The following is a 114,329-nucleotide window of genomic DNA, read 5'->3' as shown; positions in this document are numbered from 1 at the left end:
TCACCTGGACCTTGCCAGGCTGGGCGAACGCCATCTTCACCAGGAACGCAGCCTCGGGGATGTTGCGCGGTAGCGCCGCAGACACCAGGCCGGGCAATACACCGAGCACCAGGAACAGCAGGGCAGGAAGAGATAACGGGCGCAAGGACAGACCGGAACGAGCCGGAACCGAAAAGGACAGGCGTCGAATGATCCCCGATCCCCCCTGCCCTGTCAATGCAAAAGCCTTATAAATCAAGACTTCGATGAGACCCTGACGCCACCGCCCCGACAACACCCCCGGACACGCCAAGCCATCAAACCTGTTGACGCCTACTCACCTGAACCGCTATATTCGCGAGCTCGGTTGGTGATGTAGCTCAGACGGTTAGAGCGACGGATTCATAACCCGTAGGTCGGCGGTTCGATTCCGCCCATCACCACCAAAAAATTCAGGGGCTTGCAGCGATGCAAGCCCCTTTGCTTTTCTGCCGGGTCTTGTCGAAACCGGCTGGTGCGAGTGTGGTCTGTGCGCCGTTCGGCCCGAACCCACCAGCCCAGCCGCCGCGGCTCAAACCTTGAAGCGCTCGACCTGACGCCGCATCTGCGCCGCAACGCCTTCCATTTCCTGTGCGGCCACCACGATGCTGCTTGTGGCGCTGCTGCTCTGCTCTGCCCGCAGCGCGATGTCCTCGACCCGCCGCGCCACCTCGGACGAGGCCGTTGCCTGCTCACGCAAAGCCAGGTCGAGCTCGGAGACGATGCCCGCCACCTCGCCCGAGAGTTCATGCAGGCGGCCGATCGTGCCGCCGGTCTCGACTGCCTCCGCGCTGCTGCGCCTGACGACCTGGACTCCGCGCTCGATCCCGGCAACGGCCTCCTTCGTCCCTGCCTGGACGGATGCCACCATGCCGGTGATCTCCTCGGTGGACGTGGCGGTACGTTCGGCGAGCTTGCGCACCTCATCGGCCACCACCGCAAAGCCCCGCCCCTGCTCGCCGGCCCGCGCCGCCTCGATCGCAGCATTGAGCGCCAGCAGGTTGGTCTGCTCGGCGATCTCGCGGATCACGGCGACGATATGGGAAATCTTCGCGGATTGCGCCTCCAGACCGGTGATGCGAGTCGCCGCATCACCCACCACCTGCTCGACTTCGCGCATGCCCGCAACCAACCGCTCCATCGACTGCTTGCCGGCCGTCGCGCCTGCGCCTGACTCCGCGGCTACGCGGCTCGCATCGCTGGTGCGATCGGACACATGCGAGATCGAAACAGTCAGCTCCTCGACATTGGCTGCGATGCTGCTGGCCGCCTGGCTCTGCGCCGAGGCGCCTTCGCTGACCTGACGTGAAGCCTCGAGCAGGCTCGTTGCCGAGTCACCCACCTGCCCCGCACCGTCACGGCTGAGCGCGATGGTCTCGCGTAGCGAGGACTGCATGTCGCGCATCGCGCGTACCAGGTCGCCGATCTCGTCGGCGCTCGGCTCGGGCAGGGCTGCGCGCAGGTCGCCCGCAGCGATCTGCTGAGTGCCGCTGACCGCCGCGCGCAAGCGACCACTCATACGCCCGGCAAACACCAGGGTGAGGGTGATGGCGACCGCCAGACCAATCGCGGCGGCGGAAAGCCCGCCAATGAATACCGCCCGCACCTCGGTCGCCACCTCGCCCACATTGCCTTCGGCCGCAGCGCGGTTGTAAGCGACCAGTTCGGCGACGGCATCGCGCGCCGCATCCGCACGCTGCACCCACACCGTTCGGCGCAGCGTGTCAGCCCCATTGCGATCACCGCGCGCGAGCAGGTCCCGGGCCTGCTGCACCACCTCGTGGTAGCCCAGCACACTGCGCTCAACCGCATCGAGCAGCGCACGCTCACGCTCTGAAATCTGGCGCGTCCGATAGCCGGCAATCTCCTTCATGAAACCCTGGTGCAGTTGGTCGAGCGAGGCCGTCATGCGCTCCGTCTCCGCTGCACCGGTCGCCATCATGAACTCGAGGCTGCGCACGCGGTAGCGCAGACGCCACTCGCCCATTGCCCCCGCAGCCTGCAAGCCCGGCAGGTCGTGCTGCCCGATGGTATCCACCTCGCGCTCGATCAGACGTACTTCGTAGAGCGCGAAGGCGATTGCAAACAACAGGACACCACAGGAAAGACCGGAAAGCAGGAACAGCTTGCCACGCAGGCTGAGGTTGTCGAGGGCATTCATCATGTATGTCTCCGGGGATGCGACCTCACATTATTAACCCGGCCCTTAAATAAGCTGCCCGCAATATAATGCGTGCATGGAAAAGATCGATGCACGCAAACTGGGTCCTGAAGGGCGCGAGACGCTGCGCAAGATGGTGCTGCGCCTGAAAAAGCAGTCGGATATGAGCAGCGTGGAATTGGCGAAGATCGCCGGCGTCCATGTACGCACGGTGCAGGCGTGGTTGAGGAAAGCGCGCACGGACGGTGCCGGGGCGTTGATCGAGAAGACGCGAGGTCGTCCCTACGGGGCCTGCCGGAAGCTGACGATGGCGCAGGAGGTCTGGGTGCGCCAGCGCATCGTGGGTGCGGTGCCCGAGCAGTTGAGCCTGCCTTTCGCGCTGTGGACCCGGCGGGCGATCCAGGCCTTGGTGGAGAAACAATTCGGACTGCAGTTGTCCGATCGCCTCGTGGGCAAGTATCTGAAGCGCTGGGGCTATACCGCTCAGCGCCCGGTCAAGCAAGCGATGGAGCAGCGCACCGATCTAGTCCAGGCTTGGTTGCGCGAGCGCTACCCGGCCATTGCCGCGCGTGCCAAGGCCGAAGGTGCGCTCATCTACTGGGCTGATGAAACGGCCGTCAAGGAAGACACGAACTGGATTCGAGGCTTTGCGCCGGCCGGCCGCACGCCGGTGCTCGAGGCGTCCGCCCGGTGGGGCAAACTGTCGATGATCTCGGCCATCACCAACCGGGGCGAAATCGCCTTCCAGATCGTCGAGGGCACGATCAACGCAGAACGCTTTATCGAGTTCCTTGAGCGACTGATCGCCGGTGCAACGAGCAAGGTGTTCCTGATCGTCGACAACCTGCGAGTGCATCACGCCAAGCTCGTTCAGGCCTGGCTCGAGCCGCGTGTCGAGCAGATCGAACTCTTCTACTTGCCGCCCTATGCGCCCGAGTCCAATCCGGACGAATACCTGAATCACGATTTCAAGACCGCGCTGCGCTTGGAGCCGCCCAGCCGCGATGATTCGCAGCTCTTGAAGAAGGCACACGCCATCATGCAGCGCATCGCCTCGCTCCCCGAGCGTATCCGGTCCTACTTCAAGCACCCGGCCGCTGCGTATGCTGCTCAGTAAACATATTTAAGGGCCGGGTTAATAGCAAGGCCTTGTTCATGTATTCATCGGTCCCGGCAAGCATAACTTTAGTCGTATCCAAACGCTGACTGCACAGCCATCGGAACGCAGCGGGTCAGCATGAACCCTCAGGACGTCACCAGGCCCTGCGCTGGCCCCGCACATGCGAGAATTCGGCCCCGCCCTACAGCGAGCCCCACCCGCATGCGCCCCCTCGAGCACACCGTCACCCACCTGATCATCCACACTCTGGAAAAGGCCCCCGGCTCGCCGGCTCGCCTGATCCTGCGCGAAGGACCATGCACGCTCGACGCTGCCGCGCTGCGGCTTGCCGAACGCCTGTGCAGCCAGTACGACAGCCGCTCGGCCAAGGGCTTCGGCCGCTTCGAGGAGGATGAGGAAAGCTACCCGCTGGCACGCTGGCTGCGCGAACACCTCGTCGATGAGACGCTCGACTTCGCAGGCCTGTCTCGCGCCTTCGCCGAGCGCGTGCAGGCGCTCACCGACGCGGAGGAGCTTGAAGAAGGCGGCCAGCTGGTCATGGCACGCATCCGCGAAGGGGGCGCCAACGGAGGCGGCACGGACTGCCTGTGGCTGGCGCTGATTGGTGAGGCCGAAGGCGTACGCATCGGCGGTGCGCTCGAAGCGCTCGACTGCTGCCACCTCGACTTCACCGCCCTGCATGCGGCCGGGCGCATCGACCTGTCGGGCTGGCGACGCGGTGACGAGCGCTATATCGGCTTCCTGCGCGGGCGCGGCAAAGGCGGCATGTGGTTCAAGAACGCACTCGGATGCAGCGACGTCATGGTGGCACTGCAGGAGACCAAGAAGCTGGTCGCCACGCTCGACCGCTTCGTCGACACCGAGGGCCTTGCCCCCGCCACCCGCGATGCCGTGCTCGAGCGCGCCCACGACTACCTCGACACCCTGGGCGAGGCAGGCGCCCCGGTGGTGTTCGAAGAGCTCGCGCGCGAGGTCTTTCCCGAACAGCCCGCTCGGCTCGACGCCCTGCTGCGTGCCGAGGAGACCAGGATCGCCCCCGGCTTCGTTCCCAACCGCCGCGCCATCCGCCCGCTGGTGCGCTTCAGCGCCAGCGGCGACAACTGGAAGCTCGAGTTCGAGCGCAGCGGCCTGCACTCGGGCGCAGTACATTACGACCGCGCCACCGACACCCTGGTCCTGTCGGGCCTGCCCGACTACCTCAAGCGCATGCTCGACGAGGCGCCCGAGGACTGACGCGCCCGGACTGCCCCGCGATCAACGCATGCGTTCGTATGCGTGCTCACCCGGCTGCACCTTGAACCAGCCTACGGTCTCGCGCAACTTGCCGGCGAGCGCGTCGAGATGTCGCGCAGTCTCGGCCGCATTGCTCGCGGCAGCCGTGTTCTCCTCGGTCATCTGCGCGATGTGCTCGATGCGCCGGGCGATCTCCTGAACTGCGGCATCCTGTTCGCGCACCGCGTCGGCGATGTTGCGCACCGACGTCGTGACCCGCCCGGTATCGGCGCTGGCGGCATCGAGCGCACCGGTGGAAGCCACCACGCGGGTGCGCGTCGACCCGGCTTTGTCGTTTGCCTTCTGCATGTGCGTCACTGCGGCATCGACCTGGCCCTGGATGCCACCGATGAGGCCGGATATGACGTTGGTTGCCGCGGAGGTGTTCTCCGCCAGCTTGCGCACCTCGTCGGCGACAACGGCGAAACCGCGCCCCTGCTCGCCCGCTCGCGCCGCCTCGATCGCGGCATTGAGCGCCAGCAGGTTGGTCTGGTCGGCAATATCCTTGATGGTGCGCACGATGCCGTCGATCTGGCGCGAACTCTCGGCCAGTCGCACGATGTCGCCGCTGGCGGCGTCGATCATGCCGGCCAGGCTATCGACGTTGTCCGCAGTCTCGCGCACCGCAGCCAGCGTGGCTTCGATGTCGGCACGCGCCTGCACTGCAGTCGCGTCCGCCACGCGGGCATTGCTGGCCGTCTCGGAAATGCTCACCGCAGTCTGCTGCACGCTGGCGACGACAGCTGACGCCGCCTCCGACTGCGCATCCGAGCCCTTCTCCACCTGAGCCCCTGCGGCCGACATGGACTGTGCGGCCGCAGCAATGGCATCGGCCGACTGCCGGGTCTCGCCGATCAGGGCGGCAATACGCGCCATCATGCGGTCGAACGCGGCCGCGGTACGCCCCACTTCATCCCGCCCGGAGAGGCCCGCGCGCAGGCTGCAGTCGCCGCTCGTCTCGACCCGCACGAGAACATCCTGCAAGGTGGCGAGCGGGCGGGTGATGGAGCGGATGATCACCATGCCGAACACCAGCGTCAGTGCGATCGCGAGCGTACCGAGCAGCGCCGCCACGAACATGGCCCTTTGCGCCTCTTCCGCCTGCTCACCGGCCCAGGCCAGCAGATCGCCGCTGACCCGCTGCTCGACGGTGAGCATGGCGTCGATCCGGGCGGTGGTGGTCGAGAACCATGTCTCCGGCGTCACGCCGAAACCCTCCGCAGAATCATGCAATCTGGCACGCAAGGCCTCCACCGCGGTCTCGGGCTGGCCGCTGACCGCCTGGAGGTAGGCCTGCCAGTGAATGGGCTCCGCCAGCGATGACAGGGCCGAAACGAACGCAAGCTGCTTGCCGATGCGCTCGTTCAAGCCGCGGTACTGTGCGCGTTCGATTCGGTCGGCGGTAAACACCGGCACCATCGTCGCGCGCTCCTGGCCCGCATACTCCTTGGCGTGCAACAGCATCTCCAGGGCAGCCAGGCGCTTTGCCGCGCCGCCATCGGCAACCGCTGAGCTGGCCACATTCACCGTCTTGAGCAGGGTCGCGATGGTGCTGGTATAGAACGCGCTCGACTCCGCCGCCGCGATCCCGAGACGATCGGCGCCGGCGCGCGTATCGCGCAACTGCGCCAGGCTCTGCCGGGCCGCCTGCGCCGCCGCGCTCAGCGCCTGGGCGGCACCCGCTTCGGCCGCGAGTTCGGCAAAGGCCTGCTCCACCCCCTGGACGGCCTGGTCCGTGTTGGCGCGATAGCCTGGCAGCACATCTGCAAAGCGCTTGCCGCCGCTTTGCAGATAGCCTGCCGTCGCGCCGCGCTCGATCTGCAGGTAATGCGCAGCAGCCCCCGCCTTCACCGCAAGCGCCACGGTGCGCTCGGTATCGAGCGCCGTACGCCACAGCGCATGGTTCGCCAGCATGCTGGAGACGACAAAGCCAGCCACGATGAGCAAAGGCAGAATCAGTACCGCCAAAAGCCGTTCACGAATGCCGATGTTCATGGCCCCTCCCGGGCATGCGTCACGCGAAAGAAAAAAGCTCGCGATTGTCGCCACCGGCAGTACGGGCAATCTATACGGAATGTCAAATCCAGACGCTGCAGCGCAAAAATCACACACCGCATGCGGCGCTACAGACTCACCGGCTTCAGGCATGTCGCCGCCTTCAACCCCTCGCGGCTGGCGCCGCTCCTACGACGACCCCACGCGCCGCTGTTCGCTGTAGGAGCGGCGCGAGCCGCGAGCCTTTTCGGGCGCTTCCGATCCGCCACGTCGCCTTCAACCCCTCGCGGCTGGCGCCGCTCCTACGACGACCCCACGCGCAGCTGTTCGCTGTAGGAGCGGCGCGAGCCGCGAGCTTTTCGTCGGAGGCCCCTTTACTGCAGCAGGTTGCGCGGCGAGCCGGCGACGAAGTGCTCGATGTTGTCGATGAGCTGGTCAGCCAAGGCCTGCTGGGCCTCGTCCGAGGCCCAGGCCACATGCGGCGTCAGGATGACGTTGGGGCGCGCGGCGATGCGCATCATCGGGCTGTCGGCCGCCGGCGGCTCGCCGTCAGCGACGTCGAAGCCCGCGCCGGCGATCAGGCCTTCGTCGAGCGCCTGTACCAGCGCGGCCTCGTCCACCAGGCCGCCGCGCCCGGTGTTGATGATGAGCGGACGCCGCACCATGGCGCGGAACTCGGGCATCGCGATCATGCCGCGCGTCTGCGGCGTGAGCGGGCAATGCAGGGTAATGATGTCGCTGGTCGACAGCATTTCATCCCAGGGCGTGTACAGGCTGCCGGCACCGCTCCTGCCCTTGCGTGCTGCGAACAGCGGCACCATGCCGAAGGCGCGCGCGATGTCGGCCACGCGCTGGCCCAGCACGCCTTCGCCGATGATGCCCAGGCGGGCGCCGCGCAGGTCGTGGATGGCATGGTTGAAGAAGCAGAACTGGCCCGAGCGCTGCCACTCGCCCGCGAGCACGTCGTCGCGGTAGGCGACCAGGTTGCGGCGCAGCGCCAGCATCAGCGCGAAGGTGTGCTCGGGGACGGTATTGACCGCATAGCCGCGGATGTTCGCCACCGCAATGCCACGCTGCTGGCAGTAGGCCTTGTCGACACAGTCGGTGCCGGTGGCCGCGACCGCAATCAGTCGCAGCGCAGGCAGTTGCGCCAGCACTGCGGCGGACAGCGGCACCTTGTTGGTAATGGCGATGCTGGCGCCGGCCAGGCGCTCGACGATCTGATCGGGCGCGGTCCTGTCGTAGACGACCAGCTCGTGCGCGAACGCGGGGCTGCGCAGGCGGATCTGCGGCGCGATGGTCTCGCGGTCGAGGAAGACGATCTTGTGCATGTGGCCTCTTGTCTCCAGGGGGTCAGAGGTAGCGCTTTGCTTCGGCAACGATGTTAGCCGGGGTGATGCCGAAGTGTGCGTAGAGCTGCTCGTAAGGGCCGGACGCACCGAAGCCAGCCATGCCGACAAAGCCGCCGCGCGGCCCCAGCCAGGCGTCCCAGCCGAAGCGCATCGCCGCCTCGACGCCGACGCGTACGCAGCCCTCGCCCAGCACGGCACTGCGGTAGCCTGCATCCTGGGCCTCGAAGAGCTCCCAGCACGGCATCGACACCACCGCGGTAGGGATACCCTCGGCCTGCAGCAGCCGGCGCGCCTCGACCGCCAACTGCACCTCGGATCCGGTTGCGAGCAGGGTCACGGCACGCGCGCCGCCTTCGGCTTCGGCCAGCACATAGGCGCCGCGGCGCGACCGGTTGTCCGCGCTGTGCGTGGTGCGCAGCGTGGGCAACGCCTGGCGGGCGAAGATCAGGCTGGCCGGCGTGCGCCGGAGTTCCAGCGCGACCTCCCAGCATTCGGCCGCCTCCACGGCGTCGGCCGGGCGCATCACCAGCATGTTGGGCATGGCACGCAGCGAGGCGAGGATTTCCACTGGCTGGTGGGTGGGGCCGTTCTTGCCGACACCGATCGAGTCGTGGCTGAACACGAACTTGACCGGCAGGCCCATCAGCGCCGCCATGCGCATGGCCGGGCGTTCGTAGTCGGAGAAGGCAAGATAGGTGACTGCAAGCGGGATGGCGCCGCCATGCGCGGCGATACCGTTGGCCATCGCACCCATCAGGTGCTCGCGCACGCCGCAGTGCACGTACGCGCCGCCGCGGTCCTCGGCGGTGAAGGCGGCAAGGCCGCGCTTGTGGGAGGTGGGGGCCTCCAGGTCGGCGCAGCCGACGATGCGCTCGGGCAGCACGCCCACCAGCAGGTCGTTGATCTCGGCCGAGGCGAAGATGCCGGGCTTGGGCTCGGTATCGGCAGCGGCCTTGCGACGGTAGTCGGTCAGTACCTCGCGCCAGCCGGTGGGCAGTTCGCCGGCCTGCACGCGCTCGAACTCGGCGCGCTCGGCAGCCGGCAGTGCGGCCAGGCGCGCCTGCCAGGCACTGTAGTCGGCAGCGCTGCGGCGGCCTGCGGCACGCCAGGCACCAAGGATGTCGGCCGGGATCTCGAACGGCGCGTGCGGCCAGCCCAGCAGCTCACGCGTGGCCTGTGCGTCCTCGGGGTACAGGCGCGCGCTGTGGCCGGCACGCTGGCCCTGCACGCGCGGGATGCCGCGGCCGATCACGGTGCGGCAGGCGATCAGCGAGGGGCGCGGATCCTGCTTGGCCAGCGTGATCGCGGCCGACACGGCATCGATGTCGTGGCCATCGACTTCGACCACGTGCCAGTCGGCGACGCGGAAGCGCGCCGCCACATCCTCGCTGATCGACAAGTCAGTGCTGCCATCGTCGGTAATCTTGTTGTCGTCCCAGAACAGGATCAGCTTGCCGAGCTTCAGATGGCCGGCGAGCGAGATCATCTCCTGACCGAGGCCTTCCTGAAGGCAACCGTCGCCAACGAAGGCCCAGGTGCAGTGGTCGACCAGGCCGGCGCCGAAGCGCGCATTCAGATAGGCCTCGGCTACCGCCATGCCGAAGGCGTTGGCGATGCCCTGGCCGAGCGGACCCGTGGTGACCTCGATGCCGCAGGCGGGCTCGAACTCAGGGTGACCGGCACAATGCGAGCCCAGCTCGCGGAAGGACTTGACCTGTTCGAGGCTGATCTTGTCGTAGCCGGTGAGGTGCAGCAGCGAGTACAACAGCATCGAGCCATGGCCGTTCGACAGCACGAAGCGGTCACGGTCGGGCCAGGTGGGGTCGGCCGGGTTGAACTTGAGGTGACGGGTGAACAGCGCGGTGGCGATCTCCGCCATGCCCAGCGGCACGCCCTGGTGGCCCTCGGCGGCGTGGACGATGGTATCGAGCGACAGAAAGCGGATGGCGTGGGCGAGTTGGCGAGGTTCTACGGCATGCATGGCAAGGGTTCTCCCTTGCCTCCCCCTGTGAGGGGGAGGCAATAGCGGGGTGGTTACGGGGGCGGGGTGGGCTGGCGGGGCGCGACGCCACGCGCGGGATCAGTACAGCGTGAAGGCGGGCACGAAGGAGATCAGTAACAACACCGTGATCGCGACCAGGTAGAAGGGCCACAGTTCGCGCACCACGGCCCCCACCTTCTGACGCGAGATGGCGGCAGAGATGAACAGCGTGGTCCCGACCGGCGGGGTGAACAGGCCGATGCTCAGGTTCACCGCCATCATGATGCCGAGCTGCACGAGGTCGAGACCGATCGCATTGCCGATGGCGACGAAGGTCGGCCCCAGAAGCAGGATCGCAGCCGGCAGATCGAGGAACATGCCTACCGTGACCATGATGAGGTTGAGCATCAGGATCACCATCCACGGCGACTTCAGCGTCTCGACGGTCCATTCGGCCACGGCGGTCGGCACCGCCTCGACGGTCAGCACGAACCCCACCAGGTTGGACGCCGCGATCACCAGCATCACCACGCCGGTCGTGACGGCGGTGTGCACCAGCGCGTCGTAGAGCCGCTTGAAGCTCAGGTCGCGATACACCAGGGCGCTCACCATCAGGCCGTAGAACACCGCCAGCACGCTCACCTCGGTGGGTGTGGCGATCCCGGCCCGCAGCAGGATGACGATGAAAGCCGGCATCGCCAGCGCCGGTGCGGCAGACACCGTGGCACGCAGCACGCCCTTCCAGGTCACCCCCTCGGCCAGGCGCTTGAAGCCGCGCAGGCGTCCCGAGAAGTAGCACACCAGCATGAAACCGCCGCACAGCATCAGCCCGGGAAGAATGCCGGCAAGAAAGAGCGCGGCGATCGACTGGTTGGACACGGCTGCATACAGGATGAGCGGAATCGAAGGCGGGATGAGGCCGGCGATGACCGACGACGCCGCCGTGGCCGCCGCCGCGAAGGCGGGGGGATAGCCCTCGCGCTTCTGCCACGGGATGAGCATCGAACCGAGTGCCGAGGCCTCGGCCACGGCCGAGCCCGACACCCCGCCGAACACCGTCGAACCCACCACCGTCACCTGCCCCAGCCCGCCATGGAAGCGGCCGACCAGCTTGGTGGCGAAGTCGATCAGGCGCTTGCCCAGCGTGCCGCCCATCATCAGGTTGCCCGACAGCATGAAGAAGGGAATGGCCAGCAGCGGGAAGCTCTGCGTGGGCTGGAAGATCTTCACCACCGCGGCCACGCTCGGCATGCCGCCGGCAGTCACCGCAGCCAGGCCGGAGCTGATCACCAGCGCGTAACCGACCGGCAGGGCCAGCACCAGCAGCGCGCTGAATACAAGAAGCATCACGACAGTCATACGTCCTCCTCGATGTGGTGGGCGCGGACGGAGAACGGGTCGTTCGCGATCAGCAGCCGGACCAAGGTGCTCAGCGCCGTGATGCCGAGGCCGACGAAGCCGACGATCATCGCCAGGTAGGCCCAGCGGGCCGAGATACCGGTCACCGGGTACACCTCGCTGCCGGTGATCTCGATGACATCGAGGCCGACCCAGGCAAGATAGAAGAAGGCCGCGGCGACAAGCACCTGATGGCCGACCATCAGCATGCGGTTGGCACCGCGCCCGAGCCAGCCGTGGATGGCGGTGACGGCAATGTGCTGGCCACGCTGGGCGGCGAGCACGATGCCGCCCATGACCAGCCAGGGGAACAGGATGTTGGGCATCTCGGTCGGCCAGCCCATGCCCTGGTTGGTGAAGTAGCGGACGATCACTTCGGCCATCAGGGATACGAACATGACGACCAGAGCACTGATCGCGACCGCCACACCGGCGGCCACGATCGCAGCGTCCACCCACTTCACCACCCGGGCCGGGACACTGCTCGAGGTCGCGGCGGGGGAAGTGGCGTGGGTCGACATCTTTACTTACCCGCTTCCGAGACGATCAGCTTGACCAGGTCGGGGAACTGCGCCGCCCACTTGTCGTAGACCGGCTGGGTCTTGGCGACGAAGGGTGCCTGGTCGATCTCGTTGATCTGGACGCCGGCGGCGGCCAGCTTCCCGCGCAGCTCGGTATCGGCCGCCAGCGACAGCTCGCGGTTCAGCTTGCCGGCCTCGACGGCAGCCTCCTTGATCGCCTGCTGGTCGGCCTTGGACAGGCCCGCCCAGATCATCTTGCTGGCGAGCACCGGCGTGGTCTCGTACTTATGGCCGGTGAGCGAGATGTATTTCTGCACCTCGTGCAGCTTGGACGCGTAGACGTTCATCAACGGGTTCTCCTGGCCGTCGAATACGCCCTGCTGCAGCGCGATGTACAGCTCGGAGAAGGCCAGCGGGCCGGGGTTGGCGCCGAGCGCCCTGAAGATGTCCAGGGTCATCGTGTCGGGCGGCGTACGCAGCTTGATGCCCTGCAGGTCGTCCGGCGTGGTGATCGGGCGCTTGTTGTTGCTGGTGTGGCGGATACCGTTATCCCACAACGCGAGCAGCACCAGGCCCTTGCCGTTGGCAGCCTCGTCGAGCTTGGCGCCGACCGGGCCATCGACCACGCGGTAGGCGTGGTTGAGGTCGCGGAACAGGAAGGGCAGTCCGATCAGGTTGAATTCCGGCACCACGCCCGCAGTGGCCCCCTGCGAATTGGCGCTGAAAGCCAGTGTGCCCAGACGCATGTTGGTGATCGACTCGACGTCGTCGCCGAACTGCGCGCTGCCGCCCACCTCGACCTTCACCCGGCCGGCGGTCTTGGTCTCGACCAGCTCGGCGAACTTGAGCGCTGCTTCGGAGCGCGGGTTGCCCGGCGCCGCGCCATGCGCCATACGCAGCACCTGTTGCGCCCAGCTGGTGGAAGCGCCCATGGCCAGGGTGGCGACGAGTGCGATCAGGGTCTTCTTCATCATGGTGGTCTCCTTCTCTTGCCTTGTGTGGACCGGGCTGCCGCGGCGGCGCCCGGCTACTGCAGCGATGCGAAAGCGGGCCCGGCCGGCGCCGGGCCGGGGGGTCAGCCGTGGATCAGCATGCCGCCGTTCACGTCCAGGGTGATGCCGGTGCAGTACTTGGACAGGTCGCTCGCCAGGAAGACGATGCAACCGCCCACATCGCTGGGTTCGCCGATACGGCCCAGCGGGATGCCGTCGAGAATCGCCGCGCGCTTGTCCGCGGGGATCTTGCCCTTGTTGATGTCGGTGGCGATCAGGCCCGGAGTGATGCAGTTGACGCGGATGTTGTCGGCGCCGAACTCGCGCGCCATGGCCTTGGCCAGGCCGAGCACGCCCGCCTTGGCGGCCGAGTAGTGCGGGCCGCCGAGGATACCGCCACCGCGCTGTGCCGACACCGACGAAATGCACACGATCGAGCCGCTCTTCTGCGCCTGCATGGTCGGGATGACCGCCTGCGACATGAACAGCGTGCCGCGCAGACTGACGTCGAGCACGGCATCGTAGTCGGCCGAGGTGATGTCGAGCGTCTTGCGCGGCTGGGTGATGCCGGCGTTGTTTACCAGCACGTCGATACGGCCCAGGCGCTTGACGATTTCGGCGGCGGCCGCATCGCAAGCCGCCTTGTCGGTGACGTTGGCCACCAGGCCGATGTGCTGCGGACCGAGTTCGGCTGCAGCCGCCGCCGGGTTGGCCTGCTCTAGGTCGAGCAGGGCGATGCGCGCACCTTGCGCGGCCAGCATGCGGGCAGTGGCGAAGCCCAGGCCGTTGAGGCCGGCACCGCCGGTGATGACGGCAACCTTGCCGTCAAGAAGAAGGGATTGGGACATGGACGGATCCTGTTCAGAGCGGCGCCCTTGAGGGCGCCCGGTTTCGAGGGAGGGAGCGACGGGGGGAAGAAAGGAAGCGACCGTTCAGCCGATCCAGCGCTTGATCGTGGCCGACATCGCCTCGGTGGAGATACCGTAGCGGTCGTGCAGCGTGGGCAGCGCGCCGGCATCGAGGAAGGCGTCGGGCAGCGCGATCTGGCGGAACTGCGGCGTCACGCCTGCGGTCAGCAGCGCTGTCGCGACCGCCTCGCCCAGGCCGCCGACCGAGGTATGGTTCTCGGCCACCACCACCAGGCGGCCGGAGCGGCCGGCCTCGCGCAGGATGGTCGCGGTGTCGAGCGGCTTGATCGTCGGCACGTGCAGCACGCCGACGTCGACCTTGTCCGCCTCCAGCGCCTTGGCGACTTCCAGCGCACGCATGGTCAGGATGCCGGACGAGATCACCAGCACATCCCTGCCGTCGCGCAGCAGCTTGGCCTTGCCGAGCTCGAAGCTGTAGTCATACTCGTCGAGCACCAATGGCACATTGCCGCGCAGCAGGCGCATATAGACCGGGCCGTTGTGGGCAGCGATCTGGGGCACGGCCTGCTCGATGTCGAGGGCGTCGCAAGGGTCGATGATGGTCATGCCGGGAATGCCGCGCATCAGCGCGATGTCCTCGGTCGCCTGGTGGCTGGGGCCGTAGCCGGTGGTGAGGCCGGGCAGCGCGCAGCACATCTTGACGTTGAGATTCTCCTCGGCGATCACCTGGTGCACGAAGTCGAAGGCGCGACGGGTGCCGAATACCGCGTACGTGGTGGCGAAGGGCACGAAGCCCTCCTTGGCCATGCCGCCCGCCGAGGCCATCAGCAGCTGCTCGGCCATGCCCATCTGGAAGAAGCGCTCGGGGCAGGCCTGGGCGAACAGGTGGAGGTCGGTGTACTTGGCGAGGTCGGCGGTAAGGCCGACGATGTCCCGGCGCTGCATGGCCAGTTCGACGAGGGCCTTGCCGAACGGGGCAGCCTTGACGCGCTGGCCCTCGGAGGCGATCGAGGCAATCATCGCCGAGGTTGTCAGGCGCGGCTTCTTGGCGGTGGTGGTACTCATCGTGCAGCTCCCTGGGCTTGGTCGAGGATGTCGATGGCCTGCTGCCATTCGAGCGGATCGACACGGATGAAGTGGTTCTTCTCGCGAGTCTCGAGGAAGGGCACCCCCTTGCCCATCAGGGTGTCGAAGAGGATCACCCGCGGCCTGGCTTCGGTCAGCCTGCGTGCGGTGTCGAAGGCAGCGATCACGGCAGCCAGGTCGTTGCCATCGACACGCTGCACATGCCAGCCGAAGGATGCCCACTTGTCGGCGAGGGGCTCGAAGCCCATCACCTTGGTCGAGGGGCCGTCGGCCTGTTGGTTGTTGATGTCGACCAGGCAGATCAGGTTGGAGAGGCCGTGATGGGCTGCACCCATCGCTGCTTCCCAGGTCGAACCCTCGTCGAGCTCGCCGTCCGACATCGAGTTGTAAACAAAAGCGGGATTGCCCTTCAGGCGCAGGCCCAGCGCCATGCCCACAGCGATCGGCAGCCCCTGGCCAAGAGAGCCACCCGACATCTCCATGCCCGGCGTGTAGGTCGCCATGCCCGACATCGGCAGCCGGCTGTCATCGCTGCCATAGGTCTCGAGCTCGTCCTCGGGGATGATCCTGGCCTCGATCAGCGCGGCGTAGAAGGCGATGGCGTAATGACCATGCGACAGCAGGAAGCGATCACGGCCCTCCCACTCCGGGTCGTCGGCACGGAAGTTCATCGCATGGCAGTAGGCCGTCGCCAGCACGTCGGCGTAACCCAGCGCCTGGCCGACATAGCCCTGGCCCTGCACCTCGCCCATCCGCAACGCAAAGCGGCGGATGCGGTAGGCGCTTTCGGCGACCCGGGCGTAGTCCTCGGTAAGACTTGTTTGCACGCAGTTCTCCTTGACTTGAACCCGGCAACGCAGGGGCGCCAGGCAGATTCGTTTCGCTCGGCCAGAGACCCATCGCCCCGGCCCTGCCGGCAGCCGATGAAGGGCGTCCAGCGAGTGAGGGAAAGCTTATTCGCTTGATTTATCGGCCTCAAACGATTATTTATGGGCCTATAGATGAATTGATCTCATGTGAATGCCGCGATGCACAATCGAATTTCCCTCAAGGCCATTCAGGCATTCGAGGCCGCCGCGCGGCTGTCCTCCTTCGCGCTTGCAGCAGACGAACTCTTCGTCACGCCGTCTGCAATAAGCCATCAGGTCAAGCAGCTGGAAGAGCAGTTCGGCGTTCAGCTCTTTCATCGCGTACATCGGGCGGTGGTGCTAACGGACGCCGGGCGGCGCTATGCCGAGGAGGTGTCGGCAGCTTTCTCGCGCATTGAGTTGGCAACGCGCGAACTGGGACGGACGGAAAAGATCGACATCCTGACGGTGCACTCCACCCCCAGCTTTGCCACCCAGTGGCTGATGCCGCGGCTGGCTCGCTTCAGCTCGCTGAACCCGGACGTCGACGTGCGGCTCAACGCATCGACCGACGCGGTCGACCTCGTCTCGGGAGCGGTCGACATCGACATCCGCTACGGCATGCGCCGCCTGCAGCCGGCAGGCACCATGGTGCTGAGCTTCCCCGCCGAGACCATCGTGCCGCTGTGTGCGCCCGCGCTGCTCGAGGGCGAACACCCCATCCGCAGCCCCGAGGACCTCGCCCTCCACACGCTGATCCATAGCGAGGTCTGCCTGGTGAGCTGGCGCGACTGGATGCGCCAGCACCGCAAAGTCAAGCTCGACATCTCACGCGGCCTGCGCTTTGACCGCTCGTTCATGGCCATCAGCGCTGCAGTGGACGGTTTGGGCGTGTGCCTGGAGAGCCTGCTGCTGGTGCAACGCGAACTGGAAACCGGCCGCCTCGTCGCACCCTTTGGCCTGGCTGGCCCCAAGGTGCAGGGCTACACCTTCAACCTGCTCAAGTCGCGCGCCGAGCTGCCCAAGATCCGCAGCTTCCAGGAATGGCTCTTCGATGAATTGGACGCCCCACGGCGCTGAAGCCTGCCAACGCCTTTCGGGGCTGCAGCGGAGACGCGCGGGCGAGCGCGCCCCCGCCGGCTAAGGCATCAGACGTTCAGGGGTGCCGGACGCCTGCGCATCGCACCCAATCCGAGCACGCCAATCGCAAGGCATGCGAGCGTGCCGGGCTCGGGCACAGTCGAAACACCAACCGCCCGCGCAACCAAGGTGAAGTCGAACCTGCTGGGGAAGAAGTCGCCCACGTAGTCCGTACCTGTCATCGACAAGGTCGTACCATTGAATGTACCGGCATAGCTGCCGAAGGCCCCCATCGACCAGCAGCCCCCGGTAGACGGAAACCATGTGCACGGATTCTCGTTGGCCACGAAATCCTCGCCCGAGAGCACGGCGAAGTAAGTCGGGAAGTCAAACCCGAGCGCAGACGCACCACCACTCTCGATCACCGGCGTCTCAAAGCGGATCTGCTGCCGCTCATAGCCGTCGGGCGGAAAGAGGGATGTGGTCACGAACACGGTCTCCTGCTGGAGCTTGAAGCTGCCGGAGAGCGCGAAGGTCTGCGGCGGCGGCAAGACACCGCAGTTGCCGTCCGGGTCGCAGAGCGGAAAGCCCCCCGGACTGTAAGTGACCGAACTCTGACTCGCGTCGATCTCGAGCACGAGGGCGTGCGCCAGGGTGGGCATCGCCCCGAGCGTGACCGTGGTGAGCACGGACGCAACGGCGACCCGTGCGGTGCTGGGCAGGAGGTTCATGTGTGCAAGGCCTCTCATGAAATTAGCATCGAATGACACCGAATCCACCCCCTCGGGTGAAGCACGGCGCGACGACACATAATGCAAATTTCATTCCCGGCGCATCTGCACGACACATGCCTTTGTATTAAATGAATTATGGATAAGCTGAAACCATAACCATGGCATGGGATGTAAATAAATCCGACACCCACCCCTCCAGCCGTTAAGGCCCCGGTGCCGCATGCCCGGCGCGCCGGACGGTCGCCAGCAGCAGTGCCGCCGCCACGAACAGGCCGCCGAAACTGCGGTTGAGCAGACGCTGCTGATGCGGCTCGCGCAGCAGGCGCAGCACGCGCGCGGCGAGGCCGGTATAGCCTGCCATGACGACCAGGTCGACCGTGATCATGGTGGCTGCGAGGATCAGGTATTGCGCCAGCAGCGGACGCGCCGGGTCGAGGAACTGCGGCAACACCGCGAGGATGAACACGATCGCCTTCGGATTGCTGGCATTGACGATGAAGCCTCTCATCACCAGCGGCCATGGCCGCCCATGAGCGGCATCGCCCGACTCGACCGCCACCGCCGCGGGCGGTGCCACCCACTGCTTCCAGCCCAGGTACACCAGATAGGCGACGCCGAACCACTTGATGACCGAGAAGGCAAGCTCGGACGCAGCCAGCACCGCCCCCAAGCCAGTGGCGACAATGCCGATCTGGAGCACCAGCGCAAGCTGCAGCCCAAGGGCATTCCAGTAACCGCGGCGGAAGCCGTAGTTCAGGCCGGAAGACATTGACGCCACGGCGCCCGCGCCAGGGCTGAGGCTGATGACCCAGCAGGCAACGAAGAAGGAGATCCAGGTATCGAGCAGCATCGGGAAGGTATCCAGGCAGTTGCAGCGCACACAAGCCGCCATGTTAATCCGCCTCTGCGCCGATGCATGGCCCTGTGTGCGTTACAGGCAGATGAATCGCCACAGCCATGCGGCAACCAGGCCACGGCGCATGCGCCTGCCTGCCCCGGCGCCCACCGCAAGCCTCACAATGGCGCCTCGTGGAGAAAACGATGGAAACAGACTGGACAGAGGAGTTCTCCCGCTGCGCGGACCTGATCGCGCAGGCAGACGGCCTGCTGATCACCGCTGGCGCGGGGCTGGGGGTCGACTCAGGCCTACCGGATTTTCGCGGCAGCGGCGGATTGTGGCGCGCCTACCCGGCGCTTGGCCGCGCTCGCCTGCAGTTCGCCGAGATCGCAAACCCGGCCGCCTTCCGCACCCACCCACGGCTGGCCTGGGGCTTCTACGGCCACCGCTTGCGGCTATACCGACAAACCACACCGGGGCCCGCCTTCGGCATCCTGAAGTCGATCGCAAGCCAACTGCCTGCTGGCGCCCGCATCTTCACCAGCAACGTCGACGGCCACTTCCAGAAGGCGGGTTTCGACCCACGGCACATCGTTGAGTGCCACGGCTCGATTCATCACCTGCAATGCATGACAGGCTGCCGGGGCAAGGTGTGGCCGGCCGACGACTTCGAGCCCGAGGTTGACGAGGCAGCCTGCCTGCTCCTCAACGCGGCTCCCGTCTGCCCCTGGTGCAAGGGCCTTGCGCGACCGAACATCCTGATGTTCGGCGACGCCGACTGGATCGACACCCGGACGCAGCACCAATACGCTCGCTACGCCAGCTGGCGCAGCTCACTCGACCGGCTGCTGGTGATCGAGATCGGCGCAGGCACGGCCGTGCCATCCGTACGCCTGTTCGGCGAACAACAGGGAACACCCCTCATCCGCATCAACCCCGACGATGCTTCGACCGCCGCCGACCGCGGCGTATCCCTGCCGATGAGCGGGATCGCCGCCCTGCGCGGAATCGAGGCCGCGCTGCGGACGCGGGGTTTCCTGGCGGACTGACCGCAACGCACCAGCCCCCCGCCACAGCGTCACCGCGCCATCCGAGTGCCGAAGACCCGCACCGCGCGGCGTGTCAGAACACCTTCGATTTCTTGAACAACGGCACGAGCTGCATGTCGGATTTCATCACATGGTCCACCAACCAGTGGCGCAGGAAGTTGGTGAGCTCCTGGCTTTGGTCGCGCAGTCCTTCCGGACCGACGGCTGGATCGTCGAGCAAAACCTCGATGCTGTTGACCAGCACATCAAGCTCGCGCAGCAGTTGGCGATGCGCCTGCCTGTGCTCGTCGAACTGGATGTAGCCCCAGGCGATCTGGATGCGCTCCTCGCGCTCGAAGTGCCCCGCCGCATACCGCCTGAGCTCCTCGAGCGCCATCTCGATATGCGGCCGGTTCTCTGGAAAGCGCAATACGAGCTCGACGGTGTTGATCAGCAGGATCAGATAACGATGGTCGGCGTCGATCTCGTCGTGGCCGATGGCCATTTGTGGACGCCAGAAGATGGGCATGATGCGTTGCCTTTGGATCACATGAAGGAGCGCAGCAGCGGATGCAGGGATCCGAGTGCAGGGGCCGCATGATGACAGCCTCGCGCCCAACCCGAAAGCGGCGAACAGGCAGCCCTACTTAAGAGGCGTCCCAGTGGGCCACGCCAAGCCACTGAACGAGCACTTATCGAGACGGCCACTCAAGCAAGCTGCGCAGTCGCCCAGTTCACAATATCTTGGGCGCCTAAGGCGCCACTCTGGCGAGCAAATTCCCGCCCACCGCGGAACAACACCATGGTCGGGATACTGCGAATACCGTAGCGCGCGGCCAAGCCTCGCTCCATCTCAGTGTTCACCTTTACCAGACGCACCTTTGGCTCGAGTACGCTCGCCGCCTGCTGGAACTGAGGCGCCATCACCTTGCATGGGCCACACCATGGCGCCCAGAAGTCCACCAATACCGGCAGATCAGTGCGCTCGATATGGCGCTCAAAGCACTGTTCCGTTAGCGCGATCGGTGTACCGTCGAACAGCGCCTGATGACAACGACCGCAACTGGGAGCCTCGTGCAGCCGACTGCCAGGGACACGATTGATGCTGTTACAGCGAGGGCAAACGATGTGTAGTGACTCGTTCATGTCTCGTCCTTGAATGCGGTTGTCGATATCGGGGTCGCATGCACGTGCAAGCCACTCCTTGGCGGTATTCGTATTTTTATCAACTCCAGTAAGTGAGGCCACAGGCTCGAGAAATCAAGTAGATCGAAGCTTCAGGCGGCCTGATCCGACCCATACGCCTCCATCGATCGATGGCGCCCACTGACCAAGGTGTGCCTATCACTCGCGCACGTTTCAATCCACCCGCCCACGCGGGGCGCGACGCAGGATCTGACCGATACGACCCCCGCTGCCGATCAGTTTCAATCCACGCGCCCACGCGGGGCGCGACCGCGTGAAGGTGCGCCGCGGCTGCTACCGCTTCGCGTTTCAATCCACGCGCCCACGCGGGGCGCGACCTGACCGCGTCGTTTTCTTCGGGTCGCCGGTGCCGGGTTTCAATCCGCGCGCCCACGCGGGGCGCGACGCGCTGCAGGCCGCCACCCGCGGCGGCTGACGCCCGGTTTCAATCCACGCGCCCACGCGGGGCGCGACCCGAGGAGCAGATGCGCCGGTACCGCGAGGCGCAAGTTTCAATCCACGCGCCCACGCGGGGCGCGACGGGCCGCGGCCGGGGCGGCGGACGGCACGGCGCCGTTTCAATCCACGCGCCCACGCGGGGCGCGACCGTCACAAGCGGAGATTCAGGCCGCCGAGCGGCTGTTTCAATCCACGCGCCCACGCGGGGCGCGACAGTCGTTGCGTGATGATCTGTCGGCTTTCCGCGTGGTTTCAATCCACGCGCCCACGCGGGGCGCGACTCATCGGGCAACGCCGCGCCTGGCGCATTTGCGGAAGTTTCAATCCACGCGCCCACGCGGGGCGCGACACGGCGGGCTGCACCTTGTCTTCGAGTTCGGTCCAGTTTCAATCCACGCGCCCACGCGGGGCGCGACCCTGCGCGCTCTCGATGTGGTCGCGCGACAGGCGCGTTTCAATCCACGCGCCCACGCGGGGCGCGACCGCTGAGCCGGGATCCAGCTCAGGACGCGCGAGTGGTTTCAATCCACGCGCCCACGCGGGGCGCGACGCCGACCTGGGCGCCGCCCGCGAACAACTCGACACGGTTTCAATCCACGCGCCCACGCGGGGCGCGACCCACCAGGACTGCCGCAGGTACGGCTCCTCGGAAGTTTCAATCCACGCGCCCACGCGGGGCGCGACGGTCGCCATTGGTCACGCGCGAGAAGTTGCCCTTCTCGTTTCAATCCACGCGCCCACGCGGGGCGCGCCCCCCAGTCGCCAGCCAAGCGCCGCCAGATCGAGGAGTTTCAATCCACGCGCCCACGCGGGGCGCGACCACGTCGAGCGCATCCGCCGGCAGGATCTGCACTTGTTTCAATCCACGCGCCCACGCGGGGCGCGACGAGTTTGAATCCGCCAAGCGCGAAGCGGCCGGGCTGTTTCAATCCACGCGCCCACGCGGGGCGCGACATATTCAACGGTAAGCGATAGGCGCGAACCGCAAAGTTTCAATCCACGCGCCCACGCGGGGCGCGACGCAGTCCCGTCGCCATCTCTAGCCCACCGTCGCGCTGTTTCAATCCACGCGCCCACGCGGGGCGCGACCAGCTCGGCAGTCGTTCCAACCCTTCGCGTACTGTGTTTCAATCCACGCGCCCACGCGGGGCGCGACTCGGGTGCATCTTCCGCTGTTGCCGTGATTGGCATGTTTCAATCCACGCGCCCACGCGGGGCGCGACGCGGCACATCCACCCACTCAGCGTATTCAGATGCCGGTTTCAATCCACGCGCCCACGCGGGGCGCGACCCGATCACCCGCACGCCCGCGTACTTGAGCCGGCGTTTCAATCCACGCGCCCACGCGGGGCGCGACATTCGACCGCCGCCGCGCAGCCTTCCGCGCCATCAAGTTTCAATCCACGCGCCCACGCGGGGCGCGACGTTGGAATCAATCCGCTCTCTGGAGCTGGGGGAGGTTTCAATCCACGCGCCCACGCGGGGCGCGACGCTCGGCAACCCGATCTATATCGGGCGCCAGGTGTGGTTTCAATCCACGCGCCCACGCGGGGCGCGACTTGCGGCGCTGGAACCTAAATCCAGTTATACAACGTTTCAATCCACGCGCCCACGCGGGGCGCGACTCGTGCGGCTCGTCGCAGTGCGGGCAGCGGATCTGGTTTCAATCCACGCGCCCACGCGGGGCGCGACTCGCGCTTGAGATCCGCAGCGGCATTGCGCGCGGTGTTTCAATCCACGCGCCCACGCGGGGCGCGACCGTTGCGCTGGCGTCGGCGATGGCCGCGACGAGACGTTTCAATCCACGCGCCCACGCGGGGCGCGACCGGCCATCCTGCGGCGCCTGGGGTTCCGCACGAAGTTTCAATCCACGCGCCCACGCGGGGCGCGACGCTGGCCCTGGCCGCGGCAGTGAGGACGGCGCGATGTTTCAATCCACGCGCCCACGCGGGGCGCGACGCGGTTGGGGTGTTTGCTCATCGCAGATACTTTTGCGGTTTCAATCCACGCGCCCACGCGGGGCGCGACGCGCGTCACCATCAGTTTCTCAGTGCCGGCCCCGGTTTCAATCCACGCGCCCACGCGGGGCGCGACCGGGTGTTAGGCTTGCGGATGCGCACATGCCCATTGTTTCAATCCACGCGCCCACGCGGGGCGCGACCCTGGGCGCGGCGCCCCTCGAGCGTGCGGGCCATGTTTCAATCCACGCGCCCACGCGGGGCGCGACGTGACTGCGCCGCGGTAGTCGATGGCGCCCACGCCGTTTCAATCCACGCGCCCACGCGGGGCGCGACACCTTGGCACCGACGCGGGCGAGCAACTCATCATGTTTCAATCCACGCGCCCACGCGGGGCGCGACGGCCGTGTCAACGTCAAAGAGGTCTTTCTTGTCAGCGTTTCAATCCACGCGCCCACGCGGGGCGCGACATGCTGGCGGCGCAGCTCGATAGCCGGGATCTCGCGGTTTCAATCCACGCGCCCACGCGGGGCGCGACTCGACGCTGCCGTCATCGCCAGTTGCGCGAACCTCGTTTCAATCCACGCGCCCACGCGGGGCGCGACAATCGCAGGCAGCGCGTGTCCTACGTGTGGGACAAGTTTCAATCCACGCGCCCACGCGGGGCGCGACGCCCAGCCGCGCAGGATGCCATCGATAGCGTAGAGTTTCAATCCACGCGCCCACGCGGGGCGCGACGGGGTCGCGGATCTGCGGTTGCGCCTGCTGGAGCTGGTTTCAATCCACGCGCCCACGCGGGGCGCGACGCAAGGCTCAAGGAGATACAGAAAGCATGAAGCAGTTTCAATCCACGCGCCCACGCGGGGCGCGACGGTCAGCGGGCGCACCAGCACCAGCCGATCGACCAGTTTCAATCCACGCGCCCACGCGGGGCGCGACTCACCGATGCCGCACTTGAGCAGCGAGTCGAGGAAGTTTCAATCCACGCGCCCACGCGGGGCGCGACGCTCATCGTTGCGGTGCTTTCTCGGATGGCGATGTTTCAATCCACGCGCCCACGCGGGGCGCGACACGGCGATGACGACCGCAGATTTGAGGTCGAACTTGTTTCAATCCACGCGCCCACGCGGGGCGCGACCCCATCGCTCATGTCTGGGCCCGCGCCAGACGTTGTTTCAATCCACGCGCCCACGCGGGGCGCGACGCCCTGGGCATCAACACTGGAGCTAAAGCTATGCCCGTTTCAATCCACGCGCCCACGCGGGGCGCGACCAGAGACCTCGGGCCACTTGCTCTCAAACGGCTGGTTTCAATCCACGCGCCCACGCGGGGCGCGACGTCTCTACCGCGCTCGAGCGCGCCAAAGCCGAAGGGTTTCAATCCACGCGCCCACGCGGGGCGCGACTCGACGGCATCCTCGTGAAGCCGCAGTTCTCAGAGGTTTCAATCCACGCGCCCACGCGGGGCGCGACACCCCGACGGCCGGCGGCAACCTGGTCGCCACCGTTTCAATCCACGCGCCCACGCGGGGCGCGACAGTTTGCCGATGCCAGCACAAACAGCGGCGTCAGCGTTTCAATCCACGCGCCCACGCGGGGCGCGACCATACGTTGCCCACGTCGGTGAACGAGAGCGAGTCGTTTCAATCCACGCGCCCACGCGGGGCGCGACCATGCGCTGGGTGAGCACGAAGGACACCCGATCGTCGTTTCAATCCACGCGCCCACGCGGGGCGCGACAGCTACGGGCTGTACGACTGAGCGATCAACGGGGCGTTTCAATCCACGCGCCCACGCGGGGCGCGACGCCGATGACAACAAAAGCGTCATTCAGGGAGTTCTGTTTCAATCCACGCGCCCACGCGGGGCGCGACTGCCATGCTTCGCGTGTGGGCAGAGTTGCGCCCGAGTTTCAATCCACGCGCCCACGCGGGGCGCGACCTGCCGGATAACACTGCCATCACGCCGTCTTGATGTTTCAATCCACGCGCCCACGCGGGGCGCGACGCAGCACACCGTAGAAGGCGGCATGGAAGCGCCAGTTTCAATCCACGCGCCCACGCGGGGCGCGACTGTGTCCTCACAACGGCATGAAGACAATACGAAAAATACCGGATCTCAGCGAACCCTGGGGGTATTGCAGTTCGAACACGCAAAGATGGCTCCACGCGGCATTCGAATTCCAAGAGAACCATCGACTTTCAGGGGTTTGCGAACCTGCCCACGTTTGGCCGGCCACTACAGGTTCGCGCGCAGAAGCTCAGAGGATGAGCGGGCCGTTCAGGTCGAGCACCGCTTTGGCGCCGACGTGTTCGACCTTGGTCTGCCAGTTCTTGCCAAGGTAGTAGAAGCGCAAGCTGTCCTGCTCCGGGTCGATCAGGTCGCACAGTTTGCTCTTGAGAAAGGTCCACTGGGCGAAATCCACCTCGATCTCGAACACGGAATACTGCACCCGCTGGCCGTAGTCGCGACACGCCTTGGCGAGCCGGCGCAGGCGTTTCTGGCCGCTGGCGCTGGTGGTGCTGACATCGTAGCTGACGAGAACCATCATGATGGCGCCCTACTTCCAGAGAAAGGGCGGATAGGCATCCAGATCGCCCCGCAGATGCCTGGCGAGCAACTGCGCCTGGATGGCGGGGAAGAGGCCGATGTCGAGTTTCTCGTCGAGGAACACGTGGCGCAATTGCTCGCGCTTGCGTTCCTGATAGGCGGTGAGCACCGTCTTGCGCGAGTCCTCCTTCAGCAACACCGCACCGTTGTCCAGTCGGGTGAAGTCGCGTGCGGATACCTGCTTGCGGTTGATCAGCGACAGGGCCAGGCGGTCGGCGAACACGGGGCGGAACTCTTCGACGAGATCCAGCGCCAGGCTGGGACGCCCTGGGCGGTCGCGGTGGAGAAACCCTACGGCGGGATCGAGACCCACGGTTTCGAGCGCCGAGCGACAATCGTGGGTCAGCAGGGTGTAAAGAAAGGACAGCAAGGCATTCGCTGCATCGATGGGCGGACGCCGGCTGCGCCCGCCGAACCGCATCGCCGCTTCCGGCACACGGATGAGGTGGTCGAGTACGCCGAAATAAGCCTGAGCCGCTTCGCCCTCCAGGCCGCGCAGTACATCGACGGGCGCTTCTGAAAGCAGTCGCGCGCCGATGCGCTTCAAGCGCTTGTCGGTATGGGCGAGCGCGTCGCGCGCCTCTGGCGGCAAATCGTCGCCGTAGTCGCGCAGTCCGCGTGACACCACGGCGCGCTGGTTATGCACCTTGCCCACCAGCAGGTTGCGCACGATGGCGGCACAGCGTGGCCCGTCGTCGCTACGTCGGTACTGCTCGCGGCGCAGCAACACGTTGCCGGAGACCGGCCCTTCCACGCGGGCGAGGAACTTGCCGTTGGGGCTCAGATAGCTCACGCAAATCCCCTGCTCGGCGCAGTAGCCGAGCAGGGGCGGCGACACCAGCACGCGGCCGAAGCACACCAGGCTGTCGAGCATGTGTGCCGGCAGGCGGGCGCGGGTTTCGCCTTCCACCTCCATGACGATGTTCTCGCCGTCCTTGCGCAGCCACGCGCCTTCGGTGGTCACGTACACGGTGTTGAGCTGGCGGCGCATGCGTCAGGGTTCCTCGGCGATCTGCTCGCGTAGCCAGGCTTCGACGCCCCGCCCCTTGCCGAGCAGCTTGGGTTGGCACAGCTCGATGAGCGAACAGGCGTCGCAGCGTTTCGCCAGATAGCTCGCCGTTGGTGTTTGCCCCGCGCGGATCATCTCGCGCGTGGCCCGTATGGTTTCCAGAGTCAGCTGACGAAGCGCGTTGTCAAACACCACAGTCTGTCGGCGACGGGTCTGACCGTAGAACAAAGCGCCCTCCTCCACCCGGCAGCCGAACATCGCTTCCAGGCACAGCGCCTGCGCGCACAGCTGAACCTCGTCGGCACGGTGGGCTTTGGGGCGGCCGCGCTTGTACTCGACCGGCACGGGATGTTCGCCCCCCTCTTCCACCTTGAACTCGACGACGTCCGCCACCCCGGCGATGCCCAGTTCCGCGCTGGACAGCGGCATTGCGGTAATCGTACGGACGCCGTGGCGGCGCTCGATCTGCGGGGTGTCGGCGCGGTCATGCAGCAAGCGCCCTTCCGCGGTCTGGCGGTTCTCGGCCCACAGGCGCTCGACGTGAATCAACGCACACTGGCGCGGGCAGTAGAGATAATGCTGCAGCGCGGACAGGGGAACGAGGTCGTCGGATTCCTCCATGCTTCGCCCCCCTTCGCTGGCTGCCTTACAGCAGCTCGCGCACGCTCACGCCCTTGGGCATGGCTTCCGCATCGACGCTGACGCGATAGTCCGCAAAGTTGCGCGCGGGACGGTCTTCAGTGCCCTCGGCGCGCTGCACCTTTACCGCGTCGAACAGCACGTGCGCCGGGGCATTGCCCATGGCGTTTTCATGCTCAAAAACGATCAGCTTGCGCGCCGCCATCTCACCCCTCGCGGCGGAGCGGTCGTGCTCGAACATGTTGATGAGCGCGTTCCACAGCAGTTGCAGGTCGTCATCGGAAAATCCGGTGCGCTCGGCCAGCTTGGCGGAAACAAAACCGTGGGCGCGATACAGCCCGTAGGGCAGGATGTGCTTGCGCCCCATGGTGCGGTTGTCGCCGCTTTGCGCTTCGGCTTCCTTCTCGGTGGTGACCGCCATGCGGGTAATGGAGATCTCCAGCGGCAGCACCGGCTCCACCGAGGTGGCAAAGGCCAGTTGCACCGGCCCGCGCACCTGGCCGGCGTTGATGCCGGTGGTCATCACCGCGCCAAAGGTGCGCACATCGAAGAAGTTGGCGCACATCCAGGCGGTGATCTCGCGCGCCTTGGCTTCGTCCTTGGGCAGCTTCTTGTCTTCCGGCTTGATCTCCAGCGCGTCGTAGGCCCGCTTGTGCTGGTTGTTGAGCACCGCCTTTTCCTGCATGTAGATGGCGAAACCAGGGCCGCCGTCCTTGTCCAGCGTGACGAAGTTGCGGATCTTGCGCTTGAGCGCGACGTCGGTCACCAGGCCGCAGTTGGTTTCCGGGTCCAGGCGCGGCAGGTTGCCGGCATCCGGATCGCCGTTCGGATTGCCGTTGGTGACGTCGAACAGATAGACGAACTCGTAGCGGTGGGCGATGGCGGTCATTGGTCGGCTCCTTCGGTTTCGATGTCGGTGGGTTCGGCAGATTCGTCGGCGGGCGCGTCCCCGGCCCCGGCCGCATCGCGGCGCGTGAAGTAGGACTGCGACTGGTGGTAGTAGCCGATGGCGAAACGGCCCTGGTCCTCGATCTTGAGGCTGCGTGGGAACTGCTCGGGCAAGCCGCCGATGATCTCGCCGATGTCCTTTTCCAGGTTCACCGCCTGCCCCTTGCGCTCCTTGCGCAGCTTGCCGAGGTGGTTCTGGGTGTTGCGCAACAGCATCGGGAAGATTGAGGCCGGAGTGGCCGACGCCGCGCCGTAGTAGCGGTCGCGAATCGTGGCGTTGACGTGGTCGCCCAGTGCAGAATGCTGCGCACGTTCAAGAACTGCGAACAGTCGCCCGAGCAGGTAGCCGGGCTGGGTGGATTGCTTGTCGAGACTCACGGGGATCTCCTCCTCGGATGTACGAATGTCCCGGCGCCGTTCGCGCGCCAGAACGCCCTTGCACAAGGCCACGCGCAGGCCGGAAATGTCTCCGTCCGCCCGAAACCGCATGATGGTGTTGGCCAGCAGACTGCGTGGATACGGTCCGCCGCTGAGAATGGCGCGCATCGTCTCGCCGATGACGATGTTGATCGCATCGTCGGCCTTGGGTTTGGCACCCTCGCGGTGCGGCACCGTTGCCAGCACCAGCCGATACACGGACGGCTCGGTGCGCCACGGCAGCGGCTCCAGATGCAGGTCTTCCGCATGCTGGGCGATACGGCCAGCGAGCACCCCCAGCGTATCCACCTGCCAGAAGCGTACCGACAGGCGCGAGGCGTTGGGTGCGAGGCCCAGCACATACATGCGGGTGCCGGGTTCGAGATTGGGAACGAGGTCCGCCACCGGGCGGCCTTTCGCGATGCGGTCCAGTACCGCGCGCACCCGCGCCGCCTCCGAGGCATCATCGGCGGGCGGGCTGAACAGGGTGGCAAGGAGGTTCTCGGCCGCGCTCGCCTGCTGCGCATCGGCGGCTTCGGCCCAGAACACCAGCGAGGCGTCGCCTACCTGCAGGCGCTGACGGTTGTGTTCGCCCCGGCGCAGCAGATAGTTCAGCGCCGTGGTGTAGGCAAAGGCGGCCGGCTCGGATACCGGCGCGTTGTCGCCCTGGCTCTTGGCATAGGACGTGAAGGCATCAAGGTTGAAGGAGACGATGGACGCGCCCGAACTCTGCGCCCCGTTCACCCCCTTGATCGCGGGATGCAGGCGGGCCACCGGCGCCACTTCCCCGCTGACGAGGCAGACCGCCCCGCTTGCCGTCGTTTCCTGCCCCGCGTCGCCCGCGAGCAGCCTGGCGCGCACGGCCCGCGCCGCTGGGCGGTCGTGCAGATAGCAATGCTCGCCGTCCATCCGGAACACGAGGTTGGCGTCGACCATGTCGGCAGGGAAACCACGTTCCTCGAACTGCTCTGGCGACCAGGCGCGCAGGAAACTAAGCAAGGCCTTGAGTCCGGGGTCGTCCGCACCGGCAAGCACGGCTTCGTGCAGTTCGACAAAGGCCTCATGCTCTTTGTCGGCGCGCTTGCTGGTGTTGCTCACGCCAAGCACGTAGCTGGTCTTGTCCCACAGCAAGTTGGCCTTGATGCCGACCGTGCGTTTTTCGGCCTGCGGCACATTGAGCATGCGCGGCAGGGGCTTCTTGCCGGAGGTGTCGCGAATGTCGTTGACCTGCGCCACATCGCCATCCGGCGTGAGCAGGATCTCGAAGCTGATCTTTTCCGGGCTGCAGCCGGCGGGAGCCACGTCTTCGGCCTGTTGCTCGATCAGCCGCTCGTAATAGCGGTTCAACGCCTGCAGGATCATGACTTCACCTCCTCGCCCTGCCACGGCGGCACGTCGATGACGCCTGCTTTCAACTGCGCGCGGAAGAAGCGCGGCGTCATGTCGCGGGCGAAATCGATGTCGTGCAACATCCAGCCCAAGTCCTTGTCCGCTTCGCGTGCGGGATGCGCGTCGGGCAGCGGCTGGCCGTCCTCGATCAACTCGAAGTGGGCAGGAAACTCGCGCACGCCCAGGCAGGGTGCGTGAAAGTGCTGCCCCTTGCGGGCGCGGCGGTTGAAGATGTCCAGATGCTTGCCCACCGAATCGTCCGGCCCAGCTTTGTCGGTGAGTTCGAAGTGGGCCTCGATCACATAGGCCACGTCGCGCAACACCGTGGCGGCACGCTGCTGGCGGTCTTCATCGACGTAGGTCGCCAGCCCGGCGGTGGTGCCCGCCTTCATCGCCCTGCTCACGCTGCCCGGTGACAGCTTGCCGCCGACCTCGTTGCGACGGATGGATTCGAAGCGCACCGGCTTGAGCACATGGATGCGATCCACCACCCAGCGGATCGCCGGCTTCCAGTGAATGGCCTCGAGAATGCCGCGCGCGGCCGACGGTGTGATGACGTCGTAGCTCACCCGCTCCACCTTCATTTCCGGCCGCGTGAAGCAGGCCCGATCGCCCCAGACGTGCAGGCGGATTCCGTAGCTCATTCCTCGTGCCCTCCCTTGGTTGTATCGTCCGGGCTACCCGCCGCTGGGACGTACTTTGGCCAGCGGTTGTAGCCGACGGCCGGATTGTTGGACTCGAACTGGCGGATCAACTCGGTCTCCTTCTGCGTGATCTCCGCCAAGGACGCTGACTCGGACTCCCAAAGAATCGTGCGGCGAATCGTGAAGTCCCGCCGCTGCTCCTCGGTGAAGTCGCGCGCGATCAACTCGCTGCTCGCACTGCCGAAGTAGTTGATGCTGTTGGTTCGGTCCTGGCCAACGTAAATCTTCCCGTTTGGATACGTGATCATGTAGATGACGCTCTTCTTCCGTTTCATCACCACATCAAGCTCTCGGTCTTGACGAACGCAGGGTCATCCCAAGACAGGCCGAAATGCGGGTCGTACAAGTCTTCGGTCACGAGTTCCATGAACTGCTCCCCCCACTTTTCAGGCGCGACGGGCTGTACGGCACCCGTCTTGCGCAGCGCGTCAAACTTGTCGCGGGGCAGTTGTACCAAGTACGGTTGTAGCGCCCGCGCGAGGCCACCGCTCTTCTCCGCGTAACGGAGGCCATCAATAGCGCGGCGCGCTCCATCATCTTTATCGTTAACCTTGAACGGCACGATGACCGGCATCTGCACCGTCTCGATCATGCGGAACTTAGCCGCCAGCGTTTCCAGCGGCAGGGAGTCGATGCGGCTTTCCGCGCACAGGCCGAGCAGGTTCGCGGCATCCAGTTCCTTGTCGCCCTTCTGCCAGTAAAGCAGCCGGAAATAGGCCTCGATTGCAGGCGGCGACAGCGGATCGTCGCGGAACTGCGGCTGGCGCATGACCTCCTGCGCGGCCTGGGCGAACTGACGCAGTTCCGGCGGCGGTGCCCAGTCGCTGTTGGCGGTGGCGAATACGCGCACTTCGCTCAACTCCGCTGCGCGCTCGCCGTTGCGGTTGCAGCGGCCCGCCGCCTGGGCCACCGAATCCAGACCAGCCTCGGCACGGTAGACGGTGGGCAGCGAGATATCGACGCCAGCTTCGATCAACGAGGTCGAAACCAGCCGGCAGGGCTCGCCGGCCTTGAGGCGTACCCGTACCTCGGCCAACACCTGGCTACGGTGCTTGGCGCACATCAGCGTGGTCAGGTGGCGCGCGCCCGGCCGGTCGGCGAGCGCCTGATACAGGGCGCGGGCGTGGCGGCGATTGTTCACGATGCACAGCACCTGATCGAGTTCGCGGAGCTGGGCCGCGAGCGCGTCATCATCCAGCGTGCCGACGTGGCGCACGCGCACCCGATCCAGCTTGCGGAAGAGTTCCGGTGGGTTCGGGGCGAGTTCGCGCACCTTCTCCAATCCGCCGCGAAAATCCGGCGCGTTCAAGGCTGGCTGGGTGGCGGTGCACAGGACGATGCTGCTGCGGTAGTTGCGGGCCAGTTCGTCGATGGCCGCGACCGCCGGCCGCAGCAGCTTGAGCGGCAGGGTCTGCGCTTCGTCGAGGATGACCACGCTGCCCGCGATGTTGTGCAGTTTGCGGCATTGCGAGGGGCGCGCCGCGAACAGGCTCTCGAAGAACTGCACGGCCGTGGTGACGATGATGGGGGCATCCCAGTTCTCCATCGCCAGCCGCAGCTTCTCCCGGGCCTGGTAGCGCTCGGCGTCGGAGTGTGGAAGTGGCGCGGCGACGAAGGCGCTGTGATGCTCCAGTACCGCCGCTTCCCCCAGATCCCCCAGCGCAGAACGGAATACCGCGGCGTTCTGCTCGACGATGCTGGTAAAGGGAATCACAAAGATAACCCGCCGCAGTCCATGCTCGATGGCGTGATCGAGCGCAAAGGCCAACGAGGCGAGCGTCTTGCCGCCGCCGGTGGGCACCGTGAGCGAGAACAAACCGGGCGCGTGCTGCGCGGCTTGGCGCGTGTGGGCGAGAATGTCCGCGCGGACGCGATTGACGTCGGAGTCCGCGGCGAAGCCGGAAAGATGGGCATCGAGGCGCTCGCGCAAGGCTTTTAGGGAGGGGACTTCGAGCGCGCGCGATGCGCTGCGGTCGTTGGCTTGGCCGGGAAGGGCGACCCGATCGTAGAAGGCCTCGGTATCGAGGTAGTCCGCATCGACAAGGCACGAGAACAGCATGCGCGCCAAGAACGCGGCCTGGAACATGCCGCGGTCTTTATGCCGAAAGAGTTCTGGTGGGACGACTTGCTCGGGAAGCACGATGTCACGCCGCCAGTCGTCCTTCAACGGCGGCAGCCCAAGGCCCTTCAGCCGGTCGCGAAGGGCAGTGCGCTCGACTCCCTCGCTGCCGTTTGCCAAGCCCGCGTGATGGCCGGCAATGCCGTAGGCGAGCAACATGCCGATCGGCCCGAATCGCTCAACCGCGACCATGGCGCCACGGGTAGCATGGTCCACTCGGATCGCGTCCCCGGCGATGCGGCGCTGAAAATCGTCGGTGTACTTGCCAAGATCGTGCAGCAGCCCCGCCACCTCGGCCAGCCCCGAAGCGCCAAACGCTGCGGCACCTTCTCCAGACAGCGCGGCGACCGCCCTAAGATGCTCCGCCAAACCCTGCCAGTCGGACTTATCCTCACGCGAAGTGGAGTGAGCAAAATAGGTCATGATTCGCTGACGCCTCGGGCAGGCTCAAGAATAATGAAATAAAGATAATACAGAGCGCATGCCAGAAGACCAACGGCAAACCGTCTAGGCCCGTTCGCTGCCTACGCAACCTCATCGGTAAGACGGGCGCTGCGCAACCTGCGCTGACGGACCAGCCTGGTCAGACGACCTCTCTGGCGCGAGCCGGTTCGAAGCAACCGGTTATCGTTCGGAACCGCCAGAGCCGCCATGTCAGTCGCAGCAAAACACAAGGCTGAAATTGTTGGCTGGCATGTCGATCACCTCGGCCAACCGAAACCCGCAGCGCAGGGCCTCGGACTCGACCGCCTCGAGGTCGCGCACGGCAAAGCGTGGATCGACGCTGCGCAGCCATCCGTCGAAGTCGGCGTTGCTCGGCGCGGTGTGGGCGCCGCCGCGGCGATAGGGACCATAGCAGTACACGACCCCGCCCGCAGGCAAGACCGCGGCAGCCGCGGCAAACAATGCGGGCGTGCTTTCCCAGGGCGAGTAATGCAGGACGTTGATCGCCACGACGGCGTCCGCGGCGTCGACTGGCCAGGGCATGGTGGCCAGGTCGAAGCACAGGGGTGGCAACAGGTTGGCCAGCGCACTGTGGCCTCGCCAGTCCGCGATCGACGCCAGGGCTGCAGGATCGGCCTCGCTCGGCTGCCAGCGCAGCGCGGGCAGATGGCGGGCGAAATGCACGGCGTGCTCGCCCGTGCCGCTACCGAGTTCGAGCACCAGCCCCTCGGCCGGCAACACGCGTTGCAGCACGGCGAGGATGGGGTTGGCGTTGCGAGCGACTGAGGGTGAATACTGACGGCGGTCGAAGGTCGGCATGGGGCGCGGCGGGTCGTGATGAGGGGAGCGCCGATTATCGCCCGCCGGGCACCTGCTGACAGATTCACTGACGCTGGCGCCAAGGCGGGGATAATGACGCACTTGCCTCCACTGTCCAGCTCCGCCATGACCACGCCCACCAGACCCCTCGCCGGCCTCAAGGTCGTCGAACTCGGCTCCCTCATCGCCGGCCCCTTCGCCGCCCGCATCATGGGAGAGTTCGGCGCCGAGGTGATCAAGATCGAATCGCCCGACGGTGGCGACCCGCTGCGCAAATGGCGCAAGCTCTACGAGGGCACCTCGCTGTGGTGGTACCTGCAGTCGCGCAACAAGAAGTCGGTGACCGCCAACCTCAAGCACCCGGACGGGCTCGAAGTGGTGCGCCGACTGGTGGCCGAGGCCGACATCGTGGTCGAGAACTTCCGCCCTGGCGTACTCGAGAAGCTGGGCCTGGGCTGGGAGACGCTCTCGGCACTCAACCCCGGGCTGGTCATGCTGCGCCTGTCGGGCTTCGGCCAGAGCGGGCCGATGGCTCAGCAGCCGGGCTTCGGCGCGATCGGCGAGTCGATGGGCGGGCTGCGCTACGTCACCGGCTTCCCCGACCGCCCCCCGGTGAAGACGGGGATCTCGATCGGCGATTCGATCGCCGCGCTGTGGGGCGTGATCGGCACGCTGATGGCGCTGCGCCACAAGGAGATGAATGGCGGCAAGGGCCAGGTGGTGGACGTGGCGCTCTACGAGGCCGTGTTCGCGATGATGGAATCGCTGGTGCCCGAGTTCGACGTGTTCGGCTTCGTGCGCGAGCGCACCGGTAACATCATGCCGGGCATCACACCGTCCAACACCCACACCACGCGCGACGGCCGCCACATCACCATCGGCGCCAATGGCGACGCCATCTTCCGCCGTCTGATGCTGGCCATGGGCCGCAGCGACCTCGCCGACGACCCCACGCTTGCCGACAACGCCGGGCGCGACGCCCGCCGCGACGAGCTCTATGCGCTCATCGACGCCTGGGTGGCAGGCCACGACGAAGCCGACGCCCTCGCCGCCCTGGCCGCGGCCGAGGTGCCTGCTTCGCGCATCTTCTCGGTAACCGACATGTTCGCCGACCCGCAATTCCTCGCCCGCGAGATGCTGCAGAGCGTCAAGCTGCCCGACGGCCGCGACTGCCGCATGCCCGGCGTGGTGCCCAAGCTGTCGGCGACACCCGGTCGCTGCGAATGGGTCGGCCCTGCCCTCGGCGAGCACACCGACGCCGTGCTGCAGACCATCGGTTACGATGCGGCTGCGATCGCTGCGCTGCGGCGCGACGGCGCGATCTGAACGGCACCCGGAGTGCTGCACCACCGGGCCTCACTACAACCAAGGAGTATCGATGCAATACGCGAACATCCTGTTCTCGGTCGAGCAAGGCGTCGCCCGCCTGACACTCAACCGCCCCGACAAGCTCAACAGCTTCACTGGCGACATGCATGCCGAACTGCGTGACGCACTGGACCGCGTGCACGCCGACCATGCCGCGCGCGTGCTGGTGCTGAGCGGCGCCGGGCGGGCTTTCTGCGCCGGCCAGGACCTCGCCGACCCCGACATGGCCACGCAGCCCGACGGCCGCCTACCCGACATCGGCGACGTCGTCGACAAGAACTACAAGCCGCTGGTGCTGCGCCTGCAGAACCTGCGCGTACCCACCATCGCCGCCGTCAATGGCATCGCCGCCGGTGCCGGCGCCAGCCTGGCGCTGGCCTGCGACCTGGTGGTGGCGACGAAGTCGGCGTCCTTCCTGCAGGCGTTCAGCAAGATCGGCCTCATCCCCGACACCGGCGGCACCTGGTTCCTGCCCCAGCGCGTCGGCATGGCACGCGCCATGGGCCTGGCCCTGCTCGCCGACAAGCTGCCCGCGGAGAAAGCCGCCGACTGGGGCCTGATCTGGGCCGCGTACGACGACGCCGAGTTCGGCGCCAAGGTCGACGCGCTCGCCACCCAGCTCGCCGCCATGCCCACCAAGGCGCTGGTGCGCACCCGCCAGGCCATGCACGCCGCCCCCGGCCACACCCTCGAACAGCAGCTCTCCTTCGAAGGTGGCTTCATGCGCGAGCTGGGCTGGAGCGCGGACTACGCAGAGGGCGTCACCGCCTTCATGGAAAAGCGCGCGCCGAAGTTTACCGGCCAGTAAGCGCTCAGCGCTGCATCCGCAGGCGGCGGACGAGCCCCCAGGCCACCGCCGCCGTAACGGCTGCCGACACGCCGATACCGGTGATCATGGGCTGCGCGCTCCCGTCCATGCTCGCACCCAGCCACTGCCCCACCGCAAACGCCGACAACATCATCAGGCAGCCGCTGAGCGCCGAGGCCGCACCGGCCGCGTGCGGAAACGGGCCCACCGCGCCCGCCTGTCCGCAGGGCTGGTGAATGCCATGGCCGAGCATGTAGAGCAACATCGGCAGCATGATCGGCCACACCCCGGCAACTCCCGACCACGCCAGCACGGCCATCACGCCGCCGCCCGCGAGCGACAGCGCACCACCGACCACGACTGTCCGCTGCACCCCCAGGCGCTTGAGCAGGGCGCGGCAAAGGAAGGTGCCGACCAGGTAGGCAAGCGCCATCAGGCACATCAACAAGCCGTAGTGAACCTTCGTTACCCCGAACAAGGTGATGAAGACGAAGGACGAAGCCGCGAGAAAGGTGAACAGGCCGGCATACGTCGTCATCGCCAGCAGCGCAAAGGCGATGAACTGGGGATGGCGGACGATGCCCATCCACGTTGCCAGCAAGGCTGAGGGGCGCAAGGCGCGCGGATCCGGACAAGCCAGGGTCTCCTCGAAGCGCATCGCGATCAGCACCAGCGTCCCGCCGCCGAACACGGCGAGCGTCAGCAGGGCCGCGCGCCAGCCCCACAACTCGGCCACGACGCCGCCGAGCGGAATGCTCAGGCACGCGATGACACCGAGCCCGGACAGGCCCTTGCTGATCGCGCGCGCGCCAGCCTCGGGGGCGTAAAGATCGCGTACCAGTGCGCGCGCGCACATCACCACCGCCCCCATCGCCGCCCCCTGGGCAAGCCGCCACGCCAGCAGCGTATCGATCGTCCCGGCAAACGCACTGCCGACCGCCGCCAAGGTGTAGATCGACAGACCGAGCAAGAGCACAGGCTTGCGCCCGAAGCGGTCCGACACCGGCCCCCACACCAGCTGCGAACACCCGAAGGCCAGCAGCAGCCCCGACAGGGTGAGCTGCGCCTGCCCGACCGACGCGCCGAGCGCATGCGTGAGCGAAGGCAGCGCCGGCAGGTAGAGGTCGGTGGTGACGGGCTGGATGCCCAGCAGCAAGGACAGGGCAAGGACCACGAAGGCCCCCGACATGGCTGGCGCCGAGGCGCTTGCGATCGTCATGACAGGGGCCCGTTGCAGCACTGCGGGGGCAAGGGGCCCGGGGCAGCGGCGGTGTCGACTTTCTTCATGCAGGTGGGGCCCATTCGGTTGCGCAGCCCCCGTGGCGCGGCGGCATCATTCGGCGTCAGGCTGGTTGCCGGGTGCCGCCAGCCTGAAAGCCTCGATGGTCTCGCAATTCGCGGCGATGCGCACGACATTCGGCATCGTCGACAGGTCGCAGCCGAAGCGCCGGGCATTGAACACCTGCGGCACCAGGCAGCAGTCTGCAAGCCCTGGCACATCGCCATGACAGAAGTCGCCGGTACGCCTGTCGCCGGCCAGCAGCGCCTCGACCGCGCCCAGCCCGGCAAGCACCCAGTGCCGGTACCAGTCGGTTTTCTGGCTGTCGGCGGCGCCGAGCACCTCGCCCAGGTACTGCAGCACGCGCAAGTTGTTGATCGGATGGATGTCGCACGCGATGGCGAGAGCGATCGCACGCACGCGGGCTCGATCGAGCGGCGCCTGCGGCAGCAAGGCCGGCCGCGGATGGACCTCCTCGAGGTACTCGATGATTGCCAGAGACTGGCCGAGCACCTCGCCCCCATCCTCCAGCGCAGGCACGAGCCCGGCCGGGTTCAGTTGCAGGTAGGCAGGCTGGCGATGTTCGCCGCCGCCGCGCACGAGGTGTACGGGTACCGCGTCGTAGGCCAGCCCCTTGAGCCCGAGCGCGATGCGCACGCGATAGGCTGCGGAGCTGCGGAAATAGGTGTAGAGCCTCATCGTCTATCCTTTCAGATGCAAGGGCGTCAGCCACCCAGCAGATGCACCAGCCACAACGAAAGTCCGGGGAAAAGCGCCAGCAGGATGATGCGCACACCGTCCGACGCCAGGAAGGGCAGCACGCCGCGGAAGGTCTCGCGCATCGGAATGTCACGCGCCAGGCTGTTGATGATGAACACGTTCATGCCCACCGGCGGCGTGATCAGGCCGATCTCGACCACCATCAGGGCAAGGATGCCGAACCAGATCGCCTTGTCCGTCGGGTTGAGCCCCCAGAAATCGAGCCCCATCACGATCGGCAGGAAGATCGGGATGGTGAGCAGGATCATCGACAGGCTGTCCATGACGCAGCCCAGCACCAGATAGATGAGGATGATGCCGATCAGCACCGCAGCAGGCGTGAGGCCGCTCTCGAGGACCCAGCCGGCCAGGGCCTGCGGCATCTGCGACAGGGCCAGGAAGGCATTGAGCACGTCGGCACCGAGCAGGATCAGGAAGATCATCGCGGTCGACTCGGCGGCACCGAACACAGCGTGCGCGAGCCCCTTGAGATCGAGCTCGCGCGACGCCACTGCGAGCGCCGCGGTGGCGATGGTTCCCACCGCAGCCGCCTCGGTCGGGGTGAAGATGCCGCCATAGATGCCGCCGATCACCACCACGAATACGGTCACGATCGGCCACACGCGGGCGACCGCCGTCATGCGCTCGGCCCACGACTTGCGCGTCGAGGCCGGGCCGGCGTCGGGCACCACGCGGGCGTAGATGGCCACCACCAGCATGTAGCCGAGCATCGCGATCAGGCCGGGGATGAGCGCGGCCATGAACATCGCCGCGACGTTCTGCTCGGCGAGGATGGCATAGATCACCAGCACCACCGAAGGCGGGATCAGGATGCCGAGCGTGCCGCCGGCGGCAAGTGCCCCCGTGGCGAGGGCCGGCGAATAGCGGTTGCGCCTGAGTTCGGGCAACGCCACCTTGCCCATCGTCGCCGCGGTGGCGAGCGAGGAGCCACAGATGGCACCGAAGCCGGCGCAGGCGCCGATTGCACTCATCGCCACGCCGCCGCGGTAGTGGCCGAGAAAGGCGTTGGTGGCCTCGAACAGCCGGCGCGACAGGCCCCCGTGTGAGGCGATGTTGCCCATCAGCAGGAAGAGCGGCACCACCGACAGGTCGTAGACCGAGAAGCGCCCGTAGGCGAGGTGCTTGAAATAGCTCATCAGCGGGTCCCAACCCGAGACTGCGATGTAGCCAATGGCGCCGCCAAGCAGCATGGCCATGCCGATGTGGATGCGCAGGGCGAGCAGGACAAGGGTCAGCCCACCTACCAGGAAGCCAATGGTCACGCTGCTCATTGCTCGCCCACCTCGTTGTGCATCTGCCCCTTCCAGGCGGTGTACAGGGCGGTGAGGGCAAGCAGCAGGAAGCCCGGCCCAAGCGTGAGATAGGACCACCACAGCGGCCAGCCCAGGATCATGGTGCTCTCACCCGTTTGCGAGGCTTCCCAGGCACCGACGAAACTGCGCCAGGCGATCACTGCAGCCCCCAGCGCAAGCACGACCGAGGCGATGCGATCGAGCACGCGGCGCACCCGGGCCGAGGCGTTGTGGGTGAAGAAATCGACAATGACGTGGGCGTTCTTCATCTGTGCGTAGGGCAGACAGGCCGCGATCGCGAGCGCACACGCCATCTGCACGAGTTCGACATCGCCCAGCACCGGCGCATCGAACAGCCAGCGTCCGAGCACGCTGTACACCGAGACACCGCAGGCAGCGAACAGCAGCACCGCGCCCCCCAGCGCCGAGAGCTGCGACCATGCAAACAGAAAGTGCCCGACCGGATCGCGCGGGCCGGGGTCGCGCTGGTCGTCGAGCTGGGGAATGACTTCGGCCATGGCGGGGGCCTCCGGACTGCCGGGGTTGTGCGATTGGCGGCCCGCCCGCGGGCGCGGCAGGCCGCCAGCAGGTCAGCGGGCGCTGTGTGTGGCGATCAGCGCGCGCGCGGTATCGAGCATCTCCTGGCCCGGATAGCCCTTGCCGCTGACCTCCTTCACCCACTCTGCGGCGAGACGATCGCCAACCTTCACCCATTCGGCCGCCTCGCTCGCCGGGATGGTATGGAACTGGTTGCCGCGATCGACCGCCTGCTGGCGAGCCGCAGGTGCCGACTCGTCCCAGGCGCGACCGATCGCCGCCGAGAAATCGGCACCGGAGTTGGCATCAATGACCTTCTTGAGCTCGTCCGGCAGGCTGTCGTAGCGGGCCTTGTTCATCGCAATGGTGAAGAAGGTGGTGTAGAGCGAGGGCTGGGAGGCGTCCATCTCGGTGTGGTACTTGGTCATCTCATGCAGCTTCATGGTCGGGATCACCTCCCATGGCAGCACGTAGCCGTCGACCACGCCCTTGGACACCGCCTCGGGCGTCTGCGGCATCGGCATGGCCACCGGGGTCGCGCCGAGATGGGCGATCATGCGGTTCGTGAGCCGCGTCGGCGCGCGCATCTTCAGGCCGCGGAAGTCGGACATGCGGGTGATCGGACGCTTGTTGTTGTGGATGTGGCCGGCGTCATGCACATGGAAGGCGAGCGGCTTGACCGACTCGAAGTCCTTCTGGCCGAACTGCTCGTAGTAGGCCCAGGCCGCGCGGCTCGCGCCTTCGGCATTGTGGGTCATGAAGGGCAGCTCGAAGACCTCCACCGACGGGAAGCGGCCCGCCGTGTACCCGGGCAGGGTCCACACGATGTCGGCAACGCCGTCTGCCGCCTGCTGGATGAGTTGGGCAGGCGTGCCTCCAAGCTGCATGGCCGGGAAGATCTGGCACTTGAGCCGGTTGTCCGACTCGGCGGCAATCTTCGCGCACCAGGGTTCGAGGATCTTCTGCTGGCTGAGCGCGGTAGCAGGCCAGAAATGCGCGACCTTGAGCACGATCTCCTCGGCGCGGACCGGGGCAGCGAACAGGGTGGCAGTGGCGGCGGCCAGGCCGATCAGGGCTTTCAGCTTCATGTGTCTCACTCCTCTCAAGCGTTTTTGTGTGACTGCGGGTTTTGCCGGCGCTGGTGCGAGCCTTCTGCGGGTCATCGCCAGGCCGGGGGGGAAGCTCAGGACTGGACTGCGGTGACGCGGTTCTCGATGGCGCCGAAGATGCTGCGCCCCTCGCGGTCGAACATCTCGATGCGTACGACGTCGCCATCGCGCATGAAGGGCGTGGCGGGCGTGCCCTGTTCAATGGTTTCGTAGGTGCGCAACTCCGCCAGGCAGCAGTAGCCGACGCCACCGTGCTCGATCGACGAGCCCCACAGGTCGCCCTGCTTGTTGGATACCGTCCCCGAGCCGATGACGGAGCCGGCCTCGAGCTCGCGGGTACGTGCCACATGGGCGACGAGCTGGCCGAAGTCGAAGGTCATGTCGACACCCGCCTCGGGCTTGCCGAACAAGGCGCCGTTCAGGTGCACGACGAGCGGCAGGTGCAGCTTGGCATCCTTCCAGGCATCGCCGAGTTCATCGGGCGTGACCGCTACCGGACTGAACGCAGAGGCGGGCTTGCTCTGGAAGAAACCGAAGCCCTTCGCGAGCTCGTTGGGGATCAGGTTGCGCAGGCTGACATCGTTGACCAGCATCACCAGGCGGATCGCGCGCGCCGCATCGGCGGGCGTCGCCCCCATCGGCACATCGCCGGTCACCACCGTAACCTCGGCCTCGAAGTCGATCCCCCAGCGTTCATCGGCCACCACCGCGTCGCGCGGCCCGATGAAGCTGTCCGAGCCACCCTGGTACATCAGCGGGTCGGTGTAGAACGAGGGCGGCATCTCGGCATTGCGTGCCCTGCGCACCAGCTCCACATGGTTGATGTATGCAGAACCGTCGGCCCACTGGTAGGCACGCGGCAACGGCGAATGGCAGGCGGCCTGGTCGAACGGCTGCGACTCGATCGCTGCGCTGTTCAGGGCTTCGTACACCTGGCGCAGCTGCGGCTCGCAGGACTGCCAGTCGTCGAGCGCGGCCTGCAGGCTGCGCGCAATCGCCGGGACGGCCCGGCAGCGCGCCAGGTCACGGCTGACGACGACCAGGGTGCCGTCGCGGCCGCCCTGCTTGAGGGTGGCGAGTTTCACTGGAACATCTCCTTGTAGCTGCCGTCGTGCATCCAGGCGGCATGCTTGGGCGCCTTGCGGGTCTGCGCCCACTCCTCGAGCATCTCCCACTTCACCTTGTCGAGGGCTTCCAGCATGCCGGGCCGATGGGTATTGCAGGCCAGCTCGAGACGGTGGCCGTTGGGATCGAAGAAGTAGATCGACTGGAACAGCGCATGGTCGGTCGGCCCCACCACGTCGATGCCCTCGGACTCGAGGCGAGCCTTGGTGGCGAGCAGGGTGTCCATGGAATCGACCTCGAGCGCGAGGTGCTGCGTCCATGCCGGGGTGTTTTCGTCGCGCCCCATCGGCGCACGGGTGGGGAGCTCGAAGAAGGCGAGCACGTTACCCATGCCGGCATCCATGAAGATATGCATGTAGGGATCAGGCTCTCCGGTCGACGGCACCGCGTCCTCGGCGATCGACAGCACCAGCTTCATGCCCAGGTGCTTCTCGTACCAGCGCGCAGTCTGGAGCGCGTCCTTGCAGCGGTAGGCTACGTGATGAATCTTGTTCACGATCGGCGTCATTGCAGTCTCCTTCTCCTTCCTGGTTCCAGGGTTCGCGCCCCATGTTTCGTTTATCGCCCGATAAGGCATGCCCACATTACAGGCGAAAAACTAATATCATTCCAACAGCTTTTTCAGATTCATTTATCGGAATACCTGATGAATATCACGCTCCGCCAACTCCGCGCCTTCGTCGCCGTGGCGCGCAACGGGAGCTTCACCCTGGCGGCCGAGAGTCTGTTCCTGACCCAGTCGGCGTTGAGCGGCCTCATCAAGGAACTCGAACAGTCGCTCGGCGTGCGCCTGTTCGACCGCAGCACGCGACGCATCCAGCTCTCGGAGATCGGTCGCGGCATCTATCCGCTGATCGACAAGATCCTCACCGACCTCGATGGCGTGGTCGACGAGGTCACCAACCTGAAGGCACTCAAGAAAGGCGTGGTACGGGTGGCAGCCCCTCAGTTGATGGCATGCACCCTGCTGCCCGAGGTGATCGCAGCCTATCGCGCACGGCATCCCGAGGTGGATATCCGCCTGATCGACTGCGCCGTGGAGAGCGTGACCTCGCGGGTGTTCTCCGGCGAGGTGGATTTTGGTGTCGGCCCCGAGCGCGACCCGAGCTCGGACATCGACGCTGCACCGCTTTTCGAACTGCCCTTCCATGCGGTGTTCCCGCACGGACACGCGCTCGGTGCGCTACAGGCCGTGCGCTGGTCGGACCTGGTGCACCATCCGCTGATCACCCTGCAGGGCCAGTTCACGGAACGCCTGTCGGTGGACCTGCACAATGCAATGCGCGAAGTCGACCTCGACCCCGCCACTACCGTGACCTTCATGTCGACCGCCCTCAGCATGGTGGCATCCGGGCTCGGGGTGACGATCTGCATCCCCTATGCCGCTTCGCTGGTGCGCCTTTACCAGCTCGACATGCGCCCGCTGGTGGAGCCCGAGGTCACGCGCCGCTTTTACGTCTTCAGTCGCAATGGGCGCTCGCTGTCGCCCGCGGCACACAGCTTCCGCGACATGCTGTTCGAGCATGTTGCGGACATCGGGTGCGGCGCCCGGGACTGAGCGCCGCACCCGACGAGGGCGTGGCGAGCGCGGCTCAGTCCTCGGCTGCCACGCCCTCACGCGCGAGTTTCAGCGCCTCGCGCAGCACGGTGATGTCACCGACATGGTTGGCGAGAAGCAGGATCAGGCGGGCGTTGAGCATCTCGCTCTGCTCGTCGCTGAGTTCGCGGTGGGCGTCGATGAGCGCCTCGTAGAAATCGTCGCCGGGCGAAAAGGCACGGAAGTAGCGCTTGCCGGGTTCGGCCAGGTTGGGCTGCAGGTTCAGGGCCATGACGATCTCCTTCAGGCGTTGCAGGTGGCACGGACGAGGGCCGCTCGCACCCGCTCGGTGTCGAGCAGGCGCCAGCGCGCAGCCACATGCTGGTCGGGACGGATGAGATAGGTGGTTCCGGGCCTCATGTCGTAGCGCTCGCGCACACGCCCCTTGGCGTCGATCAGCGTACGCAGGCCGGCAGGCGCCCGCCCGCGGGCCGCGACGATGACGGGCTCGAGCGCGATACCGCCATCAGCGAGCGCCTGCACGGTGGCGAGGGTGGTGTCCGCGAGGGCGGATGCATCGTCGACGTAATGCAGTACCTGGAAGCGGTTCCCGAGCACCTGCAGCAGCCAGGCGTGGCCATCGGCCGCGAGCACCGGCGCGTCGTCCATCGGCGCCCCCGGCACCATGGTGCCGGCAAAGTCGTCCTCGTCTGGCGTGTTGAGGCTCGATGCGGTCAGGTAGCTCGGCACCGACAGGCGCCCGGAATTGACGAGGGCGCGAGCGAAGGGATGATGTTCGGCCAGGCCCAGGACGGCGTTACGGAAGGTTTTGCTGGTGCGGCTCTTCGGGGTGATGAAGTCGGTCGAGCGCGTCGAGTTCATGATGTTTTCGTCCGCCGCGAAACCGCGCTCTTCGGTGTAGCTGTCGAGCAGCTTCGGCGGCGCCTTGCCGTCCATCACGAGCTTGAGCTTCCACACCAGGTTGTCGGCGTCCTGGATGCCCGAGTTGGCGCCGCGCGCTCCGAACGGCGAGACCTGATGCGCCGCATCGCCGACGAAGAGCACGCGCCCATGGTTGAAGCTGTTCATCCGCCGGCACTGGAAAGTGTAGACGCTGACCCATTCGAGCTCGAACTCGCGCTCGTCCCCGATCATGGCCTTGATGCGCGGAATCACGTTCTCGGGCTTCTTTTCCTGCTCGGGATCGGCGTCCCAGCCGAGCTGGAAATCGATGCGGAAGACGTTGTCGGCCTGACGATGCAGCAGCACCGACTGATTGGGATGGAACGGTGGGTCGAACCAGAACCAGCGCTCGGTCGGGAAGTCCGCCTTCATCACCACGTCGGCGATCAGGAAGCGGTCCATGAAGATCTTGCCCTCGATGTCGAGGCCGAGCATGCTGCGGATCGGGCTGCGCGCGCCGTCGGCGACGACCAGCCAGTCGGTGGTGAGCGAATAGGCTCCGTCCGGCGTCTCCACACGCAGCCCTGCCTTGTCGTCGCCGGGCGTGACGCCGATGACGTTGTTCCGGAAGCGGATTTCCAGGTTGGGGAGCTGGCGGGCGCGGCGGACGAGGTATTCCTCGAGGTAATACTGCTGCAGGTTGATCATGCCCGGACGATGATGGTCAGGCTCAGGGCAGAGGTTGAAATTGAAGACCTCGTCCTCCCGAAAGAAGGTGCGCCCGACGTTCCAGGACACACCTTTGGCGACCATCTCCTCGCCGCAGCCGAGGCGGTCGAGGATCTCGAGCGCACGCTTGGCGTAGCACACGCCACGCGACCCGATGGATACGGTGTCGTCGTTGTCGAGCACCAGCACGCGCTGGCCCTGCTGGGCGAGGTCGATCGCAGTGCACAGGCCAACCGGGCCGGCGCCGACGATGATCAAGGGATGGTGCCCTTCCCGCCCCTCGTCGATCTCGGGCGGTCGGACATATTCGAACTTCGGGTATGTGTACGTGCTCAGCACGGCGGTCTCCTCCTGGTGTTGGTTCGCTCCGGCCTCACGTCTGGGCGTGAGTTCGACCGGATACGGGCGCCCACGGCGGGCACCCGATCCCTCTGCTGCGGGGCCTGGCGCAATCTGCGTCCTTCAGTGCGGCACCTCAGGCCTGCAGCGCATGCCACATCTGCTGGTCGCGCTCGGCCGTCCAGATGCGCGGGTCGGCGATGCCGCTCGCCTCGTCATGGGCACGCGTGACATCGAACGGCAGGCAGTGCTCGTAGATGAAGACGTGGCCGAACTTCGGATCCATGTTCTTGCGCGTGTGCGCCATCGCCGCCTTCAGGTCCATGCCCTGCGCCACCGCCTCCTGTGCGCTGAGGTACAGCGTGGAGACGAAATCGCGCGTGTAGGCCAGCCCTGCCTGCACGGCAGCAGGCGTCATCAGGGCGGGGCCGCGCCCCGGGACGAGCTTGGCGAAGTTCATCGCGGCAAGCCTGTCGAGCGTCTGCGGCCACTCGGCGAGATAGGCGTCGCCGGTGTAACAAGCCGCGTCCGCCTCGACCAGGTCACCCGAGAAGCAGATCTGCTGAGCGGGCAGGTACACGATGGTGTCGCCCTTGGTATGGCCTCGACCGATCTGCTTGATCTTCACCTCGAGCTTGCCCAGCCAGAGCGTCATCTCGCCCTCGAAGCTCATCGTCGGCCAGGTCAGGCCGGGCACGCTCTCGACAGCCTGGAACAGGCGCGGGAAGCGGCCGATCTCCGAATCCATGTCCTGCTGGCCGCGCTCAACGATCAGATCGTAGGTGTCGCGGCTGGCGATGACCTCCTGCAAGCCTTCGCGCTTGTAGCCCGAAGCGCCGAGCACGCGGACAGCGTGATAGTGGGTCAGCACGACATACTTGATCGGCAGGTCGGTGATCTCGCGAACCTTGGCGATGACGCCCTGCGCTGCGACCGGCGTCGCCGTCGCGTCGATGATCATGACGGCGTCGTCGCCGATGATGACGCCGGTGTTGGGATCGCCCTCAGCAGTGTAGGCGTAGGCGTTATCGGACAGCTTCTCCCAGCTGATCTTCTTCTCTTCGACGTCGGCCTGCGATGCAAACTTCTTGCTGTTCATGATCGTGTGTCTCCTGCATTGACTGGGTGCGTCGAATCCTAGACCGCGATTTGCCTATAGTCAATCGATTTGCTATTAACAAATCTGAAGACCGTGATGAGACCGACCGTGGCACGCGCACGGAAGCTGCTAACATTCGCCGCGATTCAGGAGGGAGTCATGCAGGACAACACGCCGGCGGTAGCCGACACCGAACGCAGCGAACGGCGCGGCATCCAGTCCATCGAGGTCGGCGGCGCCCTGCTGCAGGCCCTGGTGCGCAGCGGCAAGCCGATGATCCTGAAGGAGCTCGCGCGCGAGGCGGGCATGCCGCCCGCCAAGGCCCACCCCTACCTGGTGAGCTTCGGCAAGCTCGGCCTCATCGAACAGAACCCGCTGACCGGGCGTTACGGCCTGGGGCCCTTTGCCCTGCAGGTCGGGCTGACCGCCCTTCACGGACTTGACCCGCTCAAGGCCGCGATTCCCGAGGTCGCTCGCCTGGCCGACGACATCGAGCTCAACGTCGCCATCGCGGTATGGGGAAACCTGGGTCCGACCATCGTTCACATAGAGGAATGCAGCAAGCAGATCCACGTCAACATGCGCCCTGGCACGGTGATGACGCCCTTGCTGCTGTCGGCCACCGGACGGGTGTTCGCGGCCTTCCTTCCCGAGCGCATCGTCGCGCCGATCCTCGCCGGCGAGACTGCAGCCGAGCCCGCCTCGGCGACCGACCTGACGGTCACCTCGCCCGAGGCGGCAGAGCAGCTCCTACAGGAAGTGCGCCGACACCGCCTGGCGCGCGCGCTCGGCAACCCCATCCCCGGCATCAATGCGTTCTCCGCGCCGGTCTTCAACGACGTCGGGCAGCTCACGCTCGCGATCACGGCGATGGGCCCCGCAGGCAGCTTCGACACCGCCTGGGATGGCGCGACCGCACAACGTGTGCGCACCTGCGCACAGGTCGTCGCGGCCCGCCTGGGCGCCGCGGCTCAGTCGCCCAGCGCGGGCGTGTAGAAGCGGTGGTGGCCGCGGCCGCCGTGCTTGACCGCGTAGAGGGCGAGGTCGGCCCGCCTGAGCAGGCTCTGCGCGTCGCCTCCGTGCTCGGGCGCCAGCACGATGCCGATCGAGGCCGACACGCACCCCTCGCCCTTCTCCAGCACGAAGGGCGTTGCGATCGCCTCGCCGATGCGCAGGGCAATCTCCTCGACGTCGTCCATACCGCCGATCTCGTTGAGGATGACAGCGAATTCGTCACCGCCGAGGCGGGCAACGGTGTCCGATTCGCGCACACAGGCGTTAAGGCGCTCGCCCGCTTCGACCAGCAGGGCGTCACCGGCGAGATGCCCCAGGCGGTCGTTCACCGCCTTGAAGCGGTCGAGGTCCACGAACAGCAGCGCGAAGGCCGAACCTCGCCGGTGCGCCCCCGCCAGCGCGGAAGCGAGGCGGTCGTCGAACAGTGCCCGGTTCGGCAGGCCGGTCAGCGGATCATGGTCTGCCCGGTAGCGGATCTTGTCCTCGAGCGCCTTGCGGCTGGTAATGTCGCTGAGGGTGGCGATGTAGCCCTGAATGTCGTCGGCGGCACCGACGCGGACGATCGAAATCCACTGCACGTAAAGGTCGCCGCTCTTGCGCCGGTTCCACATCTCGCCCTGCCAGCTGCCCTCGCGGGCGAGGCTGTCATACATCTGGGCAAAGTAGTCGGCATCATGACGCCCGGACGCAAGCAGTGCAGGCGTGCGGCCAAGCACCTCCGCAGCGGCATAGCCGGTAATGCGGCAGAAGGCGGGATTGACCTGGGTGATGCGGGACTCGGCGTCGGTCACGATGATGCCCTCGGCTGCGCCGTCGAACACCGCGCGGTAGCGCGCCTCGCTCTCTGCAAGCTGGCGCGCGCTGTGCCGATGCAGATCGACCTCGTCCGCCAGCTTGCGATTGGCGTCGGCAAGCTCGCCTGTGCGCAGCGCGATGAGGCGCTCCTGGTCGGCATTGATCGCGCGCACCACGCGCAGGTGGCGGCGGTTGACCTGCAACAGGCCATGAATCAGCCCGGCGGAGATCAGGAAGGCGAGCAGGTGCATGGCCCCGGTGCGCAGGCGCTGGGTGTCACGCATGGCAATCAGCGCCTGCGCAGGCATGGTGACCGAGATGCCGCCGCGGACGTCACCGACCTCGTAGCCCTGCGCGATGTGGCACTGCAGACAGGCCGGCACCACCAACAGCGGCGCCATGTAGCGATGGGTCTGGGTGTCGCCCGCAGCGACGAGCTCCAGCACTTCCGCCTCGCCACGCTCGAAGCGCCGTAGCGCCTCGCGCTCCCAGGGGTCGGGCGCATTGCCCGGGCGGATGGGGGACAGGCTCGTGATACGCACGCGCACGCCCTGCTTGGCCTCGGCGAGTTCGGCGATCTGTCGCGTCATGTAGGCCGGATTGACCATGGTGAGACGGCGCCCGTCCGCGCTGTCGATATCGCGCGCAGGATGCTCGAGGTAAGGATTGGGCTGGCCCTCGTCCGAGACAAGGACATACACGCCTCCGTGGCGCGCATTCCATTCGCGCGTGGTCTCGACCAGCGCGAACAGCGTCGCGCCACGCTCGCGCGCCAGGGCGAGCACGCTGCGATCGATCGACCGCCACTCGAGCGCCAGCAGGACGCCGAACAACAAGGCGCACACGAGATACCCCAAGGCGACAGCCGAGGCAAAGCCCCCCTCGCGCAGCGCGCGACGGCCTTCGGGGATGGGCTCGCGGGGCGGACTCATACGCCTAGTCTAGACCGTCGGAAAGATGGCTGGGAAGCTCATGCATCCACAGTGGAGACCGTCGTCCGCCCGGGCGCGGCCACTGCCTCCTCGTCCTCGCTGCCCAGAAAACCGCCGCTCTGATGCGCCCAGAGGCGCGCATACAGCCCCCCCTGGGCAAGCAGGCTGCGGTGATCGCCCTCCTCCACGATCCGCCCACGGTCCATCACCACCAGGCGGTCCATGGCGGCGATCGTAGACAGCCGGTGCGCGATCGCCACCACGGTCTTGCCTTCCATGAGACGGTAGAGGCTCTCCTGGATCGCGGCCTCGACCTCGGAGTCGAGCGCACTGGTGGCCTCATCGAGCAGCAGGATGGGCGCGTCCTTCAGCATCACGCGCGCGATCGCGATGCGCTGGCGCTGGCCGCCGGAGAGCTTGACGCCGCGCTCGCCCACATGGGCGTCGTAGCCGCGCCGCCCCTTGGGGTCGGTGAGGCCGAGAATGAAGTCGTGCGCTTCGGCACGCTTGGCTGCCGCAATCATGTCCGCATCGGAGGCATCGGGGCGGCCGTAGAGGATGTTGTCTCGCACCGAACGGTGCAGCAGCGAGGTGTCCTGGGTGACCATGCCGATCTGCGCGCGCAGGCTGTTCTGGGTGACGCCGGCGATGTCCTGGCCGTCGATCAGGATGCGGCCCTGCTCGAGGTCGTAGAAGCGCAACAGTAGGTTCACCAGGGTCGACTTGCCCGCGCCCGAGCGCCCGACCACGCCGATCTTCTCACCCGCGCGGATGGTGAGCGTGAAATCGTCGATCACCCGCCGCGCCTGTGCGCCCGTCGCACCATAGGCGAAGCCGAGTTGCTCGAAGCGGACTTCGCCACGGCTCACCACCAGCGGCCTGGCATCCGCGCGATCCACAACCGCATGCGGGCGCGACAAGGTGTTGATGCCGTCCTGCACGGTGCCGACGTTCTCGAACAGCGAGGCCATCTCCCACATCACCCAGTGCGACATGCCATTGAGGCGCAGCGCCATCGCGGTCGCCGCCGCCACCGCGCCAACGCCGACCTGGCCCTGGCTCCACAGCCACAGCGCCACCCCGCTGGTGGAGAGGATGAGGCCCATCGACAGGCTGTGCACGACGATCTCGATGCCGCTCACCAGGCGCATCTGCGCGTGCACCGTGTGCAGGAACTCCTGCATCGCGCCCCGTGCGTAGCCTGCCTCACGGCCAGCGTGGGAGAACAGCTTGACGGTGGCGATGTTGGTGTAGGCGTCGGTGATGCGCCCGGTCATCAGCGCACGGGCGTCGGCCTGGACGCGCGACACCTTCGACAGGCGCGGCACGAACCAGCGCAGCACCAGTGCATAGAGCGCCAGCCAACCCAGGAAGGGGGCGAGGAACCAGACGTCGAAGCTCGCCACCACCAGGGTGAGAGTGACGAAGTAGATGGTCACGAAGACCAGGATGTCGGTCATGATCAGGCAGGTATCGCGCACCGCGAGCGCGGTCTGCATGACCTTGGCCGAGACCCGGCCGGCGAATTCATCCTGGTAGAAGCTCATGCTCTGGCCGAGCATCAGACGGTGGAAGTTCCAGCGCAGCCGCATCGGGAAATTGCCCGCCAGGCTCTGGTGCTTGAGCATGGTCTGCACCGCCACCAGCGCGATGCTGCCGACGATGATGGCCGCAAGCAGCAGCAGGGTGCCCCCCTCGTCGGCCCACAAGCGCGCGGGTTCGACCGCAGCGAGCCAGTCGACCACCTTGCCGAGCATGGCGAACAGCAAGGCCTCGAAGGCGCCGATGCTCGCGGTGAGCAGCATCATGCCGAGGATGAAGGGCCGCATGCCCTCTGTACCCGCCCACAGGAAGGCGAAGAAGCCGCGCGGCGCAGGGCCGGGCGCGGCTTCGGGATAGGGGTCGATACGACGTTCGAACCAGCTGAAAGGCACTGATGGGCTCCTCGATGATCTCGGCATGTGACAGCCAGAGTGTGCCGTGGTTGCCCGCACAATGGCAAAAAGCCCCGTACGGGGCTGGGCCGCGCGAGGCCGCGCGAGGACTGCTGTAGGAGCGGCGCCAGCCGCGAGCTTTCGTCGCGCAACCAACTTGCGCCATCGCCTTCAACACCTCGCGGCTGGCGCCGCTCCTACATGAGGGGCAGTACGGGGGGCAGCGCCCCCGTGTGAGCTTACATCGCCGGTGCGCTGCTGCGAATCAGGTGATCGAAGGCCGACAGCGAAGCCTTGGAGCCTTCGCCCATGGCGATGATGATCTGCTTGTACGGCACCGTGGTGCAGTCGCCGGCAGCGAAGATGCCCGGCACCGAGGTCTGACCCTTGGCATCGACGATGACCTCGCCGAAGCGCGACAGCTCGACCGTGCCCTTGAGGAAGTCGGTATTGGGCAGCAGACCGATCTGCACGAAGATGCCCTCGAGCTCGACGCGGTGCACCTGCTCGGTGTTACGGTCCTTGTACACCAGGCCGTTGACCTTGTCGGTGCCGGTCACCTCGGTGGTCTGCGCGCTCTTGATGACGCTGACGTTGGGCAGGCTGTAGAGCTTCTTCTGCAGCACGGCGTCGGCACGCAGGTCATCGGCGAACTCGAGCAGGGTCACATGAGCGACCACGCCGGCGAGATCGATCGCGGCCTCGACACCCGAGTTGCCGCCACCGATCACCGCGACGCGCTTGCCCTTGAACAGCGGGCCGTCGCAGTGCGGGCAGTAGGCCACGCCCTTGCCGCGGAACGCCTTCTCGCCGGGCACGTTCATCTCGCGCCAGCGCGCACCGGTGGCGACGATCACGGTCTTGGCCCTGAGGCTGGCGCCGTTCTCCATCTTGACCTCGTGCAGGTTCTCGCCCGGCACCACGGCGGCGACGCGCTGCAGGTTCATGACGTCGACTTCATATTCCTTGACGTGCTCCTCGAGGGCCGCGACCAGCTTGGGACCTTCGGTGTACTTCACCGAGATGAAGTTCTCGATCGCCATCGTATCCATCACCTGGCCACCGAAGCGTTCGGCGACCACGCCGGTGCGAATACCCTTGCGTGCAGCGTAGATCGCCGCCGCCGCACCCGCTGGGCCACCGCCCACCACCAGCACGTCGAATGCAGCCTTCTCGGCCAGCTTCCTGGCGTCGCGCGCCGCAGCGCCGGTGTCGACCTTGGCCAGGATCTGGCCCAGTTCGAGGCGGCCCTGGTCGAACTCCTCGCCATTCAGATAGACGGTGGGCACCGCCATGATCTGGCGCTCCTCCACTTCCTTCTGGAACAGTGCGCCGTCGATCATGGTGTGGCGGATCTTCGGGTTGAGCACTGCCATCAGGTTCAGGGCCTGCACCACATCCGGACAGTTATGGCAGGACAGCGAGATGTAGGTCTCGAAATTGAGCTCGACGTCGAGGCTCCTGATCTGCTCGATCACCTCGGCCTCGACCTTGGGCGGGTAGCCACCGGCCTGCAGCAGGGCAAGGATCAGCGAGGTGAACTCGTGGCCCATCGGCAGGCCGGCGAAGCGCACACGCGCCTCTCCACCACGCGGCCCGACCGAAAACGAGGGCTTGCGCTCGTCGTCATCGCGGCGCTCGATCAGGGTGATGAGCTTGGACTGCTCGACCACGTCGTGCAGCAGTTCGAGCATTTCCTTGGACTTGGGACCATCGTCCAGCGACGCCACGATCTCGATCGGCTGCGTCACCCGCTCCAGGTAGGCTTTCAGTTGAGTCTTGATGTTGGCGTCAAGCATGACGGTTGTTCCTTTGGATGATTCCGGCCGCTGCGGTTTTGCGCGGTCCTGATACGACACAGCCGGCACGGGGCCGGCTGCTGGATTCACGGCCCGGACCCCATGGGCCCGGGCAGATGCTGCGGCCTGCTTAGATCTTGCCGACCAGGTCGATCGACGGCGCCAGCGTGGCTTCGCCTTCCTTCCACTTGGCCGGGCAGACTTCGTTCGGGTGCGACGCGACGTACTGGGCGGCCTTGAGCTTGCGCACGGTTTCGGTCACGTCACGGGCGATGGCGTTGTCGTGCACTTCCATCGTCTTGATGACGCCTTCCGGGTCGATCACGAAGGTGCCGCGCAGAGCCAGACCAGCTTCCTCGATATGCACGCCGAAAGCGCGGGTCAGCTGGTGAGTGGGGTCGCCAACCAGGGGGAACTGGGCCTTGCCGACCGCCGGCGAGGTTTCGTGCCAGACCTTGTGCGAGAAGTGGGTGTCGGTGGTGACGATGTACACCTCGGCGCCAGCCTTCTGGAACTCGGCGTAGTGCTCGGCAGCGTCCTCGATCTCGGTCGGGCAGTTGAAGGTGAAGGCAGCCGGCATGAAGATCAGCACGGACCACTTGCCCTTCAGGTCGGCTTCGGTCACTTCGATGAACTTGCCATTCTTGAAGGCTTGGGCTTTGAACGGCTGGACTTGGGTGTTGATCAGCGACATGTAGTTGCTCCAGAAGGGGTTGCAGGACGTTGGGTGAAACTCGATGGATGCCAGTCTAGATCGGCGCCATGCATTGATCTAATTGATTATCGAGATACTCTCGATTGAAAAAGCCTATCAGAGAAAGCAGGCGCCAGGACGCCCCATCGATTTCAGCATCATACGTCAGGGCACACGCGCGGATTTCAAGCCCCGGCAAGGTGCCTGCGCACCGAGATGGCAGCCCCCAGCCAACCGAGCAGCGCGGCGAAGGCAACGATGGCCAGTGCAGCACGCCAGTCCGGCCCACTGAGCACGAACACCGCGCCGTAGGTCTCGGCCAGCGCGGTGACGGGGGCGGAGAGCGCCCGCACGCCCAGCGACACCGTACCCAGGGCCACCAAGCCGCCGAGCGCGCCCTGGAGGCCACCAAACCAGTAGAACGGCCGCCGGATGAAGGGGTCGGTGGCGCCCAGCAGGCGGCTGACGGCGATCTCCTGGCGTTGCGTCAGAATCTGCAGGCGGATGGTGTTGAAGGTGACGATCACCAGCGCAAAGCCGAGCAAGCCCGCCAGCATGAGCACGGCAGAGCGTCCGAGCCCAAGCAGCGCATGCAGGCGCTTGACCCAGGCCGAATCGAGCTGGACATGGGCCACCTTGGGCCACGCCGCCATCTGCTCGGCCATGCGCTCGAACAGCTCCGGATCCTCCTCGCGCAATGACAGCACGAAGGCATCGGGCAGCGGGTTGGCGCTGAGCCCGCCGAGGACGTCGCCCAGGCCGCTCGCTTCGAGCTGGCGCAGAGCCTCGTCGCGCGCCACGAAACGATAGCTGCCGAGGTCGGGCGTTGCCTTCAGGCGCTGCTCGATGGCGGCGCGATCCTCGGGCCCGGCGTCCATGTCGAGAAAGAGACTGATCTCGGGAGCGCCCGAGACGCCGCGCGCCAGCGAGGACACATTGTCCAGCAGCAGGTAGCCGCCGCCCGGCAACGACAGCGCGATGCCGACCACCAGCGCGGACAGCAGGGTGCTCAACGGCTGGGCGGCAAGGCGGCGCAACGCATGGGCGATGGCGCGCAGGTGCAGGTAAAGCCAGTGGATCATGCTGCCTCCATGGCCGGGCGCCCTGTGGGACGCGAGTCCTCCACGAGTTGCCCCTTCGCGAGCACGAGCCGGCGCGGCCGGCTCGCCGAGAACAGACTGGCATCATGCGTGGAGATGAGCACGGTCACCCCGGCCTGATTGAAGGAGCGGAACAGCTCGGCAATGTCCGCCGCATAGGCGGGGTCAAGATGCGCCGTAGGTTCGTCGGCAATCAGGATGGAGGGCCTGTTGACGATGGCACGTGCGATCGCCACCCGCTGCTGCTCGCCACCGGAGAGACCTGCGGGCATTTCCTTGCCACGCCCGTCCAGACCGACACGCTCGAGCGCCGCCCCGACCCGGCGAGCGGCATCACCCGGCGGATGGCCAGTGATGACGAGAGGCAGCATCACGTTGTCGAACACGCTGCGGTCGAACAACAGGCGGCTCTCCTGCAGCACCAGGCCGAGGTTGCGCCGCAGGTAGGGAATGGCGGTGCGCGGCAGATGGGAAACATCCTGCCCATTGATGAGCACACGCCCGGCGCTCGGACGCTCGATCACCGGAATGAGCTTGAGCAGCGTGCTCTTGCCCGCACCCGAGTGACCGGACAGCACGACGAGTTCGCCGTGGCGGACCTCGAAACTGATCCCGGCCAACGCCGTATAGCCGCCCGCATAGCGCTTGGCTACGCCCTCGAAGACGATCATCTGCGCGCGTCCGCTCCCGCCTTTACCGCACCTGCACCAGGCTCGAACAAGGCATCGACGAACTCGCGTGCCTTGAAAGGCTGCAGGTCGTCGATACCCTCGCCGACACCGATGAAGCGCAGCGGCTTGGGGCATTGGCGCGCGATCGCCGCCAGCACACCGCCCTTGGCAGTGCCATCGAGCTTGGTCACCACCAGGCCGGTGACGCCGATCGCCTTGTCGAAGGCCTTGACCTGGGCGAGCGCGTTCTGGCCGATGTTGGCGTCGAGCACCAGCAGCACCTCGTGCGGGCCGCTCGGGTCGGCCTTGGCGATCACCCGGCGCACCTTGGCGATTTCTTCCATCAGGTGGAGCTGGGTGGGGAGGCGCCCGGCGGTGTCGGCGAGCACGACGTCGATCCTGCGCGCACGCGCGGCGTTGATGGCATCGAAGATGACCGCTGCGGCATCGCCGCCCTCCTGGGCGACCACGGTGACGTTGTTGCGCTCGCCCCAGGTCATCAGCTGCTCGCGCGCAGCAGCGCGGAAGGTATCGCCGGCCGCCAGCAGCACACTCTTGCCCTGGGCCTGGAAATACTTTGCCAGCTTGCCGATCGAGGTCGTCTTGCCCGAGCCATTGACGCCCGCGATCATGATGATGAAGGGCTGGTGGCTGCCGAGCTCGAGCGCCTGCTCGAGCGGCGCAATGATGCCGTGCAGGCCGTCGGCGAGCGCCTTCTGCAACTGGTCGGCGGTTTCCAGGCGGTCGCGCTTCCAGCGCATGCGCAGGTCGTCGATGAGGTACTGGGTGGCATCGACACCGCAATCGGCCATCAGCAAGGTGGATTCGAGTTCCTCGAGCAGATCCTCGTCGATCTTGCGCAGGCCGAAGAGGTTGGCCAGGCCACCGCCGATCTGCTGACGCGTGCGCGCCAGCCCCGCCTTGAGGCGCTCACCCCAGGACAGGCGCGGCGCCGGCGCCACCACCGTCTCGGCCACGGCTGCAGCCTCCCCCTCCGCAGGCACCACTTCGGCGACGGCTTCAGCCGCTGGCTGCGCGACCTCGACCGCCGGCGCTGCAGCGGCCGCTGCGGCCGGGTCGATCACCGCAGGCGCGGGAACGCCAACCTCGGCCGTCGGTTCCGCTACTGCGGGCGCCACGTCCTCGGGCTTTGGGGACTTCTTCTTCAGGAAACCAAACATGAAACGCTCGGGTCAGAGAGGTCGTTTTGCGTCGGCGCGCACGGCACCCGTTGCGTGGGCGCCCGCCTCCGATCACGCTAAGATGCGGCTCCGCGGCACGCGCCGGCCCTGCCTGCGCCCGTACTGCGAAATGCCGCGAATTCTAACAGATGCAGGACAACTCCATGTTTCGCTCACCCCGCCTTCGTTCAGTGCTGCTGGGCATTGCGGCAGCCACCCTGGCCGCACCGCCCGCCCTCGCCAACCCGTTCGAGACCACGCTTGCAAACGGCATGAAGCTGATCGTAAAGGAAGACCGCCGCGCGCCCTCCGTGGTGCACATGGTCTGGTACAACGCTGGCGCGATGGACGAGCCGGACGGCGTGTCGGGCGTGGCCCACGTGCTCGAACACATGATGTTCAAGGGCACGCGAGAGGTCGGCCCGGGCGAGTTCAACAAGCGCGTCGCCGCCGTCGGCGGGCGTGACAATGCATTCACCGGCAAGGACTACACCGCCTACTTCCAGCAGGTGCCGCCCGCCCATCTGCCGGCGATGATGGCACTCGAGGCCGACCGCATGCAGAACCTGGTGCTCACCGACGACGAGTTCGCGCGTGAGCTCGAGGTCGTGAAGGAGGAACGTCGCCTGCGCACCGACGACCAGCCGCGCGCGCTGGTCTACGAGCAGCTGATGGCCACCGCCTTCCAGGCTCATCCCTACCGCCGCCCGGTGATCGGCTGGATGCCCGACCTCGAGGCCATGCAACCCGAGGACGCCCGCGAGTGGTACCGGCGCTGGTATGCGCCCAACAATGCCTGGCTGGTGGTCGTGGGCGACGTCGACCACCAACAGGTCTTCCGCGACGCCGAGCAGCACTACGGCGCGATCCCGGCACGCGCCCTGCCCGAGCGCCGCATCTCGCCCGAGCCTGCCCAGCGCGGTCCGCGCAGCTCGGAGGTGCGGGCACCGGCCGAACTGCCCTACCTGGCCATGGCCTGGCAGGTGCCCACCCTGCGCGACCCGGCAAACGAGCGCGAACCGTACGCGCTGCAGGTGCTCGCCGCAGTGCTCGACGGCTATGACGGCGCCCGCCTCACCCGCCGCCTGGTGCGCGACGAACAGCTCGCGGTGTCGGTCGGCGCGGGCTACGACGGCAGCGGCCGCGGCCCGTCGCTGTTCTACCTCGACGGCGTACCCGCCCCGGGGCGCACGGTAGATGAACTCCAGGCCGCGCTGCGCGCCGAACTGCAGCGCGTCCGCGACCACGGCATCAGCGCGGAAGAGCTCGCCCGCGTCAAGACCCAGGCCATCGCCAGCCGCGTCTACAAGCGCGACTCGCTGATGGGCCAGGCGATGGAGATCGGCTACCTGGAGTCGGCAGGCTTGTCCTGGCGCGACGAGGACAGGCTGCTCGAAGGCCTGCGCGCAGTCACTGCGGACGAGGTGCAAGCGGTGGCGCGGCGCTATTTCGACGACGCCAGCCTCAGCATCGCCCGTCTCGACCCGCAGCCGCTCGGCGAACAACGCCCGCGCTCGCCCTTCGCCCCCGCCCGCCACTGACGCCTCAGCACAGGAAACCGCTGCAACCATGCGCGCATCGATCCGCCCCCTGATCATCCCCGCTCTCGCCCTCGCCGGCTTCCTCGGCCTGGCCTCACCTGCACTCGCCGGCCCGCAGATCCAGCACTGGGTCGCACCGACCGGCGCGCGCGTGCATTTCGTCGAAAGCCGCGCCCTGCCCCTGGTCGATATCCAGGTGAGCTTTGCCGCCGGCACCGCGCTCGACCCTGCCGACAAGGCCGGCCTGGCTAGCATGACCCAGGCCCTGCTCGATGCGGGCGCCGGCAACCTGGACGAACAGACCATCGCCGACCGCAAGGCCGACCTCGGCGCCCAGGTTCGCGGCGGCGCCGACAACGACCGCGCCAGTCTGGCGCTGCGCAGCCTGTCGTCGCCAGCCGAGCTCGACGCGGCCGTCGAACTCGTTGCCACCGTGCTGGCGCGACCGACCTTCCCTGCCGAGATCCTGGAGCGCGAGCGCGCACGCGCGATCGCCGGCCTGCGCGAGGCGCTGACCAAGCCGGGCAGCCTTGCTGCCCGCCAGTTCAATGCCGCGCTCTACGCGAGCCACCCCTACGGCAACAACAGCAGCCCGGAATCGCTGGCGGCGATCAGCCGTGAAGACCTGGCGGACTTCCATCGCCGATACTACGGCGCCAACCGCGCCGCAGTGGCGATCGTCGGCGATATCGACCGCGCCACGGCCGAGCGCATCGCCGTGCGCCTCACCGAAGCCCTGCCGCAGACCGCAGCCGCCAGCCCGCCGCCGCCCCCCACCCCCACCCGCGCCCAGACTTTCCGCATCCCCCACCCTTCAGCCCAGGCCCACATCCTCGTCGGCCAGCCCGGCATGGCACGCGAGGATGCGGACTACTTCGCGCTGCTGGTGGGCAACCACGTCCTGGGCGGCGGCGGCTTCGTGTCGCGCCTGACCCGCGAAGTGCGCGAGCAGCGCGGCTTCGCCTACAGCATCTATAGCTTCCTGTCGCCGCAACAGGTCGCCGGCCCCTTCCAGATCGGGCTGCAGACGCGCGGCAGCCAGGCCGACGACGCACTCTCGGTCGTGCGCCAGACACTCGACACCTTCATAGCCGAAGGACCGACTGCCGACGAGTTGCAGGCCGCCAAGGACAACCTGATCAACGGCTTCGGACTGCGCCTCGACTCCAACGCCAAGCTGCTCGACCATGTCGCCATGATCGGCTTCTACGGCCTCGCCCTGGACTGGCTCGACACCTATCCAGCACACGTCGAGAAGGTCACCGTGGCGGCCGTGCGCGACGCCTGGCAACGCCGCATCCGCCCGGATCAGCTCATCACCGTGATCGCTGGCGGCGACGGTGATCGCGCGCCGGATGCCGCTGCCACGCCGAGCGCCGCGATAACGGATGGCGCCAATTGAGCCGGGTACGCATCGTCGGCGGGCAATGGCGCTCCCGCCTGCTCGACGTCGCCCAGGCTCAGGGACTGCGCCCCACGCCCGATCGCGTGCGCGAAACCGTGTTCAACTGGCTGGGCCAGGATCTGGACGGCCAGCACTGCCTGGACTTGTTCGCCGGCACCGGCATCCTCGGTTTCGAGGCGGCCTCGCGCGGTGCCGCGGGCGTGGTGCTGGTCGAGCGTGATGCACGCGCCCTGGACGCACTGCACAAATCGGCAAAGACCCTACAAGCATCGCAAGTAGAGATCGTGCGCGGCGATGCGGTAAGATTCGCGCAAACCACACCGCGAAGGTTCGACGGCGTGTTCCTCGACCCCCCGTACAAGCAGGGTTGGATCGAGCGTGTAGCCCCCTGGCTCGACCGCATCGTCCAGCCCGGTGGCTGGCTTTACGTGGAAGCCGAGGCGCCGGTCACGAGCCTGGGCAAGTGGCACGTCGTCAGGCAAGGACATGCCGGCCAGGTTCATTTCCATCTGATGCGTGGGAGCGATGAATGAAGGAAGCGATTGCGGTCTATCCAGGCACCTTCGACCCGTTCACCCGAGGCCATGAGGACCTCGTGCGACGGGCCTCGGTGCTGTTCGACCGTGTCGTGGTCGCGGTGGCCAAGAGCAACAGCAAGAACCCGATCTTCTCGCTCGAGGAGAGGGTCGAGATCGCACGCTCGGCCGTCGCCGCCTTTCCCAATGTGACGGTGGTCGGCTTCGACTGCCTGCTCATGGACTTCCTGCTGCAGCAGAATGCGCGCGTAATTCTGCGCGGCCTGCGTGCGGTGTCCGACTTCGAATACGAATTCCAGATGGCGGGGATGAACCGCAAGCTCTATCCGGACGTCGAAACAGTATTCCTGACCCCGGCAGAAGAGTACATGTTCATCTCGGCCACCATGGTGCGTGAGATCGCCCGCCTCGGCGGCGACGTAAGCAAGTTCGTGCAGCCTCAGGTGCTGGCACGGCTGCAGGAAAAACTGAACTCAAAGTGAAAGCAAGGAAGCAAAGAACATGGCTCTGATCATTACCGACGAATGCATCAACTGCGACGTGTGCGAACCGGAGTGCCCGAACGGCGCCATCTCCCAGGGTGACGAGATCTACGAGATCGACCCCGGCAAGTGCACCGAATGCGTCGGCCACTTCGACGAGCCGCAGTGCCAGCAGGTGTGCCCGGTCGACTGTATCCCGCTCGATCCCGACCACAAGGAAACCAAGGATCAGCTCATGGAGAAGTTCCTCAAGCTGACCGGCAAGGCCTGAGCCCCTTCTCGGCGGGCAGACGCTGAAAACTCGAATGGGCGAGCCGCGGCTCGCCCATTCGTCTTTGCGGCCGCATGCGCTCAGGCGACGGCGCGCCCCGCCTCCATGTCGACAGATTCCACCCGGGCGAGGCCAAGCGCGTCTGCGATCGCGTTCTCGTGCGCATCGAGGTCGGCGATGAGCGCCAGCACGGCCTGCTCGCCCTGCTTGAGCTCATCGACACGGCTCTCCAACGTGTCGGTCGCCTCGTGGATGCGCTTCACGCTCTCAAGGCGGCGCTTGAGCTGGATCTGGTACTCGCGCACCTGGGTTTCCAGTGGCGACATGACTGCACGCAACCACTGCTCGACGTCGCGGTTGGCGATTTCGAACGTGCGGCGCGCCTGCACCGCCACGGTCTCGAAGAACTTCTGCGTGAGCGCGTGCTTCTCCGTCGTGACCAACACCAGCGCGGTGTTGATCTGGCGATTGAAGGCTGCCTCGAGGCGATCGATCTCCTTCTCGTAGCGTAGCGTCGAAAAACCCTCCGGCGGCGTCAGCTTGAGCCCGTGCTCGACGCTGAAGCGCTTGTACATTGCGTCGAGCATGCGCGTGATCTCGCCGATCTCTGCCGTCGACCGCTCCAGATTGGCGCGCAAGTGTTTGAAGAAGCCCTCCATCGCCTCGCGCAGGCCGCGCGAGAAGGAGGACTCGAGCATGGCCTCGCGCGTGCGTCGGGTCTCGTCGCGCAATGCATCCAACCCCATGTGGGCAAGAAGGTTGTTGGTCAGGTTGGAGAACACCGAGCGCACCGCGTAGTACTTCTGCAGGCCCTGCTCGAACTCCTCCTTTTCACTGCGGATCTTGCGCATCATGTATTCGATGACGCTCTGGTTCTTGCCGCGCAGGTCGGTGAGTTCCTGCAACTGCTCGCGCAGGCTGCCCAGGCGGGCCTCCAGCAGGCCGCGCGTGGCAGCGATGACCTCGTGCGTCTCGGCGAACATGTCCTCGCGCACGATCTCCTGCTTGGTGGGCAGCAGGTCCTCGCTCAAGGCGCGCTCGAGCACGGGCACGCGGCTACGCTCGAGCAGCGCCGCATCGCCCTGGATGCGGGCCACCAGCCCCTTCTGCGCCGACACCGGGAAGACCGCGGCGGGCTCGATGCCCAGCGTATCGGCCACCGAATCGACCTGGCGCGCGATCTCGGCGTCGATCCGCGCCTCGTCGCGCAGGCCGTCCCACAGGCCATCGATCTTGTTCAGCACCACCATGCGACCGCGCTGGCGCTCCGCACCACCCTGCACGTAGCTGCGCCATACGGCAAGGTCGCTCTGCGTCACCCCGGTGTCGGCCGCCAGAATGAAGAGCACGGCGTGCGCATTGGGCAACATTGACAGCGTCAGCTCGGGCTCGGCGCCGATGGCGTTGAGGCCGGGCGTATCGAGCACGACCAGGCCCTGCTCGAGCAGCGGGTGCGGGAACTGGATCACCGCATGGCGCCAGACCGGAATCTCGACCAAGCCGTCGGCGCCGGGCTTGATGCCCTCCTCGCCCTTGACATCGACCGCGAAGCCGAGCGCGTCGGCTTCGGGCTGGCTGACGCGCTGGGTGTCGCCCACGCGTGCGAGCGCACGCTGCAGGCTGGGCGCATCGACCGCATCGAGCGGCAACACATGCCACTCCTCGGGATAACGCTTGAGCTCGCTGACCGGCGTCTGGCGCACGCGCGTACCTATCGGCAGCAGCCTGAGCTCGGCCTTCGCCCCCTTGGACCACTGCAGCTCGGTCGGGCACATCGTGGTACGCCCGGCGCTCGAGGGCAGGATGCGATCGCCATGGTCGGCAAAGAAGATGGCGTTGATGAGCTCGGACTTGCCGCGCGAAAACTCGGCAACGAAAGCCACCGTCAGCTTGTCGTCACGCAGGCGCTCGAGCAGGTACTGCAGGCGCAGGTCGGACTGCGCGTCACCCACCTCGTTGCGCGTCAGCCAGCTGCGCAGGCGGGTCACCGCATCGCCTGCATTGGCGCGCCAGCGGGCGTAGGCGGAGAACTGTTCGGTCAGATCGGTCATCTGCACCCTCGTCGAGTGGGTTGCCATGGATATTCCTGAAGGATAGCGGCGAGCACCGCCGTTTACAACGTGAAAAGCGCCTGCTGCGGACAGGAGGCGTGCCACGGCCGACGAGCGACCTAGTTGCGCCGCTGGCAGCGCGGGCAGAAGTAGGTGGCACGCTGGGCGCTGACGATCCGCCGCACCGGCGTACCGCACACCCGGCATGCCTCGTCGTCACGGCCATAGACGAAGTACTGCTGCTGAAAGTAACCCGGCTGGCCATCGCCACCGACAAAATCGCGCAAGGTACTGCCGCCCGCGGCGATCGCCGCCTCCAGCGTCTCGCGCACGGTACTGACGAGGCGTTCGCAACGCTGCTCGCCGAGCCGCCCAGCCACCTGGAGCGGATGGATGCGCGCCCTGAACAGGCTCTCGGAAGCATAGATGTTGCCGACACCGACAACCTTGTGGCTGTCCATCAGCACATGCTTGATCGGAGCACGCAGCCCACGCGTGACGCGGTACAGCCAGGCACCGTCGAAGCCGGCTTCGAGCGGCTCGGGCCCCAGACCGGCAAGCAGCCGGTGCCCGGACGCGGCACCGGGCTGCCAGAGCACCATGCCGAAGCGGCGCGGGTCGCGCAGACGCAAGGCCTGCGCACCGAACACGAAATCGACATGATCATGGACACCTGCGGGCTCATTCGCCTGCACCACGCGCAGGCTGCCGGACATGCCAAGATGCACGATCACCGTCCCCGTACCGAAATCGAACAGAAGGTACTTGGCGCGCCGCGTCACCGCCTGCAGCGTGCGCCCCCCCACCTGCGCGGCCAGGTTGTCGGGTACGGGCTCACGCAGGCGCGCATTGCGTACCACGACAGCGTTCAGGCAACGCCCTTCGACATGCGGCTGGATACCGCGGCGGGTAGTCTCGACTTCTGGCAGTTCGGGCATGAAGATGGGCTGGGCGAGGCGAAACCCCGTGACGGGAAGGGAAGGCGCAGCGGGCGGAGCACCCACATTCGCGGGCCGGGCGGTGCCAATGGCGCACGCTGCTTGCGAGCAGTGCATCGAACTGCATACCATGACGCGAACCGAATTCTAGATCAGCCCTCCAACCCGCGTCAGCCCGCACACGGCCCCGCAACGCCGCGGCCTGCGCCGCATCGATCGAAGTCTGCCGGACCCTGCCCATGAAGACCCACTTGAAGCGCCTTGCCCGATCAGTCTGCCTCGCACTCGCGCTGGGCACGGGCGGGACCGCCGTAGCAGCCAATGGCGACATCGTCGGCGGCGCACTGCCAGCGCAGGAACTCACCGCGCGCACGCTGTACCACTTCCTGCTCGCCGAGATCGCCGGCGCCCGCGGCGAAATCGGCCTATCCGCCCAGCTCTACCTCGACCTTGCGCGCTCCACCCGCGACCCGCGCATCGCGCGCCGAGCCACCGAGATCGCAATGTACTCGCGCAACGTCCAGCTCGCGATCCAGGCTGCGCACATCTGGAGCGAAGTCGCGCCGGAGTCGGAGGAGGCCCGCCGCCTGCTCGCAAGCATCGCCGGGTCCGGGGAGGCACGCGACAGCATCGATCTCGACGCGGTGCAGATCCAGCTCGCGCGTGTGCTCGCCCAGTCGAGCGAGCGCCTGCCGCAGAACCTGCTCGGCCTCAACCGCACGCTCGCGCGCATCCCGGACAAGCAGGCCGCCAAGGAGATCGTGCAACGCCTCACCGAGCCCTACCTTGAAGTGCCTGAAGCCCATGTCGCACGTGCGCAGGCCGCCATGATCGCCGAGTCCCCGATGGAGGCCCTCGCTGCGGCCGACAGCGCGCTCGCACTGCGCCCGGGCTGGGAACCCGGCGTGCTGCTCAAGGCCCAGATCCTGCAACAGGCGGGCGCCGGCGCCGAAGCCATGCGCCAGCTCGAAGCCGAGGTCAAGCGTGCGCCCGAAAGCCGCAGCCTGCGCCAGGCCTACGCACGCGCCCTGGTCGGCAACCAGCGCTTTGCCGAAGCGCGTGCCGAGTTCCGCCACCTGCTCGTCGGCGCGCCCGAGGATGCCGAGCTGCACTATGCCGTCGGCCTGCTTTCGCTCCAGCTCGGCGAAGCCAGCGAGGCCGAGTCCAGCTTCCTGCGCGCCCTTGCCGCCGGGCACCCGCAAGCCGACATCATCCGCCTCCACCTTGGCCAGATCGCCGACGGACGCGGCGAGGGCGAACGCGCCCGCCAGTGGTTTGCCGATGTCAGCGACGAGGGACACCGCACCGAAGCCATCATCCGCAGCGCCCAGAGCCTGGCGAAGGAAGGCCGCCTGGATGAAGCCCGGACGCTGCTGCAGGCTGAAGCCGACGAACCCGAGACCCAGCGCCGGCTGGTCCTCGCCGAGGTGCATCTGCTGCGCGACGCGAACCAGCCGGGCGAGGCCTTGCTGGTGATCGATGACGCCCTGCGCGAGACGCCCGACGATACCGACCTCCTCTACGAGTCGGCCATGCTGGCCGAGCGCCTCGACCGTATCGACCTGATGGAGACGCGCCTGCGCCGCATCATCGAGCTCGACCCCGAGCATGCCCACGCCCACAACGCCCTCGGCTACTCGCTCGCAGACCGCAACCTGCGCCTGGACGAAGCGCACGAACTGATCGAGCGCGCGCTCGAGCTCGCCCCCGACGACCCCTTCATTCTCGACAGCCTGGGCTGGGTACACTTCCGACGCGGCGACAAGCTGGCCGCGCTCGAGCACCTGGAGCGCGCCTACTCGATCCGCCAGGACGCCGAGATCGCAGCCCATCTCGGCGAAGTGCTGTGGGCGCTGGAGCGCAAGGACGCGGCCCGCCGCATCTTCGACGAGGCCTTGAGCGCCCACCCCGACAACCGCCTGCTCAACGACACCGCGCTGCGCCTGGGCGTGCGATGAGCACTGCGCAGCCTGCACACCTCCGGCACGGCCGCCAGCGGCGCGTGCTGCTCCTGGCTCTGGGCGCCAGCCTGGCGCTCACTGCATGCGCCCCCCTGCTCCCCTCATCGCCGGCAGGCGGCACGCCCGCGGCCGCGCGCACGGCATTGCCCGCCTTCCTGCTAGAAGGCCGCCTGTCGGCAAGCGACGGAGTGCAGGGTGCAAGCGGCAGGCTGGAGTGGCAGCACACGCCCGACGCCGATACGCTGGTGCTGCTGTCCCCGCTCGGCCAGATCGCCGCCCGCCTCGACAGCAGCGCTGAGGGCGCCCGCCTGAGCACCGCCGACGGCGCGATCATCGAGGCCCCGAGCGCAGACCTGCTGCTTCCCCGGGTGCTCAACGTCGACATCCCCGCTGCGCGCCTGCGCCTGTGGGTGCAGGCGGTCACCGACGGCAGCGCCGAGGTGCGCCTGCGCGACACCGCCGGGCGCCCCGTACTGCTCATCGACCGCGGCTGGCGGATCGAGTACGCCGCCTATGCCGACGACAGCGCCCAGGCCCTGCCCACGCGGGTGGACATCTCCCGCGGCGATGCCCGCATCCGACTGATAGCCGATTCATGGACCATCCTGCCCTGAACACAGCCCCCCTCCTCGGCACCGTTCTGCAAGCCGGCAAGCCGACCCAACTGCTGGGCTGCCCTGCGCCCGCCAAACTCAACCTCTTCCTGCACGTCGTCGGCCGTCGGCCCGATGGCTACCACCTGTTGCAGACCGCATTCCGCCTGCTCGACTGGGGCGACACGATCGACCTGCGGCTGCGCACCGATGGCGTCATCCGGCGCACCAACGCCATCGCTGGCGTTGCCGAGGAACAGGACCTTGTCGTGCGCGCCGCACGCCTGCTTCAACAACGCACGGCCACCACCCTGGGAGCAGACATTACCCTGCACAAGCAACTACCGATGGGCGGCGGGCTGGGCGGCGGCAGCAGCGATGCAGCCACGACGTTGATCGCGCTCAACCGCCTTTGGCAAACCGGCCAGTCACGCGCGCAATTGCAGACCATCGGACTCGAACTGGGCGCCGACGTGCCGGTTTTCGTCTTCGGCGAGGATGCCTTCGCCGAGGGCGTTGGCGAGCAGTTGCAAGCCCTGACGCTGCCCTCGGCGTGGTACGTGATCCTGTCGCCAGGCGTCTCCATACCGACTGCAGAAATTTTTTCGTCGAAGGACTTGACGCGCAACACACCTCTCATCAAAATGGCGGACTTCGCAGCAAGCACCACCCACAACGACCTGCAGACAGTAGCCTGCAATCGTTACCCGGAGGTGCAAGAAGCGATCGACTGGCTGAGCAACTTTGCACCAGCCAGAATGACAGGCTCGGGCGCCTGCGTGTTTGCGGAAGCACGCTCTGAGGAGCAAGCGGATCGCATCACGAAAAGTTGTCCGCCACGCTGGAAAGCTTGGAAAGCGCGCAGTCTTGCTCGCCATCCGCTTTACGAGTGGTTACAATAGCGCCCGCCCTGCCAAGCGATCTGCATCGCGGGCGAAAAGGTTTCTTGGGGAGTCGCCAAGTCGGTTAAGGCACCGGATTTTGATTCCGGCATTCGAGGGTTCGAATCCTTCCTCCCCAGCCAGATGACGACGGGCAGGCCATGGGCCTGCCCGAGTCGTTTCTGCGCGACAATTTTTATTCGCGCGTCGTTTAAACGGCTTCGGAGTAGCTGAAATGCCCCACGGCAGCCTGATGGTCTTCACCGGCAACGCCAACCCCAAGCTTGGCGCCGATGTGACGCGACGTCTGGGTATCTCCCTCGGTTCGGCCACCGTCGGCCGCTTTTCGGACGGCGAGGTCAATGTCGAACTGCTCGAGAACGTGCGTGGCAAGGACGTCTTCGTCCTCCAGCCCACCTGCTCGCCGACCAACGACAACCTGATGGAACTGCTGGTGCTGGTCGATGCGCTCAAGCGCGCCTCTGCCGGCCGCATCACCGCTGCCATCCCGTATTTCGGCTACGCCCGCCAGGACCGCCGCCCGCGTTCGGCGCGCGTGCCGATCACGGCCAAGGTCGTCGCCAACATGCTGCAAGCCGTGGGTGTGCAGCGCCTGCTGACCATGGACCTGCACGCCGACCAGATCCAGGGCTTCTTCGACATCGCGGTGGACAACGTCTACGCGGCGCCGGTGCTGCTCGCCGACCTCGACAAGCAGAAGTACGACGACCTGCTCGTGGTCTCGCCCGACGTCGGCGGTGTGGTGCGCGCACGCGCCTTCGCCAAGCGCATGGAATGCGACCTGGCGATCATCGACAAGCGCCGCCCCAAGGCCAACGTGTCCGAAGTCATGAACATCATCGGCGAGGTCGAAGGCCGCACCTGCGTGATCATGGACGACATCGTCGACACCGCAGGCACGCTGTGCAAGGCGGCTGCCGCGCTCAAGGAGCACGGCGCCAAGCGCGTGCTGTCCTACTGCACGCACGCCGTGCTGTCGGGCGCAGCCGTATCGCGCATCAATGATTCGGCGCTCGACGAACTCGTCGTCACCGACACCATCCCGCTGCGTGAGGACGCCAAGGCCTGCAACCGCATCCGCCAGGTCTCGGTCGCCTCCCTGCTGGCCGACACCATCCTGCGCATCAGCAACGAGGAATCGGTGTCCTCGCTGTTCATGGAATAAGTCTTTCGCCCGTACGGCCCCGTGCCGTACGGGCTTTCACCGTCTTCGCCTGGTCGCGGGCGAAGACACTCTTCACTCAGGAGCAACACAATGCAGATCGAATTCAAGGCCACCAAGCGTGACGCTCAGGGTACGGGTGCGAGCCGCCGCCTGCGTCGCGCCGGCCAGCTGCCGGGCATCATCTACGGCGGCGCGGGCGAAGTCAGCCTGATCACCATGGACCACAACGAGCTCTACCACCTGCTGCGCAAGGAAGCTTTCCACGCCTCCGTGCTGAGCATCGAGGTCGAGGGCGCCAAGGAATCCGTGGTGCTGCGTGACACCCAGTGGCACCCGTTCAAGCAGCAAGTGCTGCACATCGACTTCCAGCGCGTCGCTGCCGACCAGAAGATGCACCTGAAGGTGCCGCTGCACTTCGTCGGCGACGACGTCAGCCCGGCCGTCAAGCTCGGTGGCTGCATGATCTCGCACACCATCAACGAAATCGACGTCCAGTGCCTGCCCAAGGATCTGCCCGAGTTCATCTCGGTCGACCTGTCCGCGCTGGAAGCCGGCCAGTCGGTGCACGTGTCGCAGATCAAGCTGCCGGCCGGTGTCGAGCTGGTGATGCACGGTGAAGGCGACCCCGTGGTCGCCACCGCGCTGCTGGTCAAGGGCGCTGCGACCGAAGGCGAAGGCGAAGCAGCCTGATCGGCCACAGCCCTGCCCGTACAGCCAAGGCCGACACTGATGAGCACTGCGCCCATGCGCCCGCCTCGTCTGATCGTCGGCCTCGGCAACCCGGGCGCCGAATACTCCGAGACCCGGCACAACGCCGGGTTTTGGTTTTGTGAGCGGCTCGCCGACAAGTTCGGCGTACGCTTCTCGCACGAATCACGCTTCCACGGCCTGGTCGCCAACGCGCGCGAAGCCGGCATGTGGCTGTTGATGCCACAGACCTACATGAACCGCTCCGGCCAGGCCATTGGTGCGCTGGCGCGCTTCTACCGCATCGAACCGGCCGAGATCCTCGTCGTCCATGACGAGCTCGACGTGCCGCCCGGCCAGTTGCGCCTCAAGTTCGGCGGCGGCCTCGGCGGCCACAACGGACTCAAGGACACCTCCGCCCACCTCGGCACCAACGACTACTGGCGCCTGCGCATCGGCATCGGCCACCCCGGCGACCGCAACGAGGTGGTCAATTTCGTGCTCAAGCCCGCACGGCGCGAAGAGCAGCAGCTGATCGACGAGGCCATCGACAAGGCGCTCGCGGTCTGGCCGCAGATCCAGCGCGGCGAGCTCAATGCCGCCGCCACCAGGCTCAACGCACGCCCCGCGCCGCCCAAACCTCCGAAGCCGCCCAAGCCCCCCGGGCCACCCGCAGCCGTCGGCTCGGACGAGCCGCCCGCAGGGGACGGCTGAGGCCCTGATCGCGCTCAGTAGCCGACTGCAGCCAGCGCGCGCAGCGGACCCACCGCACGGATCGCCTCGATCTGCTCGCGGTGGCGGGTGTATAAGGTCCCGCCGAAGCACACTGCGCTCATCGAGATGCCCTCGAAATGCTCCCGGCTGCGCGGAATCGCCAGCAGCCAGCCATCACCCACGAGTAGGTTGAAGGGCGGCAGCAGGCCATCCTCGCCCGGGCGCAACCCGAGCTCGGCACAGGCACGCTCGAAGCCCGCCAGCAGGCTGTCGGCTGACACGGCCACCGCCTCACCCCGTCCGCAGCGCACACGCACGAAGCAGTGCCGCATCGGCAGCGCCGGATGCGTGGCCACCCCCTGCTCTGCCAGCGCTGCCGGCAGCCCGGGCACGAACAGGCGCAGGCTGGCATTGCCCGCGGCCTCCGGCATCCACTGCACATGCTTGTGGCGCTGGCTGGCGCCCGCGGCAGCGCCGCCGTTGTAGAGCCCGATCCCGCCTGCCGCGGCCATCAGCTCGGCAAGCGCGGCAAAGTCACAAAGCGCCAGCGGTGACAACTGCTCGGCGAACTCTCGCCGCGCCAGCACCAGGTGACGCGCGCACAGCGGAAACTTGTTCAGGATCGCGACATGATGGCCGCCGACCGGCCCAACGGTGAGCTCGGGGTCCGGGTTCAGGAAGGGGTTGAAGCTCGGATCGCGCGGACCGCCGGGAATCGCCACCGCCTTGTCGTCCTTGGCGCCCTCAGCCTTCACCGCCGCGGCCGCCTTGCTGGCATCCTTGGCCGCGAGCGAGGACACCCAGCGCACGATGAAGCGCATGCCGGCGTCCTCCATCTCGACCTGCTCGGCCTGTACCGGCACCAGCGCCCCCGACGCCAGCGCCGCCGTGCTACGGTCGTCGATCGCCTCGATCCAACTCGCGTTCATCCATGTCTCCCTGTTTCTGGTTTCTGTTTTGCACAAATGCAGGACGAACGATTGTAGGCCAGGCACAGGACAAGAGCCACGCCGCCTCGTCTCGTCATGCGAAGGGATCGCCTTTGGAGCACCACACTGCGACGCGGTACAATCCGGGGTTTTCCACACCGGATCAAGCCCGTAGCCCTGCGAGCGGCGGCGCGCACCGGAACGATCAAGGATTCACATGAGCCTGAAATGCGGAATCGTCGGCCTGCCCAACGTCGGCAAGTCGACCCTGTTCAATGCGCTGACCAAGGCCGGCATCCAGGCCGAGAACTACCCCTTCTGCACCATCGAGCCCAATGTCGGCATCGTCGAGGTGCCTGATCCGCGCCTGGCCCAGCTGGCCGAGATCGTCAAGCCGCAGAAGATCCAGCCCGCCATCGTCGAATTCGTCGACATCGCCGGCCTTGTCGCCGGCGCATCCAAGGGCGAAGGCCTGGGCAACCAGTTTCTCGCCAACATCCGCGAGACCGACGCCATCGTGCACGTCGTGCGCTGCTTCGCCGACGACAACGTGATCCACGTCTCCGGCAGCGTCGACCCGATCCGCGACATCGAGGTCATCGACACCGAGCTCGCCCTGGCCGACATGGCCACCGTCGAGAAGGCCATCAACCGCTACAAGCGCCCTGCCGCTTCGGGCGACAAGGAGGCCAAGATCCTCGTCGCCGTGCTCGAGAAGTGCTTCGCCCAGCTCGACCAGGGCAAGCCGGTGCGCGCGCTCGAGCTCGCCAGGGAAGAATGGGCCAGCCTCAAGCCGTTCTGCCTAATCACCGCCAAGCCGGTGCTCTATGCCGCCAACGTCGCCGAGGACGGCTTCGAGAACAACCCGCACCTGGACGCCGTGCGCGCCCATGCCGCCGCAGAAGGCGCCGAGGTCGTGGCGCTGTGCGCCGCGATCGAGGCCGAGATCGCCGACCTCGAGGACGCCGACAAGAAGGAGTTCCTCGAGACCATGGGCCTGGAAGAACCCGGTCTCGACCGCCTGATCCGCGCGGGCTACAAGCTGCTTGGCCTGCAGACCTACTTCACCGCAGGCGTCAAGGAAGTGCGCGCGTGGACCATCCACGTCGGCGACACCGCACCGCAGGCCGCCGGCGTCATCCACACCGACTTCGAGCGTGGCTTCATCCGCGCCCAGACCATCGCCTTCGACGACTTCATCGCCTGCAAAGGCGAGGCCGGCGCCAAGGAAGCGGGCAAGATGCGCGCCGAAGGCAAGGAGTACGTGGTCAAGGACGGCGACGTACTGAACTTCCTGTTCAACGTCTGAGAGGCGCCCTACGTTTTCCGCCTTCCAACTGGCCGTCTTCATGCTGGCATTTTCTGCTGATCCTGTCGTTCGATCCAGTTCTGCAAGAACGTGATCGGCGACAGATATCCCAAGCTGGAGTGGCGGCGGCTCCGGTTGTAGAACACAGCGATGTATTGGAACAGATCGCTCGTGGCCTCGTTTCAGGTCGCGTAGCTCACGCCATGCACCCGCTCATTCTCGAGGCCGTTGAAGAAGCTTTCAGTCGGTTCGTTGTCCCAGCAGTTGCCCTTGCGCGACATCGAACCGCGCATGCCATAGGCGGCCAGTCGGACCTGGTAAGCGTGGCTGGCGTACTGACTACCCCTATCGGAGTGGAACAGCACGCCCGGTCCCGGCCGCCTGCGAAACCATGCCATCGACAGCGCATCGAGCACCAGGTCGGTCGTCATCCGTGGTTTGATCGACCAGCCAATCACTGCGCGGTTGAACAGGTCGATCACGACCGCCAGATACAACCAGCCCTCGGGGGTCAATTTACGGTGTCGCCTGACATTGGGCATCGAAGCGTCAGAACTCGGAAGTACTACGGCACGGCGCATCAGGCACGGGATAGGCATGCCGTGCGCCCCGTGCGGATTGAGGCTGACTTGCCGGTGAGGGCGCTACCCATCCAAGCGCGGCTAATCACACAGGCGCACATCAACTCAAAGCATGCAGCGGAAATGGGGTAATTGCAGTTTTATTGGGGTAATTTTCATTTAAAATACCCCAATATGCTGTAGCATTACCCCATTCTTTCGTACTCGGATGCTGCTGCATGCAATCACTCTCGCCAGACTACCTCGTCAAGCTACGCTTCGACGCGCAGCAGCTGGCGACCCTGCGCGCCCTGGGTGAATACAGGGGCAAGCAGCAGCTCTTCGTGGCGCAGTCGCCCGAGGTCTTGAGCGATCTGCGGCAAGTGGCTGTGGTCGAGTCCACCGAGTCATCAAACCGCCTGGAAGGCGTCGTCGTTGCTGCGCACCGGCTCAAGTCACTGGTGCTCAAGAATGCCACGCCGCAAAGCCGGTCCGAGCAGGAAGTGGCGGGCTACCGCGATGCCCTGAGTCTGATCCATGAAAGCGGTGGGCAGATGCCTTTATCAGAAGGCACGGTACTGCAGCTCCACGGCATGCTGTACCGCTACATGCCGCAACCGGGCGGGCACTGGAAGGCCACGAACAACGACATCGTCGAGCGCCACCCCGATGGCAGCTCGCGCATCCGCTTTCGTCCGGTTGCCGCGCACCTCACGCCCATCGCAATGGCAGACCTGATCGCGCGCTACCGGTTGGCCTTGGATCAGCACTTGGCAGACCCCTTGGTACTGGTGCCGCTGGCGATCCTCGACTTCCTGTGCATCCATCCCTTCCCGGATGGCAACGGCCGCATGGCTCGGCTGTTGACCCTGCAGCTGCTCTATCACTTCGACTATGCGGTGGGCCGCTTCATCAGCTTGGAGCGCATCTTCGAAGAATCGAACGAAAGTTACTACGAAACGCTGGAGGCCAGCTCCCAAGGCTGGCACGAGGCAGCGCACGACATCGCCCCGTGGCTCGATTACTTCTGGGGTGCCCTGCTGCGCGCGTACAAGGAATTTGAAGAGCGCGTGGGCACCATCGAGCGAGGCCGTGGTGCCAAGGGCGACCGCGTTCGCTCTGAAATTCTCAAACGCCAACTGCCTTTCTCCATCTCGGAGATCGAAGAGGCCTGCCCCGGCATCAGCCGCGACATGGTGCGCGTGATCCTGCGCGCCATGAAAGCCGAGGGGGTGATCGCCCCAACAGGAAAGGGACGCGGCGCGAAATGGTCGCAAGTCAAGGCGGAGGGAAAAACCTGATGCAACAGCAATCACAAGCATCATATATAAATCAACGCGTTACCGCCGATCTTCTGGTTTAACGTCTGCACCTCGACCTGACACACAACGCTTACGGACCGAGCCGGCTGCACAACGCCCCCGGCGGCCGACCACACGTCCCGCGTTGTAGCCTACAATAAGGTGATAGTCAGCAATCGCCCGCCACATGAACATGTCTGCTCACCACCGCCTCACCCGCTGCCGCGCGCCAGTCCGTGCGGGTGGGCGTGTGCGCGCGCGCAGCATGATGTCGCCGCTGCGCGATCTCGCGACCCAGCTCGCGTTCAAGGTTACAGGGTCTCCCGCCGTGCTTTCCCAGGCCGTGCGGGGCCAGTACCGGGGCTAAACCCCACCCCCGCACGGCACCTTGCCCGGGACGCGCATGACGCGCCTCCCGATCAACGTGCAGCCGCTGCGGGCACCTGTCCAGTCCCCCGCTCCCAGACCGCCCAGGCGGTCAGGCCCCGGTCCATCCGGGCCACCCCGGTCATCGACGCCCCCATCGGCTGCACCCCAGGATGCCGCGCCTTGGCGCGGCCAGGCGATGCACGAGGGTGATGCAATGGTTCTCACACGTAGTTTCGTCAGGGCGAAGCGGCCCTGCACAGACGGCTTTCGCTGGTTCGTCCGCCAGTTCGGCGACGGTGCCAACTATCAGGACATGCTCGACGAGATGGTCGCGGCCGGCCGCGTCGGCGACGCCTGCTGGCTGCTCGAGCAGTTCGGCCCCACCGATGAGGTCCGCGTGCTCGACCTTATCGAGGCCGAGGCAATCGTATTCGCCGGTACGCTCGAGGTGCGCGGCGGCGTCGATGTCGAAGGCATCGTGCGTGTCGGGCGCTCGCTGCATGCCGGTGCCGGGGTACGCGCCGGCGGCGAGCTGCGCATCGGTGCCGACCTGCGCATAGAGGGCAGCATCCGCGCCGAGGCCGGGCTGCGCGTAGGGGGCGACCTGCGCGCGGGCTGGGGCGTGGACTGCGCCGGCGAGCTGCGCTGCGACGGTGAGGTGCGCATCGGCTGGGATCTGCGCTGCGCCGGCCGCGTGCGGATTGCAGGGAACGCTTTCATCGGCCTCGATCTTGAAGGCGACGAAGGCGTACGCTGCACCAAAAGCCTGCAGGCAGGCGGCGACATCCGCGTAGCGCACACGCTGCGCGCTGGCCAGGGCATCGCCGCTGGCGGCTCGATCGAGGTCGGCATGCACCTGGAGGCCGGTTGGGGCATCAAGGCCGGCAAGTTGATTGGTGCCGCCGGGGCCATCCGTGCCGGCGAGAGCCTGAACGCAGGCGAGGCCATCCGCGCTGGCGCGGGTTACGGCGTTTTTGCCGGTCTCGACGTACAGATGGAGGCCTGGGAGAGCAGTGCGCGGGTAAGCGCCCCGCAGCGCCCGGAGGGCCTGATGAGCGGCTGGTGGGCCGGTCCGGCACCGTGCTGAGGGGAGGACGACGAATGAACGCGATCGCCCTTTGCCGCCGCTCGCTCGGCCACCTGCACACCCCACCCTCGCACCGCAGCAGCTTCTCGCCGCGCTCGGCGCTGGCCTTTCCGCAGCCGCCGCCCACGCGCATCGCCCGGGACGCCGTGCTGTCACTGGCGCGGCACCTGCTCGCGCTCTACCGCCCGCTTCCGCCCCAGATCCGCCCACCGCGCCTCGAGCTGCGCATCGACGTCAACCAGCCCGACGAAGACATCGAGGCCGAGCTCGCTTCCCTCCACCGCCGCCTGCACACGCCGGGCGACGCCATGAACGCCTGCGCGCGCCTGCCCGCGTTGCAGCCGGGCCTGATCTTCCATCACCGCGAGGCCGACGGCGAACACTATGTGTATGTCGAGGACCCCAGCCGCGGCTGCCTCGCCGGCTACACCGTGTTCAACCGCCTGATCGAGGTCGACCGCCGCACCGATCGCCACGTGCGCTCGCCGCATTCCAAGTACGCCCCTGCCTATCAGGGTCGGGGCATCGCCAGCACCGTTTACGCCTGGGCACTGGGCCGCGGCCTGTGCCTGGTCAGCGGCGCGCGCCAGTCCGAGGGGGCACATGCCCTGTGGCGCGCGCTGGCGCGCCGCCATCCGCTGCGCTGGGTGAGCCTGCAGGCCAAGCGCATGCACGACCTCGGCAGCGAGGCGCCGGCCGCCCGCGCCGCCGCGCTCGACACCCGCATGCTGCTGCTGGGCGAGGGCTGGAGCCTGCCCCAACTGCACGCGCACCAACTGCTGCACCCGGCCGCCCCGGGGAGCCGCTGAGATGAAGACTCCCGACGCGCCGAGCCCTGTTCCCTCCTGGCTGCGCGCCGCGGCCGCGCTTGCCCTGCTGCTGTTGGTCGCAGCCCTGGCCGAGCCCCTGTTCCAGCGCCTGCCCGCCGCCCATCCGCTGCAGGGCTGGCGCGAACCCGTGCGCAATGCGGCCCTCGCCCTCGCCCTGCTGTTCGGTGCCCACCTGCTGCATGCGCTGGTGAGCAGTCGCCTGTCGCAGCGCCGCAAGGGGCAGCGGCCGGTGCCCAAGGTCCTGCTCGACCTGTTCCGGGTCCTCCTCTTCGCCGCGGCCACCCTTCTGGCGCTGTCACTGCTGCTGCGCCAGGGCCTGTCTGGCCTGCTGACCGGCTCGGGCCTGGTGCTGGCGGTGCTGGGCTTCGCCATCCGCAACGTGGTCGCGGACACCTTGTCGGGCATTGCGCTCGGCATCGAAGCACCGTTTCGCATGGGCGACTGGGTGCGGATCGAGACCCTGGCGCAGGGTCGGGTGCAGGAGATCGGCTGGCGCACCACCCGCCTCGTCACGCGCGACAGCACCTACGTGATCCTGCCCAACAGCCAGATCTCGCGCCAGCGCATCACCAATTTCAGCGCGCCGCGCAAGGAGTACCGCGACCATGTCGAGCTCACCCTGCCGGTGGACCTGCCGGTGGCCGAGGCCAGGGAGCTGATCCGCGTGGCGCTGGACGGCGCCCACAGCCTGGTGGACGGCAAGCCGCCCGAGGTACAGGTGGTGCAGTACGGCCCCCAGGGCATCAGCTACCGGGTGAAGTACTGGGTGCCTCAGCACGACCGCGAGCCCATGTGCCGCGACGAGGTGTTCAGCCTGATCGACCTCGCCCTACGGGAACGGGGCGTGCGCTTCGAGCGTACGCCGGCGGCGGCGCCTTGTGCACTGCGCGGCACGATGCGGGACGAAACGCTGTGAGGCGCGGCCCGGCCGCGGGCGCGTGCCGCCCCTTCAGCCCAGGCTGCGCAGCAAATCCCTGACCCAGCGCCAGCGGCTCAGCACCAGCGCCGAGAAGATCAACGCGCAGCCGAGGAACTGTTGCGCGCTCATCGTCTCGCCGAACCACCACGCCGCCACCAGCGCGGTCCACATCGGCTCGAGCATCAGGATCACCGCCGCGTGGCTGGCGCTGGTCAGGCTCTGGCCGCGCAGCTGGACGAAGAAGCGCAGTGTGGTGGCGAGGATGGCGCTGGCGAGCAGCCAGCCTACGACCGGGGCGGCGACCGTTTCCGGCCAGCGCTCCAGCAGCAGCGACAGCGGCAGCATCAGCACCGCGACCATCAGCACCTGCACCGCGCTCAGCGCCAGCGGCGGCACGTTGCGCACGATGCGGCTGTTGAGCGTGAACAACACAGCGAACACCAGCGCGGCGCCGAGGAAGAACCACTGCCCGGGCTCGAAGCGGAAGCCCTGCTCGAGCGACAGGCAGGCAAAGCCCAGCAGCGCGAGCGGCATCGCGACCCAGGTGATGCGCGGCGGGCGCTCGCCGAACAGCAGCCAGCCGATCAGCGGCACCATGACGATGCCAAGGCTGGAGATGAAGGCGCCTTCACCGATGTGGGTGGCGTGCTCCAGGCCAGTGATCCACAGCGCCATCGCCGCGGCGAACAACGCGCCGACGATCAGGGCGCCCCTGAGGCCCGCCACCGTGAGGCGGCGCAGCTGTGGCCAGGCGAAGGCGAGCAGCACCACGCCGGCCAGCAGAAAGCGCAGGCTGACGAATTGCAGCGGCGCCAGCCCGGCGAGTGCCTCCTTGGAAAAGATCCAGCCGGCGGCAGCCAGCAGCGTGGTCGCCAGCAGCCACAGGTCGGCTTTCAGAGTGTGGGCGGGGGGCGTCACCGCGCTCACACGCCGCCCGGCGGACGTGCGAGCTTGCGCTGCAGCGTGCGCCGGTGCATCTGCAGCGCCCTCGCTGTCGCCGAGATGTTGCCCTCGTGTTCGGCGAGCACGCGCTGGATATGCTCCCACTCCAGGCGGTCGACCGACATCGGCGCGCCCGGCGCGTGATCGTCGATGATCACATCCTCGGCTCGCAACGCCTTGATGATGGCATCGACCTCGGCTGGCTTGGCGAGGTACTGCACCGCACCGAGCTTGACGGCATCGACCGCGGTGGCGATGCTCGCGTAGCCGGTCAGCACCAGGATGCGCACCCCCGGACTGGCATCGAGCAAGGGGCGGATGAGCTTGAGGCCGGATTCGCCGCCGATATTGAGGTCGAGCACGATGAACTCGGGGGTATGGTCCCCGGCAAGCTCGAGCGCCCCTTCGCTGTCGGTGGCGCCATAGGTATCAAAGCCGCGCTGAGCAAGCGCGCGCACCAGCACCCTGTTGAAGGCGGGGTCGTCATCGACGACGAGCAGGGTGGGAGCATTGTCGACAATCATTGCACTGCAGCCTGGGACGGAATCATCAAGCGCGCAATGGTGCCACCGCCGGGCCGCGGACGGAACTCCAGCCGACCGCCATGGTGCTCGACCGCGGCGTGGGCGAGCATCAATCCCACCCCCATGCCCTGGGCATGAGCCCCGAGCGGCGCCCGGCGCGCAGCATCGATGCGCGCAGCGGACAGGCCCGGCCCGCGGTCGGCGACCTCGATGCACACCAGCCCGGCGCTTACGGTGATCGACACCTCGATCGCGCCGGCTACATCGGCCGCGACAACGGCGCCGGCTGTGGCGCACATGTGCTGATTGGCGTTGGCCGCATTATCGATGAGGTTGTGCAAGGCTTCGCCGAGCGAGGCATCGGCGACGATGCTGCCACCCTCGCCCTGCACCTGGACTGCGACGCCGGGACGCAGTTGCCGCCAGCGCGCCGCCACCTGGTCCACCCAGACGCGCACTTCTACGGCGCCACCGCCTTCCGCGCGCTGCTGCCCAGCCTCGCGGGTGAGACTGTTGAGGATGTCGCGACAGTGGTCGACCTGCTCGCGCACGAGCTCCAGATCGTCGCGCACCTCGGCATCAAGGTCCGTGCGCCGAGCCAGTTCGCCGGCAAGGATGCGCATCGTGCCCAACGGCGTCCCGAGCCGGTGCGCCGCGCCAGCGGCAAGCTTGCCCAGGCCGACCACGTAGGCGTCGCGCGCACGCGCTGCGTTGGCTTCGGCCAACTCGGCCTCGCGGCGGGCGAGTTCGGCATTGAGGCGGGCGATGAACCACACCACCGTCACCGCCGCAAATACGAAGCTGATCCACATGCCGGCCAGGTGCCACTGCATGGCGAGCCCGCTGTCGGTGAGGCGCACCGGCTCGTGAAAGCGCCACAGGAAGGAATAGACCCCGACTGCCAGCACAGCCAGCGCCCAGCCCTGGGTAGCCGGCAGGATGGATGCGCCAATCGCCACCACCGGCAGCAGCAATGAGATCGCCGGGTTGGCGACACCGCCGGTGAAATACAGGAAGGCGCCCCAGGCGACAAGATCCACCGTCAGCTGCAGGAAGGCGCCCCAGCGCCCCACCAGCCAGCGCGCCACATCCGCCAGCAAGGCCAGATTGACCGCCAGCAGCGCGAACGTCACGCCCGCCAGCGGCGCCAACGGCTGCGCTGGCACCAGCCATGGAAACACCACAAAGCTCATCGCGGCCATCGCCGCCAGCGACACCCAGCGCAACTGCAGCAAGCGCGCCCGATTCGTGCGCACTGCGCTCAAGCCTGACGTTTCGACCCGCCCCCCTTCCACCTCCATGCGCATGCCATTCACTCCGGTTATGGATATCCCTTTTCACGTCAGGGGCACGTCCCTGTCTTTGCGGTACATCAAGGTTTATGCCATGGCTGCTTCATAGAATGACCCTGCGACAAAACGTCACAGGACAAATTGTCACAGGCAGGCCGCACAGCCAACCCGGCGCGAGGGGCGCAGGGCGCAGTGATTGACTGGATGCCGGCGATCTTATGTGAATACGGGAGCGACGAACCATGCAAGAAACCAAGATGAACACGGTCGAGGCGATGCCCGATCCTAGCCGCCGCAAGTTCCTGAACACCGCCGCCTTCGCAGGCCTGGCGGGTGCAGGCCTGTCGGTCGGCTTGTCCGCCTGCAACAAGGAGTCCGCTCCCGCAGCCGGCGCACCGGCCGCCGCTGGCGCACCTGTCGCCGCAGCCAAGGCCGCCTACAACGATCCGCACCTGAAGCCGGGCGAACTCGACACCTACTACGGCCTGTGGTCGGGCGGCCACACTGGCGACTTCCGCGTGCTCGGCCTGCCTTCCGGGCGCGAACTGCACCGTGTGCCCTGCTTCGTGCCGGACGCACTGGTGGGCTGGGGCCACACCAACGAATCCAAGAAGATCATGGGCACCAAGGCTGACGGCAGCCTGCGCTACACCGTCGGTGACACCCACCACACCCATGCCTCCTACAAGGACGGCAACTACGACGGCCGCTACGCCTGGATCAACGACAAGATCAACAGCCGTATCGCCCGTATCCGCCTCGACTACTTCATCTGCGACAAGATCACCGAGTTGCCCAACGTGCAGGGCTTCCACGGCATCTTCCCGGACAAGCGCGACCCGGTGGACCCGGCGATCAACTACACCACCCGCGTATTCTGCGGCGCCGAGTTCCATGTTCCGCTGCCGAACGACGGCCGCGACGTCGACAGCCCGGAGAAGTACCGGACGCTGTTCTCCTGCGTTGACGCCGAGACCATGGAAGTGCGCTGGCAAGCGCTGATCGACGGCAACTGCGACCTCGTCGCCACGTCCTTCGACGGCAAGCTCGCCGCAACCAACCAGTACAACACTGAAGGCGGCTACCACTACGAAGGCATGATGTCGGCCGAGCGCGACGCCTGCCTGTTCTTCAACATTGCCCGCATCGAGCAAGCGGTGAAAGACGGCAAGTACACCACCTACGGCACGTCCCGCGTGCCGGTGGTCGACGCCACCAAGGCGGCCAACACCGACCCGAAGACCGCGCTGGTGTGCTCCGTCTCCGTGCCGAAGAACCCGCACGGCGTAAATGCCAGCCCGGACGGCAAGTACTTCATCTGCGCCGGCAAGCTGTCGCCGACCGCCACCGTCATCGAACTGTCCAAGGTGCTGGACTGGTTCGACGGCAAGGTGGACGACGAAGACAAGACCATCGTGGCCGAAGTCGAGCTCGGCCTCGGCCCCCTGCACACCGCCTTCGATGGCCGCGGCAACGCCTACACCACGCTGTTCCTGGACAGCCAGATCGTCAAGTGGAACGTGGACGCCGCCATCAAGTTCCACAGCGGTGACAAGAGCGCGCAGTACGTAGTCGACCGCCTGGACGTGCATTACCAGCCCGGCCACATCAACGCGTCGCAGTCCGAAACCATGTTCGCCGACGGCAAGTGGCTGTGCGTGGGCTGCAAGTTCTCCAAGGACCGCTTCCTGCCCGTCGGCCCGCTGCACGCCGAGACCGAGCAGTTTGTCGACATCTCCGGCGAGAAGATGGTGCTGGTGGCGGACCACCCTGTCCGTCCCGAACCGCACGACTTCATCATCTTCAAGCGTGAGCTGCTGCAGCCCAAGCAGGTCTATGACATCAACGAGTTCCCACTCGCAGTCAAGGACCCGAAGGAAGCCGGCGTCTTCCGCGACGGCAACAAGGTGACGGTGAAGATCACCTCGCTGGCACCGGCCTTCGAGCCGCGCGAGTTCAAGCTGCAACTCGGCGACGAGGTCACGATCATCCTGACCAACCTCGACAAGATCGAGGATCTGACGCATGGCTTCGCGATCCCGAAGTACAACGTCAACTTCATCGTCAATCCGCAGGAGACGGCCTCGGTGACCTTCATCGCCGACAAGCCCGGCGTGTTCTGGTGCTACTGCACCCATTTCTGCCACGCCCTGCACCTCGAGATGCGCTCGCGGATGATCGTCGAGGCATAACGCAAAGCACTATCCAGGCTGGAAGACACAAGGGGCGAAAGCCCCTTGTGTCTTTTGATGGAGCGTCATTTCGCCCATCAAAAAATTAGAATTTGATAATGAACAAGGCAGGCGGCGGCGGGCCTCAATAGACTCTCCGCCAGCTTTCAACCGGAGCGCATCATGAACCCGTTCTCCGCCCTGCGCAGCGCCACCATGGGTGCTTTGCTGGCCGTCGCCACCCTGCTCGGCAGCCCGCCGTCATTCGCCCAGACCGCATACGAGGCCCCGCTGCCCGCCCAGATCAACACCGACCCCGACCTCTGCGCGCATGTTGCCTGTACCGAGGTGCTGCCGGCCGCCAGCAGCTTCTCGCACCGCATGGGCAAGCCGACCTACGTCGAGGGCTACCGTGACGACGCGGGCCAACGCAAGCTCGTAGGCTATGTGTTCCTGTCGACCGACATCGTGGATATCCCCGCGTACTCCGGCAAGCCCGTGATCACACTGATCGGCATGGATACTGACGGCATCATTACCGGGACCAAGATCCTGCGCCACAGCGAACCCATCCTGCTGCTGGGCATTCCCGAGAGCGTGCTGACGAAGTTCGTCAACCAGTACCTGGGCAAGTTCGTCGGCGACAAGATCGAGATCGGCAAGGCGCGCAACGAGGAAGGCTACATCGGCCTCGATGCGATCACCGGCGCCACCGTCACGGTGATCGCGCAGAACCAGGTGGTGATGCGCTCGGGCGTGGCGATCGCACGCCAGGTCGGCATCCTGAAGGTCGAACCACGGCCGGCGATCCGCTATTCGGCCATCGACGAGCGTCTGAGCTGGGAGCAACTGCTCAAGGACGGCAGCGTACGCCGCCTGACCGTGAAGTCCGAACAACTGGGCATGCCACGCACCGCTGAGCCTTATGTGGACATGTTCTTTGGCCACCTGAACACGCCCTCGGTCGGCAAGAGCATCCTCGGCGAGAGCGGCTACACCAGCCTGATGTCGCGCCTGAAGGACAACGAACACGCGATCTTCATCATCTCCAACGGCTACGACTCGTTCAAGGGCTCGGGTTTCGTACGCGGCGGCATCTATGACCGCGTGCAAGTAAGCCAGGACATGGACGCCTACACCTTCCGCGACCTCGACTACCTCAACCTTTGGGGTGTGCAGGCGCCCGGCGCCCCGAGCTACAAGGAGTCGGCGATCTTCATCATCCGCGACCCGGGGTTTGCAGCAGCCTACCCGTGGAGCCTGGTCTTCCTCGGCAACAAGCTCGACCGCAACACCGGCCACCGCGACTTCGTCAGCTTCGACAGCGAATACTGGGTGCCTGCGAAGTACATGGAGGGCGGCCGGCCCAAGGTCGTCAAGCCCGATGCCCCCTGGGTGCGCGTATGGAAGATGCGCGCGGTCGAGATCGTACTGTTCTCCATCCTGCTCGTCGGCGTCGCCGCCGTGTATGCGATGCGCGACCGCCTGACCCGCCTGTCCACACGCAAGAACAAGTGGCCGGTCGATGGCTTCAAGTACGCGGCCTGGCTCATCAGCATCTTCTTCGTCGGCTTCTACCTGCTTGCCCAGCCCTCGATCACCCAGGTGCTGACCTGGTTCCACGCCCTGCTCTTCCAGTGGAAGTGGGAGCTGTTCCTGACCGACCCCTTCATCTTCCTGTTCTGGATCTTCATCATCGTCACCGTGTTCGTGTGGGGACGCGGCCTGTTCTGCGGCTGGCTGTGCCCCTTCGGCTCGCTGTCCGAGTTGCTGTACAAGGTGGGCGCCAAGCTCGGCCTCAAGCGCTTCCAGTTCATGCTGCCGATGAAGTGGCACAACCGCCTGAAGTGGGTGAAGTACTTCGTGTTCTTCGGCCTGCTTGCGGTGTCCATGCTGTCGATGGGTCTGGCCGAGAAGCTGGCCGAGGTCGAGCCCTTCAAGACCACCTTCCTCGTCGGCCTGTTCAGCCGCAGCTGGCCCTACACCCTGTTCGCTGCGGGTCTGCTCGGGCTGTCGATCTTCACCGAACGGCCGTTCTGCAAGTACCTGTGCCCGCTCGGCGCAGCGCTCGCCATGCCTTCGACCTTCCGCTGGTTCGGCCTCAAGCGCAAGCAGGAATGCGACTCGTGCAAGGCCTGCGCGGTGGGTTGCGGATCGCTGGCGATCGATGACAAGGGCCGCATCGACCACCGCGAGTGCATGCTCTGCCTCGACTGCATGGTGATGTACACCGACGAGCACGCCTGCCCCCCCCTGGCCCAGGAGCGCAAGCGCCGCACCAAGGCCGGCCTGGCACTCACCCCCATCGGCGCCGACGGCTACTACATTCCGATCAAGCCGGTGGCTGCAGCCACCCCTAAAGCCTGAACCAGGAGGACACGAGAATGGTCGATCCGCGCATCCTGACCGAAGCCGTCCACCCACCCTACGAGGACAAGGGTGCAACCCGCCTGCTGGCCGAGGCCTGGGACCACATCTGGCCGTGGAGCCGCAGCGGCTTCGAGCGCCAACGCGCCGTGCAGGCGGCGGGGCTGGCTATTGCGGTCGCCGCCACGGTGGCCTGGGTACTGGCCGCAATGGGCAACCTGACACCTGGCGCCATCATCGGCTGGTGGTTCGGCTGGAGTGTCTTCGAGGTCGTGGTGCGCATGGGCGCCAAGCCCTACGTGAAGGACGGCCCCTGGTGGGGCCGGCGCTACCGCAAGGCCAGCCCGATGGACATGGTGTGCTACGTCGGCTTCAAGAACCTGCTGGTCGGCGCTGTGCTCTTCATCGGCCTCAAGAGCCTCGGCCTGATCGTGATCTGAGCGCAGCCCGGCAACGGGCTGGTTGAAAAAAGGCGGAGTGCTGCTTCACCCAGATCAAGGCAGCATGCGGCACTTCGTCGCACACTGGCGCCAGCCTCGCCACAGAGCAGACAATGCCCCACCCCCTCTTGCCCTTTCGCTTTGCCGTATTCATCGCCTTCGTCGTCCTGCTCGCCGCCGGGATCCTGCCGGCCCACGCGGCGACCTGGCGGGTGCAGGCCGGCGAATCGATCCAGGCCGCAATCGAGCGTGCGGCGGCCGGCGACACCGTGGAAGTCGAGCGCGCACGCTACGTCGAGAACCTGCGCATCGACAAGGCGCTGACCCTGCGTGGGCTCAACCGGCCGACGATCTCGGGAGGGCTGCGCGGCGACACCATCCGCATCACCGCCAGCGACGTCACGATCGAGGGCCTGATCGTGTCGGACTCGGGCGACAGCCTGCGCGAGCAGAACGCCGGCATCTACATCTTTCCCGGCTCGGACCGCGTGGTGGTGCGCAATTGCGACATCACCTACAGCCTGTTCGGGCTGTGGATCGAAAAGGCCAACGACGTCCTGATCGAGGGCAACCTGATCACCGGCAAGCGCGAGTACGCCTCGCCACAGCGCGGCAACGGCATCCAGCTCTACAACACCCGCCGGGCGCGCATCATCGGCAACAACGTCAGCTTCGTGCGCGATGCGCTCTATGTCGATGTGTCGCATGACGCCGAGTTCCGTGACAACAAGCTGCACCACAGTCGCTACGGCACGCATTACATGAATGCCTACGACAACCTGTGGGAGAACAACGAGACCTGGATGAACCGCGGCGGGCTGGCGCTGATGGAAGTGCGCCGCCTGACGGTGCGCAACAACCGCGCCTGGGCCAACTCGGACCACGGCATCATGCTGCGCACCATCCAGGATTCGGTGATCGAGAACAACGTGGTCGCCGGCAACCAGCGCGGCTTCTTCATCTACGACGCCGAATACAACACCCTGCGCGGCAACACCGTGGTCGACAACGTGGTCGGCATCCACCTGTGGGCGGGCTCCAAGAACAACGTGGTCGAACGCAATGACTTCATCTTCAACCGCGAACAGGTGCGCTACGTCGGCGCGCGCGACATGGTCTGGGGCGAACAGGAAGGCAACCACTGGGGCAACTACCTGGGCTGGGACCGTGACGGCGACGGCATCGGCGACGTGCCCTACGAAGCCAATGACCTCGTCGACCGCCTGACCTGGCGCCATCCGATGATGAAGCTGCTGCTCGGCAGCCCGGCAGTGCAGACCCTGCGCATGGTCGCGCAGCAGTTCCCGCTGCTGCGCGCGCAAAGCGTCGTCGATCCGAATCCGCGGATGGAGCCCAACAACCCTGACTGGAGCCAATGGCGTGGCAGACACTTCCCCCGCGCTCAATGAGGCCGGCAAGGCGATGATCGTCGCCCGCGGCGTGCGCAAGCATTTCGGTGCGATCCACGCGGTCGATGGCGTCGACCTCGACATCCGGGGGGGCGAGCTCTTCGGCCTCATCGGCCACAACGGTGCCGGCAAGAGCACCCTGTTCAAGATGATGCTCGGCCTGATCCCGATCACCGCCGGCGAGATCCGCATCGATGGCGCCCCGGTGGGCGCTGGCGGCGGCAGCTTCCGCGCCGTGCGCCGCAAGGTCGGCTACCTGCCCGAGAACGTCGTCCTCTACGACAACCTGACCGGGCTCGAAACCCTCGATTTCTTTGCCCGCCTCAAAGGGGTGTCGCCCGCCGACAACATGCGCGTACTGGAGCGCGTGGGCCTGGTTCACGCCGCCCGCCGACGCGTGCGCGAATACTCCAAGGGCATGCGCCAGCGCCTGGGCTTTGCCCAGGCCTTGCTCGGGCGGCCGCGCATCCTGTTCCTCGACGAACCGACCAACGGCCTCGACCCCGAGGCGATCCGCGGCTTCTATGCCATCCTGCGCCAACTGCGCAGCGAGGGCGTGACCACCGTCATCACCTCGCACATCCTGGCCGAGATCCAGGAGCGCGTGGACCGGCTGGCCATCATGGCTGCAGGCAAGGTACAGGCCGTCGGCACCGTGGCCGGACTGCGCGAAAGGATGGACCTGCCGCTGTGGTTCGACGTGCGCGTTGCGCCAGCCGATTTCGAAGCGGTGCGCGCGGTGCTCGGCCATCTGCCCGTCGGTGCCGTCGAGGCGCACGACGACCACGTGGCAGTGCAGTGCGCACGCGAATCGAAAATGGCCGTCATCGCCGCGCTGGCCTCGCTCGACGGCAAGGTGCTCGACCTGAGCGTACGCGAACCTTCGCTCGAAGACGTGTTCTTCGGCTTTTCGGACTGAGAGGCAGGCCATGGAGTTCTCGCAGATCACCACCATCGCCGGCAAGGAATTCTGGGACCGCATCCGCAACCGCTGGGTGCTTGCGGTGGCCCTGGTATTCACCGTGTTCGCGCTGTCGATCGCCTATTTCGGCTCGGCCCAGCAAGGCGCGGTCGGGTTCCGCTCGATCGAGGTCACCATTGCCAGCCTGGTCAGCCTGGTCATCTACCTCATCCCCTTGATCGCGCTCCTGCTCGGCTTCGACGCCATCGTCGGCGAACGCGAGCGCGGCTCGCTCGATCTCCTGCTGTCGATGCCGATCACCCGCTTCGAGCTACTGCTGGGCAAGTACCTCGGCCTGGCCGGCGCGCTCACCTTCTCGACCATCGCCGGCTTCGGTCTGGTAGGGATCGTGCTGTCGGCCCAGCTCGACCTCAACGCACTGTTCCATTACTTCGGCTTCATGCTCAGCTCGGTCCTGCTGGGCTGCGCCTTCCTGAGCCTGGCCGTGATGCTGTCGGTGTTCGCCAGCGACCGTACCCGCGCCTCAGGCCTCGCGATCGCGCTGTGGTTCTTCTTCGTGCTGATCTTCGACCTGCTGGTGCTGGGCGTGCTGGTGGTGACAGGCGGCCAGTGGGGCGGCGAGGCGCTGCCCTACGTGATGCTGCTCAACCCGGCCGACGTGTTCCGCATCCTCAACATCTTCACGCTGGAAGATGTGCGTACGCTCTACGGCCTGGCCACGGTCTTCCCGGCCACCCTCGCCCAGCCCTGGCTGCTGGGCCTGGTGATGGCGGGCTGGATCGCGGCACCGCTGGCCATTGCCGCCTGGCGCTTCCGGCGCTGAGGCCCTGCAATACGTTCTGACTGAATGGAGCAATCTTCATGTGCACACATCACGCCTGCCAGAGCCGCCGCCGCTTCCTGATGGCCGCTGCCGGCGCTGGCCTGCTGGCTGCCTGCGGCAGCGGCAGCGAAGGCGGTACCGGCAACCTGGTGCCGCTCGAGATCGATCTCAACTCGAGCTGCGCACTCGACGGCATGCTGCTCGCCGACTATCCCGGCCCGAAGGTGCAGATGCACTACGCAGGGCGCGCCGAGCCCGACTGGTTCTGCGACACCATCGAGATGTTCAGCATCTACCTCAACCCAGAGCAGGCACGCGTCGTCCGCGCCATCTTCGTGCAGGACATGGGCAAGGCCGACTGGGACAGCCCGAAGGGCCATTGGATAGACGCCAAGACGGCGTTCTACGTCTTCGGTTCCAGGCGACTGGGCAGCATGGGCCCCACGGCAGCCTCCTTCTCGATCGAGGCCGAAGCCAAGGCTTTCGCCGACGAACATGGCGGCCGCGTGCTGCGTTTCAACGACGTCACCCCGGACATGGTCGTCCTGGACGGTGGCGCCCTTCATGATCAGCGAATGTAAATAGGCAATAGAACATGGATCCGGTCTACAGCGCCCTCCCTCCCGATGATGCCGCGCATGTGCAGCGGCTCAGCCGGCTGATGTACGAAAGCCGGGAAAACTGCCGCGATGTCCTCAATGCCCTTGGCGCCGGCTCGGCGGACGAACTCCTCGCCCGTATCGCGCACGCCGAACTGCCCGAACACCCGGCCTACGAGCACTACCTTGCCGCACGCATCCTCGCCGACACGCACGAGATCGCACGCAGCGAAGTCGCACGCATCCTGAAGGAGGCCAACGCACAATGAGCCTGCATCCGCACCTTGCCTCGGTGCTCGCCACCGAGCGCGCCGACTGTTTCGCCGCGCAGCCCCGCCTCACCCAGGACGCCATGCTGCTCGAGCTGGCGAACGGCGTCGAGATCACCGTCCGCTACGCCGCCCAGGACGCCTACTCCGTGCGCTGGCGCTGCCCGGACGGCAAGGAGCTTGGCATCGATACCGCGCCGACCCATCCCGGCCTGGCCACTACACCCAACCACCTGCATCTGGCCGAGGGCCTGGTGGTCGCCGACCCGCTCACCCGCATCGGGGACACGGCCGAGGACAACCTGCTGCGCATCATCGATGCCCTGATGCAGGACCCGCTCCTCGCCAGCGAACGCGCATGACGACGCTGAACGGTCGCCGCCGCACCCTGCTGGCCGGCGGCGCCTTGCTTGCCGCGGGGCTAGCGGGCGCCCTGTTCTGGCGCCACGGCACGCGCGCAGGCACCGACTTCGAACCGCCCTTCGAGGACATCTGCATCGTTCCGCCGACGCGGGTGTCGACGCCACACCCATACGACCCGGCCTCAGGCCTGGCCATGCACGAGGCTCGCCCTGTCCCGGCTGAGGCACGTTGCCCGGTGTGCGGCATGTATCCCGCGCGCTTCCCGCGCTGGGCTGCACAGATCATCTTCACCGACGGCTCGGCCCACTTCTTCGACTCGCCGGTCGATCTGTTCATGTTTCTGGCCGAGCCCGGCCGCTTCGACGCCAGCCACAGCGCGGAGGACGCCGCCGCCCTGTATGTCGCCAACTTCGAGGACGGCAGCTGGCTCGACGCGCGGACGGCGGTGTTCGTGATCGAGGCCCGCGTACGAGGCCCCATGCGCGGCCCGGACCTCCCCGCTTTCGCAAGCACGGCGGCCGCCCAGGCCTTCATCGCCGCACAGGGCGGTCGCGCGCTGCACTTCACGGACATCGACCCTGCCGTCGTCGGCAGCCTGCGCGACGCTAACCACGGTCACCACACGCACTGATCCCCGGCACGGTCCTGCATTCAGTCCAGTAATTCGCCGCTGTCGGGGAAGGCACGTATGACCCGGTTCTTGCCCTGGCGCTTGGCCTCGTAGGCGCCACGATCGGCCCGCGCGACGAAATCGCGTGAACTCTCGCCTGGAACGAAACGCGTAACACCAATGCTGGCGGTGCAATGCACCAGAGCGGGCGCTCCTTCCGGGAGGAAGCTGCTTTCACGAAACAATGCCCGGACCCGCTCTGCGGCAGCGAGCGCCTCTCTCACCCGAGTTTCCGGCAGCAGCACGACGAACTCCTCGCCACCATAACGGAAGGCCTGGTCCGTCCGGCGCAGACAGGCGGTAACGCACTGGGCAAGGCGGATCAAGACCTGGTCGCCCTCGACATGCCCCCAGGTGTCGTTGAAAAGCTTGAAATCGTCCACGTCCATCATCATCAGCGACAGCGGATGACGATAACGCTCGGCCCGATCCATTTCCTCGGTCAGTCGCTGCACGAAATGGCGCGCGTTGAAAAGCCCCGTCATGCCATCGGTGATCGACAACAGCCGGAAGCGCTCTTCGCTGCGACGCAGCTCCGCCTCGGCCCGCTTCTGCTCGGTGATGTCCTGCAAGGTCTCTACGGCACCGATGATCTCGCCACGCGCATTGCGCAAGGGCGCAGCCGTGAAGTAAAGCCAGCGCCCGCCATCTCCGAAAGCAGCGAAGAAGTCCTCGGCCTCGTAGGCGCCAGGCAGGGTCGCCGACGGGCGGTACCCCTTGCCCGCATAGTAGCGGTCGATCTCGCTCCCGACCGTGCCATCGACGACAAGATCGGCCAGGCAGGGACGTGCTTCGGTGTAGAAGGCCTTCCAGTGCTCGCCGGTGCCGACGATCTCATTGGCTGGGATACCCGTCAGCTGCGCACAGGCTCGGTTCCAATGCGTCACCTGGTGACTGCCGTCGATGACGAATGTGGGCACCGAGGAGCCATCGACGATCTGCTCCAGGCGCCGGCCCTCGTCGACATACGGCTGCCTGTCACGCGGCCGGGCCCGGACGCGTGCAGCGGACACCACCTCGACCAGACGCCCGCTCCAGTCGCCGCGTTCGTCGCGGACGACGATGTCAACCGCCCCCGCCTTCATCAACGCGATCGCGGTCTCAACCCCGTCGCAGGGACCGATGACGACCACCGGAACAGCGGAATCCTCGGCCACGCGTCGGCATGTCTTCAGCAGTGCCGCGTCGTCATCGCCGACCAGCAACAGCAGGTCGAACCCGGACATGTTGCCGCGCGGCCCGCTGCCATCAAACGCCGGGCGGCACGCCTCAACCTCAGCACAGCCGGCCAGACGCGCAGCGATCGTCGCCGATGCAACGCAGTCGTCGGACACCAGATCAATGAGAAGGATACGCATGGCGCTTTCGCTCTGCCTGGACGCCGATGCACGATATTGCCTCATCGTCAGCGGGCCGACAACGCGCGCGAACGGAGCGGAAGTGCGCTCATGCCATGCGCAAGAAGCAAGAATGGACCCCAGTGGGGTCCATTCTTGCTTCTTGCAGGGCGCGCGCGCGCCCATGCAGCCTGATCGCGCCTGCTTACTTGGACAGCGCGACCATGTAGTCCACGGCGGCCTTGACCTCGTCGTCGGTCAGCGATGCACCACCGCCACGGGCCGGCATCATGCCCTTGGAACCGGTGTAGCCCTCGATGGCGTGCTTGTAGAGGGTCTCGTCGCCCTGGGCGATGCGCGGCTCCCAGTCTGCCTTGTCGCCCGGCTTGGGGGCGCCCGCGACACCCGCTGCATGGCACAGTGCGCAGGTCTTCTTGTACACGCTCTCGCCGGCTGCATTCACGGGTGCGGCAGGCGCCGCCGGAGCGGCGGGTGCGGGAGCGGCGGCAACCGGGGCGGGGGCCGCCGCCGGGGCACCGGAGTCGGAACCGCCACAGGCGGCAAGCACCACCGAGGCGAGCGCGGCAAGGATGAAGGGCTTCTTGATCATGGGGTCTCTCCGATTCGTCATGTTGGGTCACGCGAGTACAGCCTGCGAGTCGTTCGCACACTAACGGCATTCCCGTCATATTGGCTTGATGGCCATCAAATTGGGGCGAGGCCTGCTGGCGCTGCGGCAGATCGACGCAGTGCTATGATCCGCCGCCAAGCGCCTCCTGGATGCACCAGCAACCGGGCGGGCAGCGCTTAGACAAACCCACACCAAGCGCATGAATTGCACCTCCCGGACCTGTATTGGCCGATTTGCCCCCTCTCCAACCGGTGCCCTGCATTTCGGCTCACTGGTGGCCGCAGTCGGCAGCATGCTGGACGCGCGCGCGCGCGGCGGACGCTGGCTGCTGCGCATCGAGGACGTGGACACGCCACGTGCCGTGCCGGGCGCGGCCGATCGCATCATCACCACGCTGGCGCGCTTCGGCTTCGAATGGGACGGCGACATCGTCTGGCAATCCCGGCGTGGAGAGGCCTACCGCCATGCATTTGATACCTTGGTCGCCGCGGGCATGGCCTATCCCTGCGCCTGTACCCGTCGCGAGCTAGCCAATGCACCGCTTGCCCGCGACGGTTCGCGCCGCTATCCAGGCACGTGCCGCGACGGCCTGGGAGCGGGTCGCAGCGCACGCGCCTGGCGGGTACGGGCCGAGGGCGTGATCCGCTTCAACGACCTGGTCCAGGGACCGCAATCGCTCGAGCTCGCGAGTGACGCCGGCGATTACGTCGTGCTGCGTGCGGACGGCCTGTTTGCATATCAGCTCGCCGTGGTCGTAGACGACATTGCGGCGGGCGTCACCCACGTGGTACGCGGCGCAGACCTGTTGGACTCGACCGCACGCCAGATCCACCTGCAGGGACTGCTCGGGGCTCCGCCACCAACTTACGCACACCTGCCGCTTGCGACCAACGCCGCGGGAGAGAAACTCTCGAAACAGACACTGGCGCGTGCGATCGACGACGCCCCCCCCTCCGCGGCGCTGCTCGCTGCACTGCGCTTCCTCGGCCAGGCGCCGCCACCGACACTGGCGTCCGCGCCCCTCGCGCAGATCTGGGCGTGGGCGCTCGCCCACTGGTCGATCGACGCCGTGCCTCGCTGCCGGCAGGCCGTGGCAACGGCCTTCTTCTGAGCCTCCGGCCAAGCGCAGGAATCAACGCGGAAGGACTCCCGGACGACGCTCGTGCGCCACACTCAGTGCACCCGGCCCAGCCCCGCCAGACCAATCGCAAGACGCACGCACTGGTAGGCCAGCCAGCTCAGACCACGGCGCAGCAAGGGCAGGCGGCGCCAGTCGCTTGCCCTAAGCTCCTGCGCGCCCTCGGCCATCGCAGCCTCCAGGCTGCCGCGCAACTGGCGTGCAAAGCCGACATCATCCACCACCACGTTGGCCTCACGCGCGAGCAACAGGCTGAAGGCGTCGATGTTGCTGGAGCCCACGGTTGCCCAGTGGTCGTCGATCACCGCCACCTTGGCATGCAGGTGACTGCGGTGGTACTCGAACAGGCGCATCCCGCAGGCCAGAAAGTAAGGGTAGAGCGCACGCGTGGCGTAAGCCTGCATCGGATGGTCGGCCAGCCCCTGCAGCAGCAGGGTGATGCGCACGCCGCGCGCAGCGGCTTCGGCGAGCGCGTGGCGAAAACGGCGGCCCGGAAAGAAGTAGGCGTTGGCGATCACGATGTCCCGCCGCGCGCGCGCGATCGCCTCGAGATAGGCCTCCTCGATCGCACGCCGATGGCGCAGGTTATCGCGCAGCACGAAGGCAGCGCGGATCTCGCCCGCTGGCTCTGTGCGGGCCTCGGCACGCAAGGGGTGGTGCTCGCGACGCTGGAAGCTGGCCCAGGCCACAAGCCGCCACAAGCGATGCGCCGAGGCGAGAATGGGCTCGAGCAGCGGCCCCTCCACCTTCACGGCGTAGTCGTAACGCGGATGCTGTACACCATGCGGCTCGTAGTCATCGATGATGTTGATGCCACCGACGAAGGCTTCGCAGCCATCAATGACGACAAGCTTGCGGTGCAGGCGGCGCAGACGGTGGCGCTGCAGCGAGAAGCGACGCAACTCACGGCGGTAGATCAGCACCTGCACTCCGGCATCGCGCAATCGCGACTCCAGCCCGGCGACGAAGCTGCGCCCGCCAAATCCGTCCACCATCACGCGCACCGCCACGCCACGCGCCGCTGCCCGCGCCAGCGCATCGGCAATGCGCCGCCCGCTGCGGTCGTCCTCGAAGATATAGCTCTGCACGAAGATCTCGAGCTCCGCACGCTCGATCGCAGCCTCGAGGGCGGGGAAGTACTGTTGCCCGCTCTCCAGCAGCGCCACCGCGTTGCCGGCCAGGAACTGCATCAGCGCTCGGGCTCCAGGTCGGCGGTGAGCGCGGCATGGTCGGAGATCTGCGCCCAGGGCGCACCGTAGTGCACCTGCGCCTGGCGCACGCGGAAGCCACGCACATAGATGCGGTCGAGACGGAAGAAGGGCAGCGCACTGGGAAAGCTGCGCGCCGGCCGCCCCCGCCCCGCACCGAAGGCCTCGGTAAGGCCGAGCCTGGAGCCGAGCAGGTCGTCGGCATGATTGCGCCAGTCGTTGAAGTCACCGGCGATGATGAGCGGGGTGTCGCCCGGTGCGAGCTGTTCCATGCGCTCGGCCAACGCCGCCATCTGTCGCCGCCGGCTGCCGGCCATCAGGCCCAGGTGCACGCACACGCAGTGCACCGGCGTGTCGAACTGCGGCATCTCGACCTCGCAGTGCAGCAGGCCGCGGCGCTCGAAGCGGTGATCCGATACATCCTGGTTCGCCGTGCTGAGGATGAGGTGGCGGCTGAGGATGGCGTTGCCGTGGTGGCCGTGGTCGTAGACCGCATTGCCGCCATAGGCGGTCTGGTGCCAGGCATCCTCGGCGAGGAACTCGTGCTGGGGCTGCAGCGGCCAGTCGGGATGGCGTGCCGGGTGGCCGAGGTGCAGGCCCTGCACCTCCTGCAGGAAGACGAGGTCCACGTCCAGGCTACGCAGGCGCTCCCGCAGTTCATGCACCACCATGCGGCGGTTGAACTGCGAGAAGCCCTTGTGGATGTTGTAGGTGCAGATCCTGAGCGTCATCGCCGCCGCACCCCGTCGGCCTCGATCAGGACACGGCGAGCATGCGGTCGAGCGCAATGCGCGCCAACTCCGCCTCGTGCTCGGGCACCTTGATCTGGTTCACCACCTTGCCCTCGGCAAGGTTCTCCAGCGTCCACGCAAGATGCTGTGGGTCGATGCGCTGCATCGTCGAGCACATGCACACCGTGGGTGCCATGAACTGCACCACCTTGCCCTGCGGCTTCATCTCCTCGGCCAGCCGGCTCACCAGGTTGAGCTCGGTGCCCACCAGCCAGTGGGTATTGGGTGGCGCCTGGGTGATGGTATTGAGGATGAACTCCGTGGAACCGACGTAATCGGACTTCTGGCACACCTCGAGCATGCTCTCCGGGTGGGAGATGACGAAGCCGTCGGGGTGCTTTTCGCGCCAGCGGTCGATATGCACAGGCTGGAACATCTGGTGCACCGAGCAGTGGCCCTTCCACAGCAGGACCTTCGCCTTGCGGATCTGCTCGGGCGTGAGGCCGCCATACTCGAGGTCGGGATCCCACACCACCATCTCGTCGAGCGGAATGCCCTTCTTGAAACCGGTCCAGCGCCCGAGGTGCTGATCGGGGAAGAACAGCACCTTCTCGCGCTTGGAGAAGGCCCAGTCGAGAATGGTCGGCGCGTTGGTCGAGGTGCACACGATACCGCCGTGCTCACCGCAGAAGGCCTTGAGATCGGCTGCCGAGTTGATGTAGGTGACCGGCGTGATCAGCGCGTCGGGCGTATCGAGCACCTCGGCGAGTTCACGCCAGCAGCGCTCGACCTTGGCCAGGCTCGCCATGTCGGCCATCGAACAGCCGGCCGCGAGGTCGGGCAGGATGGCAACCTGGCTGGGCTTGGACAGAATGTCGGCCACCTCGGCCATGAAGTGCACACCACAGAAGACGATGAACTCGGCGTCGGTCTGCGAGGCCAGGCGGGCGAGCTTGAGCGAGTCGCCGGTGAGGTCGGCGTGCTGGTAGACGTCAGCGCGCTGGTAGTGGTGGCAGAGCAGCACCGCCCGCTCGCCAAGCCGGGCGCGGGCGGCGCGGATGCGCGCCTGCGCCTCGTCGTCGGCGAGCACGTTGAAGCGGTCGAAGCTGATGGTTGCAACTTGCATGATGCGGGTCCGGGTCCTTGCGAGAGGTTCGAGGCCTGGGGCGCTGCGCGCCCTCAGCCCTGCTGCCAGGGCAGGTTGGCGTGGCGCCAGCCGCCGATGTTGTTGCGCTGCCCACTGGCATCGCGATCACCCTCGAAACCCTCGAGGATGTTGTAGCAGTTGCCATACCCCGCCACCGACGCGGCCTTGGCTGCGGAGTCCGAGCGAGCACCGGAGCGGCACAGGAACATGACCAGCGCCTCCGGGTCGACCTGATGCTTGAGCTGGGTCATGAAGTGCGGGTTATCCTGCATCGAGGGGTAGGTCTTCCACTCGATCTCGACCGCTCCGGGCACACGCCCAACCCAGTCGAGCTCGGCACGGGTACGCACGTCCACGAGTCGCGCCCCCGGGGCAAGCTGCATGACCTGCCACGCCTCGGCGGGCGTGAGCGCACCCTGGTAGGGCACGCCCAGGTTCTCCGCACGCTCGCGTGCAAGCGTCAGCAAATCAGAGAGGGTCCCCATGCGATCATCCGTCCACAGTCGAAAGTCGGCGAAGTATAGCGCGTCCTCCATGCCATGAAGCCTCACGGCCCCGCCCCCCATACTCAGCTGCCGCCGATGCGGCATCAACCGCCCGCGGCCGATCAGGCCCGCAGCCGTGGCATCCGGCGTGCAACCCTGATCGCCATCGTCACCAACGCCAGCCTGGCCATCAGCCAGGTGGTGGTTGGCCTGTTCGCGAACGCCTTCAGCCTGGTTGCCGATGCGGCTCACACGCTATCGGACCTCGTCACCGACCTGATGGTTCTGATCGCCGGTCAGCAGAGCGCGCACCCGGCCGACCTCGACCACCCCTACGGCCATGGCCGCATCGAGACGGTAACGACCATGGTACTGGGCGTCGTGCTCGCGACAGTGGGCATCGGCTTCCTGTGGAGCTCGGGCCTGCGCCTGCAGGATATTGAAGCCCTGCCCGCACTGCACCCTGCAGCACTGCTGATGGCGCTGCTTACCCTGGCCGCCAAGGAGGGCCTGTTCCGCTACACGCTCGCAGCCGGGCGCAGGCTCAAGGCGCCGATGCTGGAAGCCAACGCTTGGCACGCGCGCTCGGACGCCGCGTCGTCACTGGTCGTCGCCGCAGGCATTGGCGGCAGCCTGGCGGGCTACCCCTTCCTCGAACCACTGGCCGCCGCGGTGGTGGGCTTCCTGATCCTGCATATGGGAATCAGGCTCGCACTCAAGGCGGTGCGCGAACTGATCGACACCGGCCTGCCCGCCGAGGAGCTTGCACGCCTGCGCCGCACCATCGAGGACACCCCCGGCGTGATCGGCCTGCACGACATGCGCACGCGGCGCATGGCGGACCGCGTGCTGTGCGACGCGCACGTCCAGGTCAGCCCTCACATCACCGTGTCGGAGGGCCATCGCATCTCGGACGCGGTCTATTTCCGGGTACGCGACGCCCACCCCGAAGTCCGCGACGTACTGGTGCATATCGACCCCGAGGACGACACCGACCTGCAGGTGGTGCCTGCCGGCCCGGTTCCCGAGCGCGCCGAAGTGCTCGCCGACGTCCGCCTGTTGCTCGGACCGGAAGTCCCGCAGCCAAAGCGCGTCCAGATTCACTACTTGGGCCAGCGCCTCGAGGTGGAGCTCTTCCTGCCCCCAGCCCTGGACCAGGGGCAAGTTACAGCCATCCGCAACCGTGTGGACGCGTGGCTCGAAGAGCACCCGCACTACCGCGCAATCAGGCTGCTCCAGGAGATTGCACCATAATGGTGCATTCAATCCATATGATGCACTATTATGGTGCACACCTCTTGAGGAATGGGCACCGCTTTCGAGCACTTGCCCTTGTGGCACAATGACTCGCCAGCCCGCTAGCGCCTGGCACGCTTAGTGCTTATACGCCTCACACGAATCCGGCGCATCGATCTCGTACCGCTGCTCCACCCGCTCAACGCAAAGACCGCCTCATCTCACCAGGAGTGAAAATGAACGCCCAAGACGTCATGAAAATGATTCAGGAAAACGAAGTGCGCTTCGTGGACCTGCGCTTTACCGACACCCGCGGCAAGGAACAGCACGTCGGCCTGCCGGTTTCGGCCTTCGAAGAAGAGCACTTCGAGCACGGCCACCCGTTCGACGGCTCGTCGATCGCCGGCTGGAAGGGCATCCAGGCTTCCGACATGGTTCTGATGCCCGAGCCTTCGTCCGCCTACATCGACCCCTTCTTCGATGAAACCACGCTGGTCATCACCTGCGACGTCATCGAGCCGTCGGACGGCAAGGGTTACGACCGCGATCCGCGCTCGATCGCCAAGCGCGCCGAGGCCTACCTGAAGAGCACCGGCATCGGCGACACCGCCTTCTTCGGCCCCGAACCCGAGTTCTTCATCTTCGACGCCGTCGAGTGGTCGGTCGACATGTCGGGCGTGTACAGCAAGATCATCTCGGAAGAGGCCGCCTGGTCCACCGCCGACAAGTTCGAAGGCGGCAACACCGGCCACCGTCCGCGCGTCAAGGGCGGCTACTTCCCGGTACCCCCGGTCGACAGCCTCAACGACGTGCGCGCCGCCATGTGCCTCGCGCTCGAAGCCTGCGGCGTGCCGGTCGAAGTGCACCACCACGAAGTGGCCAACGCCGGCCAGTGCGAGATCGGCACCAAGTTCAGCACGCTGACCAAGCGCGCCGACTGGACCCAGGTGCTCAAGTACATCGTGCACAACGTCGCGCACCAGTACGGCAAGACCGCCACCTTCATGCCCAAGCCCATCGTCGGTGACAACGGCTCCGGCATGCACGTGCACCAGTCGATCTGGAAGGATGGCCAGAACCTGTTCGCGGGCAACGGCTACGCCGGCCTGTCCGAGACCGCGCTGTACTACATCGGCGGCATCATCAAGCACGCCCGCGCGCTCAACGCCATCACCAACCCGGGCACCAACTCGTACAAGCGCCTGGTGCCGCACTACGAAGCACCGACCAAGCTGGCCTACTCGGCCCGCAACCGTTCGGCCTCGATCCGCATCCCCTACGTCGCCAACCCGAAGGGCCGCCGTATCGAAGCGCGCTTCCCGGACCCCCTGGCCAACCCCTACCTGTGCTTCGCGGCACTGATGATGGCGGGCCTGGACGGCATCCAGAACAAGATCCACCCGGGCGATCCGGCCGACAAGAACCTGTACGACCTGCCGCCGGAAGAAGACGCGCTGATCCCGACCGTGTGCACCAGCCTCGAACAGGCGCTGGAGTACCTGGACAAGGACCGCGAGTTCCTGACCCGTGGCGGCGTGTTCTCCAATGACTTCATCGACGCCTACATCACGCTGAAGATGGAAGAGGTGGACCGCATGCGCATCACCACCCACCCGGTGGAGTTCGACATGTACTACAGCCTGTAAGCCGAGCGCTACGGGACATCACGAAAGGGACGGGCATTGCCCGTCCCTTTTTTCTGGGGTCTAATCCAGGCTCGTCCCGCACGGTTTCGGGCCGGGCTGCGCCACTGCGCAGCCGCACTCCACCCCGGCAAAAAGCGCATGCGAACGTCAACACTCCTGCCTCTGGCACTGCTCGTACTCCTGCCATCTGCCGCCCAGGCGGACATCTTCAAGTGCACCGACGCCGACGGCCGCATCACCTATACCAATGACCGCAGCCTCGGGCGCGGCTGCGTACGCCTTGAGTCGGACCTGCCGGTGTCTTCGGTCCCGGCGCCAGTTCGCCGCCCGGCGGCAACCACCCCCCAAGGCAGCTCCAGTCCTGGCGCCTTTCCGCGCGTCAGTCCCGCCGACCAGCGCAGCCGAGACGACGCACGCCGCGAGGTGCTGAGCAACGAGCTCGCGGGCGAGGAGTCCGCGCTTGCCGAGGCCGAGAAGGCGCTTGCCGAGCAGGAGTCGATCCGCCATGGCGACGAGCGCAACTACCAGAAGGTGCTGGACCGGCTGCAGCCATTCAAGGACAAGGTGGAACTGCACAAGCGCAACATCGAGGCACTACGTCGGGAGATCTCTGGCCTGCGGTAGGCCCAATGCATGGCGCGCATCTTGCTTATGAATTGCCGTAACTTCTGGACGCGCCCATGCCATCGCCCCCCTTACACGCTGCCAACGGCCCCTTTGCAGGACTCGAACTGCTGTCGTCGGCGGTCGTCCTGGTCGACGGCAAGCTCTTCATCCGCTACATCAACCCGGGCGCGGAGAACCTGTTCGCGATCAGCCAGCGCAAGCTGATCGGTCAGCCGCTCGCCCGCATGCTGGGCGCACCGCCCGGATTGTCCGCCGCGCTCGACAACGCCCTGCGCACCAACTGGAGCTATACCGGACAAGACCTGACGATCACACGCAACGGCTCGGAACCGATACGGCTCGACTGCACGGTCACGCCGGTCGAGACCTCCGGCGTGCGGCTGCTGCTGGAGTTCCGCCCGATCGACGCCCAGCTGCGCGTCGCCCGTGAAGAGCAGCTGCTGCACCAGCAGCAAGCCAACCGGGAGCTGATCCGCAACCTCGCCCATGAGATCAAGAATCCGCTCGGCGGCATCCGTGGCTCTGCACAGCTGCTTCAGCACGAACTCGATGACCCGCAGCTGCGCGAGTTCACCGACGTGATCATCGCCGAGGCCGACCGCCTGCAGGACCTGATGAACCGTCTGCTCAGCTCGCACAGCATGATGCGCCCGGCGCCATTGAACATCCATGACGTGCTCGAACGCGTACGCCGGCTGATCCTGGCCGAGTTTCCTCAACTCAGCATCCGACGCGACTACGACCTCAGCCTTCCGGAACTCACGGCCGATCGCGAGCAACTCATCCAGGCCACGCTAAACATCGTACGCAATGCCGCCCAGGCGCTGGAGGGCCACGGCGAGATCCTGCTGCGCACGCGCATCGCACGCCAGGTCACGCTCGCCAAGCGTCGCTTCAAGCTGGCACTGGAATTGCAAGTGATCGACAACGGCCCCGGCATTCCAGCAGAGATCCGCGACAAGATCTTCTATCCGCTGGTGTCGGGCCGGGACGGCGGGAGCGGGCTGGGCCTGTCCCTGGCGCAGAGCTTCATCGAGCAACATCAAGGCATGATCGACGTGGACAGCCGCCCGGGGCGAACCTGCTTCTCGATCCTGCTGCCGATTTCCGAACGCACCTGAACGGGTCACCGCCAGCCCCCCCCTGGGGCTGAGGTGCCCGACAGGCGCACAAAAACAGTGCATTTGATATGAATACAGTCTGGATCATCGACGATGACCGCTCGATCCGCTGGGTGCTCGAGAAGGCACTCAGCCGCGAAGGCATCAACCACGCCAGCTTCAGCTCCGCAAGCGACGCCCTGGCCGAGCTCGAAGCCACCCCCCACCCGCCGGCGGTGCTGCTGTCCGACATCCGCATGCCCGGCGAGTCGGGGCTCGACCTGCTGCAAAAGGTCAAGACCGGCCACCCTCACCTTCCGGTCATCATCATGACTGCGTACTCGGACCTGGACAGCGCGGTATCGGCGTTCCAGGGCGGCGCCTTCGAGTACCTGCCCAAGCCCTTCGACGTTGACCAGGCGGTCGCACTGGTACGCCGCGCCCTGGAGCAAGGTGCGCACCAGAATGGTGCGGCAGAAGATACGGCCGTCGCGCCCGAGATCCTCGGCCAGGCACCATCGATGCAGGAGGTTTTCCGTGCCATCGGCCGTCTCGCCCACTCCCACGCCACCGTACTGATCAACGGCGAGTCGGGCAGTGGCAAGGAACTGGTCGCACGGGCGCTGCACCGCCACAGCCCTCGCCGCGACGCCCCCTTCATTGCCATCAACACCGCGGCCATACCGCGCGACCTGCTCGAGTCCGAGCTCTTCGGCCACGAACGCGGCGCCTTCACCGGCGCCGCCACCCAACGCCGCGGTCGCTTCGAGCAAGCCGATGGCGGCACCCTGTTCCTCGATGAGATCGGCGACATGCCGGCAGAGCTGCAGACCCGGCTGCTGCGCGTTCTGTCCGATGGCCACTTCTACCGAGTTGGTGGCCAGCAGCCGATCCGCTCGAACGTGCGCGTCATCGCGGCAACCCACCAGGACCTGGAGGAGCGCGTTCGCCAGGGCCTGTTCCGTGAGGACCTCTTCCATCGCCTGAACGTCATTCGTCTGCGCCTCCCTCCCTTGCGCGAGCGGCGCGAGGACATCCCGCTGCTCGTTCGCCACTTTCTGCAAAAGAGCGCCCAGGAGCTGGGTGTCGAGCGCAAGCGCATCTCGGATGCCGCACTCGAGTACCTGCAGGCACAGCCCTTCCCGGGCAACGTCCGCCAGCTCGAGAACCTGTGTCACTGGCTGACGGTGATGGCCCCGGCACAGATCGTGGAAGTCACCGACCTACCGCCGGAGATCCGCGACCAACCCGGGCGCGAGGCACCAACGAGCTGGATGGAAGGACTGGGTGCGGAAGCCGACCGCCTCATCGCCACCCACCCAGGTGAGGTGTTCGACCGCCTCACGCGCGAGTTCGAGCGCACACTCATCCGCCGCGCCCTGGCGGCCACCGGCGGACGCCGTATCGAGGCTGCACAACTGCTCGGCATCGGTCGCAACACGATCAGCCGCAAGATCCAGGAACTCGGCATGGACGACGTGCGCAACGGCGACGACGGCGAGCACTGAACACAAGCGGGGCGGGCGGGACACTCGTGCGCAAGCACGGGATGGCGGATAATGCGGCGATCTCAATGTTTGCCGGACTCCCGCCTTGTCATCGTCCAAACCTCAGACGGCTGCCCCAGCGCAGTCGTCCGCAGTGCCTGATGCCTCACCCGCCTCCCGCGAGATCGAAGCACGACGCGCGCTCGAGCACCGGCTCGGACGGCTGGCCGACAGTTTCGTGATCGATTGGCGTGCTCACTGCACCTCCACCAACAGCGCACTGATCGAAGCCACACCGGCTGACGACGGCTTCATTCATGTGCTGATCGCCGACCGCCAGAGCGCGGGGCGCGGCCGCCGCGGACGACAATGGCTGTCCTGGGATGACGGCAGCCTGACGTTCTCGGCATTGTGGCGCTTCGCTCCAGGTGCGCCAGTGCCCGCCGGGCTGTCGCTGGTTGCCGGCCTCGCGCTCGCGCGCGCACTGGAGGAGCTCGGCGCGCAGGGCGTGCAGCTCAAGTGGCCGAACGACGTACTGATCCACGGCGACAAGCTTGCCGGCATCCTCGTCGAGCTCTTGCCCGGCCGTGGCCGCACACCCGCCGCGGTGATCGGCATCGGCATCAACCTGCAGCTCCCGGCAGACGCGCAGGTTCCGGAGCAGCGCGGCGTCACCGACCTTGCACATGCCCTCGACTCGGCGCCTCCGACACGGGCCACGGTTCTGGCCGCCGTGCTCGCGGAGCTGCGCAGCCTGCTCGACACTTACGCCGCCGCGGGCTTCGTCGCCCTGCGCGACGCCTGGCAGCAACGCAACGCCTTCGCCGACCTGCCCGTCTGCATCAGTGGCGAAGCGGAGACACTGCAAGGCATCTGTCGCGGCGTCGACGAGGACGGCGCCCTGCTGCTGGAGACGGCTGTGGGGATGCGCCGCGTACTGGTCGGCGATGTGTCGCTGCGCGCTGGCGGCGGAGGACAGGCGTGATCCTGCTCATCGATGCCGGCAACACCCGCGTGAAGTGGCGGCTCACCGCCGCCGACGCGCCACGGCAGGCCATCGAAGAGGGCGCACTCGCGCATGATGCGATCGGCTCGCTGGCCAGTCTGCGCGCGCGCTACCCGGCCCTGTCGCGGGCCGTGGGCTGCAATGTTGCCGGGGCGGCAATCGCCGCACACCTGGACCAGACCCTGGCGGGCATCGGTATCGAATGGCTACGCCCGGGCGCAAACTGCTGCGGCGTCCGCAACCATTACGAACAACCCGCGCGCCTGGGCGCTGACCGCTGGGCGGCACTGATCGGGGCACGCCAGCTGCACCGCCAGGCCTGCCTCGTGGTCACCGCAGGCACGGCCACAACGATCGACCTGCTGAGCGCCGACGGCGAATTCCTCGGCGGACTGATCCTGCCTGGTGTCGACCTGATGCAGCACGCACTCGCCCACGGCACGGCTCAGCTCCCGCTCGCCGAAGGCCGCTTCACGCTGCAGCCACGACGCACCGTCGATGCCATCCACTCGGGCTGCCTGCTCGCCCAGGCCGGCGCGGTGGAGCGCATGTTCCGCCAGATCGCCAGCCAGCCTCAGGCCAAGTGCCTGCTCGGCGGCGGCGCAGCAGACAGCTTTGCCGGCCTGCTCGACATTCCGCTGCGGCGCGTAGACAACCTGGTCCTGATTGGCCTGGGCGCAATCGCCGCAGCCGGCGAAATTCATCCACAATGACAGCGAACATACTCGCGAAGGGAGAACAAACGATGGAAGCAACCCGCATCCTGCTCGACGCCGCCGACATTCCGACCCACTGGTACAACGTCGTCGCCGACCTGCCGACACCGCCCGCGCCGCCACTCGGCCCGGATGGCAACCCGGCGACACCCGAGCAGATGGGGGCCATCTTCCCCGGCGCCATCCTCGAGCAGGAGATGAGCGCCCAGCGCTGGATCCCGATCCCCGAGCAGGTGCGCGAGATCTATCGCCTGTGGCGGCCGAGCCCGCTGGTGCGCGCGGTCCGTCTCGAGCAGATGCTCGGCACCCCGGCAAAGATCTTCTTCAAGTACGAGGGCGTCTCGCCCGCAGGCTCGCACAAGCCCAACTCGGCCGTGCCGCAAGCCTTCTACAACAAGCAGGCCGGCATCAAGCGCCTGACCACCGAGACCGGCGCTGGCCAGTGGGGCTCGTCGATCGCCTTCGCCGGACAGATGTTCGAGCTCGAGGTGCGCATCTACATGGTCAAGGTCAGCTATGACCAGAAACCTTACCGCCGCCTGATGATGCAGACCTGGGGCGGCGAGGTGTTTGCCAGCCCCTCGCCGCATACTGAGACCGGCCGCCGCCTGCTCGCCGAAGATCCCGATAACCAGGGCTCGCTCGGCATCGCCATCTCCGAGGCGGTGGAAGAAGCGGCCAGCCGCGCCGACACCAACTACACCCTCGGCTCGGTGCTCAACCACGTGGTCTTGCACCAGAGCATCATCGGGCTTGAGGCCAAGAAGCAGTTCGACAAGGTCGGCCTTTACCCCGATGTAGTCATCGGCCCATGCGGCGGCGGCTCGAGCTTCGCAGGCATCGCCTTCCCCTTCCTCGCCGACAAGGCGGCGGGCGACAAGCGTGCCGAGAATCTGCGCTGCGTCGCAGTCGAACCGACCTCCTGCCCCACCCTCACCAAGGGCCAGTACGCCTACGACTACGGCGACGCCTCAGGCTTCACGCCGCTCATGAAGATGTACACGCTCGGGCACGACTTCATGCCGCCGGGCATCCACGCCGGCGGCCTGCGCTACCACGGCGACTCGCCGCTGGTGTCCCAGCTCTTCCACGAAAAGCTGATCGAGGCGGTCGCTGTACCGCAGCTTGCCACCTTCGAGGCCGGCGTGCAGTTCGCGCGTGCAGAGGGCATCATTCCCGCTCCCGAGTCCTGCCACGCGATCCGGGCGGCGATCGACGAAGCGCTCAAGTGCAAGGCCACCGGCGAGGCCAAGACCATCCTGTTCAACCTGACCGGCCATGGGCACTTCGACATGAGCTCCTACGAGCGCTTCCTGTCCGGCAAGCTCGAGAACTACGACTACCCGGCCGAGGCGGTAAGCGCTTCGCTCGCGCATCTGCCCAAGCTGGGCTGATGCCGACGGCGACAGCCGCGGGGCCCGCCAGGCCCCGCGGTCGCCGCCGGCCACCGCCACCCGATCCCGATACGCCTGCCGCATGACCGTTCTGCGCTTTCTGATCATCCTGCTGCTGATGCTCAACATCCTGGCCTTGGCCGCGATACAGGGCTGGCTCGGCACCCCGGCACCGAGCGGCGAACCGGAGCGCATCGCAAACCAGCTCAACCCGGAACACATCCGGCTATCGAGCGAGACCGCCACCGGCGCGCCAGTGGCGGCCGAGCCCGCGGAGCAGACCACGGCCGCATCGCCATCTGCAGACACCAACGGCCTGCTCACCTCCGAGGCAACGCCCTCCCCGCCCGATCCGACGCCCGATCCGGCACGCGAAGCCGAGCCCCCCACGCTTGCCGCCACCGCGCCCATGCCACCCGCCGCAGCGGAGCCGCCGCCTGCCGAAGCCGCGTCGCCACCGACCGTTTGCCAGGCCTGGGGCGGCCTGTCCGCAGACGAAGCGGAGCGGCTCAGCGCGCGCCTGCGCCGCATCGGCGTCACTGCAACACGCAGCCGCAGCGAAACGCCGGACTCTTGGTGGGTACGCATTCCACCGCAACGCAGCCGTGCAGAAGCCGAAGCACGCGTCGCCGAGTTGCGCATCCTCGGTGTCACCGATACTTATATCGTGCCCGAGCCGGGCCCTACACAGTTCGCGGTCTCCCTTGGCGTATTCAAGACCGAGAGTCGTGCTCGCCTGCTGCTCGGACAGCTGCGCGAACGCGGCGTCCGCAACGCCGGCATCGAACCACGCATGACCACCGCCCACCGCATCCAGGCCAGCCTGCCTGTGGCCCAGTTGCGCAACGTCGAGCAGGCTGTCCCGGGAGTGGGCGCAAAGCGCCAGGCCTGCACGCGCTGACGCCCCACGGAACCGCAATGAACGACATCGCCCCACGCCCGTACATCATCGGACTCACCGGCGGCATCGGCAGTGGCAAGAGCGCTGCCGCAGCACATTTCGCTCGTCTTGGCGCCGAGGTGGTCGACACCGACCTCATCGCGCATGGCCTCACTGCGCCCGGCGGCGCAGCCATGGACGCCATCCAGCGTGCCTTCGGTACCTCAATGATCGCCGCCGACGGCAGCCTGGACAGGGCCGCCATGCGTGCAAGGGTGTTCTCGCACCCGGAGGCCAAACGCCAGCTCGAGGCCATCCTGCACCCGATGATCCGAGACGAGAGCGCCCGCCAGTGCCACGCGGCGACTGCCCCCTATGTGATCCTCGCCGTTCCGCTGCTTGTCGAGTCCGGCAGCTACCGTGAGCGCTGCGACCGCATCTGCGTGGTGGATTGCCCCGAACACCTGCAGCTCGAGCGGGTACGCACGCGCAGCGGCCTCGACGAGGCACAGGTGCGCGCGATCATGGCGACCCAGGCCAGCCGCGAGACGCGCCTCGCGGCGGCCGATGACGTGATCGACAACAGCACCAGCCTCGAGGCACTGGAGCAGCAGGTGGCAAGCTTGCACGCACGCTATCTCGCGGCCTCGAGGACGCGTTGAGCACGCAGCCCACTCGCCCTGTGGCGCTCGGGCGCTGTGCTATCATCGCCCCGAACTCAAGCGGCGCGATACTTGCGGATAGTGTCTGGTGATTAGCTACGAATACCCTCTCAACGAACGCATCCGCACGCTGTTGCGTCTCGAGGACCTGTTCGTCAAGATCGCCCACTTCTCCAGCGGCACTGCTCCACAGGATCACCACGTCGCCCTGCAGACGATCTTCGAGACCCTCGAGGTCGCAAGTCGTGCAGACCTCAAGGTTGATCTGGTCCAGGAGCTCGAGCGCCAGCGCCAGATCCTGATGTCCTTCCGCAACAACCCGGACATCTCCGAAGAGGCGCTCGCGGGCGCGCTCTACGAGATCGAGCAGGCCTCCACCGGACTCCTCGCCATGGCTGGCAAGATCGGCCAGTACCTGCGCGAGAACGAATGGCTGATGAGCATCCGCAGCCGGGCCGCCATCCCCGGCGGCGTCTGCCAGTTCGATCTGCCGGCCTATCACTACTGGCTCAACCGTGACCCCGAGGTCCGTCGCCGCGACCTCGACACCTGGATCCATCCGATGGCCCCCATCCGCGATGGCATCGAGATCGTGCTGCGCCTGCTGCGTGCAAGCGGCCGCGCAGAGAGCCAGCTCGCGCGCAGCGGCGCCTTCCAGCTGACAATGGCCGGGCGCACGGCACAAATGGTCCGGGTACGGCTGGAGCGCACGGACGCCGTGGTCCCCGAGATCAGCGCCAACAAGTATGCGCTCAATGTCCGCTTCATGCTGCCGGAGACGGTTGCGCGCCCCCGCCTGGCCGAGCGCGACGTCGCCTTCGAGCTCACCTTCTGCAGCCTGTAGCCCTTCCGTATGAGCCAGCCCGTGCGTACCGTGAACTGCCCGACTTGCGGCAAGCCCGTCGAGTGGAGCAAGGACAGCCAGCACCGCCCGTTCTGCTCCGCACGCTGCCGTCAGATCGACCTCGGGGCTTGGGCCTCGGAGTCCTATCGGGTGCCGACTGCCCCTCCCGACGCGCTGGATGAGGCCGACGGCTTCGCGCCACCCGGCGTCGGCGAAGGTCGCAATCGCTGACCGGCCTAGGCCGACAAGGGCTGAGCCGCAGCTCGCCTGGGCCTTCAGGCGTCTTTCCGCCCCCACACACCGCGTATCGCCGCAATCCCATGCGCCCCTGCATCACGCGCCTCTGACATGTCATTCTGTGTCAGGCCGCCCAAGGCAAAGACGGGCATGGGCAAGCCTTCGATCAGCTCGCCAAAGCGCGCCCAACCCAATCCAGCCTGGTCGGGATGCGTCGCGGTGGGTTGCACAGGACCGAGGAGCGCATAGTCCAGACCCAGCGCAGCCGCATGCTCGAGCTCGGCGCGCGTATGACACGACGCGCCAACCCATTCGAACTCGGGCCTGTCGCTGCTGGCCAGGAGGCGCTGCGCGGTAAGGTGACATCCGTCGGCACCAATGCGGCGAGCCAACTCGAGGTCGGAGTTGACCACCAGCAGCCCTCCGCTGGCCCTGACCCTTTCCAGCGCTGCACGCGCGAAGCGCTCCCGCTCACCGGCGTCCAGCGCCGCTTCGCGAACCTGGACCAGCCCCAGCCCCTGCTGCAGCGCGCGCTCGAGCACACTCAGCTGCTCGGCCGCGCCTATCGCCGTTGCCTGTGTGATACCCATGATGCGCGGCAGGCGTAGCGCCTTCAGGATCGGTCCATTGGCCGGCAGCATGGGGGCAGGCACGGGATCACCCGGCGCGACCCAGGCCAAAGCGCTGTGCACCCTGTCGTTGAGCGTTCCCTGCCAGGCCGCGACTTCGAAGAAATGCAGCCGCACATGCGCATGCTCATACAGATGTTCGCGGCGCAGCCAGGGACGCAGGTGCGTGACGTGGATGCCCAACTCTTCTTCGAGCTCACGGCACAACGCCTGCGCAGGACTTTCGCCACGCTCGACCTTGCCACCGGGGAACTCCCAGTAGCCCGCATAGACAGTGTCGGGAGCGCGCTGCCCGAGCAGGTAGGCACCATCTGCGCGCAGCAGAACGCCTGCCGCTACATCGACCAGCTTGCGCGTCATCGGCCATGCCCCTCGTCATCGAGCCGCCCGGCGTGGTCTCGTGCGAACTGCCAGGCCACGCGCCCGGAACGCGAGCCACGCATCAGCGCCCACTGCAGCGCGTCCTGGCGAGCCGCGGCGATCGCCTTCTTCGGCACGCCGAAGTGCCCGAGCCAATGCGCGACGATATCGAGGTACTCATCCTGGCTGAATGGATAGAAGGATATCCAGAGGCCAAAGCGCTCGGACAGCGAAATCTTCTCCTCCACCGCCTCGCCCGGGTGCAGTTCGCCATCCACATGACGTGCCTGCAGATTCTCATCGTGATACTCCGGCATCAGGTGGCGACGGTTCGATGTCGCGTAGATGAGCACGTTGTCGGACATCGCCGAAACCGAGCCGTCGAGCACGCTCTTGAGGGCCTTGTAGGCATCTTCACCTTCCTCGAAGGAAAGATCGTCGCAAAACAGGATGAAGCGCTCGGGCCGCCCCTCGATCAACTCGACGATCTCGGGCAGATCGACGAGGTCGGTCTTGTCCACCTCAATCAGGCGCAAGCCCCGCGGCGCATACTCGTTGAGGAGCGCCTTCACCAGCGACGACTTGCCCGTACCGCGGGCGCCTGTAAGCAATACGTTGTTGGCCCGGCGCCCAGCGAGGAACTGGCGCGTATTGCGATCGATGCGGGCCTTCTGCTCATCGACATCGTGGAGGTCAGCCAGGGCGATGCGATGCTGCAGGCGAATCGGTCTGAGCTCGGCACGACCGCGGCGGCGCTGCCAGCGGAAAGCGGCCGACGCCGTCCAGTCGGGCGCCTGAACCGGGCCTGGCAACAGGGTTTCGAGCCGCTCGAGCACCTGCTCGGCACGGCGCAGAAGATCTTGCAATTCAGTCATGTCTTGAGGACTCACCATCATCCGGGGGCGAGCGCGGCGCGGCTGGGGGCCGCGGCCTCAACGCCCGCAACACAACCAGCACCAAGGTCAGCGCAACGCCGAGTTCGAGGAAGATCAACCACACATCGCGTCTCCGGCGACCGGCCTTGCACCGGTATACTCTGCCGCATCCGCCCACGAGTTTAACCGATGCACCCGATGATTCCGGCCGCTATCAGACGCCTTGCCCTTGCCTCCACTGTTGCCCTGATCGCCGCGGGCTGTGCACACCAGACCGAAGCCCCGGGGCCTGAAGCGGCCGCACCGACCTGTCCGCCGCCACCTGCCTGCCCAGCCTGTCCGGTCTGCCCTGCGCCTACGCCCGACAAGCCACCGGCGCCAGCCGCCGCCCCCCTGCAACGCGCTGACTGGAGCGCGTTGCCGAACTGGCAACTGGACGACCCGGCGGCAGCCTGGCCTGCGCTGCGGACCTCATGTTCGAAGCTTGTTCGTCAGACAGCGTGGAAGAACGCCTGCACGGCCGCCGAGAGCCTGGGTCGTGCGCCATCGGGCGCCGATGCGCGGCGCTACTTCGAAACGCATTTCGTTCCTTGGCGCCTGGTCAATCCAGACGGCAGCATGCAGGGGCTCATCACCGGCTATTACGAACCGCTCATCCGTGGCAGCCGCACTCGCGGCGGTCGCAACACCTGGCCTGTCCATGGCGTGCCGCGCGACATGCTGACGATCGAGCTGGGCGACGTCTACCCGGAACTCAAGCATCTTCGTCTGCGTGGCCGCGTCGAGGGAAACAAGGTCTTGCCCTACTTCACCCGCGAGGAGCTCGAACAGCGCGGCGCGCAGCTCCCCGCCCCCATACTATTCTGGGCGGATGACCCGATCGACCTCTTCTTCCTGCAGGTGCAAGGCTCGGGCCGGATCCAGTTGCCCGATGGTTCGATGGCTCGTGTCGGCTACGCCGACCAGAACGGACACCCTTACCAGTCCATCGGCCGCTGGCTGGTTGCCAAGGGCGAGCTCAGCCTGGACAAGGCCTCGATGGACGGGATCAAGCGCTGGGCGCAGGACAATCCGCATCGCCTGGCGGAAATGCTGAATGCGAACCCGAGCTACGTGTTCTTCCGCGAGCTGCCCAGTTCAAATGATGGTCCGATCGGTGCTCAGGGCGTCCCGCTCACCGAGGGTCGCAGCATCGCGGTGGATCCGCGCTATGTGCCTCTGGGGGCGCCGGTATTCTTGTCCACCACCTATCCGCTCAGCGACCGCACGCTCAATCGTCTGATGATGGCGCAGGACACGGGCGGCGCGATCAAAGGCGTGGTACGCGGGGACTTCTTCTGGGGCTTTGGATCCGAAGCGGGCCGCGAAGCAGGTCGCATGCGCCAGCAGGGCAGCATGTGGGTTTTGCTGCCACGCGGCATGACACCACCCGCTCTGCAATGAGCGCACGCATGGCACATAAAAAAGGGGGCGACCAGCGCCCCCTCGCGAACAAGCCGAACCCGCCCTAGCGCTTGACGCTGTCCATTGCCTTCTCGAGTTCGGCGGCCGGAACGTAGCCACCGATGCGCGAGCCATCTGCCAGAAAGATGGTCGGCGTACCGCTGATGCGCAGGCTCTGCCCAAGTTCCACGTTGCGCGTGATCACACTGGTGTCGCAAGTCGCCTTGGCCGGCACCTTGCCGTCGACAACCCAGGCGGTCCACGCCTTGCCCTGATCCTTCGCACACCAGATGTTGTTGGACTTCTGGGTCGAGTCCTCACTCAGGATCGGATACAGGAAGGTATAGACGGTGATGTCGTCCATCGCGTCGATCTCCTTTCCGAGGCGCTTGCAATAGCCGCAGTTGGGATCCTCGAAGGTGGCGATCACGCGCGTCCCCTTGCCCTTGACTACCTTGACCGCCTGATCGAGCGGCAGCGTCGAGAAGTCGATCGCAGAAAGCTGATTCAGGCGTGCGCGGGTAACGTCGCGTCGCGTGGCGGTATCGATCACGCTGCCATCAACGATGAAGCTGGCCTTCTCATCCGTATAAACGAGCTGACCGTTCTTGAGCACGACCTCGTAGAGGCCCCCATATGGGGTCTGACTGACAGACTCCACCGCCGGCGCACCGATGAAGGCCTCCATCGCCTTCCTGACCTCATCTTCGCCAGCATGCGCCGTGGAGGTCAGCCCGAGTGCGATCGAAACGGAAAGGAGCTTCACCCGTACGGGCTTCAACAAGGCTTGCATCGAGTTCTCCGAAATATCAAAAGCGACCATGCACGGCGTAACGCACCAATGCGTTTGTTACGACTGGCACGCGGTTCGTAAGGTTCATTCCTGCATTACGCAAGAAGCCAAGCAGGGGGTCCTGGGCACCAAACAGCCGATTGAGCCCGTGGGTCAGATACTGCAGCAGGAAGGGCTCCTCGGCGCGACGGCGCGCGTAACGCCGCAATACCGCAAGCTCACCGACATCGCGCCATGACGGCAGGCTGCCCAACTCCTCAGCCAGCACCTTGGCATCCTGAAAGCCCAGATTGATGCCATGGCCCGACAGCGGATGAATCGCATGTGCAGCATCGCCGATCAAGGCCAACCTTGGTCGTACCACCTCGGCGACACGCATCAGCCTGAGTGGAAAGGCAGCCCGCGGCGTCGCCAGCTCGAGCTCTCCGAGCCGCCGGCCACCGGCCTCCATGACCCGCGCACAGAAGGTATCGTCGTCAAGCTTCATCAGTTCGCCAGCGATCGCATCCGGAGCCGACCAGACCATCGACATCATGCCATGCGCAAGGGGCAACCAGGCGAGCACACCATCCTCTCGAAACCACTGAAAAGCGGTGCCACGATGCGGGCGCTCACAACGAAAGTTGGCCACGACCCCCATCTCGTCATAGGGCGTCGTCTGTGCTTCGATTCCGGCCGCACGACGGAGCCAGGAGTCACGACCGTCCGCTCCGACAGCCAGCGCCGCACTCAGAGTGCGGCCGTCCTCGAGCGTCACGGAAACCCGCCCCTCCTCCTGCAGGAGCGCCACCGGCACTGCCGGACACAGCAGGGTAACGTTGTGCTGCCGCTTCAGACTTTCCCAGAGCTCAAGATGGACCAGGCTGGACTCGCCAATCCACGCCAGCTCGGCCAGCCCACAATCATGGGCCGAGAAGCGGAGCTCACCATTGGCATCGCCATAGATCAGCATCTCGGCCACCGGCTCGAGACGACTCTGATCCAGATGGGACCACACGCCCAGCGCGGACAGGAACGCTGCGCTTGCAGGACTGTAAGCGTAGATACGCTGATCCCAGTCTTGCGGGCGCGATGGCACCGCATGCTCAAGCACCGCGATCTGAAGGCTGCTGCGACGCAAGGCAACTGCGAGCGCTGCGCCGGCCAGACCACCACCAACGATGACGATATCGAACTTCATAGGCTCAGCGATCCCGACGACAGCTGAGCATTTTGCCCCACGCTGGCCCCTGCGTCACGATCTGCGCTCCCTATCGTTCCTTTCGCTGGCCGTTGACGCGCCAAAGCCCTGCTTTCTTTTGAGAGCAGGGCTTTGTTTTGTGGGTTAGTCTGACGATGACCTACTTTCACGAGGGCGGA

105 protein-coding genes, 2 tRNA genes, 1 pseudogene and 1 CRISPR repeat array (1 of these 109 running past the window's edge) are annotated in these 114,329 nt (G+C 66.5%); of the genes and pseudogenes, 50 read left to right on the top strand and 58 right to left on the bottom strand.

Translation table 11 applies throughout. From position 1 onward, the window contains the following. Positions 1-145 carry the 5' end (the start) of a hypothetical protein gene (locus tag B447_RS08150; RefSeq protein ID WP_232431588.1) on the bottom strand. Its footprint begins 206 nt before the window's first position, so 145 of the gene's 351 nt are visible here — the first part of the coding sequence; its start codon is at positions 143-145; its stop codon lies off the left edge, out of view. Between the two features lie 203 nt (positions 146-348). Here B447_RS08150 and B447_RS08145 point away from each other — a divergent pair. Next, positions 349-425 (top strand) — tRNA-Met (locus B447_RS08145). 125 nt (positions 426-550) lie between these two features. Here B447_RS08145 and B447_RS08140 read toward each other — a convergent pair. Next, the gene (locus tag B447_RS08140) at positions 551-2,182 is read right to left on the bottom strand and encodes a methyl-accepting chemotaxis protein (protein WP_002938556.1); all 1,632 of its coding nucleotides are present in this window, start codon (positions 2,180-2,182) and stop codon (positions 551-553) included. 73 nt (positions 2,183-2,255) lie between these two features. On the opposite strand from B447_RS08140, the gene B447_RS08135 reads away from it, so the two are divergent. Further along, positions 2,256-3,296, top strand: coding sequence for an IS630 family transposase (locus B447_RS08135; protein ID WP_002938555.1), 1,041 nt, complete (start codon positions 2,256-2,258; stop codon positions 3,294-3,296). Positions 3,297-3,500: 204 nt separating this feature from the next. Continuing rightward, on the top strand, positions 3,501-4,532 hold the full coding sequence (locus B447_RS08130; RefSeq protein ID WP_002938554.1) for a nucleoid-associated protein: 1,032 nt from the start codon (positions 3,501-3,503) through the stop codon (positions 4,530-4,532). Positions 4,533-4,553: 21 nt separating this feature from the next. On the opposite strand, the gene B447_RS08125 is transcribed toward B447_RS08130, so the two are convergent. The 9 genes from B447_RS08125 to B447_RS08085 all read right to left on the bottom strand — a co-directional run bounded on the left by B447_RS08125 (position 4,554) and on the right by B447_RS08085 (position 15,592). After that, positions 4,554-6,566 carry a methyl-accepting chemotaxis protein gene (locus B447_RS08125; RefSeq protein WP_002938553.1) on the bottom strand — a complete coding sequence of 671 codons (2,013 nt, stop codon included), beginning with the start codon at positions 6,564-6,566 and terminating at the stop codon, positions 4,554-4,556. A 374-nt stretch (positions 6,567-6,940) separates the two neighbouring features. Further along, complete coding sequence (locus B447_RS08120) at positions 6,941-7,897, bottom strand: D-2-hydroxyacid dehydrogenase (protein WP_002938552.1); 957 nt, start codon at positions 7,895-7,897, stop codon at positions 6,941-6,943. Positions 7,898-7,919: 22 nt separating this feature from the next. Then, positions 7,920-9,899, bottom strand: a complete 1,980-nt coding sequence (tkt, locus tag B447_RS08115) for a transketolase (RefSeq protein ID WP_002938551.1) — start codon at positions 9,897-9,899, stop codon at positions 7,920-7,922. A gap of 99 nt (positions 9,900-9,998) precedes the next feature. Beyond that, on the bottom strand, positions 9,999-11,258 hold the full coding sequence (locus B447_RS08110) for a TRAP transporter large permease (protein WP_002938550.1): 1,260 nt from the start codon (positions 11,256-11,258) through the stop codon (positions 9,999-10,001). Further along, positions 11,255-11,752 (bottom strand): TRAP transporter small permease, encoded by a 498-nt coding sequence (locus B447_RS08105; protein ID WP_232431586.1) that lies wholly within the window; start codon positions 11,750-11,752, stop codon positions 11,255-11,257. Before B447_RS08105 ends, B447_RS08110 begins: the two co-directional genes overlap by 4 nt. Positions 11,753-11,820: 68 nt before the next feature. Further along, positions 11,821-12,792, bottom strand: coding sequence for a TRAP transporter substrate-binding protein (locus tag B447_RS08100; protein ID WP_002938547.1), 972 nt, complete (start codon positions 12,790-12,792; stop codon positions 11,821-11,823). 101 nt (positions 12,793-12,893) lie between these two features. Then, complete coding sequence (locus B447_RS08095; protein ID WP_002938544.1) at positions 12,894-13,658, bottom strand: SDR family NAD(P)-dependent oxidoreductase; 765 nt, start codon at positions 13,656-13,658, stop codon at positions 12,894-12,896. 84 nt (positions 13,659-13,742) lie between these two features. Next, entirely contained in the window at positions 13,743-14,744 is a 1,002-nt protein-coding gene (locus tag B447_RS08090; RefSeq protein ID WP_002930499.1) for a transketolase family protein, read from the bottom strand. Continuing rightward, on the bottom strand, positions 14,741-15,592 hold the full coding sequence (locus B447_RS08085; protein WP_002938540.1) for a transketolase: 852 nt from the start codon (positions 15,590-15,592) through the stop codon (positions 14,741-14,743). Before B447_RS08085 ends, B447_RS08090 begins: the two co-directional genes overlap by 4 nt. Before the next feature lie 201 nt (positions 15,593-15,793). Here B447_RS08085 and gcvA point away from each other — a divergent pair, with 201 nt between their 5' ends. Further along, entirely contained in the window at positions 15,794-16,693 is a 900-nt protein-coding gene (gene gcvA / locus B447_RS08080; protein WP_232431584.1) for a transcriptional regulator GcvA, read from the top strand. 68 nt (positions 16,694-16,761) lie between these two features. On the opposite strand, the gene B447_RS08075 is transcribed toward gcvA, so the two are convergent. Both B447_RS08075 and B447_RS08070 read right to left on the bottom strand, forming a co-directional pair. Beyond that, positions 16,762-17,424, bottom strand: coding sequence for a PEP-CTERM sorting domain-containing protein (locus B447_RS08075; protein ID WP_002938533.1), 663 nt, complete (start codon positions 17,422-17,424; stop codon positions 16,762-16,764). Between the two features lie 205 nt (positions 17,425-17,629). Next, positions 17,630-18,319 carry a LysE family transporter gene (locus tag B447_RS08070; protein WP_002938532.1) on the bottom strand — a complete coding sequence of 230 codons (690 nt, stop codon included), beginning with the start codon at positions 18,317-18,319 and terminating at the stop codon, positions 17,630-17,632. 149 nt (positions 18,320-18,468) lie between these two features. On the opposite strand from B447_RS08070, the gene B447_RS08065 reads away from it, so the two are divergent. Then, the gene (locus B447_RS08065) at positions 18,469-19,314 is read left to right on the top strand and encodes an SIR2 family NAD-dependent protein deacylase (protein ID WP_002938531.1); all 846 of its coding nucleotides are present in this window, start codon (positions 18,469-18,471) and stop codon (positions 19,312-19,314) included. A 73-nt stretch (positions 19,315-19,387) separates the two neighbouring features. Here B447_RS08065 and B447_RS08060 read toward each other — a convergent pair whose 3' ends face one another. The 11 genes from B447_RS08060 to B447_RS08010 form a co-directional block, all read right to left on the bottom strand. Further along, positions 19,388-19,822 carry a bacteriohemerythrin gene (locus B447_RS08060; RefSeq protein ID WP_232431582.1) on the bottom strand — a complete coding sequence of 145 codons (435 nt, stop codon included), beginning with the start codon at positions 19,820-19,822 and terminating at the stop codon, positions 19,388-19,390. A gap of 179 nt (positions 19,823-20,001) precedes the next feature. Next, positions 20,002-20,439 (bottom strand): thioredoxin TrxC, encoded by a 438-nt coding sequence (gene trxC, locus B447_RS08055; protein ID WP_002938529.1) that lies wholly within the window; start codon positions 20,437-20,439, stop codon positions 20,002-20,004. Positions 20,440-20,649: 210 nt separating this feature from the next. Next, positions 20,650-24,967: direct repeats of the CRISPR family, unit length 32 nt; unit sequence GTTTCAATCCACGCGCCCACGCGGGGCGCGAC. A gap of 187 nt (positions 24,968-25,154) precedes the next feature. Beyond that, positions 25,155-25,445: a CRISPR-associated endonuclease Cas2 gene (cas2, locus tag B447_RS08050; protein WP_002938528.1), complete on the bottom strand. Its 291-nt coding sequence runs from the start codon at positions 25,443-25,445 to the stop codon at positions 25,155-25,157. Positions 25,446-25,454: 9 nt separating this feature from the next. Beyond that, a complete protein-coding gene (gene cas1c / locus B447_RS08045) occupies positions 25,455-26,495 on the bottom strand; it encodes a type I-C CRISPR-associated endonuclease Cas1c (protein WP_002938518.1) in 1,041 nt (346 codons plus the stop codon). Positions 26,496-26,498: 3 nt separating this feature from the next. Continuing rightward, positions 26,499-27,134 carry a CRISPR-associated protein Cas4 gene (gene cas4, locus B447_RS08040; RefSeq protein WP_002938516.1) on the bottom strand — a complete coding sequence of 212 codons (636 nt, stop codon included), beginning with the start codon at positions 27,132-27,134 and terminating at the stop codon, positions 26,499-26,501. A 25-nt stretch (positions 27,135-27,159) separates the two neighbouring features. Beyond that, positions 27,160-28,041, bottom strand: a complete 882-nt coding sequence (gene cas7c / locus B447_RS08035) for a type I-C CRISPR-associated protein Cas7/Csd2 (RefSeq protein WP_002938513.1) — start codon at positions 28,039-28,041, stop codon at positions 27,160-27,162. After that, positions 28,038-29,879, bottom strand: a complete 1,842-nt coding sequence (gene cas8c, locus B447_RS08030) for a type I-C CRISPR-associated protein Cas8c/Csd1 (RefSeq protein ID WP_002938511.1) — start codon at positions 29,877-29,879, stop codon at positions 28,038-28,040. The genes cas7c and cas8c overlap by 4 nt, the downstream gene beginning before the upstream one ends. Continuing rightward, a complete protein-coding gene (cas5c, locus tag B447_RS08025; RefSeq protein WP_002938508.1) occupies positions 29,876-30,550 on the bottom strand; it encodes a type I-C CRISPR-associated protein Cas5c in 675 nt (224 codons plus the stop codon). Before cas5c ends, cas8c begins: the two co-directional genes overlap by 4 nt. Then, the gene (locus B447_RS08020) at positions 30,547-30,885 is read right to left on the bottom strand and encodes a hypothetical protein (RefSeq protein WP_002938505.1); all 339 of its coding nucleotides are present in this window, start codon (positions 30,883-30,885) and stop codon (positions 30,547-30,549) included. Before B447_RS08020 ends, cas5c begins: the two co-directional genes overlap by 4 nt. Beyond that, positions 30,885-33,152, bottom strand: a complete 2,268-nt coding sequence (locus B447_RS08015) for a CRISPR-associated endonuclease Cas3'' (RefSeq protein WP_002938503.1) — start codon at positions 33,150-33,152, stop codon at positions 30,885-30,887. Before B447_RS08015 ends, B447_RS08020 begins: the two co-directional genes overlap by 1 nt. A 231-nt stretch (positions 33,153-33,383) precedes the next feature. Next, positions 33,384-33,992 (bottom strand): DUF938 domain-containing protein, encoded by a 609-nt coding sequence (locus tag B447_RS08010; protein ID WP_002938498.1) that lies wholly within the window; start codon positions 33,990-33,992, stop codon positions 33,384-33,386. 126 nt (positions 33,993-34,118) lie between these two features. On the opposite strand from B447_RS08010, the gene B447_RS08005 reads away from it, so the two are divergent. Together B447_RS08005 and paaG are read left to right on the top strand one after the other, a co-directional pair. Then, positions 34,119-35,318 carry a CaiB/BaiF CoA transferase family protein gene (locus tag B447_RS08005; RefSeq protein WP_002938497.1) on the top strand — a complete coding sequence of 400 codons (1,200 nt, stop codon included), beginning with the start codon at positions 34,119-34,121 and terminating at the stop codon, positions 35,316-35,318. 52 nt (positions 35,319-35,370) lie between these two features. Further along, a complete protein-coding gene (gene paaG, locus B447_RS08000; RefSeq protein WP_002938492.1) occupies positions 35,371-36,168 on the top strand; it encodes a 2-(1,2-epoxy-1,2-dihydrophenyl)acetyl-CoA isomerase PaaG in 798 nt (265 codons plus the stop codon). 4 nt (positions 36,169-36,172) lie between these two features. Here paaG and B447_RS07995 read toward each other — a convergent pair whose 3' ends face one another. From B447_RS07995 to B447_RS07965, 7 genes are all read right to left on the bottom strand, one after another. Next, entirely contained in the window at positions 36,173-37,387 is a 1,215-nt protein-coding gene (locus tag B447_RS07995) for a multidrug effflux MFS transporter (protein ID WP_002938491.1), read from the bottom strand. Positions 37,388-37,501: 114 nt separating this feature from the next. Beyond that, positions 37,502-38,146, bottom strand: coding sequence for a maleylacetoacetate isomerase (gene maiA / locus B447_RS07990; RefSeq protein ID WP_002938490.1), 645 nt, complete (start codon positions 38,144-38,146; stop codon positions 37,502-37,504). A 26-nt stretch (positions 38,147-38,172) separates the two neighbouring features. Beyond that, positions 38,173-39,498, bottom strand: a complete 1,326-nt coding sequence (locus B447_RS07985) for a TRAP transporter large permease (protein ID WP_002930478.1) — start codon at positions 39,496-39,498, stop codon at positions 38,173-38,175. Next, on the bottom strand, positions 39,495-40,037 hold the full coding sequence (locus B447_RS07980) for a TRAP transporter small permease (RefSeq protein ID WP_002930476.1): 543 nt from the start codon (positions 40,035-40,037) through the stop codon (positions 39,495-39,497). The genes B447_RS07985 and B447_RS07980 overlap by 4 nt, the downstream gene beginning before the upstream one ends. 72 nt (positions 40,038-40,109) lie before the next feature. Further along, a complete protein-coding gene (locus B447_RS07975) occupies positions 40,110-41,144 on the bottom strand; it encodes a TRAP transporter substrate-binding protein (protein WP_002930470.1) in 1,035 nt (344 codons plus the stop codon). A 95-nt stretch (positions 41,145-41,239) separates the two neighbouring features. After that, entirely contained in the window at positions 41,240-42,250 is a 1,011-nt protein-coding gene (locus tag B447_RS07970; RefSeq protein ID WP_002938489.1) for a fumarylacetoacetate hydrolase family protein, read from the bottom strand. Then, on the bottom strand, positions 42,247-42,798 hold the full coding sequence (locus B447_RS07965) for a VOC family protein (RefSeq protein WP_002930467.1): 552 nt from the start codon (positions 42,796-42,798) through the stop codon (positions 42,247-42,249). Before B447_RS07965 ends, B447_RS07970 begins: the two co-directional genes overlap by 4 nt. Positions 42,799-42,936: 138 nt before the next feature. On the opposite strand from B447_RS07965, the gene B447_RS07960 reads away from it, so the two are divergent. Then, positions 42,937-43,848 (top strand): LysR family transcriptional regulator, encoded by a 912-nt coding sequence (locus tag B447_RS07960; protein ID WP_002930466.1) that lies wholly within the window; start codon positions 42,937-42,939, stop codon positions 43,846-43,848. Positions 43,849-43,882: 34 nt separating this feature from the next. Here B447_RS07960 and B447_RS07955 read toward each other — a convergent pair whose 3' ends face one another. The 3 genes from B447_RS07955 to B447_RS07945 all read right to left on the bottom strand — a co-directional run bounded on the left by B447_RS07955 (position 43,883) and on the right by B447_RS07945 (position 46,897). Beyond that, positions 43,883-44,119 carry a DUF2783 domain-containing protein gene (locus B447_RS07955; RefSeq protein WP_002938488.1) on the bottom strand — a complete coding sequence of 79 codons (237 nt, stop codon included), beginning with the start codon at positions 44,117-44,119 and terminating at the stop codon, positions 43,883-43,885. A gap of 11 nt (positions 44,120-44,130) precedes the next feature. After that, entirely contained in the window at positions 44,131-45,798 is a 1,668-nt protein-coding gene (locus B447_RS07950; protein ID WP_002938487.1) for an FAD-dependent oxidoreductase, read from the bottom strand. A gap of 136 nt (positions 45,799-45,934) precedes the next feature. Beyond that, positions 45,935-46,897, bottom strand: coding sequence for an MBL fold metallo-hydrolase (locus tag B447_RS07945; protein WP_002930461.1), 963 nt, complete (start codon positions 46,895-46,897; stop codon positions 45,935-45,937). Between the two features lie 159 nt (positions 46,898-47,056). Here B447_RS07945 and B447_RS07940 point away from each other — a divergent pair, with 159 nt between their 5' ends. Next, entirely contained in the window at positions 47,057-47,893 is an 837-nt protein-coding gene (locus B447_RS07940) for an IclR family transcriptional regulator (RefSeq protein ID WP_002930459.1), read from the top strand. On the opposite strand, the gene B447_RS07935 is transcribed toward B447_RS07940, so the two are convergent. The 7 genes from B447_RS07935 to ftsY form a co-directional block, all read right to left on the bottom strand. Further along, positions 47,869-49,638, bottom strand: a complete 1,770-nt coding sequence (locus B447_RS07935) for a diguanylate cyclase domain-containing protein (RefSeq protein ID WP_002938485.1) — start codon at positions 49,636-49,638, stop codon at positions 47,869-47,871. The genes B447_RS07940 and B447_RS07935 overlap by 25 nt on opposite strands. A gap of 38 nt (positions 49,639-49,676) precedes the next feature. Continuing rightward, positions 49,677-51,572 (bottom strand): ABC transporter ATP-binding protein, encoded by a 1,896-nt coding sequence (locus B447_RS07930; protein WP_002938483.1) that lies wholly within the window; start codon positions 51,570-51,572, stop codon positions 49,677-49,679. A 239-nt stretch (positions 51,573-51,811) separates the two neighbouring features. Further along, positions 51,812-53,371 (bottom strand): alkyl hydroperoxide reductase subunit F, encoded by a 1,560-nt coding sequence (ahpF, locus tag B447_RS07925; RefSeq protein WP_002938480.1) that lies wholly within the window; start codon positions 53,369-53,371, stop codon positions 51,812-51,814. Between the two features lie 130 nt (positions 53,372-53,501). Next, entirely contained in the window at positions 53,502-54,065 is a 564-nt protein-coding gene (gene ahpC / locus B447_RS07920; RefSeq protein WP_002930451.1) for an alkyl hydroperoxide reductase subunit C, read from the bottom strand. A gap of 185 nt (positions 54,066-54,250) precedes the next feature. Beyond that, on the bottom strand, positions 54,251-55,147 hold the full coding sequence (gene ftsX / locus B447_RS07915; RefSeq protein WP_002938475.1) for a permease-like cell division protein FtsX: 897 nt from the start codon (positions 55,145-55,147) through the stop codon (positions 54,251-54,253). Continuing rightward, complete coding sequence (locus tag B447_RS07910; protein WP_002930448.1) at positions 55,144-55,836, bottom strand: cell division ATP-binding protein FtsE; 693 nt, start codon at positions 55,834-55,836, stop codon at positions 55,144-55,146. The genes ftsX and B447_RS07910 overlap by 4 nt, the downstream gene beginning before the upstream one ends. Next, entirely contained in the window at positions 55,833-57,017 is a 1,185-nt protein-coding gene (gene ftsY, locus B447_RS07905) for a signal recognition particle-docking protein FtsY (RefSeq protein WP_002938473.1), read from the bottom strand. The genes B447_RS07910 and ftsY overlap by 4 nt, the downstream gene beginning before the upstream one ends. Positions 57,018-57,181: 164 nt before the next feature. On the opposite strand from ftsY, the gene B447_RS07900 reads away from it, so the two are divergent. From B447_RS07900 to B447_RS07880, 5 genes are read left to right on the top strand one after another with little or no spacing between them, the layout of a single operon-like run. Then, positions 57,182-58,558, top strand: coding sequence for a M16 family metallopeptidase (locus B447_RS07900; RefSeq protein WP_002938470.1), 1,377 nt, complete (start codon positions 57,182-57,184; stop codon positions 58,556-58,558). Between the two features lie 28 nt (positions 58,559-58,586). Then, positions 58,587-59,960 (top strand): M16 family metallopeptidase, encoded by a 1,374-nt coding sequence (locus tag B447_RS07895; protein WP_002938467.1) that lies wholly within the window; start codon positions 58,587-58,589, stop codon positions 59,958-59,960. Next, the gene (rsmD, locus tag B447_RS07890; protein ID WP_002938461.1) at positions 59,957-60,496 is read left to right on the top strand and encodes a 16S rRNA (guanine(966)-N(2))-methyltransferase RsmD; all 540 of its coding nucleotides are present in this window, start codon (positions 59,957-59,959) and stop codon (positions 60,494-60,496) included. The genes B447_RS07895 and rsmD overlap by 4 nt, the downstream gene beginning before the upstream one ends. Next, entirely contained in the window at positions 60,493-60,981 is a 489-nt protein-coding gene (gene coaD / locus B447_RS07885) for a pantetheine-phosphate adenylyltransferase (RefSeq protein WP_002931041.1), read from the top strand. The genes rsmD and coaD overlap by 4 nt, the downstream gene beginning before the upstream one ends. Positions 60,982-61,000: 19 nt before the next feature. Then, the gene (locus tag B447_RS07880; RefSeq protein ID WP_002938455.1) at positions 61,001-61,252 is read left to right on the top strand and encodes a YfhL family 4Fe-4S dicluster ferredoxin; all 252 of its coding nucleotides are present in this window, start codon (positions 61,001-61,003) and stop codon (positions 61,250-61,252) included. Positions 61,253-61,332: 80 nt separating this feature from the next. Here the strand turns inward: B447_RS07880 and B447_RS07875 are convergent, their stop codons facing one another. Further along, the gene (locus B447_RS07875; protein ID WP_002938452.1) at positions 61,333-63,303 is read right to left on the bottom strand and encodes a dynamin family protein; all 1,971 of its coding nucleotides are present in this window, start codon (positions 63,301-63,303) and stop codon (positions 61,333-61,335) included. A gap of 119 nt (positions 63,304-63,422) precedes the next feature. Then, positions 63,423-64,241, bottom strand: a complete 819-nt coding sequence (gene mutM / locus B447_RS07870; RefSeq protein WP_002931048.1) for a bifunctional DNA-formamidopyrimidine glycosylase/DNA-(apurinic or apyrimidinic site) lyase — start codon at positions 64,239-64,241, stop codon at positions 63,423-63,425. Between the two features lie 239 nt (positions 64,242-64,480). On the opposite strand from mutM, the gene B447_RS07865 reads away from it, so the two are divergent. From B447_RS07865 to pth, 7 genes are all read left to right on the top strand, one after another. After that, the gene (locus B447_RS07865) at positions 64,481-66,199 is read left to right on the top strand and encodes a tetratricopeptide repeat protein (RefSeq protein ID WP_002938450.1); all 1,719 of its coding nucleotides are present in this window, start codon (positions 64,481-64,483) and stop codon (positions 66,197-66,199) included. Beyond that, positions 66,196-66,816 (top strand): lipoprotein insertase outer membrane protein LolB, encoded by a 621-nt coding sequence (lolB, locus tag B447_RS07860; protein ID WP_002938449.1) that lies wholly within the window; start codon positions 66,196-66,198, stop codon positions 66,814-66,816. The genes B447_RS07865 and lolB overlap by 4 nt, the downstream gene beginning before the upstream one ends. After that, the gene (gene ispE, locus B447_RS07855; protein ID WP_002938447.1) at positions 66,798-67,697 is read left to right on the top strand and encodes a 4-(cytidine 5'-diphospho)-2-C-methyl-D-erythritol kinase; all 900 of its coding nucleotides are present in this window, start codon (positions 66,798-66,800) and stop codon (positions 67,695-67,697) included. The genes lolB and ispE overlap by 19 nt, the downstream gene beginning before the upstream one ends. A gap of 45 nt (positions 67,698-67,742) precedes the next feature. Beyond that, positions 67,743-67,819: transfer RNA gene (locus B447_RS07850), tRNA-Gln, on the top strand. 92 nt (positions 67,820-67,911) lie between these two features. Beyond that, positions 67,912-68,862 (top strand): ribose-phosphate pyrophosphokinase, encoded by a 951-nt coding sequence (locus tag B447_RS07845; RefSeq protein WP_002931055.1) that lies wholly within the window; start codon positions 67,912-67,914, stop codon positions 68,860-68,862. 90 nt (positions 68,863-68,952) lie between these two features. Then, positions 68,953-69,552, top strand: coding sequence for a 50S ribosomal protein L25/general stress protein Ctc (locus B447_RS07840; protein WP_002931056.1), 600 nt, complete (start codon positions 68,953-68,955; stop codon positions 69,550-69,552). 39 nt (positions 69,553-69,591) lie between these two features. Continuing rightward, entirely contained in the window at positions 69,592-70,263 is a 672-nt protein-coding gene (gene pth / locus B447_RS07835; protein ID WP_037982543.1) for an aminoacyl-tRNA hydrolase, read from the top strand. Positions 70,264-70,277: 14 nt separating this feature from the next. Here pth and B447_RS07830 read toward each other — a convergent pair whose 3' ends face one another. Continuing rightward, positions 70,278-71,192: an ATP adenylyltransferase family protein gene (locus B447_RS07830; RefSeq protein ID WP_002938436.1), complete on the bottom strand. Its 915-nt coding sequence runs from the start codon at positions 71,190-71,192 to the stop codon at positions 70,278-70,280. A 217-nt stretch (positions 71,193-71,409) separates the two neighbouring features. Here B447_RS07830 and ychF point away from each other — a divergent pair, with 217 nt between their 5' ends. Beyond that, the gene (gene ychF / locus B447_RS07825) at positions 71,410-72,501 is read left to right on the top strand and encodes a redox-regulated ATPase YchF (protein WP_002938434.1); all 1,092 of its coding nucleotides are present in this window, start codon (positions 71,410-71,412) and stop codon (positions 72,499-72,501) included. A 38-nt stretch (positions 72,502-72,539) separates the two neighbouring features. Here ychF and B447_RS07820 read toward each other — a convergent pair. After that, positions 72,540-73,013, bottom strand: a pseudogene (locus B447_RS07820) (IS3 family transposase); the annotation flags it as partial. Positions 73,014-73,300: 287 nt separating this feature from the next. Here B447_RS07820 and B447_RS07815 point away from each other — a divergent pair. From B447_RS07815 to B447_RS07795, 4 genes are all read left to right on the top strand, one after another. After that, positions 73,301-74,362 carry a Fic family protein gene (locus tag B447_RS07815; protein ID WP_002938426.1) on the top strand — a complete coding sequence of 354 codons (1,062 nt, stop codon included), beginning with the start codon at positions 73,301-73,303 and terminating at the stop codon, positions 74,360-74,362. Between the two features lie 583 nt (positions 74,363-74,945). Continuing rightward, complete coding sequence (locus tag B447_RS07805; RefSeq protein WP_037982548.1) at positions 74,946-75,818, top strand: hypothetical protein; 873 nt, start codon at positions 74,946-74,948, stop codon at positions 75,816-75,818. A gap of 14 nt (positions 75,819-75,832) precedes the next feature. Further along, positions 75,833-76,627 carry a hypothetical protein gene (locus tag B447_RS07800; protein ID WP_002938421.1) on the top strand — a complete coding sequence of 265 codons (795 nt, stop codon included), beginning with the start codon at positions 75,833-75,835 and terminating at the stop codon, positions 76,625-76,627. 1 nt (position 76,628) lies between these two features. Next, on the top strand, positions 76,629-77,564 hold the full coding sequence (locus B447_RS07795; protein ID WP_002938419.1) for a mechanosensitive ion channel family protein: 936 nt from the start codon (positions 76,629-76,631) through the stop codon (positions 77,562-77,564). 33 nt (positions 77,565-77,597) lie between these two features. Here the strand turns inward: B447_RS07795 and B447_RS07790 are convergent, their stop codons facing one another. From B447_RS07790 to B447_RS07780, 3 genes are read right to left on the bottom strand one after another with little or no spacing between them, the layout of a single operon-like run. Further along, positions 77,598-78,494, bottom strand: a complete 897-nt coding sequence (locus tag B447_RS07790; protein ID WP_037982542.1) for a DMT family transporter — start codon at positions 78,492-78,494, stop codon at positions 77,598-77,600. Next, positions 78,491-79,033 (bottom strand): response regulator transcription factor, encoded by a 543-nt coding sequence (locus tag B447_RS07785; RefSeq protein ID WP_002938412.1) that lies wholly within the window; start codon positions 79,031-79,033, stop codon positions 78,491-78,493. Before B447_RS07785 ends, B447_RS07790 begins: the two co-directional genes overlap by 4 nt. Beyond that, complete coding sequence (locus B447_RS07780) at positions 79,030-80,340, bottom strand: ATP-binding protein (protein ID WP_002938411.1); 1,311 nt, start codon at positions 80,338-80,340, stop codon at positions 79,030-79,032. Before B447_RS07780 ends, B447_RS07785 begins: the two co-directional genes overlap by 4 nt. Before the next feature lie 227 nt (positions 80,341-80,567). Here B447_RS07780 and nosZ point away from each other — a divergent pair, with 227 nt between their 5' ends. The 10 genes from nosZ (at position 80,568) to B447_RS07730 (ending at position 90,319) form a co-directional block, all read left to right on the top strand. Next, complete coding sequence (gene nosZ / locus B447_RS07775) at positions 80,568-82,517, top strand: TAT-dependent nitrous-oxide reductase (protein WP_002938410.1); 1,950 nt, start codon at positions 80,568-80,570, stop codon at positions 82,515-82,517. Positions 82,518-82,679: 162 nt separating this feature from the next. Next, entirely contained in the window at positions 82,680-84,863 is a 2,184-nt protein-coding gene (locus B447_RS07770) for a NosR/NirI family protein (protein ID WP_002938409.1), read from the top strand. A gap of 17 nt (positions 84,864-84,880) precedes the next feature. Then, on the top strand, positions 84,881-85,303 hold the full coding sequence (locus B447_RS07765; protein ID WP_002931094.1) for a hypothetical protein: 423 nt from the start codon (positions 84,881-84,883) through the stop codon (positions 85,301-85,303). Between the two features lie 113 nt (positions 85,304-85,416). Continuing rightward, positions 85,417-86,712: a nitrous oxide reductase family maturation protein NosD gene (locus B447_RS07760; protein ID WP_002938402.1), complete on the top strand. Its 1,296-nt coding sequence runs from the start codon at positions 85,417-85,419 to the stop codon at positions 86,710-86,712. Next, positions 86,684-87,631 carry an ABC transporter ATP-binding protein gene (locus B447_RS07755; RefSeq protein WP_002931098.1) on the top strand — a complete coding sequence of 316 codons (948 nt, stop codon included), beginning with the start codon at positions 86,684-86,686 and terminating at the stop codon, positions 87,629-87,631. Before B447_RS07760 ends, B447_RS07755 begins: the two co-directional genes overlap by 29 nt. 10 nt (positions 87,632-87,641) lie before the next feature. Continuing rightward, the gene (locus B447_RS07750; RefSeq protein WP_002931099.1) at positions 87,642-88,457 is read left to right on the top strand and encodes an ABC transporter permease; all 816 of its coding nucleotides are present in this window, start codon (positions 87,642-87,644) and stop codon (positions 88,455-88,457) included. A 38-nt stretch (positions 88,458-88,495) separates the two neighbouring features. Beyond that, a complete protein-coding gene (locus tag B447_RS07745; RefSeq protein WP_002931100.1) occupies positions 88,496-89,038 on the top strand; it encodes a nitrous oxide reductase accessory protein NosL in 543 nt (180 codons plus the stop codon). Between the two features lie 14 nt (positions 89,039-89,052). After that, positions 89,053-89,325 (top strand): hypothetical protein, encoded by a 273-nt coding sequence (locus B447_RS07740; protein WP_002931103.1) that lies wholly within the window; start codon positions 89,053-89,055, stop codon positions 89,323-89,325. Next, positions 89,322-89,687: a hypothetical protein gene (locus tag B447_RS07735; protein ID WP_002938391.1), complete on the top strand. Its 366-nt coding sequence runs from the start codon at positions 89,322-89,324 to the stop codon at positions 89,685-89,687. Before B447_RS07740 ends, B447_RS07735 begins: the two co-directional genes overlap by 4 nt. After that, positions 89,684-90,319: a nitrous oxide reductase accessory protein NosL gene (locus B447_RS07730; protein ID WP_002938388.1), complete on the top strand. Its 636-nt coding sequence runs from the start codon at positions 89,684-89,686 to the stop codon at positions 90,317-90,319. Before B447_RS07735 ends, B447_RS07730 begins: the two co-directional genes overlap by 4 nt. Before the next feature lie 20 nt (positions 90,320-90,339). On the opposite strand, the gene B447_RS07725 is transcribed toward B447_RS07730, so the two are convergent. Together B447_RS07725 and B447_RS07720 are read right to left on the bottom strand one after the other, a co-directional pair. Beyond that, positions 90,340-91,881 carry a sensor domain-containing diguanylate cyclase gene (locus B447_RS07725; protein WP_232431580.1) on the bottom strand — a complete coding sequence of 514 codons (1,542 nt, stop codon included), beginning with the start codon at positions 91,879-91,881 and terminating at the stop codon, positions 90,340-90,342. Positions 91,882-91,900: 19 nt separating this feature from the next. Then, positions 91,901-92,305, bottom strand: a complete 405-nt coding sequence (locus B447_RS07720) for a c-type cytochrome (protein WP_002931108.1) — start codon at positions 92,303-92,305, stop codon at positions 91,901-91,903. A 220-nt stretch (positions 92,306-92,525) separates the two neighbouring features. Here B447_RS07720 and gluQRS point away from each other — a divergent pair, with 220 nt between their 5' ends. Further along, positions 92,526-93,437: a tRNA glutamyl-Q(34) synthetase GluQRS gene (gene gluQRS / locus B447_RS07715; protein WP_083491428.1), complete on the top strand. Its 912-nt coding sequence runs from the start codon at positions 92,526-92,528 to the stop codon at positions 93,435-93,437. 62 nt (positions 93,438-93,499) lie between these two features. On the opposite strand, the gene clsB is transcribed toward gluQRS, so the two are convergent. Genes clsB through B447_RS07695 form a run of 4 tightly spaced genes read right to left on the bottom strand, consistent with a single transcriptional unit; the run spans position 93,500 to position 97,035 of the window. Further along, entirely contained in the window at positions 93,500-94,654 is a 1,155-nt protein-coding gene (gene clsB, locus B447_RS07710; protein WP_002931110.1) for a cardiolipin synthase ClsB, read from the bottom strand. After that, positions 94,654-95,403, bottom strand: coding sequence for an endonuclease/exonuclease/phosphatase family protein (locus tag B447_RS07705; RefSeq protein WP_002938380.1), 750 nt, complete (start codon positions 95,401-95,403; stop codon positions 94,654-94,656). The genes clsB and B447_RS07705 overlap by 1 nt, the downstream gene beginning before the upstream one ends. 25 nt (positions 95,404-95,428) lie before the next feature. After that, positions 95,429-96,529 carry a quinolinate synthase NadA gene (nadA, locus tag B447_RS07700; protein WP_002931115.1) on the bottom strand — a complete coding sequence of 367 codons (1,101 nt, stop codon included), beginning with the start codon at positions 96,527-96,529 and terminating at the stop codon, positions 95,429-95,431. 53 nt (positions 96,530-96,582) lie between these two features. Continuing rightward, the gene (locus tag B447_RS07695) at positions 96,583-97,035 is read right to left on the bottom strand and encodes a rhodanese-like domain-containing protein (RefSeq protein ID WP_037982547.1); all 453 of its coding nucleotides are present in this window, start codon (positions 97,033-97,035) and stop codon (positions 96,583-96,585) included. 96 nt (positions 97,036-97,131) lie between these two features. Here B447_RS07695 and B447_RS07690 point away from each other — a divergent pair, with 96 nt between their 5' ends. The 12 genes from B447_RS07690 (at position 97,132) to yacG (ending at position 108,864) form a co-directional block, all read left to right on the top strand. Next, on the top strand, positions 97,132-98,289 hold the full coding sequence (locus B447_RS07690) for a cation diffusion facilitator family transporter (protein ID WP_002938375.1): 1,158 nt from the start codon (positions 97,132-97,134) through the stop codon (positions 98,287-98,289). A gap of 218 nt (positions 98,290-98,507) precedes the next feature. Next, positions 98,508-99,917 carry a type I glutamate--ammonia ligase gene (gene glnA, locus B447_RS07685; protein WP_002938372.1) on the top strand — a complete coding sequence of 470 codons (1,410 nt, stop codon included), beginning with the start codon at positions 98,508-98,510 and terminating at the stop codon, positions 99,915-99,917. Between the two features lie 138 nt (positions 99,918-100,055). After that, positions 100,056-100,541, top strand: a complete 486-nt coding sequence (locus B447_RS07680) for a DUF4124 domain-containing protein (protein ID WP_002938369.1) — start codon at positions 100,056-100,058, stop codon at positions 100,539-100,541. Between the two features lie 56 nt (positions 100,542-100,597). After that, positions 100,598-101,665, top strand: a complete 1,068-nt coding sequence (gene glnL, locus B447_RS07675; RefSeq protein WP_002931130.1) for a nitrogen regulation protein NR(II) — start codon at positions 100,598-100,600, stop codon at positions 101,663-101,665. 68 nt (positions 101,666-101,733) lie between these two features. After that, complete coding sequence (ntrC, locus tag B447_RS07670) at positions 101,734-103,152, top strand: nitrogen regulation protein NR(I) (RefSeq protein ID WP_002931131.1); 1,419 nt, start codon at positions 101,734-101,736, stop codon at positions 103,150-103,152. A 133-nt stretch (positions 103,153-103,285) separates the two neighbouring features. Next, positions 103,286-104,116 carry a biotin--[acetyl-CoA-carboxylase] ligase gene (locus B447_RS07665; protein WP_002938368.1) on the top strand — a complete coding sequence of 277 codons (831 nt, stop codon included), beginning with the start codon at positions 103,286-103,288 and terminating at the stop codon, positions 104,114-104,116. Then, positions 104,113-104,850: a type III pantothenate kinase gene (locus B447_RS07660; protein ID WP_002938362.1), complete on the top strand. Its 738-nt coding sequence runs from the start codon at positions 104,113-104,115 to the stop codon at positions 104,848-104,850. The genes B447_RS07665 and B447_RS07660 overlap by 4 nt, the downstream gene beginning before the upstream one ends. Positions 104,851-104,882: 32 nt before the next feature. Beyond that, complete coding sequence (locus tag B447_RS07655) at positions 104,883-106,247, top strand: TrpB-like pyridoxal phosphate-dependent enzyme (protein ID WP_002938359.1); 1,365 nt, start codon at positions 104,883-104,885, stop codon at positions 106,245-106,247. An 82-nt stretch (positions 106,248-106,329) separates the two neighbouring features. Then, the gene (locus B447_RS07650) at positions 106,330-107,148 is read left to right on the top strand and encodes an SPOR domain-containing protein (protein ID WP_002938353.1); all 819 of its coding nucleotides are present in this window, start codon (positions 106,330-106,332) and stop codon (positions 107,146-107,148) included. 17 nt (positions 107,149-107,165) lie between these two features. Then, the gene (coaE, locus tag B447_RS07645) at positions 107,166-107,789 is read left to right on the top strand and encodes a dephospho-CoA kinase (protein ID WP_002938351.1); all 624 of its coding nucleotides are present in this window, start codon (positions 107,166-107,168) and stop codon (positions 107,787-107,789) included. Positions 107,790-107,877: 88 nt separating this feature from the next. Beyond that, positions 107,878-108,633, top strand: coding sequence for a cell division protein ZapD (zapD, locus tag B447_RS07640; RefSeq protein ID WP_002931149.1), 756 nt, complete (start codon positions 107,878-107,880; stop codon positions 108,631-108,633). Between the two features lie 9 nt (positions 108,634-108,642). Next, on the top strand, positions 108,643-108,864 hold the full coding sequence (yacG, locus tag B447_RS07635) for a DNA gyrase inhibitor YacG (RefSeq protein WP_002938350.1): 222 nt from the start codon (positions 108,643-108,645) through the stop codon (positions 108,862-108,864). A 44-nt stretch (positions 108,865-108,908) separates the two neighbouring features. On the opposite strand, the gene B447_RS07630 is transcribed toward yacG, so the two are convergent. Then, positions 108,909-109,859 (bottom strand): Nudix family hydrolase, encoded by a 951-nt coding sequence (locus B447_RS07630; protein WP_002938349.1) that lies wholly within the window; start codon positions 109,857-109,859, stop codon positions 108,909-108,911. Continuing rightward, complete coding sequence (locus tag B447_RS07625; RefSeq protein ID WP_002931153.1) at positions 109,856-110,734, bottom strand: ATP-binding protein; 879 nt, start codon at positions 110,732-110,734, stop codon at positions 109,856-109,858. Before B447_RS07625 ends, B447_RS07630 begins: the two co-directional genes overlap by 4 nt. Positions 110,735-111,151: 417 nt before the next feature. On the opposite strand from B447_RS07625, the gene mltA reads away from it, so the two are divergent. Further along, on the top strand, positions 111,152-112,177 hold the full coding sequence (mltA, locus tag B447_RS07620; RefSeq protein ID WP_002938347.1) for a murein transglycosylase A: 1,026 nt from the start codon (positions 111,152-111,154) through the stop codon (positions 112,175-112,177). A 64-nt stretch (positions 112,178-112,241) separates the two neighbouring features. On the opposite strand, the gene B447_RS07615 is transcribed toward mltA, so the two are convergent. Both B447_RS07615 and B447_RS07610 read right to left on the bottom strand, forming a co-directional pair. Next, positions 112,242-112,970, bottom strand: a complete 729-nt coding sequence (locus tag B447_RS07615; protein ID WP_002931155.1) for a DsbC family protein — start codon at positions 112,968-112,970, stop codon at positions 112,242-112,244. A 16-nt stretch (positions 112,971-112,986) separates the two neighbouring features. Further along, complete coding sequence (locus tag B447_RS07610; protein WP_002938343.1) at positions 112,987-114,150, bottom strand: UbiH/UbiF family hydroxylase; 1,164 nt, start codon at positions 114,148-114,150, stop codon at positions 112,987-112,989. Between the last annotated feature and the right edge of the window lie 179 nt (positions 114,151-114,329).

This window comes from Thauera sp. 27, assembly GCF_000310125.2.
GTDB classification, from domain to species: Bacteria; Pseudomonadota; Gammaproteobacteria; order Burkholderiales; family Rhodocyclaceae; genus Thauera; species Thauera mechernichensis.
The sequence above is the reverse complement of the archived record's forward strand: the minus strand, read 5'-3'. Positions and strand labels throughout refer to the sequence as shown.

Coding starts and splice junctions, on each gene's coding strand:
- B447_RS08140 (WP_002938556.1), bottom strand. CDS start 2,182: ATGATGAATGCCCTCGACAACCTCAGCCTGCGTGGCAAGCTGTTCCTG.
- B447_RS08135 (WP_002938555.1), top strand. CDS start 2,256: ATGGAAAAGATCGATGCACGCAAACTGGGTCCTGAAGGGCGCGAGACG.
- B447_RS08130 (WP_002938554.1), top strand. CDS start 3,501: ATGCGCCCCCTCGAGCACACCGTCACCCACCTGATCATCCACACTCTG.
- B447_RS08125 (WP_002938553.1), bottom strand. CDS start 6,566: ATGAACATCGGCATTCGTGAACGGCTTTTGGCGGTACTGATTCTGCCT.
- B447_RS08120 (WP_002938552.1), bottom strand. CDS start 7,897: ATGCACAAGATCGTCTTCCTCGACCGCGAGACCATCGCGCCGCAGATC.
- tkt (WP_002938551.1), bottom strand. CDS start 9,899: ATGCATGCCGTAGAACCTCGCCAACTCGCCCACGCCATCCGCTTTCTG.
- B447_RS08110 (WP_002938550.1), bottom strand. CDS start 11,258: ATGACTGTCGTGATGCTTCTTGTATTCAGCGCGCTGCTGGTGCTGGCC.
- B447_RS08100 (WP_002938547.1), bottom strand. CDS start 12,792: ATGATGAAGAAGACCCTGATCGCACTCGTCGCCACCCTGGCCATGGGC.
- B447_RS08095 (WP_002938544.1), bottom strand. CDS start 13,658: ATGTCCCAATCCCTTCTTCTTGACGGCAAGGTTGCCGTCATCACCGGC.
- B447_RS08090 (WP_002930499.1), bottom strand. CDS start 14,744: ATGAGTACCACCACCGCCAAGAAGCCGCGCCTGACAACCTCGGCGATG.
- gcvA (WP_232431584.1), top strand. CDS start 15,794: ATGCACAATCGAATTTCCCTCAAGGCCATTCAGGCATTCGAGGCCGCC.
- B447_RS08075 (WP_002938533.1), bottom strand. CDS start 17,424: ATGAACCTCCTGCCCAGCACCGCACGGGTCGCCGTTGCGTCCGTGCTC.
- B447_RS08070 (WP_002938532.1), bottom strand. CDS start 18,319: ATGGCGGCTTGTGTGCGCTGCAACTGCCTGGATACCTTCCCGATGCTG.
- B447_RS08065 (WP_002938531.1), top strand. CDS start 18,469: ATGGAAACAGACTGGACAGAGGAGTTCTCCCGCTGCGCGGACCTGATC.
- B447_RS08060 (WP_232431582.1), bottom strand. CDS start 19,822: ATGCCCATCTTCTGGCGTCCACAAATGGCCATCGGCCACGACGAGATC.
- trxC (WP_002938529.1), bottom strand. CDS start 20,439: ATGAACGAGTCACTACACATCGTTTGCCCTCGCTGTAACAGCATCAAT.
- cas2 (WP_002938528.1), bottom strand. CDS start 25,445: ATGATGGTTCTCGTCAGCTACGATGTCAGCACCACCAGCGCCAGCGGC.
- cas1c (WP_002938518.1), bottom strand. CDS start 26,495: ATGCGCCGCCAGCTCAACACCGTGTACGTGACCACCGAAGGCGCGTGG.
- cas4 (WP_002938516.1), bottom strand. CDS start 27,134: ATGGAGGAATCCGACGACCTCGTTCCCCTGTCCGCGCTGCAGCATTAT.
- cas7c (WP_002938513.1), bottom strand. CDS start 28,041: ATGACCGCCATCGCCCACCGCTACGAGTTCGTCTATCTGTTCGACGTC.
- cas8c (WP_002938511.1), bottom strand. CDS start 29,879: ATGATCCTGCAGGCGTTGAACCGCTATTACGAGCGGCTGATCGAGCAA.
- cas5c (WP_002938508.1), bottom strand. CDS start 30,550: ATGAGCTACGGAATCCGCCTGCACGTCTGGGGCGATCGGGCCTGCTTC.
- B447_RS08020 (WP_002938505.1), bottom strand. CDS start 30,885: ATGAAACGGAAGAAGAGCGTCATCTACATGATCACGTATCCAAACGGG.
- B447_RS08015 (WP_002938503.1), bottom strand. CDS start 33,152: ATGACCTATTTTGCTCACTCCACTTCGCGTGAGGATAAGTCCGACTGG.
- B447_RS08010 (WP_002938498.1), bottom strand. CDS start 33,992: ATGCCGACCTTCGACCGCCGTCAGTATTCACCCTCAGTCGCTCGCAAC.
- B447_RS08005 (WP_002938497.1), top strand. CDS start 34,119: ATGACCACGCCCACCAGACCCCTCGCCGGCCTCAAGGTCGTCGAACTC.
- paaG (WP_002938492.1), top strand. CDS start 35,371: ATGCAATACGCGAACATCCTGTTCTCGGTCGAGCAAGGCGTCGCCCGC.
- B447_RS07995 (WP_002938491.1), bottom strand. CDS start 37,387: ATGACGATCGCAAGCGCCTCGGCGCCAGCCATGTCGGGGGCCTTCGTG.
- maiA (WP_002938490.1), bottom strand. CDS start 38,146: ATGAGGCTCTACACCTATTTCCGCAGCTCCGCAGCCTATCGCGTGCGC.
- B447_RS07985 (WP_002930478.1), bottom strand. CDS start 39,498: ATGAGCAGCGTGACCATTGGCTTCCTGGTAGGTGGGCTGACCCTTGTC.
- B447_RS07980 (WP_002930476.1), bottom strand. CDS start 40,037: ATGGCCGAAGTCATTCCCCAGCTCGACGACCAGCGCGACCCCGGCCCG.
- B447_RS07975 (WP_002930470.1), bottom strand. CDS start 41,144: ATGAAGCTGAAAGCCCTGATCGGCCTGGCCGCCGCCACTGCCACCCTG.
- B447_RS07965 (WP_002930467.1), bottom strand. CDS start 42,798: ATGACGCCGATCGTGAACAAGATTCATCACGTAGCCTACCGCTGCAAG.
- B447_RS07960 (WP_002930466.1), top strand. CDS start 42,937: ATGAATATCACGCTCCGCCAACTCCGCGCCTTCGTCGCCGTGGCGCGC.
- B447_RS07955 (WP_002938488.1), bottom strand. CDS start 44,119: ATGGCCCTGAACCTGCAGCCCAACCTGGCCGAACCCGGCAAGCGCTAC.
- B447_RS07945 (WP_002930461.1), bottom strand. CDS start 46,897: ATGAACAGCAAGAAGTTTGCATCGCAGGCCGACGTCGAAGAGAAGAAG.
- B447_RS07940 (WP_002930459.1), top strand. CDS start 47,057: ATGCAGGACAACACGCCGGCGGTAGCCGACACCGAACGCAGCGAACGG.
- B447_RS07935 (WP_002938485.1), bottom strand. CDS start 49,638: ATGAGTCCGCCCCGCGAGCCCATCCCCGAAGGCCGTCGCGCGCTGCGC.
- ahpF (WP_002938480.1), bottom strand. CDS start 53,371: ATGCTTGACGCCAACATCAAGACTCAACTGAAAGCCTACCTGGAGCGG.
- ahpC (WP_002930451.1), bottom strand. CDS start 54,065: ATGTCGCTGATCAACACCCAAGTCCAGCCGTTCAAAGCCCAAGCCTTC.
- ftsX (WP_002938475.1), bottom strand. CDS start 55,147: ATGATCCACTGGCTTTACCTGCACCTGCGCGCCATCGCCCATGCGTTG.
- B447_RS07910 (WP_002930448.1), bottom strand. CDS start 55,836: ATGATCGTCTTCGAGGGCGTAGCCAAGCGCTATGCGGGCGGCTATACG.
- ftsY (WP_002938473.1), bottom strand. CDS start 57,017: ATGTTTGGTTTCCTGAAGAAGAAGTCCCCAAAGCCCGAGGACGTGGCG.
- B447_RS07900 (WP_002938470.1), top strand. CDS start 57,182: ATGTTTCGCTCACCCCGCCTTCGTTCAGTGCTGCTGGGCATTGCGGCA.
- B447_RS07895 (WP_002938467.1), top strand. CDS start 58,587: ATGCGCGCATCGATCCGCCCCCTGATCATCCCCGCTCTCGCCCTCGCC.
- coaD (WP_002931041.1), top strand. CDS start 60,493: ATGAAGGAAGCGATTGCGGTCTATCCAGGCACCTTCGACCCGTTCACC.
- B447_RS07880 (WP_002938455.1), top strand. CDS start 61,001: ATGGCTCTGATCATTACCGACGAATGCATCAACTGCGACGTGTGCGAA.
- B447_RS07875 (WP_002938452.1), bottom strand. CDS start 63,303: ATGACCGATCTGACCGAACAGTTCTCCGCCTACGCCCGCTGGCGCGCC.
- mutM (WP_002931048.1), bottom strand. CDS start 64,241: ATGCCCGAACTGCCAGAAGTCGAGACTACCCGCCGCGGTATCCAGCCG.
- B447_RS07865 (WP_002938450.1), top strand. CDS start 64,481: ATGAAGACCCACTTGAAGCGCCTTGCCCGATCAGTCTGCCTCGCACTC.
- lolB (WP_002938449.1), top strand. CDS start 66,196: ATGAGCACTGCGCAGCCTGCACACCTCCGGCACGGCCGCCAGCGGCGC.
- ispE (WP_002938447.1), top strand. CDS start 66,798: ATGGACCATCCTGCCCTGAACACAGCCCCCCTCCTCGGCACCGTTCTG.
- B447_RS07845 (WP_002931055.1), top strand. CDS start 67,912: ATGCCCCACGGCAGCCTGATGGTCTTCACCGGCAACGCCAACCCCAAG.
- B447_RS07840 (WP_002931056.1), top strand. CDS start 68,953: ATGCAGATCGAATTCAAGGCCACCAAGCGTGACGCTCAGGGTACGGGT.
- pth (WP_037982543.1), top strand. CDS start 69,592: ATGAGCACTGCGCCCATGCGCCCGCCTCGTCTGATCGTCGGCCTCGGC.
- B447_RS07830 (WP_002938436.1), bottom strand. CDS start 71,192: ATGAACGCGAGTTGGATCGAGGCGATCGACGACCGTAGCACGGCGGCG.
- ychF (WP_002938434.1), top strand. CDS start 71,410: ATGAGCCTGAAATGCGGAATCGTCGGCCTGCCCAACGTCGGCAAGTCG.
- B447_RS07815 (WP_002938426.1), top strand. CDS start 73,301: ATGCAATCACTCTCGCCAGACTACCTCGTCAAGCTACGCTTCGACGCG.
- B447_RS07805 (WP_037982548.1), top strand. CDS start 74,946: ATGGTTCTCACACGTAGTTTCGTCAGGGCGAAGCGGCCCTGCACAGAC.
- B447_RS07800 (WP_002938421.1), top strand. CDS start 75,833: ATGAACGCGATCGCCCTTTGCCGCCGCTCGCTCGGCCACCTGCACACC.
- B447_RS07795 (WP_002938419.1), top strand. CDS start 76,629: ATGAAGACTCCCGACGCGCCGAGCCCTGTTCCCTCCTGGCTGCGCGCC.
- B447_RS07785 (WP_002938412.1), bottom strand. CDS start 79,033: ATGATTGTCGACAATGCTCCCACCCTGCTCGTCGTCGATGACGACCCC.
- B447_RS07780 (WP_002938411.1), bottom strand. CDS start 80,340: ATGCGCATGGAGGTGGAAGGGGGGCGGGTCGAAACGTCAGGCTTGAGC.
- nosZ (WP_002938410.1), top strand. CDS start 80,568: ATGCAAGAAACCAAGATGAACACGGTCGAGGCGATGCCCGATCCTAGC.
- B447_RS07770 (WP_002938409.1), top strand. CDS start 82,680: ATGAACCCGTTCTCCGCCCTGCGCAGCGCCACCATGGGTGCTTTGCTG.
- B447_RS07765 (WP_002931094.1), top strand. CDS start 84,881: ATGGTCGATCCGCGCATCCTGACCGAAGCCGTCCACCCACCCTACGAG.
- B447_RS07760 (WP_002938402.1), top strand. CDS start 85,417: ATGCCCCACCCCCTCTTGCCCTTTCGCTTTGCCGTATTCATCGCCTTC.
- B447_RS07750 (WP_002931099.1), top strand. CDS start 87,642: ATGGAGTTCTCGCAGATCACCACCATCGCCGGCAAGGAATTCTGGGAC.
- B447_RS07745 (WP_002931100.1), top strand. CDS start 88,496: ATGTGCACACATCACGCCTGCCAGAGCCGCCGCCGCTTCCTGATGGCC.
- B447_RS07740 (WP_002931103.1), top strand. CDS start 89,053: ATGGATCCGGTCTACAGCGCCCTCCCTCCCGATGATGCCGCGCATGTG.
- B447_RS07735 (WP_002938391.1), top strand. CDS start 89,322: ATGAGCCTGCATCCGCACCTTGCCTCGGTGCTCGCCACCGAGCGCGCC.
- B447_RS07730 (WP_002938388.1), top strand. CDS start 89,684: ATGACGACGCTGAACGGTCGCCGCCGCACCCTGCTGGCCGGCGGCGCC.
- B447_RS07725 (WP_232431580.1), bottom strand. CDS start 91,881: ATGGGCGCGCGCGCGCCCTGCAAGAAGCAAGAATGGACCCCACTGGGG.
- B447_RS07720 (WP_002931108.1), bottom strand. CDS start 92,305: ATGATCAAGAAGCCCTTCATCCTTGCCGCGCTCGCCTCGGTGGTGCTT.
- gluQRS (WP_083491428.1), top strand. CDS start 92,526: ATGAATTGCACCTCCCGGACCTGTATTGGCCGATTTGCCCCCTCTCCA.
- clsB (WP_002931110.1), bottom strand. CDS start 94,654: ATGCAGTTCCTGGCCGGCAACGCGGTGGCGCTGCTGGAGAGCGGGCAA.
- B447_RS07705 (WP_002938380.1), bottom strand. CDS start 95,403: ATGACGCTCAGGATCTGCACCTACAACATCCACAAGGGCTTCTCGCAG.
- nadA (WP_002931115.1), bottom strand. CDS start 96,529: ATGCAAGTTGCAACCATCAGCTTCGACCGCTTCAACGTGCTCGCCGAC.
- B447_RS07695 (WP_037982547.1), bottom strand. CDS start 97,035: ATGGGGACCCTCTCTGATTTGCTGACGCTTGCACGCGAGCGTGCGGAG.
- B447_RS07690 (WP_002938375.1), top strand. CDS start 97,132: ATGCGGCATCAACCGCCCGCGGCCGATCAGGCCCGCAGCCGTGGCATC.
- glnA (WP_002938372.1), top strand. CDS start 98,508: ATGAACGCCCAAGACGTCATGAAAATGATTCAGGAAAACGAAGTGCGC.
- B447_RS07680 (WP_002938369.1), top strand. CDS start 100,056: ATGCGAACGTCAACACTCCTGCCTCTGGCACTGCTCGTACTCCTGCCA.
- glnL (WP_002931130.1), top strand. CDS start 100,598: ATGCCATCGCCCCCCTTACACGCTGCCAACGGCCCCTTTGCAGGACTC.
- ntrC (WP_002931131.1), top strand. CDS start 101,734: ATGAATACAGTCTGGATCATCGACGATGACCGCTCGATCCGCTGGGTG.
- B447_RS07655 (WP_002938359.1), top strand. CDS start 104,883: ATGGAAGCAACCCGCATCCTGCTCGACGCCGCCGACATTCCGACCCAC.
- B447_RS07650 (WP_002938353.1), top strand. CDS start 106,330: ATGACCGTTCTGCGCTTTCTGATCATCCTGCTGCTGATGCTCAACATC.
- coaE (WP_002938351.1), top strand. CDS start 107,166: ATGAACGACATCGCCCCACGCCCGTACATCATCGGACTCACCGGCGGC.
- yacG (WP_002938350.1), top strand. CDS start 108,643: ATGAGCCAGCCCGTGCGTACCGTGAACTGCCCGACTTGCGGCAAGCCC.
- B447_RS07630 (WP_002938349.1), bottom strand. CDS start 109,859: ATGACGCGCAAGCTGGTCGATGTAGCGGCAGGCGTTCTGCTGCGCGCA.
- B447_RS07625 (WP_002931153.1), bottom strand. CDS start 110,734: ATGACTGAATTGCAAGATCTTCTGCGCCGTGCCGAGCAGGTGCTCGAG.
- B447_RS07615 (WP_002931155.1), bottom strand. CDS start 112,970: ATGCAAGCCTTGTTGAAGCCCGTACGGGTGAAGCTCCTTTCCGTTTCG.
- B447_RS07610 (WP_002938343.1), bottom strand. CDS start 114,150: ATGAAGTTCGATATCGTCATCGTTGGTGGTGGTCTGGCCGGCGCAGCG.